Origin of the sequence: Methylorubrum pseudosasae (assembly GCF_029504475.1) — a bacterium.
In the GTDB taxonomy this organism is placed as follows: domain Bacteria; phylum Pseudomonadota; class Alphaproteobacteria; order Rhizobiales; family Beijerinckiaceae; genus Methylobacterium; species Methylobacterium extorquens.
In genome coordinates this window covers 797,501-909,622 of sequence record NZ_JAQGDU010000002.1, presented here as the reverse complement: position 1 = coordinate 909,622, position 112,122 = coordinate 797,501, and the positions used below count along the sequence as shown (strand labels likewise).

At 69.0% G+C, this 112,122-nt stretch carries 100 protein-coding genes, 2 tRNA genes and 7 pseudogenes (2 of these 109 only partly in view); 69 read left to right on the top strand and 40 right to left on the bottom strand.

All coding sequences use genetic code 11. The features are described 5' to 3' along the window. The 4 genes in view from M2437_RS05120 to fliN are tightly spaced (at most 43 nt apart) and all read right to left on the bottom strand, a layout consistent with a single transcriptional unit that may run on beyond the window. Nucleotides 1-294, bottom strand: partial view of a BspJ family T4SS effector nucleomodulin gene (locus M2437_RS05120; protein ID WP_003601573.1) — the 5' portion only. 153 nt of this gene lie to the left of the window's left edge; only the first 294 of its 447 coding nucleotides appear in the window; the start codon lies at nucleotides 292-294; its stop codon lies off the left edge, out of view. Further along, nucleotides 291-1,352, bottom strand: coding sequence for a flagellar biosynthesis protein FlhB (flhB, locus tag M2437_RS05115; protein WP_003601572.1), 1,062 nt, complete (start codon nucleotides 1,350-1,352; stop codon nucleotides 291-293). The genes M2437_RS05120 and flhB overlap by 4 nt, the downstream gene beginning before the upstream one ends. A 43-nt stretch (nucleotides 1,353-1,395) precedes the next feature. Next, nucleotides 1,396-2,475 carry a flagellar motor switch protein FliG gene (locus M2437_RS05110; protein ID WP_253389563.1) on the bottom strand — a complete coding sequence of 360 codons (1,080 nt, stop codon included), beginning with the start codon at nucleotides 2,473-2,475 and terminating at the stop codon, nucleotides 1,396-1,398. Nucleotides 2,476-2,497: 22 nt separating this feature from the next. Further along, a complete protein-coding gene (fliN, locus tag M2437_RS05105; RefSeq protein ID WP_003601570.1) occupies nucleotides 2,498-2,824 on the bottom strand; it encodes a flagellar motor switch protein FliN in 327 nt (108 codons plus the stop codon). Between the two features lie 200 nt (nucleotides 2,825-3,024). On the opposite strand from fliN, the gene M2437_RS05100 reads away from it, so the two are divergent. Beyond that, nucleotides 3,025-3,297, top strand: coding sequence for a PepSY domain-containing protein (locus M2437_RS05100; RefSeq protein ID WP_003601569.1), 273 nt, complete (start codon nucleotides 3,025-3,027; stop codon nucleotides 3,295-3,297). A gap of 13 nt (nucleotides 3,298-3,310) precedes the next feature. Here M2437_RS05100 and M2437_RS05095 read toward each other — a convergent pair whose 3' ends face one another. The 3 genes from M2437_RS05095 to motA are packed head-to-tail and all read right to left on the bottom strand — an operon-like array spanning nucleotide 3,311 to nucleotide 5,503. Further along, nucleotides 3,311-3,607 carry a hypothetical protein gene (locus M2437_RS05095; RefSeq protein ID WP_253389562.1) on the bottom strand — a complete coding sequence of 99 codons (297 nt, stop codon included), beginning with the start codon at nucleotides 3,605-3,607 and terminating at the stop codon, nucleotides 3,311-3,313. Beyond that, on the bottom strand, nucleotides 3,591-4,613 hold the full coding sequence (locus M2437_RS05090; RefSeq protein WP_012605710.1) for a flagellar motor switch protein FliM: 1,023 nt from the start codon (nucleotides 4,611-4,613) through the stop codon (nucleotides 3,591-3,593). Before M2437_RS05090 ends, M2437_RS05095 begins: the two co-directional genes overlap by 17 nt. 14 nt (nucleotides 4,614-4,627) lie before the next feature. Further along, nucleotides 4,628-5,503, bottom strand: coding sequence for a flagellar motor stator protein MotA (gene motA / locus M2437_RS05085; protein WP_003601565.1), 876 nt, complete (start codon nucleotides 5,501-5,503; stop codon nucleotides 4,628-4,630). 197 nt (nucleotides 5,504-5,700) lie between these two features. On the opposite strand from motA, the gene hslV reads away from it, so the two are divergent. From hslV to M2437_RS05070, 3 genes are all read left to right on the top strand, one after another. Beyond that, on the top strand, nucleotides 5,701-6,261 hold the full coding sequence (gene hslV, locus M2437_RS05080; protein ID WP_012252396.1) for an ATP-dependent protease subunit HslV: 561 nt from the start codon (nucleotides 5,701-5,703) through the stop codon (nucleotides 6,259-6,261). A 111-nt stretch (nucleotides 6,262-6,372) separates the two neighbouring features. Next, nucleotides 6,373-7,686 carry an ATP-dependent protease ATPase subunit HslU gene (hslU, locus tag M2437_RS05075; RefSeq protein ID WP_003601561.1) on the top strand — a complete coding sequence of 438 codons (1,314 nt, stop codon included), beginning with the start codon at nucleotides 6,373-6,375 and terminating at the stop codon, nucleotides 7,684-7,686. Nucleotides 7,687-7,688: 2 nt separating this feature from the next. Beyond that, nucleotides 7,689-8,561 carry an EamA family transporter gene (locus tag M2437_RS05070; RefSeq protein ID WP_253389561.1) on the top strand — a complete coding sequence of 291 codons (873 nt, stop codon included), beginning with the start codon at nucleotides 7,689-7,691 and terminating at the stop codon, nucleotides 8,559-8,561. A 4-nt stretch (nucleotides 8,562-8,565) separates the two neighbouring features. Here the strand turns inward: M2437_RS05070 and M2437_RS05065 are convergent, their stop codons facing one another. The 5 genes from M2437_RS05065 to M2437_RS05045 form a co-directional block, all read right to left on the bottom strand. After that, nucleotides 8,566-9,228 carry a hypothetical protein gene (locus M2437_RS05065; protein ID WP_253389560.1) on the bottom strand — a complete coding sequence of 221 codons (663 nt, stop codon included), beginning with the start codon at nucleotides 9,226-9,228 and terminating at the stop codon, nucleotides 8,566-8,568. Next, on the bottom strand, nucleotides 9,225-9,653 hold the full coding sequence (locus M2437_RS05060) for a RusA family crossover junction endodeoxyribonuclease (RefSeq protein WP_253389559.1): 429 nt from the start codon (nucleotides 9,651-9,653) through the stop codon (nucleotides 9,225-9,227). Before M2437_RS05060 ends, M2437_RS05065 begins: the two co-directional genes overlap by 4 nt. Nucleotides 9,654-9,746: 93 nt before the next feature. After that, a complete protein-coding gene (locus M2437_RS05055; protein ID WP_238509430.1) occupies nucleotides 9,747-10,808 on the bottom strand; it encodes an MBL fold metallo-hydrolase in 1,062 nt (353 codons plus the stop codon). A 49-nt stretch (nucleotides 10,809-10,857) separates the two neighbouring features. Further along, nucleotides 10,858-11,943, bottom strand: a complete 1,086-nt coding sequence (locus M2437_RS05050) for an aromatic ring-hydroxylating oxygenase subunit alpha (RefSeq protein WP_253389558.1) — start codon at nucleotides 11,941-11,943, stop codon at nucleotides 10,858-10,860. A 558-nt stretch (nucleotides 11,944-12,501) separates the two neighbouring features. Then, on the bottom strand, nucleotides 12,502-13,008 hold the full coding sequence (locus M2437_RS05045; protein ID WP_253389556.1) for a hypothetical protein: 507 nt from the start codon (nucleotides 13,006-13,008) through the stop codon (nucleotides 12,502-12,504). A gap of 491 nt (nucleotides 13,009-13,499) precedes the next feature. On the opposite strand from M2437_RS05045, the gene M2437_RS05040 reads away from it, so the two are divergent. From M2437_RS05040 to rimM, 5 genes are all read left to right on the top strand, one after another. After that, nucleotides 13,500-13,721 carry a hypothetical protein gene (locus M2437_RS05040; RefSeq protein WP_003601553.1) on the top strand — a complete coding sequence of 74 codons (222 nt, stop codon included), beginning with the start codon at nucleotides 13,500-13,502 and terminating at the stop codon, nucleotides 13,719-13,721. A gap of 18 nt (nucleotides 13,722-13,739) precedes the next feature. Then, the gene (gene ffh, locus M2437_RS05035; RefSeq protein ID WP_253389555.1) at nucleotides 13,740-15,302 is read left to right on the top strand and encodes a signal recognition particle protein; all 1,563 of its coding nucleotides are present in this window, start codon (nucleotides 13,740-13,742) and stop codon (nucleotides 15,300-15,302) included. Beyond that, nucleotides 15,299-15,646 carry a chorismate mutase gene (locus tag M2437_RS05030; RefSeq protein ID WP_012252404.1) on the top strand — a complete coding sequence of 116 codons (348 nt, stop codon included), beginning with the start codon at nucleotides 15,299-15,301 and terminating at the stop codon, nucleotides 15,644-15,646. Before ffh ends, M2437_RS05030 begins: the two co-directional genes overlap by 4 nt. After that, entirely contained in the window at nucleotides 15,646-16,008 is a 363-nt protein-coding gene (gene rpsP, locus M2437_RS05025) for a 30S ribosomal protein S16 (RefSeq protein ID WP_003601547.1), read from the top strand. Before M2437_RS05030 ends, rpsP begins: the two co-directional genes overlap by 1 nt. 124 nt (nucleotides 16,009-16,132) lie before the next feature. After that, complete coding sequence (gene rimM / locus M2437_RS05020) at nucleotides 16,133-16,804, top strand: ribosome maturation factor RimM (protein ID WP_253389554.1); 672 nt, start codon at nucleotides 16,133-16,135, stop codon at nucleotides 16,802-16,804. A 7-nt stretch (nucleotides 16,805-16,811) separates the two neighbouring features. On the opposite strand, the gene M2437_RS05015 is transcribed toward rimM, so the two are convergent. Both M2437_RS05015 and M2437_RS05010 read right to left on the bottom strand, forming a co-directional pair. After that, on the bottom strand, nucleotides 16,812-17,606 hold the full coding sequence (locus tag M2437_RS05015; RefSeq protein ID WP_238509414.1) for a bestrophin-like domain: 795 nt from the start codon (nucleotides 17,604-17,606) through the stop codon (nucleotides 16,812-16,814). Between the two features lie 68 nt (nucleotides 17,607-17,674). Then, on the bottom strand, nucleotides 17,675-18,406 hold the full coding sequence (locus M2437_RS05010) for a class I SAM-dependent methyltransferase (RefSeq protein ID WP_253389553.1): 732 nt from the start codon (nucleotides 18,404-18,406) through the stop codon (nucleotides 17,675-17,677). Between the two features lie 109 nt (nucleotides 18,407-18,515). Between M2437_RS05010 and M2437_RS05005 the strand changes: the two genes are divergently transcribed. From M2437_RS05005 to mtnA, 6 genes are all read left to right on the top strand, one after another. Further along, nucleotides 18,516-18,833, top strand: coding sequence for a hypothetical protein (locus tag M2437_RS05005; RefSeq protein WP_253389552.1), 318 nt, complete (start codon nucleotides 18,516-18,518; stop codon nucleotides 18,831-18,833). 109 nt (nucleotides 18,834-18,942) lie between these two features. Beyond that, nucleotides 18,943-19,665, top strand: coding sequence for a tRNA (guanosine(37)-N1)-methyltransferase TrmD (gene trmD / locus M2437_RS05000; RefSeq protein ID WP_253389551.1), 723 nt, complete (start codon nucleotides 18,943-18,945; stop codon nucleotides 19,663-19,665). A gap of 173 nt (nucleotides 19,666-19,838) precedes the next feature. Then, on the top strand, nucleotides 19,839-21,014 hold the full coding sequence (locus M2437_RS04995; protein WP_012252410.1) for a phosphoserine transaminase: 1,176 nt from the start codon (nucleotides 19,839-19,841) through the stop codon (nucleotides 21,012-21,014). 157 nt (nucleotides 21,015-21,171) lie between these two features. Continuing rightward, nucleotides 21,172-22,779 (top strand): phosphoglycerate dehydrogenase, encoded by a 1,608-nt coding sequence (gene serA, locus M2437_RS04990; RefSeq protein WP_253389550.1) that lies wholly within the window; start codon nucleotides 21,172-21,174, stop codon nucleotides 22,777-22,779. After that, nucleotides 22,757-23,128 carry a DUF1902 domain-containing protein gene (locus tag M2437_RS04985; protein WP_253389549.1) on the top strand — a complete coding sequence of 124 codons (372 nt, stop codon included), beginning with the start codon at nucleotides 22,757-22,759 and terminating at the stop codon, nucleotides 23,126-23,128. Before serA ends, M2437_RS04985 begins: the two co-directional genes overlap by 23 nt. Nucleotides 23,129-23,270: 142 nt before the next feature. After that, complete coding sequence (gene mtnA / locus M2437_RS04980) at nucleotides 23,271-24,368, top strand: S-methyl-5-thioribose-1-phosphate isomerase (RefSeq protein WP_253389548.1); 1,098 nt, start codon at nucleotides 23,271-23,273, stop codon at nucleotides 24,366-24,368. An 11-nt stretch (nucleotides 24,369-24,379) separates the two neighbouring features. Here mtnA and M2437_RS04975 read toward each other — a convergent pair whose 3' ends face one another. From M2437_RS04975 to M2437_RS04965, 3 genes are all read right to left on the bottom strand, one after another. After that, nucleotides 24,380-24,727 carry a DUF3140 domain-containing protein gene (locus tag M2437_RS04975; RefSeq protein WP_253389547.1) on the bottom strand — a complete coding sequence of 116 codons (348 nt, stop codon included), beginning with the start codon at nucleotides 24,725-24,727 and terminating at the stop codon, nucleotides 24,380-24,382. Between the two features lie 65 nt (nucleotides 24,728-24,792). Further along, on the bottom strand, nucleotides 24,793-26,211 hold the full coding sequence (locus M2437_RS04970; protein ID WP_253389546.1) for an MATE family efflux transporter: 1,419 nt from the start codon (nucleotides 26,209-26,211) through the stop codon (nucleotides 24,793-24,795). A gap of 24 nt (nucleotides 26,212-26,235) precedes the next feature. Beyond that, the gene (locus M2437_RS04965) at nucleotides 26,236-28,092 is read right to left on the bottom strand and encodes an ABC transporter ATP-binding protein (protein WP_253389545.1); all 1,857 of its coding nucleotides are present in this window, start codon (nucleotides 28,090-28,092) and stop codon (nucleotides 26,236-26,238) included. Between the two features lie 140 nt (nucleotides 28,093-28,232). Between M2437_RS04965 and M2437_RS04960 the strand changes: the two genes are divergently transcribed. The 8 genes from M2437_RS04960 to M2437_RS04925 all read left to right on the top strand — a co-directional run bounded on the left by M2437_RS04960 (nucleotide 28,233) and on the right by M2437_RS04925 (nucleotide 38,933). Further along, nucleotides 28,233-28,682 (top strand): tRNA (cytidine(34)-2'-O)-methyltransferase, encoded by a 450-nt coding sequence (locus M2437_RS04960; RefSeq protein ID WP_012252416.1) that lies wholly within the window; start codon nucleotides 28,233-28,235, stop codon nucleotides 28,680-28,682. 230 nt (nucleotides 28,683-28,912) lie between these two features. After that, nucleotides 28,913-30,610, top strand: coding sequence for a methyl-accepting chemotaxis protein (locus tag M2437_RS04955; RefSeq protein ID WP_253389544.1), 1,698 nt, complete (start codon nucleotides 28,913-28,915; stop codon nucleotides 30,608-30,610). A gap of 261 nt (nucleotides 30,611-30,871) precedes the next feature. Continuing rightward, nucleotides 30,872-32,011, top strand: coding sequence for a PspA/IM30 family protein (locus M2437_RS04950; protein ID WP_253389543.1), 1,140 nt, complete (start codon nucleotides 30,872-30,874; stop codon nucleotides 32,009-32,011). Then, nucleotides 32,008-32,676 (top strand): OB-fold-containig protein, encoded by a 669-nt coding sequence (locus M2437_RS04945; protein ID WP_253389542.1) that lies wholly within the window; start codon nucleotides 32,008-32,010, stop codon nucleotides 32,674-32,676. Before M2437_RS04950 ends, M2437_RS04945 begins: the two co-directional genes overlap by 4 nt. A 36-nt stretch (nucleotides 32,677-32,712) precedes the next feature. After that, a complete protein-coding gene (locus M2437_RS04940) occupies nucleotides 32,713-34,419 on the top strand; it encodes a flotillin family protein (RefSeq protein WP_056154274.1) in 1,707 nt (568 codons plus the stop codon). 191 nt (nucleotides 34,420-34,610) lie between these two features. Next, complete coding sequence (locus M2437_RS04935; protein WP_309247848.1) at nucleotides 34,611-36,797, top strand: TonB-dependent siderophore receptor; 2,187 nt, start codon at nucleotides 34,611-34,613, stop codon at nucleotides 36,795-36,797. A gap of 43 nt (nucleotides 36,798-36,840) precedes the next feature. Next, a complete protein-coding gene (hemF, locus tag M2437_RS04930) occupies nucleotides 36,841-37,764 on the top strand; it encodes an oxygen-dependent coproporphyrinogen oxidase (protein WP_253389540.1) in 924 nt (307 codons plus the stop codon). Nucleotides 37,765-37,811: 47 nt separating this feature from the next. Further along, on the top strand, nucleotides 37,812-38,933 hold the full coding sequence (locus tag M2437_RS04925; protein ID WP_253389539.1) for an ATP-dependent DNA helicase: 1,122 nt from the start codon (nucleotides 37,812-37,814) through the stop codon (nucleotides 38,931-38,933). 150 nt (nucleotides 38,934-39,083) lie between these two features. On the opposite strand, the gene M2437_RS04920 is transcribed toward M2437_RS04925, so the two are convergent. Next, nucleotides 39,084-40,361 carry an aspartate aminotransferase type Ic gene (locus M2437_RS04920; RefSeq protein WP_253389538.1) on the bottom strand — a complete coding sequence of 426 codons (1,278 nt, stop codon included), beginning with the start codon at nucleotides 40,359-40,361 and terminating at the stop codon, nucleotides 39,084-39,086. Between the two features lie 384 nt (nucleotides 40,362-40,745). Here M2437_RS04920 and M2437_RS04915 point away from each other — a divergent pair, with 384 nt between their 5' ends. Then, a complete protein-coding gene (locus M2437_RS04915) occupies nucleotides 40,746-41,426 on the top strand; it encodes a response regulator transcription factor (RefSeq protein WP_012605734.1) in 681 nt (226 codons plus the stop codon). Between the two features lie 107 nt (nucleotides 41,427-41,533). Here M2437_RS04915 and M2437_RS04910 read toward each other — a convergent pair whose 3' ends face one another. Further along, nucleotides 41,534-42,931: a flagellin N-terminal helical domain-containing protein gene (locus M2437_RS04910; RefSeq protein ID WP_015821091.1), complete on the bottom strand. Its 1,398-nt coding sequence runs from the start codon at nucleotides 42,929-42,931 to the stop codon at nucleotides 41,534-41,536. A 522-nt stretch (nucleotides 42,932-43,453) separates the two neighbouring features. After that, complete coding sequence (locus M2437_RS04905) at nucleotides 43,454-43,753, bottom strand: PilZ domain-containing protein (protein WP_015821092.1); 300 nt, start codon at nucleotides 43,751-43,753, stop codon at nucleotides 43,454-43,456. Nucleotides 43,754-43,955: 202 nt separating this feature from the next. Here M2437_RS04905 and M2437_RS04900 point away from each other — a divergent pair, with 202 nt between their 5' ends. From M2437_RS04900 to M2437_RS04810, 19 genes and pseudogenes are all read left to right on the top strand, one after another. Further along, nucleotides 43,956-44,525, top strand: coding sequence for a hypothetical protein (locus tag M2437_RS04900; RefSeq protein ID WP_012752120.1), 570 nt, complete (start codon nucleotides 43,956-43,958; stop codon nucleotides 44,523-44,525). Nucleotides 44,526-44,697: 172 nt separating this feature from the next. After that, nucleotides 44,698-45,951 carry a DUF1217 domain-containing protein gene (locus M2437_RS04895; protein WP_253389537.1) on the top strand — a complete coding sequence of 418 codons (1,254 nt, stop codon included), beginning with the start codon at nucleotides 44,698-44,700 and terminating at the stop codon, nucleotides 45,949-45,951. A 5-nt stretch (nucleotides 45,952-45,956) separates the two neighbouring features. Next, on the top strand, nucleotides 45,957-46,685 hold the full coding sequence (gene flgF / locus M2437_RS04890) for a flagellar basal-body rod protein FlgF (RefSeq protein ID WP_253389536.1): 729 nt from the start codon (nucleotides 45,957-45,959) through the stop codon (nucleotides 46,683-46,685). 4 nt (nucleotides 46,686-46,689) lie between these two features. Next, nucleotides 46,690-48,018, top strand: a complete 1,329-nt coding sequence (gene fliI / locus M2437_RS04885; protein WP_012605738.1) for a flagellar protein export ATPase FliI — start codon at nucleotides 46,690-46,692, stop codon at nucleotides 48,016-48,018. An 82-nt stretch (nucleotides 48,019-48,100) separates the two neighbouring features. Then, nucleotides 48,101-49,313, top strand: a pseudogene (locus M2437_RS04880) (flagellar hook protein FlgE). A gap of 78 nt (nucleotides 49,314-49,391) precedes the next feature. Further along, nucleotides 49,392-50,855 carry a flagellar hook-associated protein FlgK gene (flgK, locus tag M2437_RS04875; RefSeq protein ID WP_253389535.1) on the top strand — a complete coding sequence of 488 codons (1,464 nt, stop codon included), beginning with the start codon at nucleotides 49,392-49,394 and terminating at the stop codon, nucleotides 50,853-50,855. Between the two features lie 7 nt (nucleotides 50,856-50,862). Next, on the top strand, nucleotides 50,863-51,915 hold the full coding sequence (locus M2437_RS04870; protein ID WP_253389534.1) for a flagellar hook-associated family protein: 1,053 nt from the start codon (nucleotides 50,863-50,865) through the stop codon (nucleotides 51,913-51,915). A 40-nt stretch (nucleotides 51,916-51,955) separates the two neighbouring features. Continuing rightward, nucleotides 51,956-52,306, top strand: coding sequence for a flagellar biosynthesis regulator FlaF (flaF, locus tag M2437_RS04865; RefSeq protein WP_003604052.1), 351 nt, complete (start codon nucleotides 51,956-51,958; stop codon nucleotides 52,304-52,306). Nucleotides 52,307-52,352: 46 nt separating this feature from the next. Next, on the top strand, nucleotides 52,353-52,838 hold the full coding sequence (gene flbT, locus M2437_RS04860) for a flagellar biosynthesis repressor FlbT (RefSeq protein ID WP_373691188.1): 486 nt from the start codon (nucleotides 52,353-52,355) through the stop codon (nucleotides 52,836-52,838). A gap of 6 nt (nucleotides 52,839-52,844) precedes the next feature. Then, nucleotides 52,845-53,252 (top strand): flagellar hook assembly protein FlgD, encoded by a 408-nt coding sequence (flgD, locus tag M2437_RS04855; RefSeq protein WP_056456900.1) that lies wholly within the window; start codon nucleotides 52,845-52,847, stop codon nucleotides 53,250-53,252. A 130-nt stretch (nucleotides 53,253-53,382) separates the two neighbouring features. Further along, nucleotides 53,383-53,649, top strand: a complete 267-nt coding sequence (locus M2437_RS04850; RefSeq protein WP_003604057.1) for a flagellar biosynthetic protein FliQ — start codon at nucleotides 53,383-53,385, stop codon at nucleotides 53,647-53,649. 330 nt (nucleotides 53,650-53,979) lie between these two features. Then, nucleotides 53,980-56,061 (top strand): flagellar biosynthesis protein FlhA, encoded by a 2,082-nt coding sequence (gene flhA, locus M2437_RS04845; RefSeq protein ID WP_253389532.1) that lies wholly within the window; start codon nucleotides 53,980-53,982, stop codon nucleotides 56,059-56,061. Continuing rightward, a complete protein-coding gene (gene fliR / locus M2437_RS04840) occupies nucleotides 56,058-56,828 on the top strand; it encodes a flagellar biosynthesis protein FliR (RefSeq protein WP_253389531.1) in 771 nt (256 codons plus the stop codon). Before flhA ends, fliR begins: the two co-directional genes overlap by 4 nt. A 5-nt stretch (nucleotides 56,829-56,833) precedes the next feature. After that, nucleotides 56,834-57,244: a hypothetical protein gene (locus tag M2437_RS04835; protein ID WP_253389530.1), complete on the top strand. Its 411-nt coding sequence runs from the start codon at nucleotides 56,834-56,836 to the stop codon at nucleotides 57,242-57,244. Between the two features lie 75 nt (nucleotides 57,245-57,319). Then, nucleotides 57,320-57,790 (top strand): rod-binding protein, encoded by a 471-nt coding sequence (locus tag M2437_RS04830; RefSeq protein ID WP_003604061.1) that lies wholly within the window; start codon nucleotides 57,320-57,322, stop codon nucleotides 57,788-57,790. Between the two features lie 5 nt (nucleotides 57,791-57,795). Next, nucleotides 57,796-58,128, top strand: coding sequence for a flagellar protein FlgN (locus M2437_RS04825; RefSeq protein WP_253389529.1), 333 nt, complete (start codon nucleotides 57,796-57,798; stop codon nucleotides 58,126-58,128). Between the two features lie 3 nt (nucleotides 58,129-58,131). Then, a complete protein-coding gene (locus tag M2437_RS04820) occupies nucleotides 58,132-58,578 on the top strand; it encodes a hypothetical protein (protein ID WP_012605745.1) in 447 nt (148 codons plus the stop codon). Nucleotides 58,579-58,673: 95 nt separating this feature from the next. Next, entirely contained in the window at nucleotides 58,674-59,567 is an 894-nt protein-coding gene (locus M2437_RS04815) for a dihydrodipicolinate synthase family protein (RefSeq protein ID WP_253389528.1), read from the top strand. A 101-nt stretch (nucleotides 59,568-59,668) separates the two neighbouring features. Then, nucleotides 59,669-60,655, top strand: coding sequence for a DUF2336 domain-containing protein (locus M2437_RS04810; RefSeq protein WP_253389527.1), 987 nt, complete (start codon nucleotides 59,669-59,671; stop codon nucleotides 60,653-60,655). 15 nt (nucleotides 60,656-60,670) lie between these two features. Here M2437_RS04810 and M2437_RS04805 read toward each other — a convergent pair whose 3' ends face one another. The 3 genes and pseudogenes from M2437_RS04805 to M2437_RS04795 all read right to left on the bottom strand — a co-directional run bounded on the left by M2437_RS04805 (nucleotide 60,671) and on the right by M2437_RS04795 (nucleotide 63,803). Then, nucleotides 60,671-61,012 (bottom strand): DUF1491 family protein, encoded by a 342-nt coding sequence (locus M2437_RS04805; RefSeq protein WP_056456999.1) that lies wholly within the window; start codon nucleotides 61,010-61,012, stop codon nucleotides 60,671-60,673. 52 nt (nucleotides 61,013-61,064) lie between these two features. Beyond that, on the bottom strand, nucleotides 61,065-61,817 hold the full coding sequence (locus M2437_RS04800) for a peptidoglycan-binding domain-containing protein (RefSeq protein WP_253389526.1): 753 nt from the start codon (nucleotides 61,815-61,817) through the stop codon (nucleotides 61,065-61,067). Between the two features lie 43 nt (nucleotides 61,818-61,860). Further along, a pseudogene (locus M2437_RS04795) lies at nucleotides 61,861-63,803 on the bottom strand (PAS domain-containing sensor histidine kinase). Nucleotides 63,804-64,181: 378 nt separating this feature from the next. On the opposite strand from M2437_RS04795, the gene M2437_RS04790 reads away from it, so the two are divergent. Both M2437_RS04790 and cydB read left to right on the top strand, forming a co-directional pair. Beyond that, nucleotides 64,182-64,514, top strand: coding sequence for a hypothetical protein (locus M2437_RS04790; RefSeq protein WP_253389525.1), 333 nt, complete (start codon nucleotides 64,182-64,184; stop codon nucleotides 64,512-64,514). A 151-nt stretch (nucleotides 64,515-64,665) separates the two neighbouring features. After that, nucleotides 64,666-65,709, top strand: a complete 1,044-nt coding sequence (cydB, locus tag M2437_RS04785; protein ID WP_003606515.1) for a cytochrome d ubiquinol oxidase subunit II — start codon at nucleotides 64,666-64,668, stop codon at nucleotides 65,707-65,709. 108 nt (nucleotides 65,710-65,817) lie between these two features. Here the strand turns inward: cydB and M2437_RS04780 are convergent, their stop codons facing one another. The 3 genes and pseudogenes from M2437_RS04780 to M2437_RS04770 all read right to left on the bottom strand — a co-directional run bounded on the left by M2437_RS04780 (nucleotide 65,818) and on the right by M2437_RS04770 (nucleotide 68,447). Further along, nucleotides 65,818-65,943, bottom strand: coding sequence for a hypothetical protein (locus M2437_RS04780; RefSeq protein WP_277570223.1), 126 nt, complete (start codon nucleotides 65,941-65,943; stop codon nucleotides 65,818-65,820). Next, nucleotides 65,940-67,061, bottom strand: a pseudogene (locus M2437_RS04775) (MFS transporter); the annotation flags it as partial. The gene M2437_RS04780 and the pseudogene M2437_RS04775, both read right to left, overlap by 4 nt. Before the next feature lie 143 nt (nucleotides 67,062-67,204). Continuing rightward, nucleotides 67,205-68,447: pseudogene (locus M2437_RS04770) on the bottom strand (MFS transporter). A gap of 107 nt (nucleotides 68,448-68,554) precedes the next feature. Here M2437_RS04770 and M2437_RS04765 point away from each other — a divergent pair. The 3 genes from M2437_RS04765 to M2437_RS04755 all read left to right on the top strand — a co-directional run bounded on the left by M2437_RS04765 (nucleotide 68,555) and on the right by M2437_RS04755 (nucleotide 73,702). Next, on the top strand, nucleotides 68,555-69,055 hold the full coding sequence (locus M2437_RS04765) for a winged helix-turn-helix transcriptional regulator (protein WP_253389522.1): 501 nt from the start codon (nucleotides 68,555-68,557) through the stop codon (nucleotides 69,053-69,055). 250 nt (nucleotides 69,056-69,305) lie between these two features. Then, on the top strand, nucleotides 69,306-71,798 hold the full coding sequence (locus tag M2437_RS04760) for a PBP1A family penicillin-binding protein (protein ID WP_253389521.1): 2,493 nt from the start codon (nucleotides 69,306-69,308) through the stop codon (nucleotides 71,796-71,798). Between the two features lie 206 nt (nucleotides 71,799-72,004). Next, nucleotides 72,005-73,702, top strand: a complete 1,698-nt coding sequence (locus tag M2437_RS04755; RefSeq protein ID WP_253389520.1) for a methyl-accepting chemotaxis protein — start codon at nucleotides 72,005-72,007, stop codon at nucleotides 73,700-73,702. Nucleotides 73,703-73,818: 116 nt separating this feature from the next. Here M2437_RS04755 and M2437_RS04750 read toward each other — a convergent pair. Then, nucleotides 73,819-75,307, bottom strand: a pseudogene (locus tag M2437_RS04750) (AMP nucleosidase). Between the two features lie 181 nt (nucleotides 75,308-75,488). Here M2437_RS04750 and tsaA point away from each other — a divergent pair. After that, nucleotides 75,489-75,995: a tRNA (N6-threonylcarbamoyladenosine(37)-N6)-methyltransferase TrmO gene (tsaA, locus tag M2437_RS04745; RefSeq protein ID WP_253389519.1), complete on the top strand. Its 507-nt coding sequence runs from the start codon at nucleotides 75,489-75,491 to the stop codon at nucleotides 75,993-75,995. 19 nt (nucleotides 75,996-76,014) lie between these two features. Here the strand turns inward: tsaA and M2437_RS04740 are convergent, their stop codons facing one another. The 4 genes and pseudogenes from M2437_RS04740 to M2437_RS04725 form a co-directional block, all read right to left on the bottom strand. Beyond that, entirely contained in the window at nucleotides 76,015-77,325 is a 1,311-nt protein-coding gene (locus M2437_RS04740) for a GNAT family N-acetyltransferase (protein ID WP_253389518.1), read from the bottom strand. A 208-nt stretch (nucleotides 77,326-77,533) separates the two neighbouring features. Then, nucleotides 77,534-78,376: an ATP-grasp domain-containing protein gene (locus tag M2437_RS04735; protein ID WP_015821114.1), complete on the bottom strand. Its 843-nt coding sequence runs from the start codon at nucleotides 78,374-78,376 to the stop codon at nucleotides 77,534-77,536. A 471-nt stretch (nucleotides 78,377-78,847) separates the two neighbouring features. Further along, complete coding sequence (locus M2437_RS04730; protein ID WP_076641115.1) at nucleotides 78,848-79,279, bottom strand: DUF1810 domain-containing protein; 432 nt, start codon at nucleotides 79,277-79,279, stop codon at nucleotides 78,848-78,850. A 61-nt stretch (nucleotides 79,280-79,340) separates the two neighbouring features. Beyond that, a pseudogene (locus tag M2437_RS04725) lies at nucleotides 79,341-80,235 on the bottom strand (histone deacetylase family protein). Nucleotides 80,236-80,350: 115 nt separating this feature from the next. On the opposite strand from M2437_RS04725, the gene M2437_RS04720 reads away from it, so the two are divergent. The 5 genes from M2437_RS04720 to eat all read left to right on the top strand — a co-directional run bounded on the left by M2437_RS04720 (nucleotide 80,351) and on the right by eat (nucleotide 86,252). After that, nucleotides 80,351-81,535: a ceramide glucosyltransferase gene (locus tag M2437_RS04720; protein ID WP_253389516.1), complete on the top strand. Its 1,185-nt coding sequence runs from the start codon at nucleotides 80,351-80,353 to the stop codon at nucleotides 81,533-81,535. Between the two features lie 634 nt (nucleotides 81,536-82,169). Continuing rightward, complete coding sequence (locus M2437_RS04715) at nucleotides 82,170-83,585, top strand: chromosome partitioning protein ParA (RefSeq protein ID WP_499006502.1); 1,416 nt, start codon at nucleotides 82,170-82,172, stop codon at nucleotides 83,583-83,585. A gap of 56 nt (nucleotides 83,586-83,641) precedes the next feature. Beyond that, entirely contained in the window at nucleotides 83,642-84,133 is a 492-nt protein-coding gene (locus tag M2437_RS04710; protein WP_015821118.1) for a hypothetical protein, read from the top strand. Nucleotides 84,134-84,150: 17 nt separating this feature from the next. Beyond that, a complete protein-coding gene (locus M2437_RS04705; RefSeq protein WP_253389514.1) occupies nucleotides 84,151-84,657 on the top strand; it encodes a hypothetical protein in 507 nt (168 codons plus the stop codon). A gap of 218 nt (nucleotides 84,658-84,875) precedes the next feature. Beyond that, nucleotides 84,876-86,252 (top strand): ethanolamine permease, encoded by a 1,377-nt coding sequence (gene eat / locus M2437_RS04700; RefSeq protein ID WP_253389513.1) that lies wholly within the window; start codon nucleotides 84,876-84,878, stop codon nucleotides 86,250-86,252. A 206-nt stretch (nucleotides 86,253-86,458) separates the two neighbouring features. On the opposite strand, the gene M2437_RS04695 is transcribed toward eat, so the two are convergent. After that, nucleotides 86,459-87,385, bottom strand: coding sequence for an acyl-CoA desaturase (locus M2437_RS04695; protein WP_253389512.1), 927 nt, complete (start codon nucleotides 87,383-87,385; stop codon nucleotides 86,459-86,461). A gap of 90 nt (nucleotides 87,386-87,475) precedes the next feature. On the opposite strand from M2437_RS04695, the gene M2437_RS04690 reads away from it, so the two are divergent. After that, nucleotides 87,476-87,796: a metalloregulator ArsR/SmtB family transcription factor gene (locus M2437_RS04690; RefSeq protein WP_253389511.1), complete on the top strand. Its 321-nt coding sequence runs from the start codon at nucleotides 87,476-87,478 to the stop codon at nucleotides 87,794-87,796. A gap of 612 nt (nucleotides 87,797-88,408) precedes the next feature. Further along, nucleotides 88,409-89,101: a glutamine amidotransferase-related protein gene (locus tag M2437_RS04685; RefSeq protein WP_253389510.1), complete on the top strand. Its 693-nt coding sequence runs from the start codon at nucleotides 88,409-88,411 to the stop codon at nucleotides 89,099-89,101. A 103-nt stretch (nucleotides 89,102-89,204) separates the two neighbouring features. Here the strand turns inward: M2437_RS04685 and M2437_RS04680 are convergent, their stop codons facing one another. After that, a complete protein-coding gene (locus M2437_RS04680) occupies nucleotides 89,205-90,221 on the bottom strand; it encodes an aldo/keto reductase (protein WP_253389509.1) in 1,017 nt (338 codons plus the stop codon). Between the two features lie 148 nt (nucleotides 90,222-90,369). Here M2437_RS04680 and M2437_RS04675 point away from each other — a divergent pair, with 148 nt between their 5' ends. Next, the gene (locus tag M2437_RS04675) at nucleotides 90,370-91,281 is read left to right on the top strand and encodes an AraC family transcriptional regulator (protein ID WP_253389508.1); all 912 of its coding nucleotides are present in this window, start codon (nucleotides 90,370-90,372) and stop codon (nucleotides 91,279-91,281) included. Between the two features lie 19 nt (nucleotides 91,282-91,300). Here the strand turns inward: M2437_RS04675 and M2437_RS04670 are convergent. Further along, nucleotides 91,301-91,385, bottom strand: a tRNA-Leu gene (locus tag M2437_RS04670). A 148-nt stretch (nucleotides 91,386-91,533) separates the two neighbouring features. Continuing rightward, the gene (locus tag M2437_RS04665) at nucleotides 91,534-92,760 is read right to left on the bottom strand and encodes an FAD-dependent monooxygenase (RefSeq protein WP_253389507.1); all 1,227 of its coding nucleotides are present in this window, start codon (nucleotides 92,758-92,760) and stop codon (nucleotides 91,534-91,536) included. A gap of 210 nt (nucleotides 92,761-92,970) precedes the next feature. Between M2437_RS04665 and M2437_RS04660 the strand changes: the two genes are divergently transcribed. Both M2437_RS04660 and M2437_RS04655 read left to right on the top strand, forming a co-directional pair. Continuing rightward, the gene (locus M2437_RS04660; RefSeq protein ID WP_003602707.1) at nucleotides 92,971-93,552 is read left to right on the top strand and encodes a YqaA family protein; all 582 of its coding nucleotides are present in this window, start codon (nucleotides 92,971-92,973) and stop codon (nucleotides 93,550-93,552) included. After that, nucleotides 93,549-94,061 (top strand): disulfide bond formation protein B, encoded by a 513-nt coding sequence (locus tag M2437_RS04655; RefSeq protein WP_253389506.1) that lies wholly within the window; start codon nucleotides 93,549-93,551, stop codon nucleotides 94,059-94,061. The genes M2437_RS04660 and M2437_RS04655 overlap by 4 nt, the downstream gene beginning before the upstream one ends. On the opposite strand, the gene M2437_RS04650 is transcribed toward M2437_RS04655, so the two are convergent. Further along, a complete protein-coding gene (locus tag M2437_RS04650) occupies nucleotides 94,025-94,642 on the bottom strand; it encodes a ParB-like protein (RefSeq protein WP_253389505.1) in 618 nt (205 codons plus the stop codon). The two genes, M2437_RS04655 and M2437_RS04650, sit on opposite strands and share 37 nt — an antisense overlap. A gap of 382 nt (nucleotides 94,643-95,024) precedes the next feature. Between M2437_RS04650 and M2437_RS04645 the strand changes: the two genes are divergently transcribed. Then, a complete protein-coding gene (locus M2437_RS04645) occupies nucleotides 95,025-96,215 on the top strand; it encodes an acyltransferase family protein (protein ID WP_253389504.1) in 1,191 nt (396 codons plus the stop codon). A gap of 15 nt (nucleotides 96,216-96,230) precedes the next feature. Here the strand turns inward: M2437_RS04645 and M2437_RS04640 are convergent, their stop codons facing one another. Together M2437_RS04640 and M2437_RS04635 are read right to left on the bottom strand one after the other, a co-directional pair. Continuing rightward, entirely contained in the window at nucleotides 96,231-96,653 is a 423-nt protein-coding gene (locus M2437_RS04640; RefSeq protein ID WP_253389503.1) for an EVE domain-containing protein, read from the bottom strand. Between the two features lie 101 nt (nucleotides 96,654-96,754). Then, entirely contained in the window at nucleotides 96,755-97,780 is a 1,026-nt protein-coding gene (locus M2437_RS04635) for an NAD(P)H-dependent glycerol-3-phosphate dehydrogenase (RefSeq protein ID WP_056456978.1), read from the bottom strand. Nucleotides 97,781-98,325: 545 nt separating this feature from the next. Between M2437_RS04635 and M2437_RS04630 the strand changes: the two genes are divergently transcribed. Continuing rightward, on the top strand, nucleotides 98,326-99,801 hold the full coding sequence (locus tag M2437_RS04630) for a methyl-accepting chemotaxis protein (RefSeq protein ID WP_253389502.1): 1,476 nt from the start codon (nucleotides 98,326-98,328) through the stop codon (nucleotides 99,799-99,801). 16 nt (nucleotides 99,802-99,817) lie between these two features. Here M2437_RS04630 and tsaD read toward each other — a convergent pair whose 3' ends face one another. Then, the gene (gene tsaD / locus M2437_RS04625) at nucleotides 99,818-100,861 is read right to left on the bottom strand and encodes a tRNA (adenosine(37)-N6)-threonylcarbamoyltransferase complex transferase subunit TsaD (RefSeq protein WP_182570161.1); all 1,044 of its coding nucleotides are present in this window, start codon (nucleotides 100,859-100,861) and stop codon (nucleotides 99,818-99,820) included. A gap of 177 nt (nucleotides 100,862-101,038) precedes the next feature. Here tsaD and M2437_RS04620 point away from each other — a divergent pair, with 177 nt between their 5' ends. From M2437_RS04620 to M2437_RS04600, 5 genes are all read left to right on the top strand, one after another. Further along, nucleotides 101,039-101,752, top strand: coding sequence for a uroporphyrinogen-III synthase (locus tag M2437_RS04620; protein WP_253389501.1), 714 nt, complete (start codon nucleotides 101,039-101,041; stop codon nucleotides 101,750-101,752). A gap of 155 nt (nucleotides 101,753-101,907) precedes the next feature. Further along, entirely contained in the window at nucleotides 101,908-104,184 is a 2,277-nt protein-coding gene (locus M2437_RS04615; protein ID WP_253389500.1) for a COG4223 family protein, read from the top strand. 117 nt (nucleotides 104,185-104,301) lie between these two features. Further along, a complete protein-coding gene (locus tag M2437_RS04610; RefSeq protein ID WP_253389499.1) occupies nucleotides 104,302-105,837 on the top strand; it encodes a heme biosynthesis protein HemY in 1,536 nt (511 codons plus the stop codon). A gap of 160 nt (nucleotides 105,838-105,997) precedes the next feature. Further along, nucleotides 105,998-106,087: transfer RNA gene (locus tag M2437_RS04605), tRNA-Ser, on the top strand. Nucleotides 106,088-106,477: 390 nt separating this feature from the next. Next, complete coding sequence (locus tag M2437_RS04600; protein WP_003603222.1) at nucleotides 106,478-106,759, top strand: hypothetical protein; 282 nt, start codon at nucleotides 106,478-106,480, stop codon at nucleotides 106,757-106,759. A gap of 30 nt (nucleotides 106,760-106,789) precedes the next feature. On the opposite strand, the gene M2437_RS04595 is transcribed toward M2437_RS04600, so the two are convergent. Continuing rightward, the gene (locus M2437_RS04595; protein WP_253389498.1) at nucleotides 106,790-107,020 is read right to left on the bottom strand and encodes a hypothetical protein; all 231 of its coding nucleotides are present in this window, start codon (nucleotides 107,018-107,020) and stop codon (nucleotides 106,790-106,792) included. 473 nt (nucleotides 107,021-107,493) lie between these two features. On the opposite strand from M2437_RS04595, the gene M2437_RS04590 reads away from it, so the two are divergent. From M2437_RS04590 to M2437_RS04580, 3 genes and pseudogenes are all read left to right on the top strand, one after another. Next, entirely contained in the window at nucleotides 107,494-109,647 is a 2,154-nt protein-coding gene (locus tag M2437_RS04590; protein WP_253389695.1) for a methyl-accepting chemotaxis protein, read from the top strand. Between the two features lie 123 nt (nucleotides 109,648-109,770). Continuing rightward, the gene (locus M2437_RS04585; protein WP_253389497.1) at nucleotides 109,771-110,421 is read left to right on the top strand and encodes a hypothetical protein; all 651 of its coding nucleotides are present in this window, start codon (nucleotides 109,771-109,773) and stop codon (nucleotides 110,419-110,421) included. Nucleotides 110,422-111,493: 1,072 nt separating this feature from the next. Further along, a pseudogene (locus M2437_RS04580) lies at nucleotides 111,494-112,122 on the top strand (helicase-related protein) (it continues 1,517 nt past the right edge of the window).

Here is a 112,122-nt window from a genome sequence, read left to right as displayed (position 1 = left end):
GAATTCGAGATCGAGGACCACCTGCATGGAGCGGCCCCAATCGAGGCACACATCGGCTGCGTCGGCGTAGGTCAGCACCGATTCCTTGAAGAACAATTCGGCCGAGGAGGAGACGATGTCGGCGATGTTGCCGTGCCGCTCGCCGCGGATCCAGCCGATCAGCACGCCGCCGTCGAGCAGGCACAGCTCGGCGATGAAGTCGCGCAGCGCCTCGGCGAAGATCTGTTCGGCCGCCGCATGGCTGTGCGGGACGGCCGACGGTCCTGGCGCGAAACGTTGGACCTGAGGGGTCATCGGGCTCTCGCGAAAAGGAAGAAAAGGATCTGCGCCACGGCGCGGTAAAATTCTGCAGGAATCGTCTGATCGACCTGCACAGCATCGTACAGGGATCTTGCGAGAGGCTTGTCCTCGATCACGGCGATGCCTTTTTCCTCGGCGATCGCGCGGATACGCAGCGCGATGAGGTCCTGCCCCTTGGCGATTACGAGGGGGGCCGGGTTTTCGCTGGGCTCGTAGCGCAGGGCCACCGCGAAATGGGTCGGGTTGGCAATCACTACGGTCGCCCGGTCGACATTGGCGAGCATCCGGTTGCGGGCGCGGTCCTGGGCGAGCGAGCGCAGCCGAGCCTTGACCGACGGATCGCCCTCGGTCTGCTTGTGCTCGTCCTTGATGTCCTGGTGCGACATCCGCAGCGAGCGCTGCCAGCGCAGCCGCGCCCAGACGAGATCGCCCGCGACGATGACGATGGTAGCGATGGCCACAGCCGAGACCAGACGGATCGCGACCGTCAGGATCAGTTCGGGCAGTTGGCTCGGATCGACGAACATGGCGTTCACGGCTCTTGTCCGCTCCGAGCGCAGGAGCAGAAGGGCAACGACACTGACCGACAGGAATTTAACGAGGGATTTCAGGAACTCGACTTGACCCGAGGTTCCGAAGATTCGCGCGAAACCCGCCATCGGCGACACCCGCGACCATTTCGGCGTGATCCGGTCGAGAACGAAGCGCGGCAGGTTCTGCAGAAGCGAGGCGCTGAGACTGCAGACCGCCAGGATCAGCAGGATCGGCAGCAGGAAGCGCCCGGCCGCCAGCGCCACGCGGCTGAGGAGCAGCATCGCGTCGCCGCCGGACTCCAGGGAGAAGCCGCGCGGATCGTCGAGGAGCGGCGCGAAGTCGCCGGCGAGCTGCGCCGCCTGCCCCCGCGCGAACAGGGCCAGCGCGATCAGCAGGCCGAGCGTCGAGGCGAAGACCGGCGCCTCGCGCGAGAACGGGATGTCGCCCTTCTCGATCGCGTCGCGCACCCGCCGCTCGGTGGCGGCTTCGGTCTTGCTCTCCTTGTCGTCGTCCGCCACGCATCAGCCCCGCCGATGCCGAAGCTGACGCCGGGGACGCGGATCAGCGGATGAGCGCTTCATCCTCGCCTCCCGGATTGATCTCGATCTCACCGCGGCCGGCCATCTCCATCGCCAGATCGGTGATGGTGCGGCGCGCCTCCAGCACGTCGCGCTGCGCCGCCGGCTCGCCGCCGTTCAGCTCGTGCTCGACCATGCGGCGCACGCGCGCCGAGAGGGCGCTGAGCACCGTGGTGCGGAAGTCGGCCTCCGTCCCCTTCAGCGCCAGCACCAGCCGGTCGTTGGGCACGGCATCGAACAGGGTGGTGCGGGCGCGCGGCGCCAGCTTGACGATGTCGTCGAAGGTGAAGAGCAGACCCTTGAGGATCTCGACCGATTTCGGACGCGACTCGCCGAGGCTGGAGAGCACGTCGTCCATCTGCTGGCGCTCCATCTTGTTGATGATGTCGGCCATCTTGGCGTGCGTGTCGGCGCCGGAATTGCGCGCGCCGTTGATCATGAAGTCCTCGTGCAGGGTCTTCTCGATCGCGTGCAGCACGTCGTCGACGATCGGCTTGAAGCTCAGCATCCGCCGCATCACCGTGTTGCGCACCGGCGCGGGCAGGTGGCCCATCACCTTGGCGGCGGTGGCGGGCTTCACCTTCGACAGGATCAGCGCGGCGGTCTGCGGGTGCTCCTTGACGAGGTAGCTCGCCAGCACGCTCTCCTGCACGGTGCCGAGCCGATCCCACACCGAGCGGGTGGCGCTGCCGCGCACGTCGGCGAGGATGTCGGCGATCTGGTCGGCCGGCAGCAGGCCGCTGAGCAGCTTCTCGACCTCGCTGGCGGTGCCGATCAGGCTGTTACCGGCGGAGAACTCGGCGGAGAAATGCTCCACCACCGTGTCGAGCTGCTCGGGGCTGACCGCGCCGAGATTCGAGGCCGAGCGGGTGATGCGCTTGAGCTCGTCCGGCTCGAAATACTTGATGAGGCGCCCGGCCGCGGGCTTGCCCATGGCGAGCAGCAGCGCCGCGACCTGATCGACGGGCTCGAGCCGCCGGGTCGCCACCGCACGGGGAGCGACGGCGCCTGAGGAGACGGCGTCCGATGGGACGGAGCTCGATGCCAGAGGGCTCGAAGACATGGCGGCCCGTTCTCGCCCGGGCTCAGGTGTTCTGGTCGGTGGCGGAGGGGCCGACCACCTCGGTCAGCGACACGCCGAACCGGGAATTGTCCTCCTCGACGATCACGATCTCGCCCCGCGCGATCACCCGGCCGTTGACCATCACGTCCACCGGCTCGCCGACCCGGTGGTCGAGGGGGACGACGGCGCCGCGCCCGAGCTTCATCAGATCCGCCACCGGCATGGTCGCCGAACCGAGCACGACCTGCATCAGCACCGGGATGCGCAGGATCGAATCGAGGTTGCGCCCGTCGCCGACGCGGGGCTCGGTGCCGGCCAGATCGGTATCGGGGAAGGGGCTGCTGCTCATCGCTCGGGCTCTTCGGGTCCGCTTCGTGCGTCAGGACGGTCTAGCCGGCTTGGCTGACGCGAGGCTGTCGCCGCATGTCGTCAGGTTGACGCTTCGCGCGGGCCGCCGCGGCTGACATTTCGCTGACGGCGTCCGTCAGGTTCGCGGGGTTCTCCGGTGACAAAAGGGGGCATCACGACACCCGACAGGAGCCGAACCCCATGAACACCCTCAAGACCCTCGCCGCCGCCACGCTGGCAACCGGCCTCCTCGCAGCGTCGGCGCATGCCGACACGCCCGGAAAGGACTGGATGCCGATCGACCAAGTGCTGACCAAGCTCGCGGAAGCCGGTTACGGCACGGTGCGCAGCATTGAGGCCGATGACGGGGTGTGGAAGGCCAAGGCGGTCCGGGACGGCCGGAGCGTCAAGGTTCAGCTCGATCCGCAGACCGGCGCCATCGTCGAGAAAACCAAGAAGCAGAGCGACGACTGAGACAGGCTCCGCCTCACGGCCTCTCCGAGCGGGCCGCGACGAGGGCCGCGCGCGACGCCTCCAGCGTGTCGAGCACCGCACGCGCTTCCTCGATCTTGAGGCTCAGGGCGTCCAGAACCTCGCGGCCCTCCTCCTTGAAGGAGCGTACCGCCTCGCCGGCTTGCGTTAGCGCGACGCCGGAGGCGGCGACGGCGGCGCCGTACTCGGCCTGGGTCCGGTCGAGACGCTTGAGCTTCAGGTACATCGGCAGCACGCAGGCGCTCGTCGCCACGAGCGCGACGAGCAGCACGCCGTCAACCAAGGAGCCCATGGCCGCCCTCCTTCTCCGGATTGATCGATTCCTCCACCCGCAGGACGTAGCTGCCCTGCGACTGGCCGGCCCGGCACCAGAAGAGCGGCCGGTCGTTGCCCTCGAGCTTGATCCGCGTCGCGGGCGTCGCGTCGAGGGTGAGCACCTGCCCGACTTTCAGTCCGGCGATCTCGCCGAGCGTCAGGTGACGCTCCTCGAGGACGGCGCGCAGGCGCACGGTCGTCTTCTGCACCTCCGCCGCGATCTGTTCGGCCCAGCGGGGATCGCGGGCGGCGGATTCACCGGTCAGCACCTTGCCGAGCGCCGGGCGCAGCGGGTTCAGCACCGTCTGCGGGATGATGAGGAACATCTCGCCGCCGCGGTTGAGCGCCTGGAGCAGGAACTTGGCCTGCACCGCCTTGTTGGAGCGGCGGCCGATCACCGCGAACTCCATCCGGGTCTCCATCCGCTCCAGGCGGAAGGCCGTCTGCGAGACGAGGCCGAAGGAGGATTCGAGCGCCTTGCCGACCTGCTCGAACACCATCTGCGCGATGCGAAGCTCGATCGCCGAGAAGGTGCGCTCGTCCTCCACCGGCGGCTCGGCGCCGTCGGAGCCGAACAGCACCTCGACCATGGTGTAGAGGAAGTCGCGGTCGAGTCCGACCAGGACGTGGCCGTCCCATTCCGGCGCCTGGAAGATGCCGACCACGGCGTTGGCGTCATAGGCGTCGAGGAACTCGCCGAAGCGCCCGCTCTCGACCCCGCTCAGGGAGTAGAAGGTCGTGGAGGCGGCCAGGTGCTTGGCCGCATCGCTGCAGGCGGTGGCGAGGCGGTCGAACACCACGCTGAGCATCGGCAGCCGGTCGAGCGACAGGCCGCCGGCCTCCTGGATGCGGGTGCGGATGTCGGTTGCCGGCTTGGCCGCCGTCACGAACGGGGGCAATTCGGGCCGGCGCTCGGGGGCCGCCTCGGGGGCTCCCGCGGGGGCCGTGTCGAGTGCCGCCTCGGGGGTTTCGGTCTCGTCCATCTGCGATCGACCCCTTACGCCGCGGCCGGTTCGGCGCGGGCGCCGGGCACGGTGGCGCTCTCGACCTCGTCGATGGTCGGGCGGTCGGCGCCGGCGATGCCCTTGCGGCCGTGCTCGATCGCGACCTGGGGCAGCGCGCCGTTCATGTAGGCGATCAGGCTCTGCTTCACGATGGTGTAGACGCTGCACTGCTTCTCGCGCACGCCCTTGATCTTCACGGCAAGCGGGGCGAGCATCCCGTAGGACGCGAACACGCCGATGAAGGTGCCGACGAGCGCCGCGCCGATGAGGCCGCCGAGGATCTGCGGCGATTGGTCGAGCGCGCCCATCGCCTTCACGATGCCGAGCACCGCCGCGACGATGCCGAGCGCCGGCAGCGCCTCCGCCACGGTGTTGATCGCGGCATAGGGCTTGAGCTTGTACTTCTTGTGCGTGCCGATCTCCTCCTCCATCAGCGCCTCGATCTCGTGCGAGCGGGCGTTGCCGATAAGGATCAGACGGCAATAGTCGCAGATGAACAGCACCAGATCCTGGTCCTTGGTCACCTCAGGATAGTTCTTGAAGATCTCGGAATTCGCCGGATCGTCGAAATGCGTCTCGACCTCGTTGCGCGGCTTGGTCTTCAAGTCGCGCATCAGGGCGTGCAGGAGCCCCAGCAGCGAGAGGAAGTCCTGGCGCTTCGGCCCCTTGTTGGTGAAGGCCTCCATCGTCGCCTTGCCGGAATCGACCACCGTCTTCATCGGGTTGGCGATGACGAAGGTGCCCGCCGCCATGCCGAAGATGATGACGAACTCCCAGGGCTGCCAGATCACGATCAGGTGCCCGCCCATGGCGACGAAGCCGCCGAGCATGCAGCCGATCGCGATGACGAGGCCGACGAGGATTCCCATGAGAAGACTCCGGGGGACACCGCTGCGGGACGGGTGCCGACGCGCGGCGGCCCTTTGTCCGAGCCAATAGGCATAGTGGCTTGCGCGGAGCTTTTTCGCGCAGCGGCCGAGCCTGCCGATGCCGGGGCTGACCTTGGAGGCGGGCGTTCGAGCGCCTAACTGAGGCTCGGCCTTTTCCCTCGAACCGGAGCGTTTCCTTGGCCCAAACCGACGATCGCCTGCCGCAGATGCACGCCACCACGATCCTCATGGTCCGCAAGGGCGGCCGGGTGGTGATCGGCGGCGACGGTCAGGTCAGCCTCGGCCAGACCATCGTGAAGGGCAACGCCCGCAAGGTCCGGCGCCTCGCCAAGGGCACGGTGATCGGCGGCTTCGCCGGTGCCACCGCCGACGCCTTCACCCTGTTCGAGCGACTGGAAGCCAAGCTGGAGCAGTATCCCGGCCAGCTCACCCGCGCCTGCGTCGAACTCACCAAGGATTGGCGCACCGACCGCTATCTGCGCCGGCTGGAGGCGATGATGCTGGTGGCCGACAAGGAGGTCAGCCTGCTGCTGTCCGGCGCCGGCGACGTGCTGGAGCCCGAGACCGGGGTGATGGCGATCGGGTCGGGCGGCAACTACGCCCTCTCCGCCGCCCGCGCGCTGGAGGACGGCGAGCTCGACGCCGAGGCGATCGTGCGCCGGTCGATGAAGATCGCCGCCGAGATCTGCGTCTACACCAACGGCAACCTCGTGATCGAAACCCTCGACGCGGCCTGAGGGCCGCGCTCCCTGGAAAGCCGGGCCTCGCCCGCTTAGATCGTTCGTGGGAAAGGCCCCGCGCCCGGCGCGCCGCCCCACACGTCCCAAAAAAACGGCCGCAGGAGCCCGATGACCACCTTCTCTCCCCGCGAGATCGTCTCCGAGCTCGACCGCTTCATCGTCGGCCAGAAGGACGCCAAGCGCGCGGTCGCGATCGCCTTGCGCAACCGTTGGCGGCGCCAGCAACTGAAAGGGCCGCTGCGGGACGAGGTGGCGCCCAAGAACATCCTGATGATCGGCCCGACGGGTTGCGGCAAGACCGAGATCGCCCGGCGTCTCGCCCGGCTCGCGGGCGCGCCCTTCCTCAAGATCGAGGCCACCAAGTTCACGGAGGTGGGCTATGTCGGCCGCGACGTGGAGCAGATCGTGCGCGACCTCGTCGAGGTCGGCATCGGCCTGACGCGGGAAGAGAAGCGCAAGGCGGTGAAGGCCAAGGCGGAAGCGGCCGCCGAATCCCGCATCCTCGATGCCCTGGTGGGGCCGACCGCGAGCCAGGCGACGCGCGAAAGCTTCCGCAAGAAGCTGCGGGCGAGCGAACTCGACGACAAAGAAGTCGAGATCGAACTGGCCCCGTCCGGCTCGCAGGGCATGCCGATGTTCGAGATCCCCGGCATGCCCGGCGCCTCGATGGGGGCGATCAACATCTCCGACATGCTCGGCAAGGCGCTCGGCGGCCAGCGCGGCAAGCCGCGCCGCATCACGGTGGCGGAGGCCTACGCGCCGCTGATCGCCGAGGAGAGCGACAAGCTCGTGGACGACGACGCGCTGACCCGCGAGGCGATCCGCGAGGTCGAGGACAACGGCATCGTCTTCCTCGACGAGATCGACAAGATCTGCGCCCGCGAGGGCCGCTCGGGTGCCGACGTCTCCCGGGAGGGCGTGCAGCGCGACCTGCTGCCGCTGATCGAGGGCACCACGGTGGCGACCAAGCACGGGCCGGTGAAGACCGACCACATCCTGTTTATCGCGTCCGGCGCCTTCCACGTCTCGAAGCCGTCCGACCTGCTGCCCGAGTTGCAAGGCCGCCTGCCGATCCGCGTCGAGTTGCAGCCACTCACCGTCGAGGATTTCAAGCAGATCCTCACCGCCACCGAAGCCAGCCTCATCAAGCAGACGGTGGCGCTGATGGAGACGGAAGGCGTCACCCTCGACTTCACCGAGGACGCCATCGACGCGCTCGCCCGCGTCGCCGTCGAGGTGAACGGTTCGGTGGAGAATATCGGCGCCCGCCGGCTGCAGACCGTGCTGGAGCGGGTGATCGACGAGATCTCGTTCACCGCCACCGACCGCTCCGGCGAGACGGTGCCGATCGACGCGGCTTATGTGCGCGACCGGGTCGAGGATCTGGCCGCCAACGCCGATCTGAGCCGCTTCATCCTCTGACCGTGCACGGACGCAACGCCGCGCCCGACATCGCCCTGCCGATCCTCGCCCTGTTGGCGGGGATGGTCTCGATCCAGAGCGGCGCCGCGCTCGCCAAGGGGCTGTTTCCGGTCGTCGGCGCGGCGGGTGTCACGACACTCCGCGTTGGCTTCTCGGCGCTGATCCTGCTCGCGGTCTGGCGGCCGTGGCGGCGCAGTCTTGAGCGGGGCGAGATCGGCGCCATCGCGCTCTACGGCGCGGCGCTCGGGCTCATGAACCTGCTGTTCTACCTGTCGCTCCGCACGATCCCGCTCGGCATCGCGGTGGCCATCGAGTTCACCGGTCCGCTGGCGGTGGCGCTGGCGGGTTCGCGCCGGGCACGCGACTTCGCCTGGATCGGCCTCGCGGTGCTCGGGCTCGGCCTGCTGCTGCCGCTGGGCGAGACGAGCACCCTCGATCCGACGGGCGCGGCACTGGCGCTGGGCGCAGGCCTGTGCTGGGCGGCCTACATCGTGTTCGGCCAGCGCGCCGGCCGGGCCGGCGGCGGTCGGGCGGTGTCGCTCGGCATGGCGATCGCCGCCCTCGTCGTCGCACCGGTGGGCCTCGTGGAGGCCGGCACCGACCTGTTCACCCCGGCGACGCTCGCGACGGGTCTCGTCATCGCCGTCCTATCGAGTGCCCTGCCCTATTCGCTCGAAATGTTCGCCCTCACCCGCCTGCCCCGCCCGGCCTTCGGCGTGCTGATGAGCCTGGAGCCGGCCGTTGCGTCGGTGGCCGCCCTCGCCCTGCTCGACGAGCGGCTGACCCCGGTGCAGGGCTGGGCCATCGCCTGCATCGTGGCGGCCTCGGCGGGGATCACGCTGGCGGCCAGACGGCGGACGTCGCAGAGCCCTTGAGTGCTTAAGACAAGTCGGCGTCCAAAACGTTTTCGATGGTCGCGAGGACGAACTCGATCTCCGCCGTCGTCGGCTCGACCGTCAGATCGCCGTGAACGATGCGGTTTCTCAGTGGAATCAGTTCGCGCAATCGGCGCTCTGCTGGCGGCTCAATGAAGCCTTCCATTGCCAGCGTCTGGACGACCGTGCCGGGTTTGCGCGACAGACTCTCCAATCCATCGCGACGGGCCCGCAAGGCCGCCTCCAACAGGGCCCAGCCCACTATGAACGCCGCCCGCAGGTTGCCCTGCGCAGCGAGTGCCTTCACCTCGTCAGCCGATTTCCGAATGAGATCCGGGGAGGCGGGCGCAACCGTCTCGGCCTGTTGCGGATCGGTTCCGGTGTAAAACACGCGGAACTGCCAATCCGCATGCCCGTCGAAGAGGCGCCTGATCTCGGACAAAGCGCGCTGTGTCGATGAAGTCGGCTGCTCCTCAAGCTCGATGACGATGTTGCGTCCCGACTTCTGAGCAAGCGCATCCGGAACATAGGAACCGAAAAATCCGGGAAGCTGTTTCGGATCGGGCTCCGACGTGAAAGCGAAACCCTGCTCCTCGTAGCGCCGACGCAAAGCGTCGATGAAGTGCTTCTCAGCCTCGGGCCGAAGCGATCGAACCTGTGCCGTCACAGGAACCTCCAACTCAGGTCGTCGTCGATCCTGACGTAGACAGCGGGGGGCGGAACATCCAGAGCGGCCACCAACTGCGAACTTGGATCGGTGAACGCACGCCCCACTTCGGGCTCGAATTTTTGGACGACGACACGTTCGACATCGTTGTCCGTCATACAGGCGACGTGGATCAGAGCATCCATGATCGGTTTCACGATATTGTCGATGTCGCCTTCCATCGGCAGAGCTGCAAAGTAATAGATTGTCAGACCTAATGGGCGCCGATCAAGAAAGCCCAGGGGATCGGTTTCACGAATCCGCTCCCGCGCAGCCTCTCTGACGGCGGATTTCCAACGCTCCTTCGAGCGGCTGCTCGCCTGAAGCGAAACCGGAGTGGACGGCACGACGAACTCGAGGGGATAAAGCGTCTCCTGCTCGGGCAAGGTCCGGCATACCTTCACGACTCGATCCGCTCTTCCGGTCACGCTGCCATCAAGCCGTGAAGAGCGCAACGCGTGATTGTAGACCCGCCGCCCCTACCCTTCCCAAACCTGCCCCGGCCGTAGCGCCAGGAACCGCTCCGGCGGCAGCGCGGCCGCCGTCAGCGCTTCGCCCAGCGCTTCGACGGGGCGCTCGATGCCCTCGTCGGTGAGTTTGAACGTGCCCCAATGGTGGCCGAGCGCCTGATCGGCGCCGAGCAGGCCCAGCGCTTCCACCGCGTCGGCGGGGTTCATGTGCTGGGGCTGCATGAACCAGCGCGGCTCGTAGGCGCCGATGGGCAGGGTCGCGAGCCGGGGCGGGCCGAACCGGGCGCGGATCTCGCGGAAGAGCGCGCCGTCGCCGAGGCCGGTATCGCCGACATGGTAGTGCACGCCGCGCGGCGTCGTGAGCACGAAGGCGCACCACAGGGCCATGCGCCGGTCGTTGAAGCCGCGCGCCGACCAGTGGTTGGCCGGCGTCAGATGCACGGTGATGCCGGCGCCGAGATCGACCGACTCGCCCCAATCGTGGGTCTCGACATGCATGGTCTCGTCGTAGCCGCGCAGGATCGCGTCGTTGCCGAGCGGGGCGACGATCAGCGGCTGGTGGTCCTGCCACAGGCGGGCGATCGTCGGCCCGTCGAGATGGTCGTAATGGTTGTGCGTGATCAGCACCGCATCGATCGGCGGCAGGTCGGCATAGGCGATGCCCGGCGCGTTGACCCGCTTCGGCCCGGCGAAGCGGACCGGACTCGCGCGCTTGGCATAGACCGGATCGACCAGGATGTTGCGGCCCGCGACCTGGAACAGGTAGCTCGCATGTCCGATCAGGACGACGCGAAGCCCCTCGAACCGCTCCGGCGGCCTGTCCGCCGGAAACGGGCTCGGGAAGCTCGCGGGCCACGCCTCGGGCTTGCCGGTCCGGCGCCAGCGAGCGAGGTCGGAGAGCGACTTGTCGGGCGGCTGGTTCGGGGCGTGGAAGCGCAGCCCGTCGAAATGCGCGCTCTGGGGGCCGCGGTAATAGGGGTTCTTGTTCCGGCGATGCGCGGCGTAGCCGACACCCCCGAGGGTCATCACCGTGGCCGCGCTGGCGACCGTGAGCAGGCCACGCTTCTTCATACGGCCAAGATGGCCTGTCCGGTCCGCGGTTCAAGCGCGGCGCAGGGCCTCACGAGCGCCAGCGCAGCTCCTGGCGGGTCAGGGGGTTGGCGAAGGGGCGGCTCTCGCGCGCCGCCTCCAGAGCCTCGCGCTTGAGGCGGAAATACCATTGTGAGGGCAGATCGCCCTGGCCGAGCAGCACCATGGTCGGCTTGCGGTCGAGGCCCGCCTGCGCGTGCTGGAGCACCTGCTGATCCTGGGTCAGGAACTGGCGCATCAGCGGCCGGGCGATCGGCTTCAGGAGGTTGAGCGCCGGCATGCTCCAATAGAGCGCGTTGGTCAGCATCGTCCGGTTGGGGCCCATCGGCGTGGCGAAGGTGTAGTTGGCTACGCGTTTCGTGCCCGCCTTGATCCGCTCCAGCCGCACGCCGGGCAGGCGGAACTCGATCTCGACCTCCGGCGCCCCGCCGAGCAGGCGGTAAACCGGCGAACTCGTCGTGGTCGCGTGGCTCGTCATGACGAAGCCGTGCGGCACGGGCTGGAAGGTCTTCACCTTCTCCCGCAGCTCCTTCGAGGGCCGGAACCACCACGTGTCGTGGACGAAGGCGACGTGGCCCGGATCGACGAGGCTCAGCGTCGTCAGATCGAACGAGGCCTCGACCTCCAGTTCGAGCACGAGGCAGCCGGCCGGCTCGAAATCGAGGGAGGGCACCGCCGGCACGGCGCCGGGGTCGGAGGGGCCGAGATGCGGATTGACCCAGAGGAAGCCCGCGCTCTCGACGATGGGGAAGCGGTGGACCGCGATGCGCGAGAAGTCCGAGGCGTCGTGCGCGGAGAGCGTCGGCACGTCGCGGCAGCGCCCGTCGGTGCCGAAGCGCCAGCCGTGGAACGGGCACATCAGCGTGTCGCCGTCGAACTTGCCCTTGGAAAGCGCCATGCCACGATGGGGACAGCGATCGCGCAGCGCGAACAGGCTGCCGTCCTTGGCCCGGCCGAGCACGACCTGCTCGCCGTTGAGCGCGACGGCCCGCATCTTTCCGCCCGCGACCGCCGAGGCACGGCCGGCGCAGTACCAGGCGTTCGACAACGGCTCGCGCATGGCGCGCGGATCGAGGGCGTCGTCGGTAGAGATGCGCGGGGCGGTGGCGGAGGACATGGCGTCTGACGGGCCCGATGCTGACGGGCGCCCTCTTTAGGCTCCTCGCCGCCCGGCGGCCAGCGGCACGAATATGAGACCTTCAGGGCCATCGCTCAAAGCCGCTCGGGCGGCTTCGCGGCGCGAAGAGCGCCGCGCGGAGCGGTTTTCAGGATCTTGGTCCTGAAAAACACCGAGAGGAGCGACAGCCTAAGTTCGCGGGGGCGACCGCCGGCGCTCGAGGCCGGAAGAGAAGCCTGGGGAATCGCTGTCAGCGATTGCCGCGGCGGAACCGCATGCTGCACCGCGGCGAGACAACGCACCGGATCGGCCGCCAAGGCTCTTTCGCACGGCGAAAATCACCCCTACCTTGGGCTCATCCGCAACGAACGAAAGGAGGTGATCCAGTGTCTCATTGTCATCAGCCGTCGCCGACGACCAAGACCTGGACTGTTGCCTCCGGCGTGTGCGCCTAACGCACTCGCGGGATCTCAGCAGGTTTCGTCGGACTGACCGGTTCGACAATGGAAGGGCCGCCCCTCGGGGCGGCCCTTCGCATTTCTCGTGTTTCGGAAACGCTCAGCGGTGCTGAACCTGGAACAGCGGGGCAGCCAGGGCCTCGCAGCGGGCGCGCCAGAGATCGCGCTCGGTCCGCAGGTCGTCCATCTTGCCGACCTCTTCGGCGATGTGGGCGCGCAGCTCGCGGATTTCCTGGGCCAGGATGACCTGAAGCTCGTCGCGGCGCTCGGATTCCAGCCGGAGCCGGGCCTTCAGCATCATGTTCTCGGCCATGATCTCGGCGACGTCCTCGTCGGCAGCCTCAGCCGACTTTGCGGCGACGGAGACGAGGCGGGGCGACCAGCCGCTGTTGCGGGCCTCGGCGTCCGGCTCGGCGGGAGCGGGCTCCGCGCTGCGCGTCTCGACGGCAGGCGTGTCGGACATGGCGGTGCGCATGGTGGCGAGCCAATCCCGCAGCGGCGCGGTGGCAGCGGGAGACCGGAGACCGGGCTCGGGGGACGGGGCCTGTCGCGCGGGTTCCGACATCGGGAAGTCCTCGGGCACCTCCAGCGGTGCGTTGACGAGCATCAGACCCCAACATGCTTAACGAAGAGTAAAGCTTAACCATCCGCTTACGTCCGTTTCGGGTACAGTCCCGCATCAGTCAGCGGGCAGCCCATCCTTCGAGATCGCCCTGGAAAATGCAGGGCCATCGCTCGAAGCCGCAGGCGCGGCTTCGCGGCGCGAAGAGCGCCGCGCGGAGCGGGCTTTCTGGGCGTGAGCCCCAGAAAGCATCGAGCGGAGCGGAAGCCTAAGCCCGCGGAGGCGGGCGCCGGCGAGTGAGGCCGGCAATAAATCAGGGTCATCGCTTTCGAGCGATGGCCCTGATAGGAAACGGGCTTGGGATTGACTTGGAGCGGGCCAGGGCCTATCCGCCCGGCTCCATTTCGACGTTCGAACGTCACGATGAGCCGCCGACCGGCCCGAGGGGCCGGAGGTCAACGTCCGACAGCGCGTGTGCGCCCTCGGGCGCCCTTGTCGTTGCCGGACGTGCGCCGAAGCGTCAAACGAGCCCTGCCATGGCGCCCGCGAGCGACACCACCCTTCGCATCGAGGATGCGGTCAACGACCTCTGCCCGTGGTCGGGCAAGCCGATCGTGCCCGAGGCGCTGACCCTCTACAACGGTGCGGTGGTGGGTTTCTGCGATGCGGCGTGCCGGGACAAGTTCGCCCGTGCGGTGGCCTCCTTCGAGGATGCGCTCCGCGCGCGCCGCGTGGCCAATGCCGGCCTTCACCAGTAGCCCAGGCTGACGCGACACATGTTCGAAGGCCTTTCCGACCGCCTTTCCGGTATCCTCTCCGGCCTGACGCGCCGCGGCGCCCTGACGGAAGCCGACGTCACCGCCGCCATACGCGAGGTGCGACGCGCGCTGCTCGAAGCCGACGTGGCGCTGGAGGTGGTGCGCTCGTTCACCGATAAGGTGCGCGAGAAGGCGGTGGGCGCCGTCGTGCTCAAGTCGGTGACGCCCGGCCAGATGGTCGTGAAGATCGTCAACGACGAGCTCATCGCGATGCTCGGCACCGATGCCAGCGTCGTCGATCTCAACGCACCCGCCCCCGTCGCCATCCTCATGGTCGGCCTCCAGGGCTCGGGCAAGACGACCACCACGGCCAAGATCGCCCGGCGGCTGAACCAGCGTGACAAGCGCCGGGTGCTGCTCGCCTCCCTCGACACGCGGCGTCCCGCGGCGATGGAGCAGTTGGCGGTGCTCGCCAAGCAGGTCGAGGTCGAGAGCCTGCCGATCGTCGCCGGTCAGTCGGCGGTGCAGATCGCCAAGCGTGCCATGGAAGCCGCCCGCCTCGGCGGGTTCGACGTGGTCATGCTCGACACCGCCGGCCGCACCACGGTCGACGAGGGCCTGATGAACGAGGCCGCCGAGGTCAAGGCGGCGACGAAACCCCACGAAGTCCTGCTGGTGGCCGATGCGCTCACCGGCCAGGACGCGGTCAACACCGCGCGCGCCTTCGACGAGCGCCTCGGCGTCACCGGGATCGTGCTGACCCGCATGGACGGCGATTCCCGCGGCGGCGCGGCGCTCTCCATGCGCGCCGTCACCGGCAAGCCGATCAAGCTCGTCGGCGTCGGCGAGAAGGTCGACGCGCTGGAGGAGTTCCACCCGCAGCGGGTGGCCAACCGCATCCTCGGCATGGGCGACATCGTCTCGCTCGTCGAGAAGGCGGCCGAGACCATCGACCACGAGCAGGCCCTGCGCACCGCCGAGAAGATGCGGAAGGGCAAGTTCGACCTCGAAGACCTGTCGATGCAGCTCGCCCAGATGGAGAAGATGGGCGGCATCGGCGGCCTGATGGGGATGCTGCCCGGCATGGGGCAGATGAAGAAGCAGGTCGAGGGCGCCAATCTCGACGAGAAGATGTTCAAGCGTCAGCGCGCCATCATCTCCTCGATGACGCCGGGCGAGCGCAAGAACCCCGACCTCCTCAAGAACAGCCGCAAGAAGCGCATCGCGACGGGTGCCGGCGTCAAGGTCGAGGAGATCAACAAGCTCCTCAAGATGCACCGGACCATGGCCGACATGATGAAGGCGATGGGCTCGGGTAAGCGCGGCGGCATCGGCCAGGCGCTCGGCAACATGTTCGGTCTGGGCGGCGGCATGCCGGGCGGATTGCCGGGCGGCATGAAGCTGCCGCCGGGCATGCCGGAGCCGACGCCGGAGCAGATCGCCGAGATCGAGAAGCAGTTCGGCGGCAAGCTGCCGCCGATGCCGGCGGGGCTCGGGGGTGGAAAGATGCCGGGCCTGCCGGGTCTGGGCGGACCGAAGATGCCGGGGCTGGGCGGCTTCCTGCCGGGTAAGAAGAAATGACAATCTTGTCCGCGCAAGGAATCGATCCCGAGCTGGCAAGCCTGCGCGAGAGCATCGACAATTTCGATGCCGCGCTCATCCATCTGCTCGCCGAACGCTTCCGCTGCACCCAGCGGGTCGGCGAGTTGAAGGCCCGCAAGGGTCTGCCTCCCTCCGATCCGGATCGGGAGGCCCGTCAGGTCAAGCGCCTGAGAAATCTCGCGGTCGAAGCCAAGCTCGACCCCGATTTCGCCGAGAAATTCCTCGCCTTCGTGGTCAAGGAAGTCATTCGGCACCACCGGACGATCGCCGAAAGCGTCGATCAGAACACTCCAGCGAAACCCGACACCGAAAGGAACGACTGATGTCCCTCAAGATCCGTCTCACCCGTGGCGGCGCCAAGAAGCGCCCGTACTACCGCATCGTCATCGCCGACGCCCGCGCCCCGCGCGACGGCCGCTTCATCGACAAGGTCGGCGCCTACGACCCGATGAAGGCCAAGGACGATCCGGCCCGGATCGTGCTCGACAACGAGAAGATCCAGTCCTGGCTCGCCAAGGGCGCGCAGCCGACCGACCGCGTCCTGCGCTTCCTCGACGCCGCCGGCCTCGCCAAGCGCCCGACCCGCAACAACCCGCAGAAGGCCGAGCCGGGCGAGAAGGCCAAGGAGCGCGCCGCCAAGCGCGCCGAGAAGGCTGCCGCCCCGGCCGAAGACGCCGCGGCGTAAGCCAGGCCGTCCCTCCCCACGACGGATCCCGGGCTTGCCCGGGATCCGCTCCGGTCCGCCCGAGCCGGGCGGACCCGGCTGGGTCCGGGGCGGGACATTTGACCGATCGAGACAGGCAGACTGCATGGCCCGCCGCCCCGGATCCTCATCGCGCGGACCTGCGCGGTCCGACCGCCTCCCTGCGGAGGCCGTCACCTCGGCCCGTAAGCCGCACGCCGCCGCCCCCACACCGCCCGCCTCCCCCGATCCGGGGCTTGTCCTGCTCGGCGAGTTCGGCCGGCCGCACGGGCTGCACGGCGAAGTCCGGCTGAAATCCCATACCAGCGAGCCCCTGGCGATCGCGGGCTACGGTCCGTTGCACGCCTCCGACGGGCGCACCCTCGAACTCGCCAATGTCCGGCCCGCCGCCGGTAGCTCCCCCGACCTGCTGATCGTGCGGGTGAAGGGCGTGGACGACCGCACCGGCGCCGAAGCCCTCAACCGCGTCACCCTTTCGATCGCCCGCGAGCGTCTGGGCGAGTTGGAGGACGAGGACGAGTTCTTCCTCACCGACTTGATCGGGCTCACCGTCGAGGATGGCGCCGGGACGGTGATCGGCACCATCGTGGCGGTGCCGAATTTCGGCGGCGGCGACCTGCTCGAGATCCGCCCGGCGGCCGGTGGCCCGACCGCGCTCTTGCCCTTCACCAAGGCGTTCGTGCCCAGCCTCGAGATCGCCGGCGGAAAGGTCGTCGCCGACCCGCCCGACGATCTGTTCGCCCCGCCGGGTCCGAAGCCCGCGGACGATCCGGGCTGATCACCGATCAGCGTGTGCCCGCCTCCATCGCGACGCGAGCGAGGCGGATCGGTTCGGACGACAGCGCCAGGGGACCATCGAAGGGCCGCTCGTGCATCGCGATCACGCTGAGCGTCGTCACCATCGCGGCGGAGAACAGCGCAAGCGTCGTCGCTTGCGCGAACGGGCGCTCGCAATGGACGAGGGCGATCGATGTCAGCGTCAGGATTGCGAGCACGAGCAGCGTCAGCCACTTGCTCTCGTCACTGCGCGCGGCGCTGAGGGCGAGACGCTCGCTACGGGCCGAGCGGAGTTGCATCACCGCTTCGAGAAGGGCCGCATAGGTCGCCTCGCCCGCCTCCGCGGCCGTGCGCGGGTCGGCCGCCGTCTGGAGCAGGCGCCCGAGCGCTTGGCCGACGGCCGGGGCCGAAGCGCCATCCGCGGCCATGGAGGGCCACTCCTCCTTCACGACGGCATCGAGATAGGCGAACAGCGAGGTGCGCAGGCCGCTCATGTCCGGCGCGGAGGCGATGCTGAGATCGTAGACCGCGAGCGCGTGCGACCGCTCGGCCTGGACCACGCGGCTGGCCTGCCGCTGCCGCTCCCAGGCATCGTTGGCAACAAAGCCCGTCAGCAGTGAGAGCAGCACCGCGATCACGCCGATATAGGGCGGCACGATTCCGCCCGCGAGCAGGCGCATCCCCGACCGCGTCCACGGCAGGTTCGAGAGCAGGCTCAACAGCAGACAGAGCGCGAGGAAGACGCCCGAGAGGAGGGTGAACATCAACCAGACGGGTTGGTCGAGCCAGAGGTCGAGGATCATTGCCGAGCGGATTACGAGGACGGGCCGGCAGCGTGGCCGGCCAACCCCTCCAATTCGGTAAAGACGCCTCAGCGCCTTTCGCGGGTGGCCTCGTCCCGGCAGGGGCGGATCGTCTCCGGTGCCGGCCGCCGGTCCGGCGCGGGCGCCTCGAAGACGGCGAGATAGCCGACCCCGCCCTTCAGCCGCGTCATCGACACCTCGCGGTAGCCGACAGCCGCGAGCTCGCAGCGCAGGAGTTTGGGCGGCGTGCCGTGGCGCGAGGGGATCGCGTCGGCATCGACGATCCCGACCCGGCCGCCGGGCTTCATCGCGGCGGCGAGGTTCCAGAGCAGGCCGAAGGGCTGGGCGATCTCGTGGTACATGTGGACCAGCACCGCCGCATCGACCGAGCCGGGCGGCAGGCGCGGGTCGTGCGCCTCGCCGCGCACCAGGGTGACGTTGGACAACCCCGATTCCGCGAGCCGGCGCTCCAGATCGGTGAGGTAATCCGGCGTGATGTCCTGCGCGAGGATGCGCCCCTGCGGGCCGACATGGGGGCTCAGACGGAAGACGTAGTAGCCGCTGCCCGCGCCGATATCGGCCACCGTCTCGCCGGGGCCGATCCGCATCAGGCGGGCGACCTGCCCCACCTCATCGGCCTTGTCCCGCTCCCGCTCATGCGCCCATTGCGGCGCGACGATCTCGGCGACCGGGCGATCCGGCCTCGGGAATTGCTCGGCCGGCGCGCCGGGAGGCGCGAGCGGCTCGGCCGCGAGGGCCGGAAGCGACAGGAGGACGAGGGCGGCGGCAAAACGGGTCATGCCGGCTTCCAACGCGCAAATGCGCGGAACGCACCCGCCCGGGCGAACCTTCGTGAACTGTCCCCGTTCTGTGGAGGCAGGTCCGAACCCAGGCGCGAACGAGAACCCCATGCACAACCCGATGCTTCGCCCTCCCTTCCTTCGCCACGCGATCCTCGCGGCTTCCGCCGCCCTGGCGCTGACGCTCCTCCCGGCGAGCCTCGCCCAGGCCCAGGGCATGCCCGGCGCGACGGTCGGGCTTCCCATGGGCTCGCCCGATCCGTTCGGCCTCTCCACGGTGAACCGGCCGTCCGGATATTCCGCGGAGCCCTACGCCGAGCCCGGCATGGACCCGGCCGAGCGCCGCATCCGCCCGCGCCCGCAACGGCAGCTCAAAAGCCATCGCAATTCCGCACCGAAGCGGCGGGCACCGTTGGCCCGGCGCTGACCGTCGCGTCGGCACAGCCGTCGTCCGAACGCCGACGCTCACCGCTCATGACGATGGTTCGGCGGGTGGCCTCCGTTGACCGGCCCGCCCGCCGCCGCCATCAAGCGGCATGAGCGAGCCCATCCTCCCCGGCACGGTGGCCCCCTGGCGGGCCACCGTCCTGACCCTCTACCCGGAGATGTTTCCCGGTCCGCTGGGTCATTCGCTGTCGGGGGACGCGCTCGGCCGAGGGACGTGGAGCCTGGAGCCGCGTCAGATCCGCGAGCACGGGCTTGGCCGGCACCGCAACGTCGACGACACGCCGGCCGGCGGCGGAGCCGGGATGGTGCTGCGCTGCGACGTGCTCGGGGCCGCCATCGACGCCGCGGCGCCGGCAGACGATCCCCGCCCCCGCCTCCTCATGTCTCCGCGCGGAAGGCCGCTGACGCAGGACCGCGTGCGGGCGCTGGCCGAGGGTCCCGGTGCCATCATCGTCTGCGGCCGCTTCGAGGGTGTGGACGAGCGGGTGATCGAGGCGCGCGCGTTGGAGGAGGTCTCGATCGGCGACTACGTCCTGTCGGGCGGGGAGATCGCGGCCGTGGTGCTCATCGACGCCTGCGTGCGCCTGCTGCCCGGCGTGATGGGCAAGCACGCCTCGGGCGTCGAGGAGAGCTTCGAGGGCGGGCTGCTCGAATACCCGCACTACACCCGGCCGAGGGAGTGGGAGGGCCGGACGATTCCCGACGTGCTGATGGGCGGCAACCACGCCGCCATCGCCCGCTGGCGGGCAGAGCAGAGCCGTGCGCTGACGCGGGCGCGCCGCCCCGACCTGCTGGAGCGGGACGAACCTTAGATGGAACTTCACCACATCTATTCTTCCGGCAACTGAACCATCGTTCTGTCACCGGCAGCACACACGGCGCTGAATGCAGGAATGGCCGCTTGCATTGTGGCGCGTGATCCGTCATCTCCAGCGGCGGGACACCTCCCCCCAACGGGAGGCAACCATCTGGAAGGATGGATGACATGACGGCTCAAATGCCCGCCGCGCGTCCGCGCGTGCCTTATTTCTCGTCCGGCCCCACGACCAAGCGTCCCGGCTGGAGCCTCGATGCCCTCTCCGGTGCCGCGCTCGGCCGCTCGCACCGCTCGGCCGTCGGCAAAGCCAAGCTCGCCGAAGCCATCGAGCTGACCCGCAAGGTTCTGCGCATCCCCGCCGATTACCGGATCGGCATCGTCCCCGGCTCCGATACCGGCGCCGTCGAGATGGCGATGTGGTCGATGCTCGGCCCGAAGCCCGTCGAGGTGATGGCCTGGGATTCCTTCGGCGCCGAGTGGGTCACCGACGCGCTCAAGGAACTCCGGATCGACCCGAAGGTGCATGTCGGCGAGCACGGCATCCTGCCCAAGCTCGACGCGATCGACACCAAGAACAACGACGTCGTCTTCACCTGGAACGGCACCACCGCCGGCGTGAAGGTCCCGCACAGCGACTGGATCGCCGACGACCGCGCGGGCGTCACGATCTGCGACGCGACCTCGGCCGCCTTCGCGATGCCGCTGCCGTGGGACAAGCTCGATGTCGTCACCTATTCCTGGCAGAAGGTGATGGGCGGCGAGGCCGCGCACGGCATGCTGATCCTCTCGCCGCGCGCCGTGGCGCGCCTCGAGAGCCACACGCCGGCTTGGCCGATCCCGAAGGTGTTCCGCCTGACCAAGGGCGGGAAGCTGCTCGAGGGCATCTTCAAGGGCGAGACCATCAACACGCCGTCGATGCTCGCGGTCGAGGATTACATCGACACCCTGAATTGGGCGCAGAGCATCGGCGGCCTCGACGCGCTTCATGCGCGGGCGGACGCCAATGCGCGGGTGATCCATGACTGGGTGGCGCGCACCCCCTGGATCGGCCATCTCGCGGTGGATCCGGCGACCTACTCGAACACCGGCGTCTGCCTCGTGATCACCGACTCGGACGTGCTCGCCAAGGGCGATGCCGCGGTGAAGGCGTTCGCCGCCGCCCTCGTCACGCGGCTGGAAAAAGAAGGCGTCGCCTTCGACTTCGGTGCCTACCGCGACGCGCCGGCCGGCCTGCGCATCTGGTGCGGGGCCACCGTGGAGGCATCCGACCTCGCGGCGCTCACCCCCTGGCTCGACTGGGCCTTTGCCCAGGAGAAGGCGGCGCTCGCCGCCGCGGCGGCCTGAGGGTCTGAGACGTCATGATGGCCGGTCGCGAGACCGGCCATTTGCTTATTGACGGGCTCCAGCGATCCGCCGGTGATGTCCCGCGCGACGCGGCGACCGGCCATGCCTCCGTGAGAGGCAGCGATCCTGCGCGCCCGCATGATGCGAGGTGCTTCCCGTGCCTAAGCTCACCCAGACCAAGCCCAAGGTCCTCATCACCGACGCCCTGTCTGACGCCGCCGTCCAGATCTTCCGCGATCGCGGCATCGAGGTCGATTTCCAGCCCGGCCTCGGCAAGGACAAGGAGGCGCTGGCCGCCATCATCGGCCAATATGACGGGCTCGCCATCCGCTCCGCCACCAAGGTGACGGACAAGCTGCTGGCGCAGGCCACCCGGCTGAAGGTGATCGGCCGCGCCGGCATCGGCGTCGACACGATCGATGTGCCGGCCGCGACCGCCAGGGGCGTGATCGTGATGAACACGCCGTTCGGCAATTCGATCACCACCGCCGAGCACGCCATCGCCCTGATCTTCGCGCTCGCCCGCCAGATCCCGGCGGCGGACGCCTCCACCCAGGCCGGCAAGTGGGAGAAGAACCGCTTCATGGGCGTCGAGCTGACGGCCAAGACGCTCGGCGTCGTCGGCTGCGGAAATATCGGCGCCGTGGTCGCCGACCGGGCGATCGGGCTCAAGCTGAAGGTGATCGCCTACGATCCCTTCCTGACGCCGGAGCGCGCCTTCGAGATCGGCGTCGAGAAGGTCGAACTCGACGAGTTGCTGGCGCGGGCCGACATCATCACCCTGCACGTGCCGCTCACCGACAAGACCCGCAACCTCCTCTCGGAGGAAAACCTCGCCAAGACCAAGCGCGGCGTGCGCATCGTCAACTGCGCCCGCGGCGGCCTCGTGGACGAGATTGCGCTGCGTGCCGCCCTCGATTCCGGCCATGTCGCGGGCGCAGCCCTCGATGTGTTCGTGACCGAGCCGGCGATCGAGAACCCGCTCTTCGGCCACCCGAACGTGATCTGCACGCCGCATCTCGGCGCCGCGACCTCCGAGGCCCAGGAGAACGTCGCGCTCCAGATCGCCGAGCAGATGGCGGACTACCTCCTCAGCGGCGCCATCACCAACGCGATCAACTTCCCCTCGATCTCGGCCGAGGAGGCGCCGCGCCTCAAGCCGTTCGTCGCCCTGTGCGAAAAACTCGGCTTGTTCCTGGGCCAGCTCACGGAAGCGCCGATCAAGGGCATCCGCATCACCTACGAGGGTGCGGTGGCCGGAATGAACACCCGGGCGCTGACCTCGGCAGCGGTGACCGGCGTGCTGCGTCCGATCCTGCAAGAGGTGAACATGGTCTCGGCCCCCGTGATCGCGCGGGATCGTGGGATCGTCATCGACGAGATCAAGCGCGAGGGCGGGGCCAGCGACTACGAATCGGTGGTGCGCATCACCGTGGATGCCGAGGACATGCCGCGCGACGCCGCCGGCACCGTCTTCAACGACGGCAAGCCGCGCGTCATCGAGATCCGCGGCATCAACATCGACGCGCCCTTCGCGCCGCTGATGCTCTACGTGCGCAACCACGACAGGCCGGGCTTCGTCGGCAGCTTCGGCACCGTGCTCGGCGAGGCCGGCGTCAACCTCGCGACCTTCGCGATGGGCCGCGAGGCCGAGGGCGGCAACGCCATCGCCTTCGTGGCGGTCGATGCCGAGGTCTCTCCCGAGGTTCTGAAGGCGATCGAAGCGATCCCACAGGTGAAACGTGTCCGCCCCGTACGCTTCTGAGGCCGGCAAGCCCCCGGCTAAGGCCGGCAAGCCCCCGGCTGAGGCCACCAAGGCCCCGGCGGACGATCCCGACCGCCCCCTTCACAGCGACGGCACGGCGCTCCCCGCGCCGTCCTCCCTCCCCCCTGACCAAGAGGATCGCGCGATAGCCCGCAAATTTACCGTTCGCTGCGCCTGGAACGAGGCGGCCGGCGTCTTCTTCGTGCACGACTCGCCGGTGCCGGGCCTCGCTACGGAGGCGCCGACCATGCCGGCCCTGCTGTGCAAGCTGCCCGGCATGATCCGCGACCTGCTCGGCCTCGACGACGGCGCCTATCTCGACATCTACGTCGAACGGGTGAAGCGCTGAAAACGCCGTCGAAAGACGGCCTCGGACGGCTTGACCGCCCGGGGTCATCCTGGCGACACACTCGCGCGATGAGACATCGTCAGGCATCGCTCCGGACGGCCCTGGCCGCGGCCGAGCCGATGCTCTCACGCGCGAGCACCCCATGAAGATCGACGGCCGCCCCTACCGCACCATCTTCCCCGAGGCCGACGGCGATGCCGTCATGGTCATCGACCAGACCCGGCTGCCCTTCGCCTTCGAACTCAAGCGGCTGGCAAGCCTCGACGACGCCGCGGTGGCGATCCGCACCATGGTGGTGCGCGGCGCGCCGCTGATCGGCGTCACCGCGGCCTACGGCATGGCGCTGGCCATGCGGCAGGATGCGAGCGAGGCGGGGATCGAGCGGGCGTCCGCGACGCTCGCCGCGACCCGGCCGACCGCGATCAACCTGCGCTGGGCGCTCGACCGGATGGCCGCCGTGCTGCGCCGCGCCCCGCAATCGGCGCGTGAGGCGCTGGCCTTCACGGAGGCCGCTGCCATCGCCGACGAGGACGTCGCGAGCTGCCGCGCCATCGGCGAGCACGGTGCCAAGATCCTGTCCGAGATCGCCGCGGAGAAGGACGGGCCGGTCAACGTGCTGACCCATTGCAACGCCGGCTGGCTCGCCACGGTCGATTGGGGCACGGCGCTGGCGCCGATCTACGTCGCGCACGATGCCGGCGTGCCGGTCCACGTCTTCGTGGACGAGACCCGGCCGCGCAACCAGGGCGCGGCGCTCACCGCCTTCGAGCTCAACGCCCACGGCGTGCCGCACACCGTGATCGCCGATAATGCCGGCGGCCACCTGATGCAGCACGGGCAGGTCGATGTCTGCATCGTCGGCTCGGACCGCACCACGGCGTCGGGCGACGTCTGCAACAAGATCGGCACCTATCTGAAGGCGCTGGCCGCCACCGACAACCGCATCCCGTTCTACGCGGCGCTGCCGTTCTCGACGATCGACTGGACCCTGTCCGACGGGGTGCGCGACATCCCGATCGAGGAGCGCGACGCCCGCGAGGTCACCCATCTCACCGGCCGCACCGACGATGGCGCTTTCGCCACCGTCGCCGTGGTCTCACCGGGAAGCCCGGTGGCCAACCCGGCCTTCGACGTGACGCCCGCCCGCCTCGTCACCGGCATCATCACCGAGCGCGGCGTCTGCGACGCCTCCGAGGACGGCTTGGCCGGGCTCTATCCGGAGCGGCGCCGGGCCGCCTGACGAACGGACCGTCAATCCTTCAGCGGATCGTGGCCCCAGTTCATCAGCGACAGCCGCCAGGGTGAGTCCTCGGTCTTGGACTTGTCCTCGGGCCCGCCCTGTTTGAGGTGGCGGTTCACGTAGCCCACCACCTTCTTCATGTGGGCGTAGTCGTCGTCGCTGAGGTCGGCCTTCTTCTTGTGAAGGATCTCGACGATGCGCCGGCCCTCTTTGTGGCCGGTGGCCTCGCTGCCCTCCTTCTTCTGGCCGACCGACTGGCTCTCGTCGGTCTCCAGAAACTTTTCGAGGGCCGAGGCGGTCATGTTCACCGCGCCCTTGAAGTCCTTCCAGATCGTCTCGTGATCGTCTTTCTCGGCCATGGCGCCCCTCGTCCTCCCGGTATCGTCGGGGCGAGAACGGGGGCGTTTCGGACGCGGTTCCGGCCTCACGCCGGCTGCGCGCTTGGGACGCGCGGTCGGCCGGCGCTCAGCCGCCGCCAGCGGATCACCAGTGCCACCGAGACCACGAGAAGGCCGGCGCAGAAGCCCGCCCAGATCCCGCGTCCGCCCATGCCCGTACCCCAGGCGAGCGCCGCCCCGAGCGGTACGCCGATGCCCCAGTAGCCAAACAGCGCGATCAGCATCGGCACCTTGGTGTCCTGCAAGCCGCGTAAGGCGCCGAGCGCCACCGACTGCACGCCGTCCGAAATCGCGAACAGCGCCGAGAAGATCAGGAAGCCGGCGGCCACGGGATAGACCTGCGCCGCGCCCGGCGCCTCGGCGTCGAGGAACAGGTTGATCAGCGTGTGCGGAGCGAAAAGCTGCGCCAGCGCGCAGGCCACCATGAAGCCGAAGCCGAGCCAGAGCGCGATAGCGCCCGCGCGGCGTAGACCCGCCTGGTCCGCGGCGCCATAGGCGCGGCCGACCCGCACCGTCGCCGCCTGCCCGATGCCGTTGGGCACCATGAAGCAGGTCGCCGCGATCTGCAGTGTGATCGCGTGGGCGGCAAGCGGCAGTGTGCCGAAGGTGCCCATCGCCACCGTGGCCGCCTCGAACAACCCGGCCTCGGCGATGCCCGCTACACCCATCGGCAGGCCGACCCGCACGACGCGGGGGAGGCGCTCGGCGTCGAAGCGCCAGAGGCGAGCGAACATGCGGTGGCGGCGCAGCCCCCCGTCGAGCCGGATCACCGCGACCAGGGCAGCGATCGCCAGGAACTCAGTGACCACGGTGCCGAGCGCGACGCCGACGATGCCGAGGTCCGGCGGACCGAAGGCGAAGAAGGCCCCGAGCGCGATGTTGAGCGGAAGCGCGGCAAGGCTCACGGCGAGCGGCGGCCCCGGGCGCTGGAGTGCGGCGAGCGCGCCTTTCAGCACCATGAAGGCGAGGGCCGGGAACATCCACCATTGCAGCACCCGCATATAGGCGCCGGCCTCGCGGGCGACGGCCGGCTCCTGGTGGAGCGCGAGCAGCAGCCCTTCCGTGAACCAGAGCCCCGGCATCAGCGCGAGCGTCACGAGGAAGCCGACCCACAGGCCCGCCCGGACCGTACGCCGCACCTCGTCCGCCCCGGCGCCCGCCGCCCGCCCGACGGCCTCCGCGACGAGGGGTGCCACCGCGGAGGTGAGGCCGATGCCGCCGATGAACAGCAGCAGGTAGAGGCTAGTGGCGAGGGCGCCCGCGGCGATGGGCTCGGCGCCGAGCCGGCCGAGCAGCACCGCGTTCGAGGCGACCAGACCGTGCTGGGCGAGGTTGATGAGGACGAGCGGCGCCGACAGCTTCAGCGTCGCGCGCAGCTCGTCGAGCCAGGGCGAAGCCGGCGGCCGCCCGAGGGCGCCGGCCGCGAGGCTCGGTGAAGACGTCACGTGTTCTCAGCTCCGTTCGTTCGCTCAGGAGGCCGGAGCCGGCGCCCGATCCCCCAGGAAGCCGCCAGACTGGCGCCGCCACAGGTCGGCGTAGAGCCCGCCCCGGCGGATCAGTTCGGCGTGGGTGCCCTCCTCGACGATCCGGCCGCTGTCGATCACGATCAGCCGGTCGAGCGCGGCGATGGTCGAGAGCCGGTGGGCGATGGCCAGCACGGTCTTGTCGCCCATCAGCGTGTCGAGTGCCTCCTGGATCGCCGCCTCGACCTGGCTGTCGAGGGCACTCGTCGCCTCGTCGAGGATCAGGATCGGCGCGTCCTTGAGGATGACGCGGGCAATCGCGATGCGCTGGCGCTGCCCGCCGGAGAGCTTCACCCCGCGCTCGCCGACATGCGCGTCGTAGCCGCGCCGGCCCTTGTGGTCCACGAGGTCGAGGATGAACTCGTGGGCATGCGCCAGCCGCGCCGCCTGCTCGATCTCGGCGTCGGTGGCATCCGGGCGACCGTAGCCGATGTTGTCGCGGATCGAGCGGTGCAGCAGCGAGGTGTCCTGGCTGACCATGGCGATGGCTTGGCGCAGGGAATCCTGCGTCACCCCGGCGATGTCCTGCCCGTCGATCAGGATGTGACCGCCCTCGACGTCGTGCAGGCGCAGCAGCAGCGCGGTGATGGTGCTCTTGCCCGCGCCGCTGACGCCGACGAGCCCTACCTTTTCGCCGGGGCGGATCTGGAACGACAGATCCTCGATGATGCTGGCATCGCCCCGCCCGTAGTGGAAATCCACGTTCTCGAAGCGGATCTCGCCGCCGGTGACCTGAAGCGTCTTCGCATCGGGCGCATCGGTGAGTCCGTGCGGACGGGCGATGGTCTGCATGCTCTCCTGGATCACGCCGACATTCTCGAACACGCCGCGCACGGTCTGCATCACCCAGCCCGACATCGCCATCAGCCGCAGGATCAGCGCGAGACCGGCCGAGGCCTCGCCGGTCGTCAGCGCACCGCGCTGCCACAGCGCGAAGCAGACGGCCGCGGTGGCGAACAGGAGCAGGCTGTTGAGCCCCGCCAGCAGGCTCGTCGTCAGCGTGGTGAGCCGGAACTGGTGGAGATAGGCGCGGGTGTGGGTATCGACCGCATCGCGCACGGTGGCGCGCTCCTCGCGGTCGCGGGCAAACAGCTTGACGGTGAGGATGTTGGTGTAGCTGTCGACCACCCGGCCGATCAGGGTCGAGCGGGTCTCGGCGGTGAGGTGCGAGCGCTTGCGGGCGCGCGGCACGAACCACGCCGTCAGCCCGGCATAGGCCACCACCCAGAGGACGACGGGAAGCGCCAGCCAGCCGGAGATCGAGGAGAACAGCCCGATCGCGGTGACCGCGTAGATCGCCACGTAGAGCAGCGTGTCGATGAACACGACGGCGAGTTCGCGCACCGCCGGTCCGACCTGCACCGTGCGGTTGGCGAGCCGCCCGGCGAAATCCGCCTGGAAGTACGAGAGCGAGTGGCCCAGCGTGTAGAGGTGGGTCCGCCAGCGGATCTGGTTGGTCGATTGCGGCACGATGAGCTGGTTCGAGGCCAGCTCGTGCAGGAAGGCCGCCAGCGGGCGCACCACGAGGAGCAGCAGCGCGGCGAGCGTCAGCGGCACGGCGTTGTCGCTCAGCACCGTGGTGCGGTCGGCCGCGTTCATCAGGTCGATGAACCAGCGCATGAGCAGGTAGAGCGACGCCTCGATGCCGCCCGCGACCACGGCGATGACGAACAGGGCCAGCAGCGCGAAGCGGATCGGCCGCAGATAGAACCCTGCGAAACCGAGCACCGTCTTCGGCGGCACGCGCCGGTCGTCGAAGGGCGCGAACGGATCGATGCGGCGCTCGAGCCAATCGAGGAACATGTTTTTGTGAAACCAAGTGAGGAATGAGAGGCTGAGGTAAGCCTCCTTGACGCCGGGCCAACCCTGCGCCCATGCCGCAGGCAAGACCCTGCCCTGCCTTGCCCTAACTCGCCTCGCCCCTTCGCAATCCCTCCCCGCTGATGCTGCGCCTCGCCCTCTACCAGCCCGACATCCCGCAGAACACGGGCACGATGCTGCGCATGTCCGCCTGCCTCGGGATCGCCGTGGAGATCATCGAACCGGCGGGTTTCGACGTGTCCGACCGGCACCTACGCCGCTCGGGGCTCGACTATCTCGACCACGTCGCGATCACCCGGCACCGTTCCTGGGACGCCTTCGAGGCGTGGCGGCGCGAGACCGGTATCCGCCTCGTGCTCGCCACGACCACCGGCTCGGTGCCCTACACGCAGCACGCGTTCCGCGACGGCGACTGCCTGCTGATGGGCCGCGAATCCGCCGGCGTGCCGGAAGCGGTTCACGCGGCCGCCGATGCCCGCGTGGTGGTGCCGATCCGGCCGGGCCTGCGCTCGCTCAACGTTGCGGTCTGCGCGGCGATGATGCTGGGCGAGGCGATCCGGCAAGTCGGATGAAGGGCAGGTGATCAGGTGGGGCCGAGCGCGTCCGCTGCACCCGCTGATGGCCGCTGACGCCAAGGAGCACGGCTGCGTTCGGAGCGGATGGGCAGAGCCTGCCTCGGAACCTTACGGCTACGTTGCCCCCCTGCGACAAGGGCCCTCTCTATTGCAAATGTTAACTCAGACTTCACGAGGCACGTTGCTGAATAAGTTTTAGGCGTTCTGCCGAATTTTAGGATAGTTCAATGAATATTTTCAGCAACGCGAAGCTATTAGTTAAGATTGCATTACCATTCGCATTGACTCTGATGATCAGTGCCGGCCTGATCGTCTATGCCCGCGACGTGATGCGCGGCCTCTCGGAACAGACCGCCCGGATCGTCGACGTCCAGGCCGTGCGCCTCGACGCGCTGTTGCATATGCGGGGCGGCATCACCGAGGCCGCGGTAATGGACCGCAACATGTTGCTCGAGAGCGATCCGCAGAACAAGGCTCGCTTCCGGACGCGCCAGCAGGCCGACATGACCGAGGCGCGGGAGGGCGCCGAGCGGCTTCTCACCTTGGCCGACACGCCCGAGCGGCGGGCCGCCAACGAGGCCGTGCGGCGCGATATCGAGAGCTTCTTCGCGACGCTCGATCGCGTCTACGACCTCGGCCTGCGTCAGCAGGGGGACGAGGCCTTCCGGATCGCGCGGGATGTCGGCATCCCGGCGCGGCTCAAGCTGAACGAATGGATGCAGAACCGCTCCACGCTGCTGGCCAGCGAGCTTGCCGCGGCGAAGGTGAAGGCAACGGAGGACGCCGATCGCGGCACCGCCATGCTCATCAGCTTCGCGGTCGTGGGCCTGCTGGGAGCGATGGCGCTGGCCGGTTCGATCGTCGTGCTCTCGATCACCCGCCCGCTCGGAAGCCTGGTGGGCGTCCTCCAGCGGATGGCGCGCGGCGAGATCGAGGCCGAGATCAAGGAGGCCGCCCGCGGCGACGAGATCGGTGCGGTCGGCCGGGCCGTCGAGGGCATCAAGGCCATGGTGGCCCGCAAGGCGGCCGAGGAGGCCGAGGTGCGTCGGCGCGCGGATGAAGCTGCAGCGGCCGAGCGCAAGCGCACGATGGTCGAACTGGCCGACGGCTTCGAGGCGGCGGTCGGCGGCATCGTCGGCATGGTGTCCGCCTCGGCGACCGAGCTGCAGGCCACCGCGCAGCAGATGACCGCAACCGCCACCGAGACGGCCTCGCAATCCACGACCGTCGCCGCAGCCGCCGAGGAAGCCGCCTCCAATGTCGGCACGGTCGCCGCCGCCGCCGAGGAGCTGGGGGTTTCCGTCCAGGAAATCGGTCGTCAGGTGCAGGGCTCGTCCGGGTTGGCCCAGGCCGCCGTGGGCGAGGCCGACCAGACCACCCACTTGGTTCAGGCGCTGCGGACGACCTCGGCCCGGATCGGCGACATGGTCGGGCTGATCTCCAACATCGCCTCCCAGACCAACCTGCTCGCGCTGAACGCCACGATCGAGGCGGCGCGGGCGGGTGAAGCCGGTCGCGGCTTCGCGGTCGTGGCCACGGAGGTCAAGGAACTCGCCAGCCAGACCGCGCGCGCCACCGAGGAGATCTCGGGTCAGATCGGCGAGATCCAGGGCGTCACGGATCAGGCCGTCGCGGCAATCGGCGTGATCACGAGCCGGATCCGCGAGATCAACAATGTCGCGGCCGGGATCGCCGCAGCGGTCGAGCAACAGGGCGCCGCCACGCAGGAAATCGTGCGCAACGTGGCACAGGCCTCCAGCGGCACCTCCGAGGTGACGCGCAACATCTCCGGGGTCGCCCAGGCTTCGGAGGAGACCGGCATCGCCGCGAGCCAGGTGCTCACCTCCTCCGCCGAGCTGTCGCGACAATCCGAACACCTGTCGGCGGAGGTGCAGCGCTTCCTCTCGACCGTCCGGGCCGCCTGACCCACGCACCACGGCACGACCGAGAGACCTCGCCCCAACGGGCGAGGTCTTTTTTGTTGTCGCCCGATCCGTCGACCGGCGAATCGCAGAGCGACCTCGCGCCGCCGTCGCGTGACAGCCCAATGACCGCAGCGCTACGCCAGCCCGCCGGGCTAGGATCGATGTGCCCCAGCACACTCAGTGCGAGCAAGAACGCTCGAATGTTACAGCCGAAGCGTGTGCGTCGCTTGAAGACACCAAACGGTGTTTTAGCTTCGATTCGTGACCCGCTCAGGAACCCTTCCCTCTCGCCTCACCTACCGGCTCCTTCCCGAGCCGGACGATCTCGCAGCGGTGTTCGCCCTGCTCGCGGCCTATCGGCGGATGCTCTTCCTGCTCGAAGAGATCCGCCGTGAGCATGGCCTGCGCGCCAACGTCGTCGCCCTGATCGAGCACGGCTACCAGCGGGTGCGGGACGAGACCGGACTGCCCGCGCGGCTCGTGACGCTCGGCATCCGCGACTTCGCCCAGCGCGCCGCCGGGTTCGACCCCGAGACGGTCACGTCGATGCCGCTCGACGACAAGCTGTTCAGCGTGAAGGGCGCCTCGGAGATCGCGCTGACCACGATGAACGGCCGGCGCACGATGCCCTACCGCGTCGAGGGCTACGACGGCCCCTGGCGCGAACTCTCCAGCGCCCGCCTCACCATCGCGGGCGACGCGCTCACCATCCAGGTGGGCGTCTCCGTCACCGCACCGCAGGAGGAGACCCGCATGACTGAGAACATCCTGACCCGTGTCGGCCGGATCATCGGCGGCCTCTCCAACGCCGCCCTCGAAGCGGTGGAGGACCGCAACGGCCTCGCGGTGGCCGAGCAGGCGCTGCGCGAGATCGACGCCGTCATCCACGAGGCCCGGCTCGACCTCGGCAAGATCAAGGCCGAGGAACACCGGCTCTCCGCCCGGCGCGGCCAGCTCGACGGCGAGTTGCGGGCGCTGCCCGAGAAGCTGTCGCTGGCGCTCTCGAACGGGCGCGAGGACCTGGCGCGGGCTGGCATCGCGCGGCAACTCGACCTGGAGAGCCAGATCGAGGCGATCGATTCGAGCCTTGCCGACGTCGCCGAGCGGCACGGGGCGGCGACAAAAGCGATGCAGGCGGCCACCGCCGCCCGGCGCGACGCCGAGCACCGCATCGCGCTCCTGCGCAAACCCCCGGCCAAGGCGGCCGATCCGCTCGACGGCTACGGCAGCGAGGAGGCGACGCGCACCCGCCAGCTCGAACAATCGCTGCGGGCGATCGACCGGGTCACCGGAACTGCCTCGGCGGTCGCCGACCCCTCGGTCGAGGAACTGGATCGTCTCCACCGCGACGACGCCATCGAGCGCCGGCTCGCGGCGCTCAAGCAGGGCCGGCCCTCATGACTTCGCTGGTGGGACCCCTCGCCGGCCCCGCCCTGTTCCCCTTCACCCTGGCGGCGGTGGTGATGGCCGGCCTCGTCGCGGTGGAGGCTCTGTCCCTCCTCCTCGGGCAGTCCCTCTCGGGGCTGGTGGACGGTGCTCTCGGTCACGAGGCGGGAGGCGGCGGCGACCTGACGAGCGCGGCGGATGCGGACGCCGCCTTCTCGCCCGCCGCGGTGATGTCGTGGATCAATCTCGGCCGGGTGCCCTTCCTGATCCTTCTGATCCTGGCACTCGCCGTCTTCGCCCTCGCGGGCTTCGTGGTGCAGGGCCTCGCCGCAGCCGTCATCGCGCCCCTGCCCGCCCTCCTGGCGGTTCCGGTCGCCGGGGCGGCGACGCTGCCGACCCTGCGGGTCTCGACCAAGGCCATCGCCCGGCTGATCCCGCGGGACGAGAGCTACGTCGTGAGCGCCGATGACCTGATCGGCGCGACCGCGGAGGTCACCCTCGGGCCGCTCGACCAAGGCCTTCCGGGCCAAGTCCGGGCATTGGACCGCCACGGCAACACCCACTTCCTGCGCACCCGCGCCGCGCCCGGAGCCCCGGCCATGGAAGCCGGCGCCCGCGTCCTGATCGTGGACCGGGCCGACGCCGTCTACGTCGCGGTGCCCGCCGCGCCGGATCTCTGATCGCTTCTTCTCCCCCCACCGAAAGGGTCGCTCACGATGGATTTGATCAGCCCCGGCATCGTCAACCTGCTGGTGATCGCCGGCATCATCGTCGTCGCGTTGCTCGGCATCGGATTCGTGTTCAGCCGGCTCTATCGGCGCACCACGCGGGACACCGCCTTCGTCCGCACGGGTCTCGGCGGGCGCAAGGTCGTGGTCGATGGCGGCGCGGTGCTGCTGCCGGTGTTCCACTCCATCGCCATGGTGAACCTCAACACCCTGCGCCTCGAAGTGAAGCGCTCCGGCAACGAGTCGCTGATCACCAAGGACCGTCTGCGGGCCGACATCACCGTCGAATTCTACGTCCGCGTGGAGCCCAAGGAAGAATCGATCGCGCTCGCCGCCCAGACGCTGGGTGACCGCACCAACGACGCGATGCTGCTGCGCGAGCTGATCGAGGCGAAGTTCGTCGATGCCCTGCGCTCGGTTGCCGCCGGCATGACCTTGCCCGACCTGCAGGAGAAGCGCGCCGCCTTCGTGAAGGGCGTGCAGGAGGCGGTCTCGGGCGACCTGCGCCACAACGGCCTCGAACTCGAATCCGCCTCGCTGACCCGCCTCGACCAGACCTCGATCGAGCATTTCAACCCGGACAACTCGTTCGACGCGGAAGGCCTCGCGCGGTTGAAGGAGATCACCGAGCAGCGCCGCAAGGAGCGCAACGCCACCGAGCGCGACGCCGAGGTCGCGGTGGCCGAGAAGGACCGCGAGACCGCGCTCAAGCAGCTCGAGATCAAGCGCACCACCCGCGAGGCGGAACTCGCCCAGGAGCGCGACATCGCCAACAAGACCGCCGAGACCCGGGCCGAGACCGCCCAGGCCGAGCAGCGCGCCCAGCAGAGCGAGGAGACCGCGCGGATCGAGCGCGAGCAGGTGGTCCGTCTGCGCGAGGCCGAGGCGCGCAAGAACTCGGAGGGCGCGCGGATCGAGGCGGATCTGGCCATCGCCCAGCGCAACGCGGAGGCCGAGCGCGAGCGTCAGCTCATCCTTCAGGACAACGCCATCAAGATCGCCGAGCGCTCCGAGAAGGAGTCGCAGGCCCGTGCCGCTGCCAAGGCGGCGGAGGCGCTCGCCGTGGCCGCGGAGGAGCGCGTCGCCACGGCCAAAGCCAAGGAGATCGCCGAGCGTGAGCGCGAGGTCACCGTCATCGCCGCCAAGCAGGAGGCCGAGCGGGAGGCGACCGGCGTCACCGTGACGGCGGAGGCCGAGCGGCGCGCCGCCGAAGACCGGGCCAACGCCATCATCACCCTCGCCGAGGCCGAGGCGACCGCTGCCGCCTCGCGGGCGGAGGCCATTGCCAAGCTCGGACAGGCCGAGGCCGAGCGCGAGCGGGTGATGAACGAGGCCCGCAACGCGCTGTCGGCCGAGGCCCGCGCTTTCGAGACGAACCTCAAGCGCCTCGGCATCATCCCGGATGCCCTGCGCGAGAGCATGCGGGCGGTGGAGAAGATCGACTCGATCCGCATCTTCGATGCGGGCGGGATGATGGGCGGCGGCAACGGCGCGGGCGGCGTCTCGGCCAATTTCGGCGACAGCCTTTCGGGCCACCTGCTGCGCTACCAGTACAACAGCCCGATCCTCGGCGCGATTTTGAACGAGGCGGGCTTCGCCGAGGGCAAGGGCAGCCTCGATACCTTGGTCGGCGGGCTGCGGAACGGCACGGCCGTCGAGCCGGCCGCCAACGGGCATGCCGCCGCAGCCGAGTGACCGAAAAGAAACAGCGAAGCAGGAATGTGCACAGGCATGATCTCCCCGAAGCTCACGCCTGATGCTTGAAGCTAAACCCGGATCACCTTGAAGACTTGAATCGTTCTATTTCCAGAAACGTAACCTGTGTTGCGAAGCTCAGCGCCTCGTTCTAGCTGCCTCATCAGCGAATAACGAAACTGGGTTCCTAGATGTCGTCTGCGTTGCGTGATCGACTGCGTTACGGACTTGCCGCTTTTCTCGCCGGCACGGCCGCCCTCGGTTCGTCCGGCGCGGCCTGGGCGCAGGAGGCGGTGACGCTGGAAACGCTCAGCGTCGAGGGTTCGGGCCGGGGCGGCAGCGGCCCCGGCGGAGCCGGCACCGAGAGCGCCTTCGGTCCGGTCCCCGGCTACGTCGCGCAGCGCAGCGCCACCGGCACCAAGACGGACACCGCGTTGAAGGAGACGCCGCAATCGATCTCGGTCGTCGGCGAGCAGCAGGTCCGCGAGCAGGCCGCCACCAGCGTGCAGGAAGCCCTGCGCTACACCGCGGGCGTCGCCGCGGAAGCCTACGGCCCCAGCACCCGCGGCGACTATCCGCGCATCCGCGGCTCGGACGCGGCGATCTTCCTCGACGGCCTGCGCCTGAAGGACCCCGACGTCTTCAACGAGCCCCGGCCCGATCCCTACACCCTGTCGCGCTTCGAGGTGCTGCGCGGCCCCGCCTCGACCCTCTACGGGTCGAGCCCCGTCGGCGGGTTGATCAACCTCGTCTCGAAGCGCCCGCTCGACGTGCCCTACACCGAGGCCGGGGTCCGGTTCGGCAATTACGGCTGGAAGGAAGCCTTCACGGATTCGACCGGGCGCCTGACCGAGGACGGGCAGTTCCTCTACCGCTTCGTCGGCGTCGGGCGGCTCGCCGACGCGCAGACCGATTTCGTCGCCAACGACCGCTACGTCATCAACCCCTCGGTGACGTGGCGCCCCTCCGCCGACACGAGTTGGACCCTGATCGGCCTGCACCAGAAGGACGCGTTCGGCGCCTCCGACGCCTTCCTGCCGCGCGAGGGCTCGCTCTATGCCGGCCCGAACGGCTTCATCCCGCTGAACCGCTTCACCGGGGATCCGAACTTCAACCGCTACGAGACCGAGACGAGTTCGATCACCAGCCTGTTCGAACACCGCTTCGACGACAGCCTGATCCTGCGGCAGAACCTGCGCTACAGCCACATCGACGGCACGTATCAATCGGCCTACGGCAACGTCTACACCCTGACGCCAAGCGCGGATCTGCCGAACGCGCCGTTCCTCGATCCCGCCCGCCGGACGGTCGATCGGTTCACTTACCGCGTCAGCTCAGTCAAGGACCGGATCACCACCGACACCAACCTCCAGGGGCGGTTTGATACCGGGCCGATCTCGCACACGGTGCTGGGCGGCGTCGATTTCCGCCAGCAATGGGACAGCACCCGCACCGGCTTCGGCACCGATGCCCGCCCGTTCGATCTCTACGCGCCGGTCTATGTCGGCGTGACCCCGCCGGATCTCGGCGTGCCGACCGCGCTCTCGCAGAGCCAGACCGGCCTCTACCTGCAGGATCAGATCAAGTTCGGTCAGTGGATCGTGCTCGCCACGATGCGGCACGATTGGGTGAACAGCGCCACGCGCGGCGCCGAAAGCGTCGCCGGCGAGGCCACCACCGGCCGCATCGGCCTGATGTACGCCTTCGAGAACGGGCTGACGCCTTACGTCTCCTACGCGACCTCGTTCACCCCGATCTTCGGCGCCAATGTCTGCGCGGGGGGCGCCTGCCGTCCGATCGAGGGCGAGCAGATCGAGGGCGGCTTCAAGTACAACCCGACGCCGTGGTTCGCGGTCAACGCGGCGATCTACGACACGGTGGAGCGCAACCGGCTCACCCCTGACCCGAGCGGGCTGCCGATCTCGATCCAGACCGGGAAGGTCAAGATCCAGGGCGGCGACATCGAGGCGATCGCGACGATCAACAACGACACCAACATCATCGCGAGCTACGCCTATACCGATGCCCGCTACGCGGCCGGCGACAATGCCGGGGCGCGGGTCGAGACGCAGCCGCTGCACCTCGCCTCGCTCTGGGTGACGCACCGCTTCACCCTGGCCGAGGTGCCCGGCTCCTTCCTCATCGGCGGCGGCGTGCGCCATATCGGCGAATCCTTCGACGGCTCGCTCAACAGCTTCAACACGCCGGCCGTGACGCTCGCCGACGCACTGGTCGGCTGGGAGGACGCGCATTGGCGCGCGCAGCTCAACGTCTCCAACATCGCCGACACGCGGTATCTCTCGACCTGCCTTGCCCGCGGCGACTGCTTCGTCGGCACGCGGCGCACGATCCTCGGTAGCCTGACCTACAAGTTCTGAGCCCGAATTGACGGATCGCGCCCCGGGTGGGAAAGCCTCTCGCATGAGCGACGCGACGGCTTCTCCCCTCCCCTCACCCGACGACCTCGCCGCGCTGAAGAGCGAGGCGGGGGCGTGGTTTTCTACCCTGCGCGACCGGATCGTCGCCGCGCTGGAGACGCTGGAGGCGGAGGCGACGGGCCCCTTCCATCCCCATGCCCCGAAAGAGGCCGGGACATTCGAGAAGACCCCGTGGCAGCGTACCGACCATAGCGGCGCGCCAGGCGGCGGCGGCGTCATGGCGATGCTGAAGGGCCGCGTGTTCGAGAAGGCCGGCGTCCACATCTCGACCGTTCACGGCGAGTTCGCGCCGGAATTCCGGGCGCAGATGCCGGGCGCGGCCGAAGATCCGCGCTTCTTCGCCACCGGCATCTCGCTGATCGTCCACCCCTGGAACCCGAACGTTCCGACGGTGCACATGAACACCCGCTTCGTCGTGACGACGAAGGCGTGGTTCGGCGGCGGGGCCGACCTCACCCCCGTACTCGACCGGCGCCGCACGCAGGAAGACCCGGACACGCAGTTCTTCCACGCCTGCCTGCGCGAGGCCTGCGAGAAACACGCGCCGGCCGCCGACTACGAGAAGTACAAGGCGTGGTGCGACGAGTATTTCCACCTCAAGCACCGCAACGAGCCCCGCGGCATCGGCGGCATCTTCTACGATTATCACTGGACCGGCGATCCGCAGGCGGACCTCGCCTATACCCGCGATGTCGGCGGGGCCTTCCTGAAGGCCTACCCGGAGATCGTCCGGCGCAACCTCGCGCAGGCCTGGACAGAGGCCGACCGGGAGGAGCAGCAGGTGCGGCGCGGGCGCTACGTCGAGTTCAACCTGCTCTACGACCGCGGCACGATCTTCGGCCTGAAGACCGGCGGCAACGTCGCCTCGATCCTGTCCTCGCTGCCGCCGACCGTGCGCTGGCCCTGACCGGAAGACGGTCCACAATTCGGCCGACTCCTTTATGACGTGACGCCATGGCCGAGTCCTCGCTTCCCACCCGCTTCGCCCCGCAACAGGACGACGCGCTCAAAGCCATCGCCCGCTGGCGCAAGGAGGGCGGCTCCCAGGTCTTCCGCCTGTTCGGCTATGCCGGCACCGGCAAGACCACGCTCGCCCGCCGCATCGCCGACGACATCGACGGCCCGGTCGTCTACGGCGCCTTCACCGGCAAGGCGGCCTCGGTCATGCGCCAGAAGGGCTGCGACGACGCGGCGACGATCCACTCGCTGATCTACCGCACCAAGGAGGGCGACGAGGGCGGCCCGACCTTCAGCCTCAACCGCTCCGGCCCGGCGGCCAAGGCCGACCTCATCGTCATCGACGAGTGCTCGATGGTCGATTCCGATCTCGGCCACGACCTACTCTCGTTCGACAAGCCGGTTCTGGTGCTGGGCGATCCCGCCCAATTACCGCCCGTGCGCGGCGGCGGCTTCTTCACCGAGGCCGAGCCCGATGTGATGCTCACCGACGTCCACCGGCAGGCCGCCGACGACCCGATCGTGCGCATGGCGATGACGATCCGCGAGGGCGGGCGGCTCGAAGTCGGCGAGTACGGCCAGAGCCGGGTGGTGCGCCGCCGCGACATCGATCCGGCCCAGGTGCTCGATTGCGATCAGGTCTTGGTCGGCCTCAACCGGACGCGACGCCTCTACAACAACCGCCTGCGGGAACTCGCCGGGCACACCGACCCGATGCCCTCGGTGGGGGAGAAGCTGGTCTGCCTGCGCAATGACCGCACCAAGGGCCTGCTCAACGGCTCGACCTGGACGGTGCAGTCCCTGCGCGCCCCGCCCCGCCCCGACACGGTCCGCCTCGACGTGGTGCCGGAGGACGACCCGGCGGCGCGCCGCCGCGCCGTGGACATCAAGGTGCTGCGGCAGGTGATCGAGGGCTCGGAGGAGGAGATCCCGCTGTTCCTGCGCCGCGAGACCGACGAGTTCACCTACGGCTACGCGCTCACGGTCCACAAGGCGCAGGGCTCGCAATGGGACAAGGTAGTCCTGTTCGACGAGTCCTACGCGTTTCGCGAGCACCGCGCCCGCTGGCTCTATACCGGGCTGACTCGGGCGGCGCAGGCGATCACCGTGGTGGTGTAGCGCCGATCTCAAGCGCTCTCTCGGCCTGTGCTCATCCCCTCGCCCCGCTGGCGGGGAGAGGGGACGAGGTCATCTCCGATTTATCCGATTCACCACGTGCGGGGATGAGGAACGCCATTCTCCGCATCACCTGCGGAGAATGGCTCGCCCTCATGCCGCGGCCCGCGCTTCTACCGCCCCGAGCAGCGTGCAGAGCGCCACCGCCTCGGCCGCCTTGCGCACGGCGTCGAGGCCCGGAAAGGTCGGTGCGATGCGCAGCGTCCGGTCGTGCGGGTCCTTGCCGTAGGGGTGGGTCGCGCCGGCGGGGGTGAGCGCGATGCCCGCCTCGCCTGCGAGTTGGACGACCCGCGAGGCGGTGCCGTCGGCGACATCGAGCGTGATGAAGTAGCCGCCGAGCGGCCGGCTCCACTGCGCGACCTCCCAACCGTCGAGGCGGGCGGCGAATGCCGCTTCCACCGCGGCGAATTTCGGGGCGATCAGGGCGCGGTGCCGCTCCATATGGGCGGCGATCCCGGCCGCGTCGCGCAGGAAGCGGACGTGGCGCAGCTGGTTGAGCTTGTCCGGCCCGATGCTGCGGCGCCCGGCCTGGGCGAGATACCACTTCACGTTCGCGGGCGAGGCGGCCAGCATCGCGAGGCCCGCACCGGCCAGCGTCACCTTCGAGGTCGAGGCGAACACGATCGGACGGTCCGGGTTTCCGGCCTCGGCACAGGCCTCCAGGATGTTGACCAGCGCGGGCCGCGTCTCGGTGAGGTGGTGCACCGCGTAGGCGTTGTCCCACAGGATGCGGAAATCGGGCGCCGCCGCCTTGAGCGAGGCCAGCCGCCGGACGGTCTCGTCGGAATAGGTCTCGCCGCTCGGGTTCGAGTATTGCGGCACGCACCAGATGCCCTTCACCGAAGGGTCGGCGGCCTCGCGCTCGACGGCCGCCATGTCCGGCCCCTCCCCCGTCATCGGGATCGGGATCATGCGGATGCCGAAGCCCTCGCACAGGGCGAAGTGGCGGTCGTAGCCCGGAACGGGGCAGAGGATCGTGATCGGCTCCTGCTTCGACCACGGCCCCGTGCCGCCGGGCACGCCCTTCAGCAGCGCGTAGACGAGCACGTCGTGCATCAGCGCGAGGCTCGAATTGTTGGCGATCACGATCTGCTCCGGCGGCGCGCCGAGCACCGGCGCGAACAGCGTGCGGGTCTCGGGCAGGCCCTGGAGGTTGCCGTAATTGCGCGCGTCGGTGCCGTCCTCGGCGGTGGTGTCCCGGTTTCCGGGAAGCGCCAGCATCTCGGCGGCGAGGTCGAGCTGATCGGAGGCGGGCTTGCCGCGGGTCATGTCGAGCTTGAGGCCCTGCGCTTTCAGGGCTTCGTACTCGCCGCGCAGGCTGGAGCGCAGCTCCGACAGGGCTTCAGGCGACAGGGTGGACAGCGACGGCATGGGATTCCTCGTGGCGGTGCCGAGGCCGCGTTCGAACCCGCGGCGGAGCCGGGGTCAAGGCCATCCCGCCGGAAAGGCGTGGGCGAGCGCCGGGTCGCCCATCCCCACTGTGGCGCATCTGTCACGTTTGCAGGTGCGAAATGATCAAACTCCTAACGCGGGATGAACCGCGAGCTTGGCCTTAACGCACTGTTAACCATTCCAACCAAAAAGCTAAATCCGTCAAATGATGGAGGAAGCGGCAACCAGGAGCGTCCCGCAAAAGCGCTCCCGAACCGCGGTCCAAAAGCATTCGACAGCCCTCAGCAATTCAATCGGCCATGGCGGCGCGCGAGTGACACTCGTGTCTGACGCAATGACCGTGCACATCTTCGAGCACAGACGATGTACATCGTTGTCGACGAGCGGCAGAGCGTGACCGACCACTACGTCGCCGGGTTCGGCGCGGAGGGCGTGGAGGCGCAGGGGTTGGCCATCGGGTCCATGAAGGATTGGCTCGACGCCGCGCCGCGGATCGACGTCGAGGCGATCGACGGCTTCCTGATCGGGGATTGCGCCGACCGCGCCTCCTGCACCGTGGCGATCCGTTCGCTCAGCCGGGCGCCGATCATCGCCCTCAACGAGACCCGCTCCCTGGAGCAGACCCTGGCGCTGTTCACCGTCGGCATCGACGACGTGGTGCGCAAGCCCGTCCATGTCCGCGAGATCATCGCCCGCGCCACCGCGATCCGTCGCCGGACCGGCCGCGGCGTCGAGCCGGCGCCGGCCCCCGACCGGGCGGGCCGCCTCAAGGTCTATACCGACGGCCGCGACCCGGAGATCGACGGCGCCTGCCTGATCCTGCCCCGGCGCGAGCGCCACATCCTCGAATATCTCTCGAAGAACCGCGGCCGGCAGGTGACCAAGGGCCAGATCTTCACGGCGGTCTACGGCGACCTCGACACCAGCGTCGAGGAGAGCGTGGTGGAGGGCCATATCAGCAAGCTGCGCAAGAAGCTGCGGATGCGCCTCGGCTACGACCCGATCGAGGCCAAGCGGATGGCGGGCTACACCTTCGTCGGCTGAAGCGCCCGTCCGGAACCCGTTAACGAGAAAAGGCCGCGCTCGGTGAGAGCGCGGCCTTTCTCCGTTTCGGTGGGGCCCGCCCGGATGGGGCGGGCCCGCCGTTCGGCTTAGCGGAACAGCGAGAGGACGGTCTGGGTCGCGCTGTTGGCGATCGAGAGCGTCTGAACAGCGAGCTGCTGCTGGGTCTGCAGCGCCTTCAGCTTGGTCGACTCCTCTTCGATGTCGGCATCGACGAGTGTGCCGATCGTGCGGTCGTTGGCCTTCATCAGGGTGTCGATGAATGACTTCTGGCCATCGATCTGAGTCTTGCTGGCGCCGAGTTTGGTGCCGGCGTCGGTGACCTTGGCGAGTGCCTTCTCGACCTGGGTAATGATGTTCTTCAGGGTCGTATCGCCCGCTGTGCCAGAGAGCGTCGATATGTCGATCGTGCTGATCGCATAGGACGTGCTGCCGTCGACCGTGTCGAGGATGCCCCTGCCAGCCGTTGTCCCGGCTGCCGAGCCCTTGCCGACGCGTGCGTCGGCGGCCGTCGTGCCGGTCCCGAAGCCGACATCGACCAGCGCGAAGGCCGGAGTACCACCAGTGCTGGCGGTGTTGTTCTGGATGGTAATCTGAGCGGCCGCGCCAGTGGCGGTGGTGGTGAAGGTCAGGCGGCCGGAGCTGTCCAGCGAAGCCTTGACGTCACCGACGAGCGGCGTCGTAGCGGTATCGGCGGCGATCTGGTTGTTAATCGCGTCGATGAACTCCTGCGTCGTCACCTTGGTCAAGTCTGCCGCCGCCGAGGCCATCGTGGTCTTGTTGATCACGATGTTGGCAGTGTCGCCGTTGCCGAGGGTTAGCGCGAAATTCACCTCGTTAGCAGCACTGAAGTTCGCGGTGCCGCCAGCGAAGACTGTGGTGCCCGTGAGCGCAGTCGTACCAACGATCTGGCCAGCCGTAGCGGGCGTGCTGATCGTGCTGGAGTTCAAGTCGTAGAGCTTGATCGCATTCACGTCGATGCCGATCGTCGAGAAAGTGACGGTTCCAGCGGTGTTGCGAGAGAAACCAGCGACGACGTTCTGGGTGCCCTGGAAGGCAGTGTTCGAGGCCGAGGAGTCGACCGAGAGCCAATTCTGGCCGGACGAGATCGACGAGTCGGCGGTCGACTTCATCTTGTTCTGCAGAGCGGCGATCTCGACCTGCACCTTGGAGCGGTCGACACCGGGGGTGAGCGCCGTCTGCAGCTTGGTGCGGAGGTTCTGCAGGTCGCCCAGGACAGAGGTCAGGCCGTTGTAGGCAGTGTCCACTGCCGAAGCTCCGAGGCCGAGCGAGTCCTTCACGGCCGAGAGTGAGGCGTTGTCGGTGCGCACCGTGGTGGCGATCGACCAGTAGGCGGCGTTGTCCGCAGCCGAGGAGACGCGCTGACCGGTCGAGACGCGGTTGCTAGTCATGTCGAGTTGCTGATTGATGCCCTTGAGCGTCGTCAGCGCCGTCATCGCGGCGGTGTTGGTAAGCAGGCTGGTCACGGATCAGACTTCCGGCAAAAGAGGGGGGACGGTTCTTAGGACCGGACTCGCACCGGTGCGGCCGCACGGCCCTATCGAGAGGGCCGCGGCGAGCCCCTGAGGGCTCGTTTCGCCGCGCATCACACCTCCGGACTCGCACCGGATCAACGGACCGACATCATGTCCATGAACCCGTTGGAGGGTTCACCCGCTGGCCTCTTCTCGAAGGCCGCTCCGCATCGTTGCGGAAGGCGCCTTTCGATGGACCGACAATGGCGGTCGCGCGTTACGAAGCGATTAAGCGAGCCTGTCCCGCATCGTCCCGCCCCCTGCTCTCCACAGGCCGGCCGCGCTTCTGTGGAGAAGCCGCTCAGGCATCGTCCTGATGATTGGATCCGGGACGATGCGGGGCAAGCTCTTGCCGTTGCATCGTCTTTTTCCAAGAGCCGCACCCGACCCGACGAGATCGGGCCCGCGTCTCTCGGTCTTCGTTTTTCCGCGCATTCGTTCGACGAACCGGTGACCACTTCGCCGGGCGGCGCTCTAAACGACCGGCTCGCTCTCGAAGACGACACCTGCGAAGTCTCCGCGGCGCCAGCACAGCCGGGCGGTCATCGTGCGCAGGTCATGCGCGGCGATCACGAGGGAAAACGTCTCCGGCAAGTCATGCTCGGGGGCGACGCGGATCTTGGCGCCCCGCAGCGAGAGGTCGCGCACGGTGCAGGCGATCAGGCGTTCGGGGCCGAGGACGATGCGTCCCTGCTGGACGACGCGGTGACGCTTGCCCGCCCGTTCGACGGGCGCTGCGGATTCCGGCGAAACACTTTCCCGCGGATCGGCCATGCTCGCTCCCCGGCGCCCTCTCCTTCGGCTTAACGGCCGCCCGCGGCGCTGTCGATGAGATGGGACGCCCCTTCGCGCGGCATCGTTAACCGGATGTCAAGCATATTTGTAGACGGATCATGAAGGATGACGCTTTCGCCCCCGGGGCACGCGCCGCGAAGACGGTTCGCGCGGCGCGCCGGGATCACCTGTCGAGACCTCCATGACGTCCGATTCCGCACGGCGATCGTCCCTCGGCACCGCCTCACGCGCCGCGAACCTTCCGGCGCGGCCGGTAGCGGGCAGCATCGCGGCCCGCCGTGCCCGCGAGGCGGCCGGCGAACGCACGGTGCTGGCTGGTCTCGTCCTGCTCGCCCTCACCGCCAGCGGGTTCGCCGGCTACGCCATCGCGACCGGAACGCATGAATATGCGGTGCAGGCGGTGCTGCCCGCCGGCACCGCGCCCTTCACCTGGAAGAAGACCGTGGCGCAGGGGCGCCTGGCCGACCCCGATTTCGATCCCGTCACCACCGGCTCGCTGCCCGATCGGCCCGTGGCAGCCGCCGCCGGCCTTCAAGGCCCGGCGGAGTCGCCGGTCCTGCCGCCCGCGGGCGCCTACGCCCTGCGCGGGGTCACTGATGGGATCGCGACCTTGGAGAATCAGGAGGGACAGCGCACCGCCGCGCTCGGCAGCGTGCTGCCCGGTGCGGGCCGAGTCCTGTCGATCCGCCGGACCGGCGCGGGCTGGGTCGTGATCACCACCGAGACGATCATCGGCCCGGTGGCGCCGTGACGCGACCGGCCGGAGGCGGGCAAGCCTGGGACAAGGGAGCCGCCCTAAGCATCGGCCCGAAAGGTCGTCACCGAATTTCGGACAAAGACGATGCAAACGAAGCATCGGATCCTGCTCGCGCCGCCGAGTCGTCGGTTGCCTTCCTCCCGCGCTCCCACCCAGGCGCCCGCCCGTGACCGACACCCTCACCAGTTACCGGCTGATCGCCAAGGATCTCCCCGCCTCCCTCTCACGGAAGGCGGCCGAGCCGATGGTGGCCCGGGAGACCGCCTATTACGAGGCCCATATTGGCCAGGTGAAAACGGTCGACGACCTGCTCGGCGACCAGCGTCTCTACGCCTATGCCATGAAGGCCTACGGCCTGGAGGAGATGACCTACGCCAAGGCGTTCATGCGCAAGGTTCTGGAGGAAGGCGCTGCCAGCGCGGCGAGCTTCGCCAACCGCCTTGCGGACGACCGCTACACCGCCTTTGCCAAGGCGTTCAGCTTCGGCCAGGGCGTCACCGCTACGGGCGCCGACCCCGCGCGCTTCGGTGAGCAGGCCCGCGCCGCCTCGCTTAGCGCGCCGAAGCTCCTGGCCGACTCCTACGATTTCAGCGGCCGGGCCGAGGCGAGCTTCCTCGTGGAGTCCCGGCTCGACGCCACGACGACGCAATCGGTCACGATCCGGCTCAACGCGCAAACCCTGGCCGGTCGGGTGGCAAATCCCGCGAAGGTGACGCCCGCGGAGATCGCGGCAGCGGTGGCGGCGCAGATCGAGGCATCCGCCCTCAAGGGCAAGGTCCAGGCGGGTCTCGCCGCCGACGGGAGCCTGTTCTTCGAGACCACCGCACTGACCGATCTCGGCGCCGACGGCGCCTACGGCGGCACGGGCCTGTACGCCGACACGCTGGTGAACGCGGGCGGGTCGAACCGCACCCTGACGATCCGGAATGCCGCGCTCTCCGCCAATCGGACCGCCGTCGATGTCGGCTTCGGCACGGATCTGGGGCCCGACTCGATGGCGCAGACTGTCACCCAGGCCTATCTGCGCCAGTCGCTGGAGAGCGAAGCGGGCGACGCCGATACGGGCGTGCGCCTCGCGCTCTACTTCGCCCGCAAGGCATCGACGCTCACGAGCGCCTACGACATCCTCGGCGATGCGGCGCTGAGCCAAGTGGCCAACACCGTGATCGGCCTGCCGGCGACGAGCGGCGCGGCCACGAGCGAGGCCCTGGCCAAGCGGGCCCAACTGATCGCCAGAAAAATCGACATCGCGAGCTTCCGCGACCCTGCCAAGCTCGACGCCTTCGTGCGGCGCTTCGCGGCGATCTGGGACGCGCAGAACAACACCGCCAGCGCACCCATCCTCGCTCTGTTCACCGGCACGGGCAGCCTCGACGCCGAGACGCTCCAGAGCGTGCAAACGGCGCGGATCGGAGGTTAAGGGCCATGCAGAGCAGCCTCTACGTCGCCCTGTCGAGCCAGATCGCCCTCGAAAAGCGCCTGACCACGACCGCCAACAACGTCGCCAACATGGCGACGGTAGGCTTCCGGGCGGAGGAAGTCAGCTTCTCGGAACTGCTCGCCCGCTCGAACCGCGGCGAGGTCGCCTTCGTCGGTCCGGGCAAGACCACCATCTCGCGCGCCGCCGGCCCGACGACGAAGACCGATTCCGCCCTCGATGTCGCGGTCCAAGGGGACGCGTGGCTCGGCGTGAAGGGACCGAAGGGCGACACGCTCTATACCCGCGACGGGCGCCTGACGATGGACGCCAACGGGCAGTTGCGCACGGTGGGCGGGATGCCGGTGGTCGATCCCGGCGGCGGCCCGCTGCTGCTCGATCCCCAGGCCGGCCCGCCGGTCATCGGGCGGGATGGCAGCATCCACCAGGGCGTGAACCAAGTCGGCGCGCTCGGCGTGTTCAGCATCGACGCGAAGGCGACGCTGACGCGCTCGGGCGAGAATGCCGTCGCCGCGAGCCTGCCCGGCCGGCCGGTGCAGGACTTCACCCGCATCGGCCTCGTGCAGGGCTATGTCGAGGGCGCCAACGTCAATCCGATCATGGAGATGACCCGGCTCATCGCGATCCAACGCGCCTTCGAGAGCGCGGCGACGATGACCTCGGAGGCCGACACCACCCTCACCGGCGCCGTCAAGACGCTGGGACCGCAGGGCTGATGCGATGAGCCTCAACGCGATCGAGCGCCTGGAACAGGCGATGGAGGCCGGGCGCCGCGACCTGCCGCTGGTGCGGGTCGCCGGCCCCGTGCGCGAGGTGACCGCCAGCGCGGCACGGGTCGCGGGCGTGTCCGCCTTCGTGCGGCTCGGCGACCGCATGGGTTTTTCCGCCGACGGCCGCACGCAGGTCGGCGAGGTGGTCCGCATCGATGCGGCCGGCGCCACGGTGAAGCCGTTCGAGAGTCGGATCGAGGCCGGCATCGGCAGCCTCGCCCACCGCATCGGCCCGGCGCAGCTGCGCCCGGACCCGCGCTGGAAGGGCCGGGTGATCGACGCGCTCGGCCGCCCCGTCGATGGGCTCGGCCCCCTGGCCGAGGGGCCCGCCAGCGTTCCGCTCGATGCCGACCCGCCCGCCGCGATGACCCGCGCACGGGTGAAGACGCCGCTGCCCACGGGGGTGCGGGCGATCGACCTGTTCACGCCGCTCTGCGCCGGACAGCGCATCGGCATCTTCGCCGGCTCCGGCGTCGGCAAGTCGACCCTGCTGGCGATGCTGGCCGGCGCCCAGGGCTTCGACAGCGTGGTGGTCGCGCTGGTGGGCGAGCGCGGGCGCGAGGTGCGCGAGTTCCTCGAAGGCCCCATCGCCGCCGCCCGCGACCGCGCCGTGATCGTGGTCTCGACCGGCGACGAGAGCCCGATGATGCGCCGGCAAGCGCCGAAGGTGGCGCTGGCCGTGGCCGAGTCCTTCCGCGACCGCGGCGAGTCGGTGCTGCTCATCGTCGATTCCGTGACCCGCTACGCCCACGCCGCCCGCGACGTGGCACTCGCCGCCGGTGAGCCGGCGGTGGCGCGCGGCTACCCGCCGAGCGTCTTCTCGGACTTGCCGCGACTCCTCGAGCGCGCCGGCCCCGGCGCGGAGGGTACCGGCACGATCACCGGCATCTTCTCGGTCCTGGTCGATGGCGACGACCACAACGACCCGGTCGCCGACTCGATCCGCGGCACCCTCGACGGCCACGTGGTGCTCGACCGCGCCATCGCCGAGCAGGGCCGCTACCCGGCGATCGAGCTGCTCGGCTCGATCTCGCGCCTGGCGGGCGAGGTCTGGACCGGCGACCAGCGCGAGTTGGTGCGCAAGCTCAAGAGCATGATGGCCCGCTTCGAGGAGACACGGGATCTGCGTCTGATGGGTGGCTACCGTGCCGGCAGCGATCCCGATCTCGACCAGGCCGTCAGCCTCGTGCCGCGGATCTACGAGGCCCTGCGGCAGGAGCCGGGCCAGCCGCCGAGCCGCGACGCCTTCCTCGAACTCGCCCAATCCCTGCGGGGATGATTGTGCCCCGCAAAACCTTCAGCCCCGCGCAAGCGACACCGTGTCCAGTGCGCCAGAATTCGAAAGTCAACGAGGTGTCCGCATGAGTCTCATCGGCGGTGCTCCGCACGGGCGTCTCCGGAATGAACGCTCAGTCCAACCGCATCTCGACGGTGGCTGAGAACATTCAGAACGCCAGTACCACCGGCTACAAGCGCACTTCGGCCGAGTTCTCGTCGCTGTTGCTCGATTCGGGCGATGTCGGAAACTACAACTCGGGTGCGGTCGAGACCACGCTGCGCCGTTCGGTGAGCGAGGGCGGCCCGATCGCCTCGACCAATTCCGACAAGGATCTCGCGATCCAGGGCAACGGCTTCTTCGTGGTGAGTGATGCCGCCGGCGCGCCCTTCATGACGCGGGCCGGCAACTTCGTGGTCGACGGCAAGACCGGCAACCTCGTCAATGCCGGCGGCTTCACCCTGATGGGCTACAGCCTCGCCAACGGTACCCCGAACCCGGTCCTCAACGGCGTGGCCGACCTCAAGCCGGTCAATGTCAGCGTGATGGGTCAGGAGGCACGGCCCTCCACCGCAGCCACGGTCAGCGGCAACCTTTCCTTCGAGACGCCGGTCTACGATCCGACGGCGACGGGCGCCATCGGCTACTCGAAGAAGAACTCGCTCAAGGTCTACGACAATGTCGGCCGGCCGGTGACGCTCGACGTCCAGATGACCAAGACCGCCGCCAATACCTGGTCTGTCGAATTCCTCGACCCGGCCCCGCCGAGCACGTCCCTCGGCACGACCAGCGTGACCTTCGACGGCAACGGCAAGATCACCGGCAGCGCCTCGACTCTCGTGAAGGTGCCGAACGGCGGCAGCATCCCCGTCGATCTGCGCGGCCTGACGCAGCTCTCCGGCAACCACAACCTCTCCGGCACCGCCGACGGCTCGTCGCCCACCTCCGTGAGCGGAACCGCCTTCGGCGAGGACGGCACCGTCTACGCGGTCTATACCGACGGCACCCGCAAGGCCGCGTTCAAGGTGCCGCTGGCGGATGTGGCGAGCCCCGATAACCTCGCGCCACGGGCCGGCAACGTCTTCACCACGAGCGCCGAATCCGGTGACATCCAGGTCGGCTTCGCCGGCCAGGGCGGGCGCGGCATCCTGAAGGCCGGCGCGCTCGAACAGTCCAACGTCGATGTCAGCACCGAACTGACCACGATGATCGAGTCGCAGACGGTCTACACCGCCAACTCCAAGGTGTTCATGACCGGCAACGAGCTGCTCGAAACCCTGATGAACCTGAAGCGCTAACGCGAACCGTCCTCGCATCCGGGGGCGCCGGCCCGACACCGGCGTCCCCGTCTCGTATCGCGTCCCAGGAACCGACCGATGGGTCTCACCCTCGCGCTCAACACCGCGCGCGCCTCGCTGCTCGCGAACTCGAACCAAATCGCCGTCTCCGCGCGCAACGTCGCGGGCGCGAACGATCCCGGCTATTCGCGCAAGATCGCGACGCTGGTCGCCGGCAGCACGGGCGGCGCCACGGTGACGATCACCCGTGCGGGCGACCCGGCGCTCTATGCCCGCACGCTGAACGCCTCGTCGGACGCCGCCCGCGGCGACGCCCTTCTCACCGGGCTGACGAAGCTCGCGCAGACCGTCGGCGACACCGACGACCCGACCGCGCCGGCCGCGCGCCTCACGACCTTTCAAGCCGCGCTCCAGGCCGCCGCCAACCAGCCCGACAATGCGCAGCTCGCCCGTGACGCGGTCGAGTCGGCCAGGGCTCTGGCGGGAAGCCTGAGCCAAGCGGCGGAGGCAATCCACGCCGCGCGGGCGGAGGCCGATGCCGGAATCGCCGCCTCGGTGAGCCGCATCAACGACCTTCTCGTCCGGTTCGAGGCCGCCAACCGCGCCGTGACCAAGACCACGGCCCTCGGCGGCGACGCCACCGACGCGCTGGACGACCGCGATCGCATCCTGACCGCGCTGTCGCAGGAGATCGGCGTCCACGCCGTGGCCCGCGAGGGCGGCGACATGGCGCTCTACACCGATGGCGGCGTGACCCTGTTCGAGCGCGGCCCTCGCGCGGTCACGTTCTCGGCCACATCCGTCTTTGCCGCGGGCACCGTCGGCGGCGGCGTGCGGATCGACGGCGTGCCGGTGACCGGGGCCACCTCGCCGATGCCGCTCAATTCCGGGCGGATCGCCGGGCTCGTGGCCCTGCGCGACGGTGCGGCGGTCCAGTACGAGGCGCAGCTCGACGCCCTCGCCGGCGGGTTGATCGACGCGTTCGCCGAGAGCGACGCCGTGGGCTTCGACAGCGGTCCGCGGGCCGGCCTGTTCACCGTGGGCGGCAGCGGGATCCTGCCCACGGGCGCCGGACGCACCGGCCTCGCGGCCTCGATTTCGGTCAACGCGGCGGTCGACCCGGCCCGAGGCGGCTCCGTCGCCCTGCTGCGCAGCGGCGGCATGAACGGTAGCGACTATGCCGATCCCGCGGCGGGCGGCGACGCGGCCTATGCGGGCCGCCTTCGCGGCCTTCTCACGGCGCTGACGGCGGCCCGGCCCGTCGATCCGGCCCTCGGCCTCGGCACCTCCGCCGGCCTGCCCGACCTCGCCGCTTCCTCCGCGGGGTGGCTCGAAGCGCAGCGTAAGGACGCGTCGACCGACGCGTCCTACCAGAAGACCCTGCTGACGCGCGCCAACGAGGCGCTCTCGAACGTCGCGGGCGTGAACGGCGACGACGAGACCGCCCTCGCCCTCCAGTTGGAGCGCTCCTACAGCGCCTCGGCCAAGCTGATCTCGATCGTCAACGACCTCCTCAAGACCCTCCTCGACGCGGTGCGGTGATACGGCCATGATGACGACCGGCTTCATCTCAAGCCTCAACCTGTGGAATGCGCCGCGCACCGGCGTCTCGCGGCTCCAGAGCGAACTCGCGAACGCGACCAGGGAGATCGCCACCGGCCGCTTCGCCGATGTCGGCGCGACCCTCGGCGGCGGTGTCGCCGGGGCCTTCGGCCTGCGGCGGCAGAGCGCCGTGCTCGCTTCGCTGACTCAGAGCAACGCCGCGGCCACGTCCCGGCTCGCGGCGACGCAGGGCGCGCTCACCGAGATTCGCTCGTCCGCCGAGACGACCCTGAACGAACTCACCGCCCTTCCCACCGATCAACGGGCGAAGACGCTCGTGGACTCCGCGCGCGGCCGCCTCGCGGCGCTGGCGGGCACGCTCAACACCAGCACGAACGGTCAGTTCGTGTTCGGCGGCACGAACAGTGGGGCGGCACCGCTGACCTCCTACGAGGGCAGCCCGACCTCCGCCGCCAAGACGGCGGTCGATAAGCTCTTCACGGACTTCTTCGGCTTCGCGCCCGGCTCTGCGGCGGCGTCCACCATCACCCCGAACCAACTCCAGGGCTTCATCGACGGGCCCCTCGCCGGCCTGTTCACCGAGGTGAACTGGAGCCGGACGTGGTCGGGCGCGTCGAGCCGCACCCTCGACAGCCAGATCTCGCTCACCGAGACCGTCACCACCTCGGTGAGTGCCAACGCCGAACCGTTCCGCAAGCTCGGCATGGCCTACGTCATCGCCTCGGGGCTCGGTCTGTCCGGCCTTTCGCAGGAGGCGCAGAACGTGGCCACCGGTAAGGTCATGGACATCCTGGGCCAAGTCAGCGGCAGCCTCACGACGATGCAGGCCGATCTCGGCCGCGCCCAGAGCCAAATCACGGAAGCGAACGCGCGCATGTCCAAGCAGACCGCGCTGCTGACCGGACAGATCCGCGATCTGGAGAACGTCGATCCGGCCGAAGCCAAGAGCCGGGTCGATGCCATCACGACCCAGATGCAGATGTCCTACGGGCTGACCGCGCAACTGCGCAGCCTCAGCCTGATCAACTTCATCTCCTGAACGCCCGCCTGTTGAAACCGAGTACGGAGCGTCGGCCCCGATGTACCGCCTGTCTTATGCCGAGATCATGGAAGACGCGCCCGACCTCGGTCGCGAGCGCGAGCGCGACGCCTTCGACCGGGCGCTCAGCCAGCTCCGCACGGCTGAAGCGCAGGGCGCCGCGGCGGGCCCGGCGCGGAGCGCTGCGGTCGGCTCGATCCAGGATCTCTGGAACGTGCTGATCGCCGACCTGCTCGACCCCGAGAACGCGCTGCCCGAAAGCCTGCGCGCCGACCTCGTCGCCATCGGCCTGTGGAACATGCGTGAGGCCGGCGAAGTGCTGAGCGCACCCGACCGCAGCCTCGCGGCCTTGATCGAGGTCAACACCTCGATCCGCGACGGATTGCAGTAGGGGGCGGGCCATGACGCGCGAGACCGGCCGGGCCACTGCCCGCACCATGCACCTGAGCCTGAAAGCGGGCGAGCGCGTCTACATCAACGGCGCGGTGGTGCGCGTCGACCGCAAGGTCGCGCTCGAGCTGATGAACGACGCGACCTTCCTGCTGGAGGGCCACGTCCTCCAGGCGGAGGAGGCGACGACGCCCCTGCGCCAGCTCTACTTCGCGGCGCAGACCATGCTGATCACCCCGGCCCAGGCCGGCCCGGCCCGGTCGCTCTATGCCCGGATCGAGGAGGGCATCCTCGCCGTGACGACCGAACCCGCGATCCGCGACGGGCTGGCGGCGGCGCACGCCCTCGTCGAGGCGGGCCGGGCCTTCGAGGCCCTGAAGCTCATCCGCGGCCTCTACGCGACGGAGGCAACCTTGCTCGGCCCGTTGGCTCCGCTCCCCGAGGTGCCGCCCGCCGCCCTCGTGCCATCCGCCCGCTCCGGCCAACGCCGCCGGCCGCGGACCCGGCCGGCCCTCTCCTCCGACAAGGCCTGAACTTCCATGGACGTCAGCAGCACCGGCACGACTACCAGCACCACCACCGCCGCGGCGGCGAAGGCAGCGACCTCGGTCGCCTCCAAGATGAACGCCGACACCTTCCTGACGCTTCTGATGGCCCAGCTACAGAATCAGGATCCAACGAAGCCGATGGACTCGACGGAATATGTCGGCCAGCTCGCGACCTTCTCGCAGGTCGAGCAGGCCACCAAGACCAACCAGAAGCTCGACTCGCTGCTCACGTCGAGCTTCCTGAATCAGGCCGACGCGATCATCGGGCGCAGCCTCACCTCGGCCGACGGCCTGACCTCCGGCACGGTGCAGTCGGTGCGGGTCACCGGCGACGGCGTGATGGCCAAGCTCACCGACGGCCGCGAGATGCTGCTCGCCTCCGGCATCTCGATCAGCTAGCGCATCGTCCCGAAAGGGTGACCGCCGGCTTTCGGAACAAGATGATGCAAGGACAAGAGCCGAGCGCATCGTCCCGAAAGCTAGGTCCCGGCTTTCGGACGAAGACGATGCGCCATCCAAAGACCCACTCATGAACGAGGTCGACGCCCTCGAACTCGTCCGCTCCGCGATCTGGACGGTGATCGTCGCCGCCGGGCCCTCCGTCGGCGCGGCGATGCTGGTCGGCATCGCGGTCGCCCTGCTTCAGGCGCTGACGCAGATCCAGGAGGTGACGCTCACCTTCGTTCCGAAGATCGTCGCGATCCTGCTGGTGATGCTGGTGACCGGCACCTTCGTCGGCGCGCAGATCTACGCGTTTGCCGAGATGACCTACGGCCGGATCGCGACCGGGTTCTGAAGCCCCGCCTCCGGCGCAAGGGCGGGAGAACGGTTGGGACCGGGCGGAGGAAGCTGTCGAGACTTGACCGCCCGGTCCCGCGCGAAGGCCTCGACCTTGGGAAGGACAAAAGCTTCGACGGAGAAGACCTTAACACCAAGCGCGGGCCACGGCAGCACCCGATTCGACGCCCAGCCATGCGACGGGTGACGGCAGGCTTCGAGAGTCACGGTTAAGAGCCTCTGCCGACGCCTCTTCCGCCCCCTCTCGTGCCCTTGCCTGCTGGCACCCATCCCCGCGCAAGCTTGCCGCGCCACAACCGCCTCGACCTTGAGGGAATCGGTTCACGTCATGGCGGTGAGCGAAGCGCTCGTCCTGGAAAAGCGGTCGCGGCGCGACTTCGGCTTCGCGGCCGGCATCGTCGCGATCCTCGCAGTGCTGTTCCTGCCGGTGCCGGCGGTGCTGATCGATGTCGGCCTCGCCTTCTCGATCGCGCTCTCGGTGCTGATCCTGATGGTGGCGCTCTGGATTCAGAAGCCGCTCGAATTCTCGGCCTTCCCCACCGTGCTGCTGATCGCGACGCTGCTGCGGCTAGCGCTCGGCATCGCCACGACGCGGCTGATCCTGGCCAACGGCCAGAAGGGCGTGGACGCCGCCGGCCACGTCATCCAGGGCTTCTCGCAATTCGTGATGAGCGGCGATTTCGTCATCGGAATCGTCGTCTTCATGATCCTGATCACGGTCAACTTCCTCGTCATTACCAAGGGTGCGACCCGTATCGCCGAGGTGGGCGCCCGCTTCACCCTCGACGCCATCCCCGGCAAGCAGATGGCGATCGACGCCGATCTCAATGCGGGGCTGATCGACGACAAGGAGGCGCAGCGCCGCCGCCGTGAGCTGGAAGAAGAATCGGCGTTCTTCGGCTCGATGGACGGCGCCTCGAAATTCGTCCGCGGCGAGGCGGTGGCCTCGCTCATCGTCATCGCCGTCAACGTGTTCGGCGGCGTCATCATCGGCACCACCCGCCACGGCATGCCGCTCGGCCAGGCCGCCGACGTCTTCGTCAAGCTGTCCGTCGGCGACGGCCTCGTCTCGCAGATCCCCGCGCTGATCGTCTCGCTCGCCGCCGGCCTTCTCGTCTCCAAGGGCGGTACCCGCGGCGCGACCGAGGAAGCCGTGCTCGGCCAGCTCAGCGCCTATCCGCGCGCGCTGATCGTCGCCGCCGCGCTGATGCTGATGTTCGCCATCGTCCCCGGCCTGCCGTTCCTGCCCTTCGTCACGCTCGCGGGCCTGATGGGCTTCGTGGCGATCACCATTCCGAGGCGCCGGGCGTCCCGGGCCGCCGCCGCGGCGGCCTTGGTGAAGCGCGAGGAGGAGAGCAAGCAGGCCGAGACCAAGGAATCGGTCAAGGAGCAGCTGCGCACGCCGGAGATCGAGCTCTGCCTCGGCCGTCAGGTCGCGGCGCAGATCCAGGGCAATCACGCCGAGCTGCACCACCGGGTCGCCAAGATGCGCCGCAAGTTCGCGCGCCAGTACGGCTTCGTCGTGCCCGACATCAAACTCACCGACAGCCTCAACCTGCCGCCCAAGACCTACCAGATCCGCATTCACGGCACGGTGGCCGCGACCCAGGAGATGCGGCCCGGCGAGCTGCTCGTCGTCGTCGGCGACGGGCCGCGCCCCGACGTGCCGTCCGAGGAAGTTCGCGAGCCCGCCTTCGGCATGAAGGCCCTGTGGGTCGTCGACGCCTATGCCGGCGAGATCCGCCGCTCCGGGTTCGAGGCGATCGACGGCGCCTCCGTCCTGCTCACCCACCTCTCCGAGGTGATCCGCAACAACCTGCCCCAGTTCCTGTCCTACAAGGACATGCGGGCGCTGCTCGACCGGCTCGACCCGGAATACAAGCGGCTGATCGATGAGATCTGCCCGTCGCAGATCTCGCATTCCGGCCTGCAGGCGGTGCTGAAGCTGCTGCTCTCCGAGCGTGTCTCGATCCGCAACCTGCACCTGATCCTGGAGGCGGTGGCCGAGATCAGCCCGCATGCCCGCCGCGCCGAGCAGATCGCCGAGCACGTCCGGATGCGCGTCGCCCAGCAGATCTGCGGCGACCTCGCCGAAGACGGGGTGCTGCACGTCCTGCGGCTCGGCGCCAACTGGGATCTCACCTTCCACCAGAGCCTGAAACGCGACGCCAAGGGCGAGGTCATCGAGTTCGACATCGACCCGCGCCTCGTGGAGCAGTTCGGCACCGAGGCTGGCGAGGCGATCCGCGAACGGATGCGGCAGGTCCACGGCTTCGCCCTCGTCACCGCCCCCGACGCCCGGCCCTACGTGCGGATGATCATCGAGCGGATCTTCCCGACCCTGCCCGTGCTCTCGCATCTGGAGATCGCCCGCGGCGTCGAGCTGAAATCGCTGGGCACCGTCTCGTGATTCCGGGCTTCGGCAGCCTGTTCGGCGGAGAGGCCTTCCTCGGCGTCTTCCTGATCTTCTGCCGGATCGGCGGCTGCCTCCTGATCGTGCCTGGCTTCTCCAGCCCGCGCGTGCCGGCGCAGGTGCGGCTGCTCATCGCCGGCGGCGTGTCGCTCGCCGTCACGCCGCTGCTGCTGCCGCTGTTTCAGACCAAGCTCCCGGGCCAGGCGCCGACCGAAACGCTGACCTGGATCGCCAGCGAGACGGTGACGGGGCTGCTTATCGGCCTGCTCGGGCGCATCTTCGTCTTCGTGCTGGAAACCGTGATGAACGCGGTCTCGACTATGGTCGGCTTCGGCTCGATGCCGGGCACGCCGGTCGAGGGAACCGACGCGATTCCCGCGGTCGAGTCGCTGATCGTCATCACCGCGGTCGCGCTGATGTTCGCGGCCGACCTGCATTGGGAGCTGTTCCGCGGCCTCGTCGATTCCTACGGCCGCATCCCGCCGGGCGAGGGCTTCGGCACGCAGACCGCGCTGGTGCGCATCGCCGACCAGATCGCCGAGGCCTTCACCCTCGCCCTGCGGATTGCGGCCCCCTTCATCATCTACGCGGTGGCAGTGAACCTCGCGGCGGGCTTCGTGAACAAGCTCACGCCGACGATCCCCGTCTACTTCGTCGCCACGCCCTTCGTGATGTTCGGTGCGCTGCTGCTGCTCTACACGCTCTCCAGCGAGTTCATGACGCAGTTCCTGTCCGGCTACGTCGCCTGGCTGCGCAAAGGCTGAGTGCCATGTCCGCCGCCGACATCGCCAAGCGCCTGAAGCGCGCCGAGCGGCTCACCGCTGTGCAGGAGCAGATGCGCCGCGCCGCCGAGTGGCAGCTCGCCGAGACCCGGCGCAATGCCGAGGCGGTCGAGGCGGACCGGGCGGCTTTGCTCGCCGCGGTCGGGTCTTCGGCCCACGGCCACCTGTTCCTGGAAGCCGCCAACCGCCGTCTGCGCGGGCTCGCCGCGCGGGCGACCGAACTCGAACGCATCGCCGCATCCCAGGCCGACGAGGTGCGCGAGCAGGGCCTCGCGCAAAAGCGCGCGAAGCTGAGCGCCGAGCGGATCGAGACGCTGCTCGACCGGGAGCGCGATCGGCTCGATGCGATGGAGCGGCTCGACGGCCTCGCCCAGCGCCGCGACGCAAGCCTCCCGTAAGCCAGCGGATCTACACTCCGCTCCATCCTCAGCGGCGCGCGCCCGGTTCGCGCTGCATCAAGGTTTGACGGCGCGATGAGCATCACCCCCCCTTCCGACATCGTGATGGACGTGGCGCGCGCCGCCGACCCGGCCCGCTATCAGGAGGCCGCGGCCAAGCTGTCGCAGCCCGGCGACCCGGCCGCCTTCGCCAGCGCCGCCGATGACGCGGCGCGCGAGGTGGGCCTGACCACGCACATGCCCCTCGACGTCCACGGGGCGCTGACGGGCCTGAAGAACGAAACCGCCCGGACCGGCTCCGCCGACCCCTACCGGAAGTTCGAGGGGCAGGTGATCCAGCAATTCGTCGAGGCGATGCTGCCCAAGGCCGAGACCGTCTTCGGCAAGGGCAATGCCGGCGGCATCTGGAAATCGATGCTCGCCGAGCAGCTCGGCCAGCAGATCGCGCAGACCGGCGGCATCGGCATCGCCCGCATGCTGAACGCCGCCCGCCCCGCCGGCACCACGGTCACGCCCACCGGCACCGGCGTCGCGGGCAAGGTCTGAGCGCCATGCTGATCGACTCCCTGAAGCGGTTGGAGGCCACCGTCGAGGCCGAGACCGAGGCGCTCAGTGCCAATGCGGCCCTCGATCTCGACGCGTTCAACCGGGCCAAGAGCCGGAGCCTGCTGGAACTCACCCGCCTCGCCCGCGGCCTCGACGTCGCGACCCTCGACGCCGAGACCGGGATCGTGCTGGCGCGCCTGCGCGACAAGCTGATCCGCAATCAGGAGGCCGTCGCCCTGCATCTGCGGGCGGTGGAGGAGGTCGGCGAGACGCTGCAGGCCAGCCTGCAGGCCGCCGAGTCCGACGGCACCTATTCGGCGCGCCTGGGACGCGACTGATCCATGCGCGTCCTCGTCTCGGGTCTATGGATCTGCGCCGTCACCATCGCCTCCTGCTACGCGGCGGTGACCTTCGGCGGCGGGTTCTTCTCGAAATCGACCGAGCCCTATCTCGAAGGGCTGCAATATCAGAAGCTTGCGCCCATCAACATTCCGATGGTCGCCGAGGGTAAGGTGCAGGGCTACGTCATCGCCGTACTGGTCTTCACGGCCGACGCCAAGCTGATGCACACGCTCCCCGTCGCCCCCAACGCCTTCGTGGTCGACGAAGCCTTCCGCCAGATCTACGGCGACACCACGATCGATTTCCGGAAACTCGCCCGCTACGACATCAACGGCCGGCTGGCCCAGATCCGCGCCAAGGTGAACGAGCGCCTCGGCTCCGACGTGGTCAAGGACGTTCTGGTGGACGAGTTGAATTTCGTGGCCAAGCGCGAGGTGCGCTCCTGATCGCGCTGCTCGCCGTGACCGGTTGAACTGACCGTCGCGTCGAACATGTGGCTAGCGTTGACCGCGTTCCGGCGCCCGCTCATCCTGCCGCCGCCATGACCTGCTTCACCGGCCTCTCCGCCTTTCCCATCACCCCCGCCTCCCCCGACGGACGCGTGGATCCGGCGGCGTTGCGCGCCCTCATCGCGCCGCTCGCCGCCGCGGGGGTGGATTCGATCGGGCTGCTCGGCAGCACCGGCACCTACGCCTATCTCTCCCGCGCGGAGCGGCGCCGCGCGCTCGATGCGGCCCTCGACGAGGTGGGCGGCCGGGTGCCGGTCATCGTCGGAATCGGGGCTTTGCGCACCGACGAGGCCGTGGCCTTGGCGCAGGACGCGCGGGCGGCGGGTGCCGCCGCCGGGCTCCTGGCCGCAATCTCCTACACGCCGCTGACCGACGAGGAGGTGTTCGAGCATTTCTCGGCGATCGCCACGGACAGCGGCCTGCCAATCTGCATCTACGACAATCCCGGCACCACGCATTTCCGGTTCACGCCCTCGCTGGTCGGGCGGCTGGCGCAGGTGCCCGGAATCCGCGCGCTCAAGAGCCCGGCGCCGGATTCCGACGCGGTGGCCGGCCAGCTCGACGCCCTGCGCCGGGCGGTGCCGGCCGAATTCCGGCTCGGCTTCAGCGGTGACTGGAACGCGGCCGAGGCGGTGCTGGCCGGCGGCGAGGCTTGGTACAGCGTCGCGGCCGGGCTGTTTCCGGAACCCTGCCTCGCGATCCTGCGGGCGGCCCGCGCCGGCGAGGCCGCGCGGGCGCGGGCCCTGAACGCACGGATGCAGCCGCTCTGGGACCTGTTCAAGGAATTCTCCAGCCTGCGGGTCACCTACGCGGCGGCCCATCACCTCGGCCTGTGCCGGACTGATCCGCCCCGGCCGATCCTGCCGCTGTCCGAAACCGTCCGGAATCGAGTGGCGGAGGTCGTGGACCGGCTCGCACTCGCCTGATCCGGCCGCTGCGGGACACTCGCGCTCCCGCGTTCTTAAAGGTCGATTCACGCAGAACTGTTTGACTCACCTTCAGAGTAAGTTCTGCGTAATCGAGTGCCATGCCCCCATCGGTCGCCGGCGCGCCGGACCTGTCCGGCCTCATCGAGCTCTCGCGCGATCCCGCGCTGGACCTGAAACCCGTGATTCTGCGGGTGCAGACCGACCTGTTCCTGGCCGCTCCGGTCCATGACCGGGCGATCCTCAGGGAGTTCGAGTCCCTCGCCGCGGGTCTGATCCCGACGGTGGACGAGGAAACGGCGCGCGTCGTCGCCGAGAAGCTCAAGGGATGCCCCGACGTCCCGGCCGGCGTGCGCGCCGCGCTCGAAGCCCGCGGATTTCCCATCGCGTTGCCGCCTCAGCCCGAGACGGAAGCGGAAGCCGACCGGGCGCTCGCCGAAAATCCCGGCGCGCTGATCGGCACCCGCGTGCTGGACCGCCTGCTCGCCCGCGCCCGGACCGACGCGGATCTCGCCCAGATCCTGCTCGGCCGGCCCGACATCCCGCCCGCCGACCTCGCGCCGCTCTGGCTCTATGCCGGTCCGGAGCAGCGCAGCGCGATCACCCAGGCCGTGGAGGCCACCGCCGCCCTACGCCCCTGCCCGCCGGCCCCCCGCGCGCTCGCGACGAGCCTCGTCGAGCACTCCCATGCCCGCGACGTGCAGGCCTTCATCACCGCACTCGGCCGCGGGCTCGGGCTGCCGCCGAACTATCTCGGCGCCGCCGTCGATCCGGTCGCCCGCTACGACCTGCTGACGCTTGCGCTGCGCGCCGCGGATCTGCGCGAGGGCGAAGCGGTCTTCGTCTTCCTCACCCTCAACGACAGCGTCGCGCGCTCGGTCGATCGGGTGTTCTCCCTGGTCACGCTGTTTCGCGAGACCAGCCGGGCCACCGCCCGCGACCTGCTCTGCGCGATCTTCGGCGTGCCCGTGATGGAGCGCGCCGTGGGCGAGCATCAGCCGTTGCACGGCCCCGAAGCCAAGCGCGGCAGCACCGCGGCCGAGCGCCTGCGCACGGTGCTCCCGACGCGCCTGCGCCGGACGAGCTGACGTCGACTTTGAAAGCTACTCCGCGAGCAGGAGGCCGTGCCGGCCCTCGCGGTCGTCGATCTCGACGATCCAGAGATCGGAATCGAAGCGGATCTCCCGCGCGAGGCGCTCCTCGACATCCGGCGACGGGACGGCGGTGAGGATCGGCGTGAAACGGCGATCGCCCGCGTCATCCGCCTCGATCAGCGCCTGGGGCGCCGGGCCGTAGAGGTCGGCGGTGCCATCGAGCCGGTCGATCTTGACGAAAATCGCCCCCGCCTCCGCCGAACCGCGGCGGCGCTGCACCGCGGGGATGTTCTCGCCATTGAGACGGCGCAGATGCGCGGAGACCCAGAAATCCGAGCGAAGGCGTGGCATGCCCGGTTCATAGGCGCGGATGGCCGCCGCGTCGATGGCGCGGCGAGGCGCTTTACCCGCCCGCCTTGGCGGTCATCTCGCGGGTCAGCGCGCGCAGGGTCGGCCCGGCCGCCTCGCCCTTGACCGGCATCTTGCGGTCGCGCTCGAACTTCTCGATCGCCGCCTTCGTGCCGGGTCCCATCAGGCCGTCATCCTTGAGTGGACCGTAGCCGAGCTTGGTCAGGGCGCGCTGCGCCCGGATCACGGTCGGGTCCGGCTTTGGCCCCTCGGACTTGCCCGCATCCGCCTTCGTCTCGGCCTTCGGCTCATTCGCGGCGACCTTGGAGGCGGGCTTGCGCTCGGCCTTGGGAGTGACGGAGGCGGTCGTCTCGCCGGAGCGGATCATGTCGGCGATGCTGTCGCGGGCGGGCACCGGCACCTCGCGCACGGGGGCGGGCTTCGGCGCCTCCACCGCGCGCACCTCCCGAACCGGTGCGGCTGCGGGCCGCGCGGCTACGGGCTTCGGCTCGACGGTCGGCAGGATCGGGGCCGGGTGCGGCCCGGCCTGGAGGCCCATGGCGTTGACGCAGACATAGACTGCCGCGCCGACCCCGAGGAACGTCCCGAACACGCCGCCGGGATAGCGCCGGCAGACCTGCCCGGCCCCCGTCGCGGCGGAGAAGAGAGCGACCTTCCAGCCGGACGCGGCAGGCCTGCGCGGGGCCGGCTTGCGGCGCGGCGCGGATTTGGCCGGGCCTCGGGCGACGCGCATGTCACCGGGGACGACGATCTCGCGCTGGTCCCGTCTGGCGGGCGGCTCGCGCATCAATTCGCTCCTTTACGTGGGAATGGCGCTTCGTTCGGTCGGATCATCCGGCGCGGCGCATCGGCGGGTTGGTGGAGAGCGGGGCGGGATCGAACAGGCCGGCCGGCCGACGGATCGGCTCAGGGACTGGCTCCGGCATCGCCGCGACCCGCACCGAAGTCCGGATCGGCGCCGGCTGGGCCTGCGCGGCGGCAGCCTTCGCACCGTTGCCGGAAGCGTCCCGCGCACCGGCCGTAGCGGTTTTGGCGCGGCTGCAATCGAGCGGCAGGGTCACGGTGACGGCGGTGCCCTTGCCGGGGGGCGCTCTCGACCGAGACGGCGCCGCCATGCAGCCCCGCGAGGCCGCGCACTACCGAGAGGCCGAGCCCGGTGCCCTCGTGGCTCCGGCCGTAGCCGCCGCCGACCTGGAAGAAGGGGTCGCCGAGCCGCGGCAGGTCGGCCTCGGTGATGCCGATGCCGTCATCGCTCACCACGATGTCGAGATAGGCTCCGCCCCGGCGCACCATCACCTCCACCCGCCCGCCGCGCGGCGTGAACTTCACGGCGTTGGAGATCAGGTTGATGAGCATCTGGCGGCAGGCGCGGGCATCGGCCACGAGGGCGCAGCCGGCGGGCACGGGCGCGCTGGTCAGGGTAATGCCGGAGGCGTCCGCCTTGAGCCGCATCAGGTCGCAGCAGCCGCGGATCAGCGCCTCGACATCCACCGGCTCCGGCTGGAAGTCGAAATGCCCGCCGCGGATGCGCGAGATGTCGAGCAGCGTGTTCACCACGTCGAGCAGGTGGCGCCCGGACTGGGCAAATGATGCCGGCATATTCGCGCGACCGCTCCGGCGAGAGGCTCACCGCGCCCTCGCCGCCCAGCACGTCCGAGAAACCGATGATGGCGTTGAGCGGCGTGCGCAGCTCGTGGCTGACGGTCGCGAGGAAGTGGGTCTTCACCTCGTCGGCGCGCTCGGCCTCGGCGCGGGCGCGGTCGAGCTCCTGCGCGTGGCGGCGATGCTCGGACACGTCGCGGGTCACGGCGACGACGGTCGAGCCGTTGGCGCCGGCGAGCCCCGCCTCGATCCGGTGGGCGCGCATCTCGGCGAAGATCGTGCGGCTGCCGTCGCCGCGGGCGGCGTCGAGATGCAGGCGGAACGGCACCGTGGCCGGCGCGCCGTGGGCGGCGACGTCGCTGATCGCCTGGAGCAGGGCCGGACGGTCGCCGATATGCACCCGATCGAGCAGGCCGTGGCCGCGCAGGCGGCTCGCCTCGGCGCCGACGAAGCGGGCGGCCGAGCCGCTCGCCTCCAGCACGCGGCCGTTGGCGTCGTGCCAGGTCACGAGATCATCGATGGCCGAGAGCAGCAGGCGGTCGCGGGCCTCGTTGTCCTGCATCCGGGCGCGCCACTCGCCCTCGCGGCGCATGTGCTCCATCGCCTGCGCCGCGATGTGGCCGATGGCGGTCACGGCAAAGACCGGCATGACGATCGCGTTGGGCCAATCGAGCGCGAGGGCGCCGACAGGCAGGTAACCGCTCAGCGCGACCGCAAAGGCGCCGACGACGGCGATGACGGAGGCGGCGATCGTCGCCCGGCGCGAGCCGGAGACCATCGCCTCCAGCGGCACCGCCACGAGCCAGATGGCCGCGGCCGAACTCGCGCCGCCGGTCAGTGCGGCGAGGCAGACGACGATGCCGGTCAGGCCGAGCGAGGACAGGGCATGCGCGACCCAGAGCGAACCGGTGCGCGACAGGACCACGGCGGCCAGCAGCGGCAGGAACAGGCTCGCGATGGCGATCGCCTCGAGGCCGCTCGGGACACCGCGCCAGACGAGGTAGGGCGGCAGGCCCGCCATCATCACGGCGCCGGTGGCAAGCCGCGAGATCAGGAACCGCTCATGGCGGAAGCGCACGCTCGGCTCGGCCAGCGCGGAGGCATGGACCAGCCCGGCCAGGCGGGAATCGAACAGAGAGGCAAGGGTACCGTCTTTACGCAACACCACCACGCACAACGCAAGCCTTGACCCGGAACACGGGTGTCTTGCGCCCCTCGACTGCTCGTTACGATCTCAGGCAAACCGTCGCAGAGGCGGTTTAAGCGAGGATGAAAAGGGTCGCTCACTTGCCGCCGAGTGCGGCGACGACCGGACCCGAAGGCGGCGCCGATCCCCGCTTTTCACAAGGCCCGGGCGGGGCCGGGTCGCCGCTCCACAGAGGGTAAACAGCGGTCCGGGAGGGGGCGGGCTCGCGAAAAAACACTTCGTTCACCACGTCGGCGCTTTCGCCTCTTCCGGTTCATCCGGCGGTGGCGCGAGGATGGCAGGATCGGGCGATCGACCTGCATCGACCGCGCCGGCCATGCAGTGCCCTCTGGAACCGGAACGATGTCGTTTCTTCTGCGCGCCGCCCTGGTGATCGGCGCCCTCTCCTATCTCGCGCTTCAGCGCCATGGCGGCGCCGATCCAACCCGGCCGCACGCCGCCGGGACGGGCATCGCTTCGGGCGATGTCATGGATCGCCTGACCACGGGCGGCATCGGCGCGCTGGTGGAGGCCGTGAACGCCCTGCCGCCCGAGGCGCGCGAGGACATGGCGCGAGCTGGGGCGAACGCCCTCGTCCGCCATGTCGGCGGACGAGAGCATCCGACCCAACCGTCCGCCGACACCTTGTCCGCCAGCGATCGACAACCGCCCTGGCGGGGAGCAACTTCGCCCTAAGCGCGGTTCTGGCTTGATATGAGGGCCTTGCAAAACGCCTGACCGCCGCTCCTCTCCTCTCTGAGCACGGCGGCGCAGCGGGCGTTTTGCGACCGTCACTCGGGCGGTGCTCGTGTCACGCACCGGTGCCATGAGCCGGGAGGGAACAAGGATGTTCGGCTTCGGAAGCGAATACGAGGGCTTGGCCTTCTGGCTGCCGCTGGTCTGGGCCGGCCTGCTGGCGCTGGCCGTGGCGATGTACGTCGTCATCGACGGGTTCGACCTCGGCGTCGGCATCCTCTTCACCGCCGCGCGGCCCGGCAACTGGCGCGACCGGATGATGCTCTCGGTGGCGCCGATCTGGGACGGCAACGAGACCTGGCTCGTGCTCGGCGGCGGTGGGCTGTTCGCGGTCTTCTCGGTCGCCTACGCGATCCTGCTGCCGGCGCTCTACCTGCCGATCATCCTGATGCTGATCGCGCTGATCTTCCGCGGCGTCGCCTTCGAGTTCCGCTTCAAGGCCGAGCGCTCGCAGGTGGTGTGGGACAACGCGTTCCACTACGGCTCGCTGATCGCCACCTTCGCGCAGGGCATGGTGCTCGGCGCCTTCGTCCAGGGCTTCCAGACCGAAGGAAGAGGATTCTCCGGCGGGACGCTCGACTGGCTCACGCCCTTCAGCGTCATGACCGGCATCGGCCTCGTCTGCGGCTACGGGCTGCTCGGCGCGACGTGGTGCGTGATGAAGACCTCGGGCGAGCTGGAGATCTGGTCGCGGATCAAGGCCAAGCAGTTCCTGATCGGCACCGTCGTCTCGATGGCGGTCGTCAGCGCCTGGGTGCCGTTCCTCGGCCTGCATATCCAGTGGCGCTGGTTCTCCTGGCCGAACGTGCTGTTCGTGGCGCCCGTGCCGCTGCTGACGGCCTTCGTCTGCTGGCGGATCTGGAAGGCGATCGAGGACGGGCGCGATGTCGCGCCGTTCCTTCTCTCGATCGCCCTGTTCCTGCTCGGCTTCCTCGGGCTCGCGATCAGCCTGTTTCCCTACATCGTGCCGCCCAAGCTGACGATCTGGCAGGCGGCCAACGCGACCTCGGCGCTGCAATTCGCCCTCGTCGGCTACGCGGTGGTGATGCCGCTGACGCTGGCCTACACGGCCTATGCCTACTGGGTCTTCCGGGGGAAGATCGAGGAGAACCCGAACGCGGCGAGCTACCATTGAGCGCCCGCCGCATCCTCTGGTTCGCCGCCCTCTACGGCCTGAGCCTCCTCGCCTTCACGGCGCTCGTCTACTTCATCCGCGCCATCGCGCGGTGAGACGAGCGCCGGCTCAGAAGCAGAGGGGAATGGCCGCGCGCAGCCAGAGCCCCACCCCCTCGCGGGCCCACAGGAGCGCGCCGGCCAGGGTCAGCGCGCCGAGAAGGGCGAGGACGACGAGTTCGTCCCGAACGCTCATGCCGGCCTCGCCCGCTGCGCCAGGGGGACGTCGCGGATCGGCAGGTTGAGAAGACCGGCCAGGAGCGCGATGCCGATGGAGAGGGTCCAGGCCGCATTGTAGGAACCGGTCTGGGCGAAGATGAAGCCCGCCCCCCACGCGCCGAAAAAGGCGCCGACCTGATGGCTCATGAAGACGATGCCGAACAGGGTCGAGAGATAGCGCACGCCGAAGATTTGCCCGACGAGGCCGCTCGTCAGCGGGACAGTGCCGAGCCAGAGGAAGCCGATGGCGCAGGCAAACAGCGTCGCGGTCAGCGGGGTGAAGGGCAGGACGACGAACAAAGCCATCACCGCCGCGCGGGCGAAGTAGATCCACGACAGCACGTATTTCTTGCGCAGCCGGTCCGCGGCGACGCCGAAGGCGTAGGAGCCGAGGATGTTGAACAGGCCGATCAGGGCCAGCGCACGGGCGCCGATCCCCGGATCGAGGCCGGCATCGCTCAACACGGCCGGCAGGTGGGTCGAGACGAAGGCGATGTGGAAGCCGCAGACGAAGAAGCCGGCATTGAGAAGCCAGTAGCCGCGATGGCCGGCCGCCTGCCGCAGGGCGGCGCCGAGCGGGATCGCGTCGGCGGAGGCGGCCGTCCGCACCGCGGCGGGGGCAGCCTTCCGGGCAATGCCGAGGGCGAGCGGCACCATCAGGGCGGCCAGCCCGGCGCCGGCCAGCAGCGCCCCGCGCCAGCCGAGGCCGTCCACCGCGATCTGGGTGGCCGGCACGAGCAGGAACTGCCCGACGGATCCGCCCGCCGTGACGATGCCCGCGGCCGCGCCTCGGCGTCCGGCCGGCATCATCGGCACGACCGCGCCGAGCACGACGACGAAGGTGACGCCGGTCATGGCCAGCCCGAGCAGGAAGCCGAGCGTGACGGTGAGGCCGAGGGAAGAGGACACGAAGGCCGCCAGCGCGAGGCCGAGCGCGTAGAGGAGGCCACCGCCTGCGGCGACGCGGCCGGGCCCGTACCGGTCCGCCAGCGCCCCGATGAAGGGCTGGGCGAGCCCGAAGATCAGGTTCTGCACGGCCATGGCGAGGCCGAAGCTCTCGCGCCCGACGCCGAGATCCAACTCCACCGGCCGCATGAACAGGCCGAACCCCTGGCGGAGTCCCAGGGGGATGGTCACGATGACCGCGCCGCAGGCGAGCGCGATCCAGGGAGAGGGCCGGCGGAGAAGCGGAGGGGAGGTCACGATCGTCGATCCGGGAAAGCGGGCCGGGATAATAGTCACAGACGCATGGATGTGCCGAGCTTGCCCTGGATCGATCGATGCAGGCTGGAGCTCGAGGCCCATACGCCCACCGCGATGATGCTGAACGCCGCCCCCAAAGCCGAGACCCCAAGCCAGCCGGCATGAGCGTAGGCCGTGGTCGCGCCGATCGCACCGATGGCGCTGCCGACGGCGTAGAACACCATGTAGCCGCCCACGAGACGGCTGCGGGCCTCGGGGTGCCGGGCGAAGAGGATGCTTTGATTGGTGACGTGCACAGCCTGCACCGCGAGGTCGAGCAAGACGACGCCGACGAGAAGGAGGGGGATCGACTGCGCCAGCAGCGCGATCGGTCCCCATGAGACCAGCAGGACGACCAGGGCCAAGCCCGTCGTCCACTGGCCGAGGCCGCGATCCGCGAGCCGGCCGGCCAGCGGTCGCGGCGAACGCGCCCGCCAGACCGAGGAGGCCGAACAGGCCAATCTGCGTGTGGGAGTAGGCGAAGGGTGCAGCGCTGAGGGGCAGCACCATCGCCGTCCAGAAGGCGCTGAAGGCCGCGAAAACGAGGAGCGCTAGGATGCCCCGCACGAGCAGGATCGGGTCCTGCAGGAACAGGGTGGGAATGGAGCGGAGCGCGGCGGCATAGCTGCCCGCGCGGTCAGGAGCCGGATGACGCGGCAGGGTAAGGGCGAGGAGACCGAGCATCATGAGCGTCAGCCCGGCGGAGGTCAGGTAGACGGCCCGCCAGCCGCCGAGGTCCGCCACCGTCCCTGCCACGAAGCGGGCGGCGAGGATGCCGGCGACGATGCCGCTCGTCACCGTCCCGATCGCCCGGCCCTGCTCGGCCGGCCGCGCCAGCGTCGCGGCGAAAGCCACCAGCACCTGGACCACGACCGCCAGCAGGCCCACCGCCGCCATACCGGCAAAGAGCATGGCCTCCATCTCGGCCGTGGCCACAGCGAGCAGCGCAATGACCGATAGCGCGCCCTGTATGAGCACGAGACGGCGGCGATCGACGCGGTCGCCGAGCGGCACGATCAGGATCAGGCCCAGCCCGTAGCCGACCTGGGTCAGCGTCACCACAAGACCGATGGCACCGGGTGAGATCCTGAAATCGCGCGCCATCGCGTCGAGGAGGGGCTGGGCGTAGTAGACGTTCGCGACGCTGAGGCCGGCGGCCACGGCCAGGATCAGTGTCGTGACCCGTTCCAAGCCTGAGTTCATCCGGTTTGGGGTTTGGCAATCGCCCGTCTGCGGCATCGGTCCTGTCCTGCATGAGCCCATTTTGGTTCAATGTTGAGACCACTTGTGCGCACCATGATCCAGTTCTAAGTTAGAACCAGATTGCTCGGGCAGGAGCAGGGTGGATGGTGAAGCGGGTCGGCTTCGGCAAAGCGGCATGCCCGGTGGCGCGGGCCCTCGACGTCATCGGCGACTGGTGGTCGCTCCTCATCATCCGCGACGCCTTCGAGGGTGTGCGGCGCTTCAGCGAGTTCCAGGCAGGCCTTGGCATCGCGAAGGGCATGCTGGCGACCCGGCTCCGCGACCTCACGGAGCGCGGCGTCCTGGAGACCGCGCCGGCTTCGGACGGGAGCGCCTACCGCGAGTACGTCCTGACGGAGAAGGGCCGCGGCCTCTTCCCCGTCATCGTCGCGCTTCGGCAGTGGGGCGAGGATTTCCTCTATCGTCCCGACGAGAACCGATCCGCCCTTGTGGACACGGCAACGGGCATCCCGGTCGCACGGATGGCGTTGCACTCGGCCGAGGGACGCTCCCTGACCTGGGCCGAGACTCGCGTGAGGAAAGCGGGCGACGATCGAGTGGGCGCTGGAAAGGCGCCGGGTGCCGGAATACCCGCTTCCAACTAAAGGGGCAGGGTCCGGCTTCCACCCTCACCAGCCCTGAGCAGGGTCAAGCCGATCGGCCTTCGATCCGAGCCCCGGCCCCATGCCGGATCATGCGACAGCAGCGCGGGGAGCGGTGACCGAGCGTGTCGCCGGGGCCACCCATCGGCGCCCTTCTTCGCGCCCCCCTTCGGGCGCGTAGCCTTGCCGGCCCCCGCTCCGCTAAGGTCCGCCCCATGATGCGTGATTTCCGGCGGGCGGCGAACGGTTCGCAATGACGGCGCAGGGACCGGACAGGCCGGGCGAGGACGGGACCGAGACGCGGGCCGCAGCGCGCGAAGCCGCGCGGGCGGCCGCCTTGCTGGCGCGCCAGCTCGGCCGCTTGGCCGGGAGCGCGGGACGCAGCGCTTGGCGCAGCGGAACCGCCGCCGCCAGGGATGCGGCCAAGGGGGCAGCCAACGGGGCCAAGCCGGTCTTCGCTCGCACTGCGGACCGCCTCCGCTCGACCGGGCCGCGCACCGCACCGGTGGCGCCCGTCCCGGCCCCGGTCGATCAGCCGGACACACGGAGCGATCCCGTCGACGATCCCTCCGCTCGCCCTCCCCGCCGCCGTCGGCCCTGGGTGATCGGATTGGCCGTCCTGATCGGCCTGCCGCTGGTGATCCTGGCCGGATACGTCTTTGTCGCCTTCGCCTCCCTGCCGCCGCTCGGCGGGGTAGCGCCGGAGGCAAACCAGCGTGCCCTCGTGGTCGAGGCCGAGAGCGGGCGTGCCTTCGCCACCCGCGGCGCGTTCCAGGGCGAGCGGCTGACCGAGAAGACCCTGCCGCCCCGCCTCGCCCAAGCGATCGTCGCGATCGAGGACCGGCGCTTCTACAGCCACTGGGGCATCGACCTGCGCGGCATGGCGCGGGCCGTCTGGCGCAACGCGACCGGCGGCGGCGTGCGCGAGGGCGGCTCGACCATCACCCAGCAATATGCCCGGCTCACCTCGCTCACCCAGGAGAAGACGCTCAAGCGCAAGATCCAGGAGGCCTTCCTGGCGCTGCGCCTCGAGAGCACGCTGACGAAGCCCGAAATCCTCGTCGGCTATCTCAACACCGCCTATTTCGGCGCCGGCGCCTACGGGGCGGATGCGGCGGCGCGGCGCTATTTCGGGCACGGGGCGGCGGGTCTGACCCTGCCGGAGGCGGCGATGCTGGCCGGCCTCGTGCGCGCGCCCTCGCAGCTCGCGCCGACCCGCAATTTCGGCGGTGCCAAGGAGCGGGCCGACCTCGTGCTCCAGGCCATGGTCGAGACCGGCGCGATCAGCCAACCCGAGGCCGACAAGGCGCGGGCGGAAAAGCTCACCCTGCACACGCCGCCCGAGACCCCGCCGGGCACCAACTACTTCCTCGACGCGGTGTCCGGCGACGTGAAGCGGCTGACCGAAGCGGCCGGCGACGTCACCGTGCGCTCGACCCTCAACCTCGACCTCCAGAGCCTCGCGGAAGGCGTGCTCGCCCGCCGCCTCGACAGCGAGGGTGGAAAGAAGAAGGTCGGCCAGGGCGCGCTCGTGGCGATGGCGCCCGACGGGGCGATCCTCGCCATGGTGGGGGGCCGGGACTACGAGGACAGCCAGTTCAACCGGGCGATGCAGGCCAAGCGGCAGGCCGGCTCGCTATTCAAGCTGTTCGTTTATCTGGCCGCCTACGGCAAGGGCTTCTTCCCTGACAGCGTGCTCGTGGACCGCCCGACCCAGATCGGCGAGTGGGAGCCGCAGAACTCCAACAACCGGTTCCGCGGCGCCCTGCCGCTGCGCTCGGCCTTCGCGCTCTCGGTCAACACCATCGCGGCGCAGCTCGGCGACGAGGTCGGCCTGCCCGCGATCGTCGCCGAGGCGCGCCGCCTCGGGGTGCAGTCGGACCTGCCGGAGGTGCCGAGCCTCGCCCTCGGCTCGGCCGACGTCTCGCTCCTCGAAATGACCCGCGCCTATGCCGGCGTGCTCGGCCCCGGCGTGCCGGTGGAGCCCTATCTCGTCCGCACGATCCGAGGAAACACGCCACAGCCGCTCTACCAGCGCCCGGCGCCGAAGCCCGGCGCGGCGATGGACGCGCAGGTCCAGACGATGATGCTCGATTCGCTTCAGGCGGTGGTGGAATCCGGAACCGGCAAGGCCGCACGGGTCAACGGCCTCGCGGTCGGCGGCAAGACCGGCACCAGCCAAGACTATCGCGACGCGTGGTTCGTCGGGCTGACCCCGGACATGATCGTCGGCGTCTGGGTCGGCAACGACGACAACACGCCGATGAACAAGGTGACCGGCGGCGACATCCCGGCCCGCGTCTTCCACGACTTCGTGGAACGGGCACAGAAGGTGCTGAAGGGCCGAAAGCGCCCGGCCCCCTCCGCCGCACGGGCCGAACCGACACCGGCCAGCGCCGTGGCCCCGGCCCCGGCGCCAACGCCGGCTACGGGCGAAGTGCGCGGCGTGCCTGAGGTGGTCGATACCGGCACGCTGACAATCCGCGGGCGCAAGGTGCGGCTGCTCGGCGTCGTCGGCGAGGGCGGCGCGCTGGCCCGCCAACTCGCGCGCTATCTGCGCCGCCGGGAGATCATCTGTTCCGGCGATCCGGCCTCCTCACGCTGCCGCCTGGACGGCGACGACCTCGCCTCGCTGATCGTGACGGCGGGCGGGGCGCGGGCTGCCGAGGACGCGCCGAGCGATCTCATCGAGGCCGAGGATCAGGCGCGCGCCGAGCGTGCCGGGCTGTGGCAGCGCGAGCGCTGAGTCTCTCACACAAAACGCCCGCTGCGCCGTCACGGCCAGAGAGAACGATCAGAGATCGGGAGTTTTGTGCGGCGCTCTGAATCACCTCTGCACTGACAAGCCCCGCCGAATTTGCTGCGAGGGCAGATAAGGCGCAATATTTTCAATCGAAAATTAATGCAGATCAAATAATAGCACGGTGTAGTTCTGATTCAGAGGCCGCCACCGTGAACATCATCGACAACACGCGGATCGCCCTCAAGTTCTCGATACCGCTCGCCTTGCTGACCGCAACGTCGGTCGGCTCGATCGTCTATGCCAAGTATTCACTCGACAGTATCTCCACTCAGACGCAGCGCGTCACTGATGTACAGGCCGCGCGGCAGGAGCATATCCTCAAGGGACAGATCAACATCACCGAAGCGACGATTCAGAACCGCAACATCATCATCGAAACGGCCAGCGAGAAGGTGGCAGGCTACAAGAGCCGCCAGGATGCGGCGATTGCGGCGAGCCATGCGTCCCTCAACAAGTTGGCCGAACTCGCGGGAGAGCCGGAGCATCGCGCCGCCAGCGAAGCGCTTCGCGAATCGGCGAAGACATATTTCAACATCCTGGGGCGCTCGACCGAACTGGGTTTGAAGAACGAGAGCGTCGCCGCGATGAAGGTCGCGCAGGAGGAGGCGGCTCCCCTGCGCGCCAAGCTTCGGGGACAGGTGCAGGCTCGCATCGATCGCATCGGCCAGGAAATGCAGGCGGAGAAACAGGCGGTCTTCGAGAATGCCCGCTTCGCGACGAACATCCTGATCGCAGGGTCCGCCCTGGCTCTGCTTGTCGCGCTCGGGCTGGCCGGCCTGATCGTCGTCTCCGGCATCGTTCGCCCGCTCAGCCGTCTGGTGTCGGTGCTGCGGCGGATGGCGCAGGGCGACATCGACGCCAGCATCGCCGAGGCAAAGCGGGGCGACGAGATCGGCGCGGTCGGCCGCGCCGTCGAGGGCATTCGCGAGATGGTCGCGCAGAAGGCCACCGAGCAGGCTGAGATGCGCCGCATCGCCGACGAGGCGGCGGCCGCCGAGCGCAAGCGCACGATGATCGAGCTGGCCGACCGCTTCGAGACGGCCGTGGGCGGCATCGTCGGCATGGTCTCGTCCTCGGCGACCGAGCTTCAGGCCACCGCCTCGACCATGACCGCAACGGCAGCCGAGACCGCCACCCAGGCGACCACCGTCGCCGCGGCCGCGGAAGAGGCGGCGACCAACGTCAACACCGTGGCGTCCGCCGCCGAGGAACTCGGCAGCTCGGTCGCCGAGATCGGCCGGCAGGTGGCGGGCTCCACCGATCTAGCGCAGGCCGCCGTCACGCAGTCGGACCGGACCGCGCATCTCGTCCAGGAACTGAACGCTGCCATGGGCCGCATCGGTGACGTGGTCGGGCTGATCTCCTCCATCGCCGGACAGACCAACCTTCTGGCGCTGAACGCCACCATCGAGGCGGCCCGCGCCGGGGAGGCCGGCCGCGGCTTCGCGGTCGTCGCGGCGGAGGTCAAGGAACTCGCCAACCAGACCGCCCGGGCGACCGGGGAGATCTCCGGCCAGATCGGGCAGATCCAGGGCGTGACCGGTCAGGCGGTCGCGGCGATCGGCGACATCGCCGGCCGTATCCGCGACATCGACACGACGGCGACCGCCATCGCCGCGGCGGTGGAGCAGCAGGGCGCGGCGACGCAGGAGATCGTCCGCAACGTCACCCAGGCCTCGTCCGGCACGTCGCAGGTCACGGGCACCATCATGGGCGTGGCCAACGCCGCCGAGGAGACGGGCGCGGCGGCCAGCCAAGTGCTCGGCGCCGCGGGCGAGCTGTCACGCCAGTCCGAGGCCCTGCGCGCCCAGGTCTCGCAGTTCCTCGCGACGGTTCGGGCGGCATAAGCTCCCACCGGGATCTCAATTGCTGGGGCGCCGGGGCAAAGCCCCGGCATCCCTTCAACCAGGGCTCCGCCCTGGAACCTATGAGAAGGGCTTGCCCTTTCGAAACCCCGGGACCTTTACCGGAACGGCGGCTCGTCGAAGCTGCGGAGCTTGCGCGAGTGCAGGCCGGCCCGGTCGGCGCGCAGGGTGTCGAGCGTGGCGAGCCCGATCTTGAGATGCTCGGCCACCGCCCGCTCGTAGAAGGCGTTGGCCGCGCCCGGCAGCTTGATCTCGCCGTGCAGCGGCTTGTCGGAGACGCAGAGCAGCGTGCCGTAGGGCACCCGCAGGCGATAGCCCTGCGCGGCGATGGTGCCGCTCTCCATGTCCACCGCGATCGCCCGCGAGAGGTTGATGCGCCGCCGCTCCTGGCTGAAGCGAAGCTCCCAGTTGCGATCGTCGTAGGTCACGACCGTGCCGGTGCGCAGGCGCTGCTTCAGCGCGTCCGCCCGCTCGCCGGTGACGGCCGCCGCCGCCGCTTGCAGGGCGATCTGCACCTCGGCCAAAGCCGGCACCGGAATCTCCGGCGGCACGAGGTCGTCGAGGATGCGGTCGCGGCGCAGATATCCGTGGGCGAGCACGTAGTCGCCGATGGTCTGGGACTGACGCAATCCGCCGCAATGCCCGACCATCAGCCAGCAATGAGGGCGCAGCACCGCGAGATGGTCGGTAATCGTCTTCGCGTTGGAGGGGCCGACGCCGATATTGACCAGCGTCGTCCCCTGGGGCGCCCCGTCCGGCCCGCGGCCGACGAGGTGGTAGGCCGGCATCTGGTACTTGTGCCAGGGCGAGGCGGCGATCAGCGCTGCCGGATCGGCCGAGGCGGCCTCGGCCTGCTCCACGACGATCCCGCCAGGCAGCACCAGCCGCTCCCCCTCCCCCCGCCGCCAGACGCTCCAGCCCGTGGCGCACGAAGCCGTCGACGTAGCGGTGATAATTGGTCAGCAGGATCCAGGGCTGGATCTCGCGCCAGTCCGAGCCGGTATAGTGCACCAGCCGGCGCAGGGAGTAATCGGTGCGCACCCCGTCGAACAACGCGAGCGGGCGCGGATCGCCCGCATTCTCCAGCCACAGACCGTCGGCGACCTCGTCGCCCACCACCGAGAGGAGCGGTGTCGGGAACAGGGTGGCGAGATCGCTGGTGCTGACGCCGCTGCCGCCGAGATCGGTGCCGGGCTCGACGATGTAGGGATAGGGAATCTCCTGGGCCGACAGCCCGACCTCGATGCTGGCGCCGTAATCGCGCACGAGCGGCCGCAATTGCTCCAAGAGATAGGCGCGGAAATAGCCGGGCTGCGTCACCGTGGTGGCGTAGAGGCCGGGCGCCTGGAACTTGGCGGTGGCCCGGTTGAGCCGCGGCAGCGGCCCCGCGGGCTGGTAGGTCAGGCGCAGCTCGGGGTAGCGGAACTGGAGCCGCTCGGTCGCGTCCGGGGCAATGCGGTGTTCGAGGTAGCGCGCCAGGGCCGCCTGGAGCGCCTGGGTCGCGCCCGCATGCAGCGCCTCGAGCCGATCCACGGCCGTCTCCGCGTCGGCAACGGCCTCCATCGGCCGCAACTCGTCGATGACCATGTGCTCTCCCCGCTGACCCCAAGACGTCTACACCGCTGTTGGCAGCGAGACGAGTTGGCAGCGAGACGAGCAAGAGGCTTGCCTTGCCAAGGACCTGCCCTTGCCGAGGACCTGCCCACCTTGCGGCAGCCGCACACCGGGGCGACAAGGCATGCGTCGCCAAACGGGGAAGCGAGAGCGGATGAACGAGGATGTCGATCGGCGCCCCGGCGAGGAGGCGATCCCGCTGCCCGCCGACTACGATGCCGGGCTCTACTTCATCGGCCGGGTGCGCACGCCGTGGCAGAACCGGGGCGAGTGCCCGAAGAACGGCACACAAACGGATGCCGTCTGCACCCTCGAAGTCGATGCCGCCTACCGGCCCGCGCTCCAGAACCTGGAGGGCGCCACCCACCTGATCGTGCTCTACTGGATGGACCGGGCCGCGCGCGACCTCGTGCGCCAGCAGCCGCGCCACGCGCCGGGCAGCCGCGGCACCTTCTCGCTCCGCTCGCCGGCGCGGCCGAACCCCATCGCCCTGTCCGTGGTCGAGCGGCTCGACATCGCCGACGGCACCATCCGCGTGCGCGGGCTCGACTGCATCGACGGCACGCCGCTGCTCGACATCAAGCCCTACTTCGCCTCGACCGACAGCCGGCCGGAGGCGCGGGTCGATCGCGCCGGCACGGAGAAGCCGGCCACGCCCTGATCCGGCAGGATCGGACCTCCTACCCGTCGGTCTTCCCCTGCTGCCCCGCTCCGGATCGCGGCTCCGCGGTCAGCCGGGCCAGGGCCCGCAGATAGACCGGCTTGACGTGGGTCTTGTAAGTCCGGCGGGCGACGCCGCGACCGTGCCGGAACAGCGTCTCCGACAGGGCCGTCAACCGGCCGCGCAGGGAGCCGCCGGGGGAGACGTCGATCAGGAGATCCGCGATCTCGCGGCGCTCCGGCCAGATCTGCGCCAGCGCCGCCGAGGTGTCGCGGTTGCAGGAATCGATGGTGTCGATGGTCCCATCCGCGAACGCCGTCTCGGTCGTCGCCTCCATCAGCAGCGAGCCGGGCCCCCATTTCGCGTAACGCTCGTCATACGCCATCTTCCAGCCGAAGGCCGTGCGGCCGGAGCGCAGCCAGATGTTCATCGCGATGGCCCGGCCGTCGAGGCGCAGGGTCTCGATGCCGGCACAGCCATCCCGCGCCAGCCCCACGATCATCGTTTGGGCGAAGGCGCAGAGCGGCGGCGCGTTGCGGATCGCCCGTCCGCGCCGGCTCTTGCGGCCCTTCCATCCCGCCGCCTCCAGATCGAGGAATTCCTGGAACGCCGCGCTGACCTCCTCCGGCTTGCGAGAGCTGATCTGGCGCAGTTCGCCTTGCTCCGCGAGCCGCTTGCGATGGCGCCGCAACTCGGCCCGCCGCTTCGAGGAGACGGGAGAGGCCGGCGCAGCCTGTCCCGCAACCGGCGCATCGAGCCGGGCGCGCTGCCGGCGCTCGATCTCGACGATACGGAACCCCCGACGGCCGGCTGCGCCGACGAGGGCGGCGTAGACCGCCCCGTCCATCGCGATCTGGTTGGCGCAGATCAGCTTCGGCAGGGTGGGATTCTCGGCGACGGCATCGAGCATCGCCGACAGGGCCTCGACCGCATGGTCGCGATCGAGCACCGGCGAGCCGAGGAAGGTCAGCGAATTGCACGGGGCTTCGAGCGTCCGGATCGGCAGGCGCGACGAGGGCCGGCCGACCACGAGGAGCCAGACACCGACCAACTCGGCCTCTCCCCCGCCGCGGCGGGACCAGGCGAGGAGGACGTGCAGAGGCGTCTCGGTCGCGGTGTACATCGCACCCGCGACGGCGGGCTCCATGAACACGTTCGGCTCGGCGCAGCGCCGGACCAGCCGGCGCCATTCCGCGGCAAGCGAGCGAAAGCGCGGCGCGGTCGCGACCTCGACGGAAAAGACCGGCCGGTGCGAGACCGCATCGGGCACCAAAGACGGGGGCGCCGGCTCGGCTAAAGGCAGGCTCGCGAAGTCGCCGCTCGAATCCATGGACGGCCCCTCTCCCTCGGTCGCGTCGCTCCACCGGTCCTGCATCCGCGGGCCGGCTCACGACGTCGTCACATCTCTGCCCGCCGAGAACGACGACAAAGCCGCGCTTAAAGCACGCGCTCTTGAGGGGGATATCCCGATGCGCAGACCGGCCCGGCGTGAACCGGCCGGAAGCAGCCCCGCTCTCCCGCGCATCGGCGCGCGTGCCTCACAGGAGCTGTCCGCCGGCGAGACGGTAGCGGCCAATCGCGCTCTGGAAGGCGGCCCAGCCGGAGATCGCCGGATCGCGGACGATGTAGCGGAGATAGGCCCGCTCGGCGCGGTTCAGGCGCCAGGGCGTGAGCAGGTTTCCGCACAGGCGTCGCGGCGAGCGGATCTTGAGCGTGTCGGAATCCGGAGGGCCGCTCTCCCCCTCACGCAGGCGGCAGCCGAGGGTGACGAAGTTCAGGCCCGCCAGCATCGCCACTTCCATGTGGTACCAGAAGCGCGGGTTGCACTCGATGAAGGCGATCTCGCCATCGGGCCGGCGCCGGACGTCGAACCCGATCACCCCGTCATAGCGGAAATGCGCGACGAGCCGGCTCGCATGCGCATCGATGGCCGGAACGCGGATCTCCTCCAGCTTGGTTAGGGTCCTGCGATAGGAGAACGAGGCGAAGATCTTTCCGGCTTCACACAGATAGAACGCACTCAACTCCTCGCCCGGCACGTAAGCCTGACAGATGATCGGTGTGTAACTGAGATGCTCGGGAAGCGCGTCGGCGGAATCGATCCGCCGCACGCCGTAGCCGCCCGACATGGCCGCCGGCTTCAGGATCAGCGGAAATTCGAGGTGGGCACAGTCCGGATCGCGGCGCAGATCCGCCATCGTCTCGAACCGCCGCGTCAGCGGGACGGGAAGACCGAGGTCGGCGCAGACGCCGGCGAAGCGCCACTTGTCGTCGAGCGCGTCGAAGGTTTCCTGATCCGGCACGGGATAGTACGGCGCCCCGATCTCGGCCCCATGGGCCGCCAGGAGACGCGTCGTCCGGCTGCAACTCGGGAGCACCATATCGATCTTGTGGACGGCGCAGAGCCGGCGAATATCGACAAGATCCGATTGCCGAATATTGGCAAAATCTCCGGTAAAATCGATGTATCTTTCACAAAAGCGCGAACGCTTCAGGAGATATGCATCGTTTGCACCCAGGACGTAGACTTCATCGAAGCATTCGCCTGCACATCGCAAAACTCGGTATTGGATGCGCGGGCCATTGGCTAAGACAAGCGCGCGCTTCATCGTAGAGCCTCATGTCCGACCAATCCCCGAACCCTCAGAGAACGGACTAATATTTGATCTTAGATCGGCGGTCTTGAAACTTTTATGTTTACGCGCAATGTAACGTCAACAACCAATCATCAGCACTCTCAACTTTTTATAATACTTCTATACTGATGCGCGACCCGGAAAAATCGGGTTAGAACTCAATTGTGGCTTTGGAGTCTGCTCGAAGCCGAAGGACGGCGGCGCGACGCTCCTGGGTCAACGCTGTTCCAGCCTCTCCAAGGTCAGCGGGTCGGGCCGTCCTTCGAAGTATATCGAGAGCGCACGGGCGAAATCCGGGTCGTCCGGATCGGCCTGCGCGAACAGCGTCATGGAGGAACGGAACTTCACGTCGTCGGGCGCGCCGAACAGGGCATGGGCCGAGCGGCCCTCCCAGGCGTTCGCGGCACGGGTGCAGGTCCGCAGCCGTTCGCCGAGCAGCGGGTGGGCGAGATAGGCCTGCGCCTCGGCCAGCGAGCGGATCGCGTAGCGCCGGGCCATCGCGCTGGAGCCGAGCCCGGCGATCTGGGGGAAGATGAACCACATCCAGTGGCTCTGCTTGCGCCCGTTCCGCATTTCCGCGAGCGCATCCGCGTAGAGGCCGTCCTGTGCCTCCACGAAGCGGTTCAGGTCGAACGCGTCATCCGGCATCGTCTCTTCCTGTCGCGCTGTCGCCTTGCCTGGGCAAACCGGGCGCGCGGACCGGCGTTCCTCAGGCTGCGGCCATCGCCTCGAAGACGAGGGCGTGGCGTGCGGCCAGGGCGTCGACGTCGTTGCCATAGCCGCCGCCGATCACGGCGCAGAGCGGAATCCGCTGCGACTGCGCGAGGTCGACCACGTATCGATCGCGGGCGAGCAACCCCGCATCGGTGAGGCAGAGGCGGCCGAGCCGGTCGTCGCGATGGGGATCGACGCCGGCATTGTAGAAGATCAGGTCCGGCGCGAAGTTCTGGACCAGCGCGGGCAGGCGCGCCTCCAGCACCGCATGGTATTCCGCATCGTCGAGCCCGTCGGGCAGGCCGATATCGAGGTCGCCCGGCACCTTGTCGTGCGGATAGTTGCGCTCGCAGTGGATCGAGAGCGTGAACAGGTCGGGCTCGCGGGCGAGACAGTCGGCGGTGCCGTCGCCCTGGTGCACGTCGAGATCGACGATCAGCGCCCGGGTGATCGCGCCCTCGCGTCTCAGGGCGAGGGCGGCCACCGCCACGTCGTTGAACACGCAGAACCCCGCGCCGCCGGCCCGCCGCGCGTGGTGGCTGCCGCCGGCCGTGCTGCCGGCGAGCCCATGGCTGAGTGCGAGGCGCGCGGCGCGCAGCGTCCCCCCGGCCGAGGCGCAGGCGCGGGCGGCGACCGCCTCCGTCACGGGCAGGCCGATCGCCCGCTCGATCGCCCGCGACACCTGCGAGGCGAGCACCGCGGCGACATAGGCCGGATCGTGCGCGCCCGAGAGCAGCGCCGCGTCGGCGGGCTCCGGCGTGACGAAGCCGTCCCGGCACGAGGCCGCGGGCGCGCAGAATTTCGGCGAGCCGGCCGTATTTGCGCATCGGAAAGCGGTGGCCCTCCGGCAGTTCGGCCTCGTAGGCCGGGTGGAACACGATCGGGATCAAGGGAACGGCCCGGAACGGCGTTTGAAGTGTCACACGCCTGATAAGGCGGCGCTGCTAGGGGCGTGATGAGACGCGCCGTCGCGTCCGAAGAAACCCTCGACGGGAGACGCCGCGCATGATCGCTTTGCCGGAGAGCGGCGCGCTCGCCGCCCTCGCGCTCTGCGCGGTTCTCGTCGCCGTCAACCTCGCGAGCCTCGCGGTGGCGGCCCGGCGCATCGGGCGCAAAAGTCGCGACAAAGGCGGCGACCTCGGGAAGGCGTCCGCCTTCCCCGCGGGCGTCCCGGTCTCGGTGGTGCGGCCCCTGTGCGGCCTGGAAGCGTTCAGCGAGGAGACGCTGCTCGCGAGCTTCCGGCTCGATTATCCGGCCTACGAGCTGATCTTCTGCGTGGCGGAGGCCGGCGACCCGATCCTACCGCTGCTGGAGCGGATGCGAGTGGCGCACCCGCAGATCCCGTCACGACTGATCCTTGGCGACGAGCGCATCGGCGGCAACCCGAAGCTCAACAATTGCGTGCGCGGCTGGGATGCCGCCCGGCACGATTGGGTGATCCTCGCCGATTCCAACGTCCTGATGCCGCCCGACTATATCCAGCAGATGCAGGCGGCGTGGCGGACGAGCAGCGGCCTCGTCTGCTCGACGCCGATCGGCGCACGTCCGGAGAACTTCTTCGCCGAAGTGGAATGCGCCTTCCTCAACACCCTGCAGGCCCGGTGGCAGTATGCCGGCGAGGCGCTGGGCCTCGGCTTCGCCCAGGGCAAGAGCATGCTCTGGAACAAGCCCTTCCTCGAAGCGCAGGGCGGCATCCGCGCCTTGAACGCCGAGATCGCCGAGGACGCCGCCGCGACCAAGCTCGTGCGCGCGGCGGGCAAGCGGGTGCATCTCGTCGCCTCGCCCTTCCAGCAGCCGCTCGGGCACCGCGCCCTGTCGGAGGTCTGGTCGCGGCAGGTGCGCTGGGCGCGGCTGCGACGGGTCACCTTCCCGCTGTTCTTCGCCCCCGAGATCGGGATCGGTGCCCTGCTGCCGCTGGTGCTGACAGGGTTCGTGGCGGGAAGCGTCGAGGCCACGCTCTGGCTCGTCGGCGCCGGCGCCCTTTGGTACGGGGCGGAGATCGCGCTGGCCGCGCGCGTCGGCTGGCACCGCTCGCCGCGGATGCTCGCGGCCCTCCTGGTCCGCGACGCCCTTCTTCCGGCGATCTGGGCGAGCGCCTGGGCGCGCACCGCCATCGTCTGGCGCGGAAACGCCATGGACATCCGCACCCGCGACGGGACCGCGCTGGAAACGGGGCCGAGCGCCGCCTGACCGCTGCGGCTCTCATGAGCGTAGGCCCCGGAACAGCCTCCGCGCCGACGTGACGCGGTTTCCGGTGGAGAGCGGACGCGCCCGAACCTGATGCGCCTTTAGATTGCACTGCCAGGGCATTATCCGCCGTGAGCGAATTCCGCGCGTATCGCAACAACCCACGCCGAAGCGTTCTTTGCAGAAGCGTTCTTTGCCGGAGCATCCCCGGCAACAGAAATCCGCGCAACCTGACGGCCATCACGATCACTGGCACCAGCAACTCGACGCCATGGAAGGCAAGTCTTATCAAATCATCCCATTGTTGACATAAACGCAGCAATAAAATCTGGATATACTAAGCAATATTCGGTAATCACGATTTAGTTATCAAAAGACCGATACGCATCCAATCAGGAAGAAGCCTGTTGCCAACGGGTCCGGCGACTCGCGTTGCGTGACAAATCTGTTAAAAAAGCAGTAAGCACGCAAATTCGCCGTGTCGTTATGGGAAAACACACCGCGATGGCTTGGATGCCGTTCCGAAACGTGCTGCCGACGTCATCCGCCTCACGCGACCGCGACGCGGAGCAACGGCCGCGCAACCCCGGAGCCGCCCCCCTCGCCGCGGCTGCCGAAGGCGGTTCTCCCCGACCTGATGGAGGGCGGGAGACGCTCCCGTTCGGCCCCCGAGCCGGCTCCGACGAACCTCGACGCCATCGGTCAACGGGACGAGGTCGTCCGGCAGCGCATCGACGCGATGGTCGGCCGCCTGGACGACCTGCGAAGCCTCCAAGACGATTTCGTGCTGATCCTGCAGCCGCTGGCGAGCATCAGCAGCGAGCTGTCCAAGGCCAGCGTGCGGATCGCCGAGCTTGAGAACACGCTGACGCAGGAAGTCAGCGCCAACGGCAGCCTGCGCGACGAGGTGGCGGATCTCTCCACGAAGCTGTCGCGGATGAACAGCGAGCTGGCGGATTCCCAGGTTCACGCGAAGCGGACCCTGGAAAGCCTGCGCGAGCGCGATGCGGCGGTCGAGGCGCATCAGATCGATCTGCGCGACAAGGTGTCGGCCATCGAAAACCTGGAGCGCCAGCTCTTTTCCGAGGTCGAGCAGAACAAGGCGCTGACGAGCGAGAGCCGGGCGCTGCGGCAGGAAGCCCAGGCCGCCGATAGTGCCCTGGCGCGTTCTGAGCACGAGTTGAACAACGTCCGCGAGCGGAACAGCCTGCTGGAGGTCGAGGGACGCCGTCTCCAGCTTCTGAGCGAAGAGCAGGCGACCCAGCTCGCGGATCTGGATGCCCGCCATCGCGACCTGACGACCACCGCCGAAGCGGACCGGCAGCGCCTGCGCATCGTCGAGACCCAACTCGCGACGGAAATCTCCGTCAGGGAGCGGAACGAAGCGCAGCACGAAACGGAGCTGTCCGCGCTCCGAAACGACCGCGCCAGCCTCGCGATGAAACTCGAAGCCGCGCTGAACCGGGCGACCTCGACGGAACAGTTGCTGGTGCAGGCCCGCAACCAGTTGCGGGACAAGGACGAGGAATTCCGTTCGGTCGATCGCAATTTCAAGGAAGCGACCATCGCGCGCAGCACGCTGGAACGCCGCCTCGAAGCCCTGCAAGCCGACCTTTCGCGCCAGACCGAGCGGTTCCTGGAAATCCAGCGCATTCGCGGCGAACTCGATAGCCGTTGCGACATGCTCAACAAGGCTCTCGCCGCCAAGGATGCGGCGATCGAGCAGACGACGAACCGCAACGCGGTTCTGAACGATCGTATCGAGCACCTGACCCACCGGCACGAAGCCGCCCGCGCCGATCTCGAAGCCTCCAACCGCAGATTGATGGAGGAATTGCAGAACGAGCGCTCGGAGCGCGCGTTGCTGCAAGGTGCCCTCGACATCGCGCGCGAAAGCCGGGTCACGCTGCAGAAGCAGCACGATGCCCTGAAACGCTCGGGCCGCCCGTGGCGGGAGCAGGTGAACGACGAGCTCGACGAAGAGACCGCGCATGCCTCGGCCGACGAGGTGAGCAACGTTCGGCCGTTCAGCTCCACGGGCAAGTCGGCCTAATTCGCCGTTCCTCGGCAAAGAAGACCTGGCAAAAAAAAACTCGGAAGGATGTTTGAATGTCAGAACAGGCCGTGAAAGACGCCGCCCCTTCCTCCGGCAATTCCATTCTCATGCGGGCTTGGCAGGCCAACGTGACGCGACCGGGAGACAAGATCATCAATTTCTCGCCCGCCACCTCCGACACCGCATCCGCCTCCGACGGGGGCACGGCCTCGCCGCCGCAGCGCGACTGGGTCTCCGCGATCGACCTCGTGCAGGAGGCCGCCGAAGCGATCCGGATCAGCGAAGAGCGCGCCGTCGATCTCGAGAACCAGCTCCGAAGCGTCATCAGCCAAGCTGAGGACGAGGTGCGGCAGCTCCAGAAGTCGCTCGCCTCGAACCAGGTCCTGCTGAGCCAAGCGGAGGACCGCGCCCGCCGCGCCGAGGCGCGTGCCAAGGAGGCGGAAACCTGGCTGGTCCGCATCTATGACGCCGTGTTCACGGCCTTCGGTTCGAAGAACAAGCCCGTCCCTGCGGAGACCGGCGACATCGGACAGGACGCGCCGTAAGGCGTGAACGCGCTCCGATGGACCTCGACAGCCCATGCCCGATCACCAGCGAGAGCGGCCTTCCGGTCCAGCCCTCCGAATGGGTCATGTTCGGCGTCGAAGTCAGGCTCGACGACGCATTGGGTTTGGTGAAGCAAGCCGCGGACACGATCCACGACTTGCAGCGCTGGAAGGAGATGATCGAGCCGCAGGCGCTGAACCTGATTCAAAGCGTTCAGCAGGAACGAGTCCGATGGCAATCGGAACGATCGGCGCTGATGAACGAAATCAGCGAGTGCCGGCTGACGATCACCGCGACGAAGATGGCGCTGCGAACGGCGCTTTCTGAAAAAGAGATCCTGTCGCGTCGCTATCATGAGGCGAAAGCGGCGGCGGCCTCGTCCGAGACGCGCGCCTGCGCGGCGGAGGAGTTGCTCGCCTTCATCTACAAGGCCTTCAATGTCGAGCTGAGCGAACATTCGGCAACAGGCCGTATGGCTCAAATCCCCTTCGATCCGGCCGGCCAGCGGCCCTCGCCGGAGTGACTGCTGGCTCCCGGCTCGCCCCGCTGCCGGCCCAGAGGGGTTGAGCGGCGCCGGCATGCGGCGGCCCTCCCGGGAAGACCTCGCAGCCCCGCGCGCCTGACGAGCACCGCAACCACGGAAAGCGGCAACGCTCTTGCTTGGCCTTTCCGCCCCATGGCCCCGTTCGGACGCCGCCTCTTGTGCCGAAGCCGGTTGGGCCGGGACTGCGGAGTTGCACGATGCCGACGCCTTCGACCACGCTCGACAAGAGCCTCAACGCCTTCCATCTCTGGGGCATCGCCGTCGGGCTCGTGATCTCGGGCGAGTATTTCGGCTGGAGCTACGGCTGGGCGAAAGGAGGCACCCTCGGCTTCCTCTTCACCACCCTGTGCGTGGCCGCGATGTATGTGGCCTTCATCTTCAGCTTCACCGAACTCACCACCGCGATCCCGCAGGCGGGCGGCCCCTTCGCCTATGCGCTCCGGGCCTTCGGTCCCACGGGGGCGGCGGTGGCCGGCTACGCCACGCTGATCGAATTCGTGTTCGCGCCGCCCGCGATCTCGCTCGCCATCGGCGCCTATCTCAACGTCCAGTATCCGGGGCTCGACCCGAAACACGCGGCGCTCGGCGCCTACCTGCTGTTCATGGGCCTCAACATCGTCGGCGTGCGCATCGCCGCCACCTTCGAGCTGTTCGTCACCGTGCTGGCGGTGGCCGAGCTTCTGGTCTTCATGGGCGTCGTCGCCCCGGCCTTCCATCTCGACAACTTCACGGCTGGCGGCTGGGCCGGAGGGGACAGCTTCGGTCCGGCGGCCATCGGCGGCATCTTTGCCGCGATCCCCTTCGCGATCTGGTTCTTCCTCGCCATCGAGGGTGTGGCCATGGCCGCGGAGGAAGCGAAAGACCCCAAGCGCACCATCCCCATCGCCTACATCACCGGCGTGCTGACGCTGACCGCGCTCGCCTTCGGGGTGATGCTGTTCGCTGGCGCCGCCGGGGACTGGAAGAGCCTGTCCGACCTCAACGATCCCCTGCCCCAGGCGATGAAGCGGGTGGTGGGCGAGTCGAGCGGCTGGCTGCACATGCTGGTCTGGCTCGGCCTGTTCGGCCTCGTCGCCTCGTTCCACGGCATCATCATGGGCTATGCCCGCCAGATCTTCGCGCTCGCCCGCGCCGGCTTCCTGCCCACACTGTTCGCGCGGGTGCATCCGCGTTTTCAGACGCCGCACGTGGCGACGCTGGCGGGCGGGATCGTCGGCATCGCTGCGATCTACAGCGACAACCTGATCAGCGTCGCCGGGCAGTCGCTCACCGCCAGCATCGTGACGATGGCGGTGTTCGGTGCGCTCACCATGTACGTCATAAGCATGGCCGCGCTGTTCCGCCTGCGCGCCAGCGAGCCGGACCTCGCCCGCCCCTACCGGGCGCCGCTCTACCCCTACGCGCCGGCCTTCGCGCTCGTCATGGCCGTGGTCTGTCTCATAGCGCTCATCGTCTACAACCCGCTGATCTTCGCAATCTTCGCAGCGGTGATGAGTGCAGCCGTTCTGCTGGTGCGGCTCAAGGCCAAGCCTGCGGCTCCGGCGACGGTTTCCGCCTTCGATGCGGCTCTCTAGGTTCGAAATTCAACCCGCTTGACCATACGAGGAGCCGCATTCGACCTATTGCAGACCCTGGGAAGGGCTGCTTCCCGGCCTTTGATCAAGGCGACCTCCACGGCTGAGTTGGGTGGATTTTCGCCAGTCGGGTTTCGCACGAAAAGGCATCGAAGTAGACGCCGTGTCCGCGACCGTTCCTGCCCCGGAGCGGTCCGAAACCATCGCTACAAGGTCGTTGGCCCCTGAAGCTTTCGAACGCCGGGCCGAGGTTGCAGAACGCCGGGCTGCTTCAAATCCCAGACGAGGCCGAGACGTTCCAGGCTTTGCAGTAGCCGCCAGCCGGGATCGGCTTGACCTGGTTCCGTTCCCAGGCGGGCCGACTCCGGCCATGCGTGATGCGTTGAATGCCAAGCTTCGCCGAAGGTGAGCCAGGCCGCTGCCGGTAAATCATGTCCTTGGACGGACTCACCATCGACCACCCAACCCTGGGGTCCGTGGCGATGGGTCAGGTGCACGACAAGCCAGTGCCCGGTCAACGATACGGCGACCCGGACCGGAATACCCCAAACCAACCAAGGCAGCCCGCCTATTGCATAGAACAGGACGGCCCATGGCAGTTGCTGCAGCATCCAGCTCGCTTCCAGCCAACGAAAGATCCGGTCACCGGCGATCCTCGGCTCCACAACGAACAGAGGGGGATGAGTCAGTACGAGTCGGGCGTGCATCTGCAGCACCGCGTCACGCAGGAGCGGAAGTCGATTGGCGTGGAGATCGTGGCAGGCGGGCTGCCGCTGCGCCCAATCGCGCATGTCATGGAGGCGGACCATGCCGATCGGACCTGCCATTCCAACCAAGGTCCCCAGGTAGACCAAAACATATTCGACCCAGGGTTTTGCCGAGAAGCTGCGATGCACCAGCAACCGATGCAACCCGATCGAATGGCCTGCACAGAGCGTGATGACGGTCGTCACCAGGAACAGCGCGACAGCCCCGGGCGTCACGAAAATCGGGCCAAGCAGCAGGGCTGCAGCCAGCATGCCACCGATCCAAAGTGACTTGGCCGGCGCCCATTCCAAGTGACCGTCAGCTGCCGACGTGTGGACATCGGCGATCATGCGGGTCGTCGAGGTGCATCGGGGCGCTTCGGTCATTGCCACCCATCATTAGATATTTAGTAAATATCCTAAACGACGAATCACTCCAACTTGTCAATGGTTAGCTCATCAACTAAACATCCTGCGATGCAGCGCGTCTTCGAAGCCCTGGCATCGTCCGTCCGGCGCCAGATTTTAGCCTACCTCTCTCATACCGAGCTCAACGCTGGCGATATCGCTGCGCGGTTCGCCATGTCGAAGGCATCCATCTCCCAGCATTTGTCGATCCTCGAGGCGGCCGGGCTGGTAGAAAGCGAGCGCCGCGGGCAGTTCATTTTTTACAGACAGACGCCGGACAGTTTGATCAACGCCCTGCATAGCTTCGCGCAGGAAGCATGCCCAACAAGCCGTCCGCTCAAGCGGGAGAGTGCAGCCTTGGCAAAGGACGTTACCCGTGAAGATCGCTGAACCCGAGCTGGATAATCCCAATTCAGCCTGCGGGTAGATCCCCGGTGACCGCCCTCAGAGAATGCACATTCGGCAGATCCCATTCACGCGCCGCAGAACTGTTGAGCTGACGGCTGGCGCAAGCCTCCGAGGATGAAGCGAGCCCGCATGCGCCTTCGGATGATCGCTGCCACTGATGCAGTGATGATTCCTCCAGGGGGTCGGAGGAGCTTCGTTGTCGACCAAATCGATAGGAAGCCATCGGAGCCGGCCTCCGTGGGACGCCATGGTGCCTACGGAGACTGCCCGCCCAAATGCCACGAACCTTGCCGTATCGATGGCGGTGTTTGCAGGAGGATTGAGCGATCGATGATGCCGACCTCCCTCGGTTTCTGTCGGGACCGCAGCCAAACACTCGAACGCTAACGTATGCCTCCGGTTTCCCGCCCCGAGCTGAAGCTGCCGGGCGGCAAACGAACGAACGTTTTCGGGAAGCGCCGAGAGCGGAGCGGGCGGCCGGCATGGGTCGGAAACGGAACGTCCGCTTGCGGGCAGTGGGTGAACTTCCGCATCCCCCCTCAACAGCCCTTTACGCAGTCGAGCTGACTGGGTTCTCATCCTGGATTCGACCTCATGAACATCGCCATCCTCGAGACCGGCCACCCGCCCGAGCGGCTCGGCGGGCGCTTTCCCTCCTACGGCGCGATGGTGGAGGCGCTGATCGGCAACGGTCACGCCTTCACAGGCTTCGACGTGACGGCCGGCCACTGGCCCGAGGCGCCGGAGGCGTTCGACGCCTTCGTCATCACCGGCTCGCCCGCCTCGGTCTACGACGCGACCCCTTGGGTCGAAGACCTGCTGGCCTTCCTGCGCGGCCTCGATCGCTCGAAGAAGCTCGTCGGCCTCTGCTTCGGTCATCAGGCCCTGGCGCAGGCCTTCGGCGGGCGGGTGGAGCGGTCGCAACGCGGATGGGGCCTCGGGCTGCACGCCTACGCGGTAGCGGAGCGCGCGCCCTTCATGGACGACGCGGAGACGATCGCCATCCCCGTGAGCCATCAGGATCAGGTCGTAGCCCTGCCGCCCGTCGCGCGGGTGCTCGCGGGCAGCACCTTCACGCCCTACGGCGTGCTGGCCTGGAGCGACCGCCCGGCCCTCTCCTTCCAGTGCCACCCGGAATTCGCGCCGGACTATGCCCGCGCGCTCACCGACGGACATCGGGCCGGGGCGAGCGACCCAGCTCTGGTTTCTGCGGCTCTCGCCTCGCTGGAAGCGCCGCATGACAGCGCGCGCGTGGCCGGCTGGATCCGGCGCTTCCTGCGGGACTAGTGCATCGTCCCGAAAGGAGGCTGCCGGCTTTCGGAAAAAGATGATGCGAAGATAAGTGCCGAGAACATCGTCCTGGATCAGCTATCCAGGACGATGTTCTCGATCAGGCCCGGTAGGCGCCCTGGCGCTCCAGCATCCAGCCGGGATATTCCGGCGGCAGCCGGGTGGCCGCGTCGAGCCGGGCGAGGTCCTCGGCGTCGAGCCGCACCCGCGTCGCGGCGATATTGTCCTCGAGCTGCCCGACGCGCTTGGCGCCGACGATGACGCTGGTGACCACGTCCCGGTGCAGAAGCCACGCGAGCGCCACCTGCGGCACGCTGCACCCTCTCGCCTCGGCGATTCCGCGCATGGCATCGAGCGTGACGGCGCCGCGCGTCCGATCGACTGGCGGGAAATCGAAGGTGGTGCGCCGCCCATCCGCCGCCGCGCCCTCGCCTTCATACTTGCCGGAAAGATAGCCGCCGGCGAGCGGGCTCCACACCATCAGCCCCACGCCCTCGGCGGTCAGCATCGGCGCGATCTCGCGCTCCAGGTCGCGCCCGACCAGGGTGTAGTAGGCCTGAAGCGAGACGATGGGCGCGAGCCGGCGCATCTCAGCGATCCCGATCGCCTTCATCACCTGCCACGCCGCCCAATTCGACAGGCCGAGGTAGCGGACATGGCCGTGGCGCACGAGGGTGTCGAGCGCCTCCAGCGTCTCCGCGATCGGGGTCGCCGGATCGAAGCCGTGGATCTGGTAGAGGTCGATATGGTCGAGGCCGAGCCGGGCCAGACTCGCCTTGCACTGACTGAGGATGTGCCCGCGCGAGGCGCCGCGGGCATTCGGACCCTCGCCCATCGGACCCAACACCTTGGTGGCGACCACCACGTCATCGCGGGGAATGCCGAGATTCTTGAGCGACTGGCCGAGGATGCGCTCGCTCATCCCGCCCGCGTAGACGTTGGCGGTGTCGATGAAGTTGATGCCGGCGTCCAACGCGGTCTTCACGAGGGTGTCGGCCTCGTCCTGGCCGAGCCGGCCGATCTGGCCCCAGAAACCCTCGCTTCCGCCGAAGGTCATGGTGCCGAGGCAGAGTTCGGACACGAACAGGCCGCTCCGGCCGAGGGGGCGCATGCGCATGGAGAGATCTCCGTCTGGAAGGGACGGCCCCTGTTACGGCGTCCGCGGCGTCGCGTGCACGGCCGATCCTCTCAAGCCCTTGCCCGATCCTCTCAACGCCGCCGCGATCAGGTGCGCGGGCACGGCAGGCACGCTAGGATCCTCACCCATGACGACCGACCTTTCCGGCCTCGCGGCTTTGATCGAACGGCAATGGCATCGCTTCGGCCGAGAGACACCGGCCGACGGGCTGCTCCTCAACCGCGCCGAGACGCCGAGCGGGCCGATCCGCTCGGTCTACCGCCCCTCCTTCTGCGTCGTGGCGCAGGGCGCCAAGACGACGCTGCTCGGGGAAACCGGCTTCCGCTACGCCGCGGGCCAAGCGCTGTTCGCCTCGCTCGATCTCGCCGTCACGGCCCGGATCACCGAGGCGAGCCCAGCGCGGCCCTATCTCGCGCTCAGCCTCGCGATCGATCTCGACGCCCTGGCCGACCTGCTCAGCGCCCAGGCGGAGACCCTCGCGGAGGAAGCTGCGCCCGCCCCGGCTTTCGCGCCGCTGCGCACCGTCACGCTCGACCCCGACCTGTGCGATCCTCTCGCGCGCCTCCTGACCCTGCTCGATCACCCGCGCGACCTGCCGGTGCTGGCACCGCTGATCGGGCGGGAAATCGTCTGGCGCCTGCTCGGCGGTCCGCTCGGCCCGGCCCTTCGGCAGGTCGGCCTGCCCGAGAGCCACGCCGCGCGGATCGGCCGGGCGACGGCCTGGATTCGCGAGCACTATGCCGAAACCCTGCGCGTGGCCGATCTGGCGGCGTTGGCGCGTATGAGCCCCGCGAGCTTCCACCGTCATTTCAAGGCGGTGACGACGATGACGCCGGTCCAGTTTCAGAAGCAGGTCCGGCTGCACGAGGCGCGCCGCCTGCTGCTCGCCGCCGGAGACGTGGCAGGCGTGGGCTACGCCATCGGCTACGAGAGCCCGTCGCAGTTCAGTCGCGACTATCGCCGTCTGTTCGGAGCTCCGCCGGGCCGGGACGGCGCCGCGATCCGCGCGCGTCTCACCGCCGAGCCGACGCTGCCGTGATCGCTTCCGTTGGGAGGGCTGGTGCGGGTAGAGGGAATCGAACCCCCACGCCTTTCGGCTGGCGATTTTGAGTCGCCCGCGTCTACCAATTCCGCCATACCCGCGACGCACGCGCCTCTTGGCACAAGCCGGGGCGACGGGCCAGAGCGAATTTTTGCCGGACGATCCGGTTGCAGGCGGGACCGGGATGCTTCGGGGCGCTGCATGCGCCCGGCGCCTCGGCGTGAGGGGCCGAGGCCCCGTCGGCGTAACTCAAAGCGACAGGCTCGGAGATTCGAGGCGGCCGGTCTCCATCGCCCGGTAGGGTGACAGATCCGGCTCCACGGGCGCCCGGGCGAACGCCCGGGCGGCAAGGTTACGCAGGCTCGGATTGCTCGCGACCTGCAGGGCGGTGTGCAGAAGGCGGATACCGAGGCGGCTGTGCGGGTTCATCAACCGCGGCGCGATCTTCGGGACACCCTGGGCCTTGCTCACCATCGGGCGCATGGCCCGCTCATAGGCTGCGAAGGCGCCGACGACATCGCCATTGCGGGCCATCTCGCCGGCCAAAACGTAGGGCCCGGTGAGCGCCAGAGTGGTGCCGATGCCGGCCAGCGGCGTGACGCACCACGCGGCATCGCCCGTCAGGACGACACGTCCCTTCGACCAGGTTTTCATTCGCACCTGTCGCAGAACGTCGAAGTAGAAATCGTCGGTTTCGTCCAGAGCGGCGAGCACGCGCGGCGCCTCCCAGCCGGCATCCGCGAACCGCGTGCGCAGGAAGGCCTTCTGCCGGTCGGGCGACCAGTCCTGTTCGCCGCCCGGCGGTTGCTGGATCATCAGCATCGCCCGCGTCGTGCCGTGGCGATCCGGGCGCAGAGATACGCCCCGTCCCTCCGTGGCATTGTACCAGCGCCACATCCGGTCGTCGTCCGCGGTTCTGGGTATCGTGAGATAGGCGATCGTCAGGTCCATCCAGCGCGGATCGTTCTCTCCGGGGAAGACACTTTCGCGGGTCGACGATCCGACGCCCTCGGCGACGATCACGGCGTCGTAGCGCTCGGTCCGTCCACCGGCAAAGCCGACCGTGGCGCCCTCCGCGTCCTGCTCGATGCGCTTCACGCGGTCGCCGAAGCGGAAGGCGGCGTGCGTGCGGGCGGCCTCGTAGAGCAGGTGGGCCAGATCGCCGCGCAAGATCTCCATCTCGGCGGTGGGGCCGTCCCCGTCGATGTCTGCCGTGGCGAAGCGGGCGACGACCTGCCCCCGTCCGCCGATCCAAGCGGTCCCCTCCTCGCCCGTGCCGCATTCCAGAGCCGCCCGCTCCAGGCCCATCCGCCGCATCACCTCGCGCCCGACACCGCGCACATCGACGTTCTGGCCGCCGTCGCGGAAGCCGGGTGCGCGCTCGACGACGGTGACATCGAAGCCCGCGCGCCCGAGCCAGAACGCGGCGGCGTTGCCGGCCACGCTGGCCCCTGTGATCAAAACGCGGCGCGACATCGGCAGAACCCGTTTCCCATCGATCCGCAGCGCTCGCCGCCCCGGCCTCGGAGATATGGGCGGCCGCGGACGTAGGCCCAGCGCGAACCCGCCCTAAGCGCTCACGACATCGCTCGCGGTGCGGTTGCCTGCGGTCGAGCGCCTCCGCCCTCGCCTCCGTGGCGCATCTGTGCTGAAAGGGCACCGCTTCCCGCACCCCAACGAGGCCCCATGATCCGCCGGCTCTACGAGTGGATACTCGCGCTCGCCGCCAAGCCGTCCGCGCCCTGGGCGCTCGGAGCGGTGGCCTTCGCCGAGAGTTCGTTCTTTCCCGTACCGCCGGACGCGATGATGGTGCCGATGGCGGTGAGTCGGCCGGACCGGGTCTGGCTCTACGCGACCATCGCCACTGTCGCCTCGGTGCTCGGGGGGCTGCTCGGCTACGCCATCGGCGCGCTGCTGTTCGATTCGGTCGGGCTGTGGCTGTTCAACCTCTACGGGCTCGCCGACAAGGCCGAGACCTTCCAGGCCTCCTACGCCACCTACGGGCACTGGGTGATCCTGCTGAAGGGCCTGACCCCGATCCCCTACAAGCTCGTCACCATCACCTCGGGCTTCGCCCATTACTCGCTGTTCTGGTTCATGTTGCTCTCGGTCATCACCCGCGGGGCGCGCTTCTTCCTGCTGGCTTGGCTGCTCGGGCGCTACGGCATCGGCATCCGCGCGGTGCTCGATCGGCACCTCAACGTGGTGGCGGGGCTGTTCGCGGCTGTGGTGATCCTGGGCTTTGTCGCCTTCAAGGTGATGCTGTGAGCCGGTTCACCCTGCGCGCCGCCGCGCTCGCCGTGGCGCTTGGCGCCGCACTCACCGTCGGCGGCGCCCTCGTGTTCGAGCACGGCCTCGGTTACGTGCCGTGCAAGCTCTGCCTGACGGAGCGGGTGCCCTACTACCTCGCCGCGCCGCTCGCGCTGATCGCCGCCGTGCTCCCGCCGCGGCCCGCGCGCTTCGTCCTCGGGCTCGTCGCGCTGGTGCTGATCTACGGCGCCGGTCTCGGCGTCTATCACGCGGGCGCGGAGTGGGGGTTCTGGCCGGGCCCTAATGATTGCGGCGGCGGGTCCGGCGCCGGACCGGCGGACGTGTCCGATTTCCTGAAGAACCTCGAGAACGTGCGGCCGGTGGATTGCACGGCCGCCGCGTGGCGCTTCCTCGGCCTTTCGCTCGCCGGCTGGAACGCGCTGATCGCGGCCGGCCTCGGCCTTCTCGCCGCCGCGGCCGCGCTGCTCGCTCAGCCGTCGAGGGGTCCGCACCAGCCGGGCAGGTAGCCGGCATCCGGCGCCTTCGCGAGGCGCAGCGCCTGCTCGAGCGCCTGGGTGAAATCCTTCTCGATCAGCTTCCGCTTCAGGTTGCGCCGGAGGTAGTCAGCCCACAGGAACTCGCTGAACGGCGTCGTGTCCTTGGCGAAGCCGCCGGCCCGGCGCAGCTCGCCCGCGAGGCTGCGGAACGGGTCGTCGGCAAGATCCGCGATCACCTTCGGGATGTCGTCGAAGCCGACCCGCAGACCGGCGGCGTCGTAGGGATGGGCCCAGGCCTTGTGGTCGGCCACCGTCCACAAGGCGTCCTTGTCGAGCTTGTGCAGGTCGGCGACCACGGTCACCAGCACGTTCTCCTCGCCCTCTTCCTGCAGAGCGCGGGCGAGGTGGTGGTGGTCGATCACGTAGTGCTTCTTCTTGGGGCCCAGCAGAACCGGGATCATGTGCGAGCCGAGGAACTCCGCCTTCTTCTCGGGATCGTGCGCCCGCCAGCGGCGGCGCTTCTCCTCGACCTCGCGGTAGCCCACCGTGATCTGCGTCGGGCGCAGTTCCGCGATCGGCACGGAGATGAGCAGGGGTTCGCGCGGTGCCATGAAGTCTCCCGTTCGTTTCGAGCGCGCCCGGAACGGCGCCGGATCAACGATGCCGTCCGATCCACCCTCCGAAACGCGGAAACTGGCTTCGAGGAACGTTGCAGACGGTCGGCGACCGGGCCGGCCTCTCACGGAACGTCAATTGATGCGAAGCAGAACGGATTTCGCCCGGTGCCGGACACCATGTCGAGCCTCACAGATCCGTGAGACTGGATTTCGGCTTTCTTAGCCCACTTGGAAAATGTCACGGAGAAAGGGGCGGCATCAGTATTTTCAAGCCGTTGTCCCGCGCGCGTGTTTGCCTGAAGACACAACAGACGAGCATCGCGTTGCCGGATGATTATCCGACAGACGGCATCGTCCCGGCACCAGGACCACAGGCATGTCAATCGTCCCGACCGCCAGCGACACCTCGGCCGCGCCGCGCCCGCACGCATCCCGCCCCCTGATCGGCCTCGACTTGCTGCGCTTCGGCGCGGCCTGCCTCGTCGTGCTGTATCACCTCGCCTGCACCGCCTGGATGGTCCCGTCGAGCGAGGCCGCCACCCTCGTCGGGCAGTCGATCCCGTTTCCGATCCTGCTGCCCGTCAGTTCACAGGGCTGGGTCGGCGTGCCGATGTTCTTCGTGATCTCGGGCTACGTCATCGCCTATTCCGCCTCACAGGCCAGCGCGTCGCGCTTTCTCACCGGGCGGATCCTGCGCCTCGTGCCGGGCATCTGGTTCTGCGCCACCGTCTCCTTCGGGCTGGCGCTGCTCTTCGACCCGGAGGCCACCCGAGTCCTGTTCGAGCGCTACGTCCGCACCCTCGTCCTGTTCCCGGTCCCCCGCTGGATCGACGGCGTCTACTGGACGCTCGGGATCGAGATCATGTTCTACGGTCTGGTCTATGCCCTGCTGTTTCTGAACTGGTTCGAGCGGCTGGAGCCGGTGATCCTGGCGGTGGGCGTCATCAGCGCGCTCGCGTGGTGCCTCGCGGCGACGCCGTTCTGGCCCGACCTCGACCGGATCATCAGCACGCGGATCGCCAAGCTCGCCCTTCTCACCCATGGCTGCCACTTCGCCATCGGCGTGCTGCTGTGGAGCGCGGTGCGGAACGGTCTGACGGCGCTGCGCCTGGCCGGCCTCGCCATCTGCCTGACGGGGGGCTTCCTGCAGATCCGCTACGATGCCGGCTTCGTCGGCGTCCTGCTCGGCCTCGACCGGAGCCCGGCGATGGCCTGGTTCCTCTACGCCGTCTTCATGGCCCTGTTCTGCCTGTCGATCCGCGCGAACACGGCGCTGACCGACGCCTTTCCCGGCCTCGGGCGGCGCTTCCGTGATCTCGGTCTCGCGACCTACCCGCTCTACCTGCTGCACACCTTCGTCGGCGCCCTGGCGATGCGGTTCCTGGCCGTCTCCGGGCTCCCGCCGGCCGCGAGCCTGACGGGCGGCATTCTGACGGCCGTCGCCGCATCCCTGCTGGTATCGCAGCAGATCGAGCCGCCCCTGCGGGCGGGTCTCGGACGCGCCCTCCACAGCGTCGGCACCCGGCTGCGCAGCCGCGGTCCGGCGCCCGGTGCACTCACCCGCTGAGCGGTCGGCCGCCGCTCAGCGCTCGCCGTAGCCGCCCATGGCGCAGACCGTGGCCCATTCTGCCTCGGTCACCGGCTGCACTGAGAGGCGGGAATTGGTGACGAGGGCCATGTCCTTGAGCGCCGTCGCCGCCTTGATCGCGTCGAGGGTGACCGGGCGCGGTATCGGCGCCACGGCCCGCACATCGACCATGCCGAAACGGCCGCTCTCGTCGGTGTGGTCGGGATAATAGGGCTTGATGACCTCGACGATGCCGACGACGGCCTTGCCCTCGTTGGAATGGTAGAAGAAGCCGCGATCGCCGACCTGCATCGCCTGCATCTGCTTCTTGGCGAGGTGGTTGCGCACCCCGTTCCAGAAGGTGCCGCCCTCCCCGGCTTCGACCTGCTGGTCCCACGACCAGGTCGAGGGCTCGGACTTGAACAGCCAGTAGGCCATGGCGCGGGACGGCTCCGTCGGGAAAGGCGCCCTCGCTTATCGAAAATCCGGCCGCGCTTGAAGGGCGCGCACCGCTCCGCTTTCGACCCGTCGACGGGTGCTCACGCCGTCTCCGCCTTGAGCGGCCGCGACAGCAGGCCGGTCATCGCCGCATCGACCGTCAGCGCTCCGGCCACGACCGCGGCGACGGCCTCGGCCACCGGCATCTCGACCTCCCGCGCCCTTGCGAGATCGACCAGCGCCTGCGCGGTGAAGGCACCTTCCACGAGCTTGCCGCCCGCGGCCTCCTCGGGCGAGGCGCCTTTCCCCAAGCGCTCGCCGAACGCGAAGTTGCGCGATTGCGGCGAGGAGGCGGTGAGCACGAGGTCCCCTAAGCCCGACAGCCCCATCAGCGTCTCCGCCCGGCCGCCACAGGCGCGGGCAAAGCGCATCAGCTCGGCGAAGGCGCGGGCGATCAGCGCGGCGCGGGCGCTCTCGCCAAGGCCGCGGCCCGCGACGATGCCGGCGGCGATCGCGAGCACGTTCTTGCCGGCCCCGCCGACCTCGACGCCGCGCACGTCGTCGGTGTGATAGAGCCGGAAGGCCGGCCCCGAGAGCAGCCCGGCGAGCCGCGCCGCCAACGCTCCGTCCGCCGCGGCGAGCGTCACGGCGGTGGGCAGGCCGCGGGCGACGTCGGAGGCGAAGCTCGGACCCGACAGCACCGCCACCGGGGAGCCGGCCGGCAGCACTTCCGCCGCCACCGCGCTCATGAAGGCGTCGCTGCCCCGCTCGATCCCCTTGGCGCAGAGCACCACCGCGGCGCCGGGCGCCAGCGAAGGGGCCAGCGCCGCCAGCACGGAGCGCAGGGTCTGGGCCGGTACGACGAGCAGCACCGTGCCCGCCGAAGCCAGCGCGGCGGCCTCGGCCGTGGCGCGCACGCCGGGATGTAGGGCGACGCCGGGGAGATAGCGCTCGTTGGTGCGCGCCTGCTCCATCCGCGCGGCCGCCTCGGGATCGCGCATCCAGAGCGTGACCGGGCGCCCCGCCGCGGCGGCGGCGTTGGCCAGAGCCGTGCCCCAGGATCCGCCGCCGACGACGGCCACGACCTCGTCCCGCCGCTGCGTGCCTGACTTCATGTCCGCCTCCATCGGGAACCTCGTGCAGCCCGGCTCATTACGGCCAAGGTGCGGACCCGGAGCCACATCGTCAGGTTCGCGATAACGACCTACCGGCGGAAGAGCGAGTACCGATCCGCGATCCTGTGACGAAGAGGCCCGAACCCGGCCAACGGCGTGTGCTCACCTGTCCTGTTTGCAATATTTTGCGAGACCGGACCAAGGTGATGTCGACCTATCGAAGCATTTCCAGCGAGGACCGACACAAAAAACCGCTCCATGCCACAAATACGGGCAAAACCGGAAACGTCTTCTCGACGGTTGCGTGAATTCAACTTTCGCATTCCTGCCTCATACCCTCTCAGGCTTGCATTTCAATTTTTCTTGTTTTCGGTTTGTCTGAAATTTCGGAAAATAAGTCTCGATAGCTGCATTACTTTTTAATCCTGATGAAATGTCGTTCATTCGGCGCGCCAATACGATCCATACTAGTCATTTGGTATGAGATTAACGGTTGATTAAATATATTGCAGGAAACCAACTTTCATCGAAATTCATGATGCCTGGAGCCCTCAGCCGTGGCGATCTTCCATTCCGAACAAGATTCCATCCTTGCGGCCGTCGATCGTGCTCAAGGCCGTATCGAGTTCGCAATGGACGGCACCATCACGAATGCGAACGCCAACTTCCTCGACCTCGTCGGCTACACCCTCGATGAGCTTCGTGGCCGTTCACACGCGATGCTGATGCCCCCCGAACAGCGCGAGAGCCCCGAATACAAGGCTTTCTGGGAGGCTCTGCGCCGTGGCGAGTTCCAGGCCCGCGAGTTCCGGCGCATCGCCAAGGACGGCCGCTCAATCTGGATCCAGGCCTCCTACAACCCGATTCTCGACCGGCGCGGGCAGTCTTACAAGGTGGTGAAATTCGCCACCGACATCACGGCCGAGACCCAGCGCAACGCGAGCTATGAGGGCCAGATCGCCGCGATCAACCGGTCTCAGGCGGTGATCCATTTCGGCCTCGACGGCACGATCACCGATGCCAACGCAAACTTCCTCGATGCGGTGGGCTACCGGATCGAGGACATCCGCGGCCGGCATCACAGCCTGTTCGTCGATCCAGAGGAGGTGAAGAGCGCCGCCTATGCCGAGTTCTGGCGGTCGCTCGCGAACGGCACCTATCAGGCCGGCGAGTTCCGGCGGCTCGCCAAGGGCGGACGGGAGATCTGGATCTACGGCTCCTACAATCCGGTTCTCGACAGCGAAGGGCGTCCCTGCGCCATCGTGAAGTTCGCCAGCGACGTCACGCAGGCCGTGGCCGACCGTCTTCGGCGCGCGAACGGGCAGCGCGCCATCGAGTCCGATCTCGGCACCATCACCGGCGCCATGTCGCATGTCAGCCGTCGGGCGAGCGAGACGGCGGCCGCGGTGGCCGTCACCTCCGACAACGTCCAGTCAGTTGCCGCGGGCGCCGAGGAATTCGCCGCCTCGATCCTCGAACTGAGCCGCCACGCCTCGCAGGCCAAGACCGCCGCCGACGCGGCCGTGAGCCGCGCCGAGGAGGCGGGCGGAATCGTGAGCGGACTGACCGCCACCGCCGAGCGGATCGGCGAGGTGGTCTCCGTGATCCGCTCGATCGCCGACCAGACCAACCTGCTCGCGCTCAACGCCACCATCGAGGCGGCCCGCGCGGGCGCGGCCGGCCGCGGCTTCGCCGTGGTTGCCACCGAGGTGAAGGCGCTGGCGAGTCAGTCGTCGCGCGCCACCGAGGATATCGGTCAGCAGATCGCCGCCGTACAGGATTCCTCGGCCCGGGCCGTCGAGGCGATCCGCGCCATCGTCTCGACCATCACGGATCTCAGCGAGATCTCGATGAGCGTCTCCTCCGCCGTCACCGAGCAGGCCGCGGTCACGCAGGAGATCGCGAGCAACATGCAGACCGCCGCGCGCAGCGTCGACGCCGTGCGCGGCAACGCCAACGGGATCGCGCAGGCGGCGAACGAGGTCGATCTCTCCGTGCAGAAGGTGACCGCCTCCGCCCGCGCGCTCGCCTGATCTCAGGCCACCAACCTCACGCGGCCGGCGCGACCTCGGCGAAGGGCCAGCGGGCGCGGGCCGGCACGGTGAGATCATCGACGAGGCCGAGGCGCAGGCGCTCCAGCCCCGCCCAGGCGATCATCGCGCCGTTATCGCCGCAGAGCGGCAGCGGCGGCGCGACGAAGCTCAGGCCCACCTCCCCCGCCTGCGCCGCGAGCGCCCGGCGGATCGCTCCGTTGGCGGCCACGCCGCCTGCCGCGACCAGAGCCGTCGGATGCCCGGCGACGCCCGCGAAGGCGCGCAGGGCGACGCGCACGCGGTCCACCACCACATCCACCACCGCCGCCTGGAAACTCGCGCAGAGATCGGCCACGTCCTGCGAGGCGAGGGGTTCGAGCCGCTCGGCCTCGATGCGCAGGGCCGTCTTCAGGCCCGACAGCGAGAAATCCGCCTGTCGCCGCCCGATCATCGGCCGGGGCAGCGCGAACCGCTCCGGATTGCCGGTCTCCGCCTGCCGCTCCACCTCGGGGCCGCCGGGATAGCCGAGCCCGAGAAGCTTGGCGACCTTGTCGAAGGCCTCGCCGATGGCGTCGTCAATGGTGGTGCCGAGCCGGACATAATCGCCCACCCCCTTCACCGCGACGAGCTGCGTATGCCCGCCGGAGGCGAGCAGCAGCAGATAGGGGAAGGCGAGCCCGTCGGTGAGCCGCGGCGTCAGCGCGTGCGCCTCGAGATGGTTGACCGCGAGGAGCGGCTTGCGCGCGACGAGGGCGAGGGTCTTGGCCGTGACGAGGCCGATCAGCACACCGCCGATCAGGCCGGGCCCGGCGGCAACCGCGATCCCGTCGATCTCCTTCAGCGTCGTCCCCGCCCGCTGGAGCGCCCGAGCGATCAGGCGGTCGAGCACCTCGACATGGGCGCGGGCGGCGATCTCGGGCACGACACCGCCATAGGCTGCGTGCTCGGCGATCTGGCTCAGCACCTCGTTGGCGAGGATCTGTCCGCGTTCCCCCTCACCGAGCGTCACGACGGCGGCGGCGGTCTCGTCGCAGGTGGTCTCGATGCCGAGGATCTTCATGAGTGTCACGCTGACGTCCACGCACCGTTGCGTGCCGGGGGCCGGCCCGCCTACTCCATGTTTCGCGAAAGCTCGGTCAGACCGGTCGCGACACCACGTCTACGACGAAACCGCCGACGGATACAGGTGAGGCTCGACGGCGACGGACGCTGTGGATGGCGTGAGGGAGAGGGGCGCATGCGGATCTGGGTGTCGCGGCCCGAGCCGGGCGCGAGCCGCACGGCACGGCGGCTGGCCGAGCTCGGCCATGCGGCTCTGGTGGCGCCCGTGCTGCGGATCGCGCCGAGCGACGGGCCGCCGCCCACCGGCCGGTTCGACGGGCTGATCCTGACAAGCGCCAACGCCGCCGCGCCGCTCGCCGCAGCCGGCCTTCCCGAGGCACCGGTCTTCGCCGTCGGCACCCGCACCGCCGAGCGGGCGGAACGGGCGGGCCTGCGCTCCGTGCACTGCGCCGACGGGGACGCCGTCAGCCTGGCCCGGCTCGTCGCAGCGCATGTGCGGCCGGGCGGCACCCTCCTCCATGCGGCCGGCGAGGACCGCAAGGCCGAGCCCGCCGCGAGCCTCACGGCTGCGGGCTACCGCGTCACGACCTGGACGGCCTACGCGGCTCTGGCCGAGGCAGCCCTGCCGGAGCCGGTGGTGCAGGGGCTGATGGGCCGGGACGGCGCGCCGCCGCTCGCCGCGGCCCTGCATTTTTCGCGACGAAGCGCCGAAATCGCGGTGCATTTGTCCGGCAAAGCCGGTCTGGGCGGAGCGTTTCGGGCGCTGGCGCATTACTGCCTGTCTCCGGACGTGGCCTTGGGACTGGTCGAGCTCGGCGTCGCGGCCCATTTTGTAGCGGCGCGCCCGAGCGAGGAAGCTCTCCTTGCCGGTCTCGCGGCTTCGGACTGAACGGCCTCGTCGTCCCCGCGGGCCGGTGGGGACGCGAGAGCGTGTCGGAGCGTCGGAGATGGAACCCGGAAGCGGTTCCGATGGATGACGGCGCCGGTTCGCTCTTCTATGGGAGCACACTGCGCCGGTGCGGCGGCTGAATGGAGCGAACGCCCGTGACTTCACCCAAGGACGGCGCCAGGGATGGCGCCAAGTCGCCGGAGCAAGGCAAGTTTTCGGAGCAAGGCAAGTCGCCGGAGCAGGCCCGGGAAGCGGCCAGGGACGTGACGAAGGATTCGTCCCGGCCCGCTGATAAGGCGATGGGCAAGCCTGGCGAGCCATCCGCAGCGGCCTCCACCCCGAAGGTCGAGCCGGCCAAGTCGGGGCCAGCGGCGTCGGAGCCGGTCAAGTCCGAGCCCGCAAAGGCGGGTCCGACCGGCAGCAGCGCCCTGCCCGGTAGCAATGCGCAAGGCTCTTCCGCGCGCCCACAGGACGTTCGAGCGGACGCGCCGCTGAAGCCGGGCGCCACCGGCAGCAGCGCGATCCCTCCGTCGGCCGCCTCCTCGACCAGCGCAGGAACGATGTCCAACAAACCCACGGAGCCCGGAAAGCCGTCCGGCGCGCCGGCCGCTGCCTCCGGCACGCCGGGCGGCAATGCACCGTCGAAGCCGGGCGCCACCGGCAGCAGCGCGATTCCGCCGAATCCGGCCGGCGCCAAGGCGACCGATGCCAAACCGGACACGTCCGCCAAGGCCGGCACCACCGGCAGCAACACGGTGAAGCCGGAGACACCGGCCTCCGGAGGTGCCACCGCAGGCAACACCAATTCCAGCGGTACCAAGCCGGATGCGGCCTCGGGAGCCGCGCCGAGTGCCACGCGGGTGACGGAGACGGCCTCGCTGACCGACGGCCCGATCCTCGATCTCAAGGCCAAGCGCCTCTCCGATGCGGCGGATGCCGCTAAGCCGGGCGCGAAGCCCGATGCCGGCAAGGAAAGCGTGGGCGCACCCGCTTCGGCCAAGGACGCCGCCCGGGAAATGCCTAAGGACACCGCGAAGGCGGCACCGGCGCGCGGCGGCGCGGGCTTCGGCTCTGTGGCCGCCTCGGGCCTGATCGGCGGCCTGATCGGCGCCGGCCTCCTCTACGGCGTCACCACCTATCAGCGGGGCGCCGATCCGCGCCTTGCAAACCTCGACAAGTCCCTGGCGGGCCTTGCCACGAAGGATTTCGTAGCCGGGCTCGACAAGCGCCTCGCCGCCAATGAGCAGGCGCTCAAGCCCCTGCCCGATGCCGTCGCCCGCGCGGAAACCGCGGCCAAGGCCGCCGCCGACCGTGCCAACGAAGCGCTGCAGAAGGCGGGCGTCGCCCCCGCCGCGGCCCCCTCGGCCGACGGTTCCGCCCCGGCGCCGGCCGTCCCCGCCGACATCGCGGCCCGCCTCGATGCCCTCGATCAGCGCGTTTCGGCGCTGCAAGAGGAGCCCGGCCGCGACGGCACGGCCGAGGTGAAGACCGCGCAGGCGATGGATCCGGCCGCCCTCGCCGCCCTCGACGACCGGCTCAAGGCGCTCGAAACGAACGGCGGGAAGAGTGCTGCGTCCGATCTCTCCGACAAGATCGCGGCGCTGCAGGCGGATGTCGCGTCCCGTGCCAAGGCGGACGAAGCGGCCGAGGCCGCCCTCGGCAAGCGTGTGGACGAGGTGCAGAAGGCGCTGGACGGGCGCATCGCCGCCGCGACCCAGACCGTGCAGGAGGCGACGCAGGCGAGCAAGCAGGCCGCCGACGCCGCTCAAAGCCGCGCCGACGAAGCCGTGAAGGGCCTGGAGCGCAAGCTTCAGGAACAGTCGGACCGGATCGCCGGCCTCGACAAGGCGGTCGATCAGAGCGCCAAGCAGTCCACGGTGCAGTCGGCCCTGCGCATCGTCGCGGCCGACCGGATCGCCTCGGCGCTGGAAGCGGGCCAGCCCTACCCGGATGCGCTCGCCAGCCTGCGCAACCTCGAACCGGCGGATTCCAAGCGCCTCGACGCGCTCGGGCCGTTCGCCGACAAGGGCGCGCCCACCGCTTCAGGCCTCGCCGCGGAGTTCCGCCGGATCTCGGAGAAGATCGCCGAGGCCAAGCGCGCGGCCCAGGCCAAATCCGTCGCCGAGACCGGCAGCGTGGGCGACCGTCTGATGAACATGGCGAGTTCCCTGGTGCAGGTGAAGCGCGCCGACGGACCCACCGCGGGCGGAACCCAGGCCGCCGCCGGCAGCGCAGCTTCGACCGCGCAGGTTCAGGCGGCGCTCGACCGTGGGGACCTCGCCGAGGCGGCCAAGGCCTACGCCGCCCTTCCGGAGGAGGCGCGGGCGCAGGGCGGCGATTTCGGAACGCGGCTCTCGGCGCGCGCCGAGGCGGGCCGCGCGGCCCAGGCGCTGCTGGCTGATGCCTTCACCGGCCTGCCGCCGGCACGCTGACGGCCAGGACCGGCATCGATGACGACGAACCAGCCGCGGCCTGCGCGGCGTTCCCCCCTTCCACTCTGCCCGGGCCGCGTGCGCCCGCTCCCCGTGCTCCCAAGGAGGCCCTGACCCATGTGGCGCGCCCTCGTCTTCCTGGCCCTCCTGGCCGTCGCCGCCTACGGCGCGGTGTGGATCGCCGACCATCCGGGCACCGTGACCGTCGTCTGGAACGGCTACGAGATCGGCATGAGCCTCGCCATCGCTCTCACCGGCGTGCTGGTGGCGGCGATTGTCCTCGGCCTGATCTGGGCGGTCGTCACCGGCGTGATCGGCCTGCCCGCCAGCATCAGCCGCTCGACCCGTGAGCGCCGCCGCAACAAGGGCCTCGCCTCGCTCTCGCGCGGCATGATCGCCGTCGGCTCCGGTGACCCGCTCGCGGCCCGCCGCCATGCGGGCGACGCCGAGCGCCTGCTCGGCAGCCAGCCGCTGACGCTCCTGCTCAAGGCCCAGGCGGCGCAGATCTCCGGAGACCGGGACGCGGCCGAACAGGCGTTCAAGCGCATGGCCGACGATCCCGAGACCCGTGTGCTGGGTCTGCGCGGCCTGTTCGTCGAAGCCCGCCGTCGTGAGGACGAAGGCGCTGCCCGTGCCTACGCCTCCGAGGCTGCCCGTCTCGCGCCGAGCGTCACTTGGGCGAACGAAGCGGTGCTGGAGGCGCAATGCGCCGACGGCGAGTGGTCCGCCGCGACCGAGACCGTGGAGCGCCGCGCGGCGCTGGGGCTGATGGACAAGCACGCCGCCCGCCGCCAGCGCGCGGTGCTGCTCACCGCTGCCGCCCAACGCCACGAGGCCGGCGAGCCCGATACCGCGACCGAGCAGGCGCTCAAGGCCGTCAAGCTCGCCCCCGACCTCGTGCCGGCGGCCGTTATCGCCGGCCGGCTGCTCGCCCGGCGCAACGATCTGCGCAAGGCCGCCAAGATCATCGAAGCTGCGTGGAAGGCGACCCCGCATCCGGAACTCGCCAAGGTCTACCTCAACCTGCGCACGGGCGACTCCGCCCGCGACCGGCTCGCCCGCGCCGAGAATCTGGCCAAGCTCTCGTCCTGGGAGCCGGAATCGCGTCTGGTGATCGCCCAGGCGGCGACCGAGGCCAAGGATTTCGGCCGCGCCCGCGAGGCGCTGACGCCGCTCACCGACGACCGGCCGACGGCCCGCGTCTGCCGGATGATGGCGCGGATCGAGGCCGCCGAGCACGGCGCCGAGAGCGGACGCTCCCGCGAGTGGCTCGCCCGTGCGGCCCGCGCCCCGCGCGACCCGGCCTGGGTCGCCGACGGCATCATCTCCGAGCGCTGGGCGCCGGTCTCGCCGGTCTCCGGCCGTCTCGACGCCTTCGTGTGGAAGACCCCGCCCGAGATCCTGGCTGGCCCCGAGGACGACGACGCCCCGGCCCCGGCTCCGGCCGAACCCGCTGCTCCGGTCGCGATCCCGGCCGCGCCCGTGCCGGCTCCGGTCACCACGGACAGCCCAGCCCCGTCCACGCCCGGCTTCCTCCAGACCGGTGCAGGCACCCCCTCGGTCCCGCCGACGCCTGCTCCGGTCAATGGCCCCACCGGCCCGTCATCGGCCACGCAAGCCGCCGCTGCGGACCGTCCGCGCCGCATCGCCTGAAAACCCCCACGCCGCCCGGACCGGAGCCGGGCGGCGCACAACGCGTGCGTCTGTGGCATTCTTCGCCTTGCCAGACGCCCACGCCCCGGCTACAGACCCGCACCTGCCGCAAGAGACCACCGCCCGCGCCCCGCGCCCGCGTCGGTCCCCGGCCGGTTCCGGAGGGGTGGCCGAGTGGTTGAAGGCGCACGCCTGGAAAGTGTGTATACCGGAAACGGTATCGCGGGTTCGAATCCCGCTCCCTCCGCCAGAAATTCCAAAAAACCATGAAAGCTGCTGTCGTTTCTTGGAGCGGCGCGCTGCCTGCCGGAGCGACCGCTCCGCCAGCTTCTCAGATCGGCTGGATGCCATCGTCCGTCGGTAGGAATTCGCTGACGTTCCGGACCGCGATCACGACCTCTGAGACCGAAGCGTAGGGAGCATCCACGGCTTCCGCGTTCCCTCATGCGCTGTTCGAGGATGGCGCGGTGTTGGGGTCCGAGCCCTCATCCCTGCGCACCAGCCTCAGATACGGCGCGACCAGCGCCCCTTCAGCGTGGGACAGCCGACCGGTGCACAACGGCCCCTCGGTCCACGTCGGTTGGGGAACGACGACCCGACTTGCGCGTCTCATCTTGGAACACCCAGTGAGGACGCGACAATGTCGGTTTTCCAAATTCGCCAGGGCGGAACGGGCGCGATCCTCTGGACCGGCGCGGCCGCCAACGAAATCCAGGCCATGGATGCGATGGCCCATGACGCGGGCTACTATGACCACTCCGATCTTCCGGAGAACATGCGCCGGGGTCTGAAGGTCGAAGCGCTGTCGTTCGGCGCCGCCCGAGGACAGGCATCGGCGGGCAGAACGCAGGGCGGCCGAACCGGGCAGGTCGTGATGGGCACGGCGATCAACGATCGCAACCTCGGCCGGGCAGCAAGCTAGCGCCCGTCCCCTATCGAAGGGGCGGACCGCCTACTGGGAGGCCGTCCCTGTCATGCGCGGCATCGGCATTTGCCGCGTGAATCCGCGCGAAGCCGCCCGTTCGGCGGCCTCCAGCTTCTGTCGGCACTCGACCGCGTCCTGTAGCGCGTCCGAGATCGCCTGTCGAAGGGCGGCCACGGCATTGCCGCTCGACGTTTCGAGATACTGCTCGACGAGTACGTCCACCGCATCCGCTCGCGCTGCGGCCACCGCGCACACCATGCTCGACCTCTCACTCTGACGAGGGGCGGCGTTTGTTGCAGCAGTGTGGCCCTGTCGAGGCCCCACCCGCATCTCGGCCCGTTGCAGATGCCGGATAGCGCCGAGCCAAGTGGACCTGACCCAGCTCGAACAACCTCGGCGCCTGCCGAGACGCTGGCAGCGTCGGAGGGATCAGCGACACCCTGCAGCGAGGCAGTACCAGGACACACGCTGCCGTGGCGTTGCAGCAGGCGCTGCGAACCCAACAGTTTGGATGTCGTGCGGCAGGGATACTGTATTGCCTTCCGGGGACGTACGTTTCTAAGTTTCCAACAAGGATGCCCGAACCCTGGGTTGCAGGCATCGCGCGGAACTCACAGAAATCTTGGGTCCCGACTTATCCGTTAATGGGCCGACCGTCCTTCCGTTATAAAAATTTAAGTCTTGGCACGGCACTGCTTTGCGCTGAAAACTGCAACTTGGTCTGCCGAATTATGATCGCTGCGTCCCGTCTTGGGGTCCGTCTGCCCGCAATGACCATTGGTCTCGCGCTTCTCAGCGCTGCGGCAATGGGGGGTTTGAGCTGGTCATCGGCCAAGTCAGGCCTCATCGAAGCGGCCGGGGCTCGGCTCGAGCTTGCTGCGGCCGCTCGACGCGACGGTATCGAGCTTGTGGCAGACAGAATGCAGGCCGATTTTCTGGCCGCCGCCGGTCACCCGCAGATCGTCTCGAACTTCCCCGATCTCGTCGAGACCCTTGACCCCTCGAAGCCCGACTTTGCCGGCATCGTCGAGGCTTTCCAAAGCCCCCCGACGGTCGAAGCGCGCGTTGCATTGGACAGCACGCCTGCGACCGCGATGTACGGTCGACGGCACGTCAAGGTGCAGGAAGTGGCCCGCCGGATCGTCGCCGAGCCGGGATATGCCGATCTGATCTTTCTCGATGAAAGCGGACGCGTCGTTTACACGACGACCAAAGGCAACGACTTCGCCAAATCGCTCGACGATCCGAGCCTTAAGGAAACCGGGCTCGCGCGCCTCGTCGAGCGCCTGAAGAGCCAGGATCCGGGGGCGACGGCGTTCGAGGATTTCGCGGCCTATCCGGTCGGCGGCGGACCCTCGGCCTTCATCGGCCGGGCCATGACCAAGCGAGCCAACGTCGCCATGGGCACCGCCCAGGCGGTGGAGCGGATCGGCTTCGTCGTCCTTCGCGTGACCCCGGCCCTGTTCGACCGGACACTCGCCAAAAGGGCAGGTCTGGGCGAGACCGGGCAAATCCTGGCAGCGGGCGCTGATGGCCGCCTCCGCTCGAATCCTCCCCTCAACCCGGCTGTGAAGGCCGGCGCGCCGATCTCGGACCTCGGCTTCTCCGCATCGCAACTCTCCGGCGGAAGCTTCGCCTATCCGGCGGCGGACGGACGCCACATGGCGGCGAGCGCCACGGTTTCGGTCTTGGGCGCGCCGTGGACGGTGGTGGCGGAGCAGACGGAGGCGGAAGCCGTCGGTGCAGTGCAGACCCTTTCGCGCACCCTCGCCCTCACCGCGCTCGTCGTGCTCCTGGGAACGGCCATCCTCGGGCTGCTCCTCGCCCGCTCGATCGTCCGGCCGCTCAGCGCGCTGACCCAAGCCCTGAGCGCGCTCGCCGCTCGCGAGACGCTGGCTGAGGTGCCGGGCAGCCGACGCCGGGACGAGATCGGCGACATCGCCCGCGCCGTGGTGACGATCCGCGACATGTCTCTGGAAGAGGCCGCTCAGCAGCTTCAGACGACGGAAGCCGCACGGCTGCGCGAAGAGCAGGCGCGCCGCACCCTTCTGCGCGACCTCGCCGACCGCTTCGAGGACTCCGTGGGCGGCATCGTCGCCGGTGTGGCACACGCCGTCGCGGGTCTGCAGGGCTCGGCCGCGACGATGCAAAACGCGGTGTCGGGGACCGCGCAACGTTCGACCAGCGTCGCCGGCGCCGCCCAGCAGACGGCCAGCAACGTCAATGCTGTGGCGGCAGCGGCGGAAGAACTCGGCGCCACCGTCCAGGAGATCGGCCGGCAAGTGGAGCAGGCCACCGGCATGTCCGCCGCGGCCGTTCAGGCGGCTTCCCGCACCGAGGAGACGATGGCCGCGCTCGCCCAGGCCGCGACCCGCATCGGGGATGTCGTCGGTTTGGTTTCGACCATCGCCAGCCAGACCAACCTTCTGGCTCTCAACGCCACGATCGAGGCGGCCCGTGCGGGCGAAGCCGGGCGCGGATTCGCGGTCGTGGCGTCCGAAGTGAAGGAACTCGCCAGCCAGACGGCGCGGGCCACCGACGAGATCGGCCAGCAGATCACCGCAATCCAGGGCGCAACCGAGGGTGCTTCGCAGGCGATCCAAGACATCGCACAGCAGATTCAGGCGATGCGCAGCGTGACGACGAACATCGCGACCGCGATCGAGGAGCAGGGTGCGACGACTCAGGAGATCGTGCGCAGCATGTCTCAGGCCTCGACGGGAACCGTCGAGGTGACGACCAACATCGCCGAGGTCGCACAGGAGGCCGAAGGCGCTGGTCAGGCCGCTCGCGCGGTCGCAACCGCAGCCGATGGCCTAGCAGACCAGTCAGCCGTTCTGCGATCCGAGGTCGAGAAGTTCCTGGCGAACGTGCGGGCCGCATAACGCGACACACGAACGCGTCCAAGGGCGACAAAGGGCAACGGGCATCAGCCTCGGGCGGAGCGCAACGCCACAGACATCGACGAGCGGTCGCTGTAGGAGCGGGTGAAACGATCCGGCCCAGGCATGAGAACGCTCCAGCCCACGCTCTTCGACGAGGTCTCCGCCCATCTGCCGCTCTTTGACGGCCTGTCAGAGGAAGCCGCCGAACGCCTCGCGGCCGGCGGCTACGGGCGCGGGTTGCTGACGGCCTCGCTCCGGGCCCGGCTGCGCAAGGCCGGTTTCGCCGACATGGCCGCGCTGGCGCTCGCGTCGCCGGTCGAGCTGATGGCGGTGCGTAAGATCGGCCCGGTGCGGGTGTCCGCAATCCGGGCCCATCTGCTCCGAGAACTCGCGCGGCTGGTCCCTGGCGCGAGAGCCGACCACGACACCAACGCAACCGACCGGCGGCGGCTGGAGCGGCTGCGCGCCATGCCGGGCGAACGATACGGCTGGGCCGGCGAGACCTGCGCCGATCTGGCCGTGAAGCGGTGTGCCGATATCAGGGCTGAACTCGATATCCCCGCGGCCGACCTCGACCGGATCGCCGCGGCACTCACCCGAGCGCTGTTGCCGGAACGGCCGCGTGTGCCCTCCGTTGCGGCTGCGCCCGAGCTTGACGCGGCGCCAGAGACAACGCGTGCGCGCGAGCGTGCCGAGCTGCTGCGGGAGCAAGAACGCCAATGGGACGCGGCCGCTCCTGACGCCGACATTCGGCCGGGGCGCGTGGTCCGGTAGGTGGTGCCGCAGACCGCGTCACAGCGGGCGTTGATCGCCGGGCTCAATACGGCTCGTGGGCGCGATGGACCGGTTGGACGGCGGCGGCATGATTCCGGGGGGATGCGAGCACCGTGCGTTGAGCGCGGGGCAGAGCCGCCGGACTGAACGCCGCTGACTGCCCGTCTACCTCATGCCCGCCTCCAGCGGGTTTCGTAAATCCCACCTTGCTCCGCCCGGCCCAGCCGCGGCGGGGCTTTTTCGTGTGTGCGTCCTGGTGGCGAGGCTTCACGACGCGGGCGGTATGTGCGTGCTGCGCTCATGGGCATCACTGTCTCCGACAACACGGAGACAGCCCGCCGCCTCAAGGCAACGATCAGCCCTGTGATACGCCTGGCAGTCTCGGGAAATACGGGCTGTTGCTGCGGTTCAGAGCGGGAGCGGTCGGGTTCCCCTGCGAGCCGGCCGGCGCCTTCCGGGGCGAGAAGTACGGGTCGTAATCGCTCCAAGGCGCAGACTTTGCAGCGTCGGACTTGCGGGCGACCGGCTTCGGAGCGGGTCTCGTCATGAAGGCTTGTCCATCGGTGTGAACAGGCCTTTTAGGCGAAAAGGGTTAATTGCACTGTTACCAAAAGGGCACGGGCGCGCCGGTTGAGATCGACCGATCAAAGCAAGTCATCGGTACGAGCACCGCAACAATGTCAGCTGTTCACAGCAGCCGAACAACGCTCATAAGACGCGATGAATGCCTCCGCCTCGTGTCGACGCAAGCCCGTGACGACATGCCCCGCGGTCGAAACCGTCCAGAGACCATCTGAATTCTGCGAGAGGACGAGCTTCGTCACCGGTACCCCCTTGTGGCGGCCAATCGAGCACCTGTTCCAGGCTGCGGTTCCGCACGCAAGTGGCAGCTTACGAATACGGCTCGGGTCGAGCAGCTGACCTTTCCGAGGATCACTCTTTCGAGGCACCTGCTATCCGCGGCGCCTTCTTCCGTCACTCCGGAGAACACCCCGGCCGAAACGGGTTATGAACGGAGCAAGGTGAGGCTGGGAGATCCGGCTTCGGGACCGACGTCGTCGAGAGTGAGTGCATGGCCCGCAAGCGTGTCCGCCCCACAGCTGAAAGCCTGATCGAGGCTGCCGGCCGTCTCGGCCTGTCCCCGGCACAGATCGATGTCGAGGCTCTGCGCATCCACCTCGAACTGCCGGAATTCGGTGCGGCGGTCGAAGACGAGCGTGTCGCGCACGCTCTGCGCGAGATGAAGACGGCGCGTGCCTTCGTCGAGACCGGCATTCCGGCCCTGAAGCGAGCGGTCCCTGCCCTCAGGGCGGTGGTGGCCAAGGACCAAAGCATCCGGTGGACCATCCGGGTCGGCATCCCGCTGCTCGATGCCGGTCGCATGGACCTGCGTATCGATGCCGCGCCGGACCCGATCATCGCCGAGATCCTCCAGGGCATGGCGGCGCGAAACGATCCGACGCGTCGGCTGGAAGAACTGCGCGCCGCCGTGACGGAGCTGGCGGTCCAGACCACGCGCGACCTGCGCAAGCCGGTCGATCGGCTCAGGTCTCAGATCCTCGTCGATCTTCGCGAGGTGGGCGCCGATGCGGCGGCCTATCTCGAGCATCTGGACCGCTCGTTGCGCTCCCGCCCGTTCAACTTCAGTCCGAGGCTGGCGCGCTCCCTCGCGGATGCCCTGACGCCGGTCCGCCAGCGTGC

Excerpts from the sequence above, each read along its gene's own strand:
- M2437_RS05110 (WP_253389563.1), bottom strand. The coding sequence starts at position 2,475 with ATGTCTTCGAGCCCTCTGGCATCGAGCTCCGTCCCATCGGACGCCGTC.
- fliN (WP_003601570.1), bottom strand. The coding sequence starts at position 2,824 with ATGAGCAGCAGCCCCTTCCCCGATACCGATCTGGCCGGCACCGAGCCC.
- M2437_RS05100 (WP_003601569.1), top strand. The coding sequence starts at position 3,025 with ATGAACACCCTCAAGACCCTCGCCGCCGCCACGCTGGCAACCGGCCTC.
- M2437_RS05095 (WP_253389562.1), bottom strand. The coding sequence starts at position 3,607 with ATGGGCTCCTTGGTTGACGGCGTGCTGCTCGTCGCGCTCGTGGCGACG.
- M2437_RS05090 (WP_012605710.1), bottom strand. The coding sequence starts at position 4,613 with ATGGACGAGACCGAAACCCCCGAGGCGGCACTCGACACGGCCCCCGCG.
- motA (WP_003601565.1), bottom strand. The coding sequence starts at position 5,503 with ATGGGAATCCTCGTCGGCCTCGTCATCGCGATCGGCTGCATGCTCGGC.
- hslU (WP_003601561.1), top strand. The coding sequence starts at position 6,373 with ATGACCACCTTCTCTCCCCGCGAGATCGTCTCCGAGCTCGACCGCTTC.
- M2437_RS05055 (WP_238509430.1), bottom strand. The coding sequence starts at position 10,808 with ATGAAGAAGCGTGGCCTGCTCACGGTCGCCAGCGCGGCCACGGTGATG.
- M2437_RS05050 (WP_253389558.1), bottom strand. The coding sequence starts at position 11,943 with ATGTCCTCCGCCACCGCCCCGCGCATCTCTACCGACGACGCCCTCGAT.
- M2437_RS05045 (WP_253389556.1), bottom strand. The coding sequence starts at position 13,008 with ATGCTCGTCAACGCACCGCTGGAGGTGCCCGAGGACTTCCCGATGTCG.
- M2437_RS05040 (WP_003601553.1), top strand. The coding sequence starts at position 13,500 with ATGGCGCCCGCGAGCGACACCACCCTTCGCATCGAGGATGCGGTCAAC.
- ffh (WP_253389555.1), top strand. The coding sequence starts at position 13,740 with ATGTTCGAAGGCCTTTCCGACCGCCTTTCCGGTATCCTCTCCGGCCTG.
- M2437_RS05030 (WP_012252404.1), top strand. The coding sequence starts at position 15,299 with ATGACAATCTTGTCCGCGCAAGGAATCGATCCCGAGCTGGCAAGCCTG.
- rpsP (WP_003601547.1), top strand. The coding sequence starts at position 15,646 with ATGTCCCTCAAGATCCGTCTCACCCGTGGCGGCGCCAAGAAGCGCCCG.
- rimM (WP_253389554.1), top strand. The coding sequence starts at position 16,133 with ATGGCCCGCCGCCCCGGATCCTCATCGCGCGGACCTGCGCGGTCCGAC.
- M2437_RS05015 (WP_238509414.1), bottom strand. The coding sequence starts at position 17,606 with ATGATCCTCGACCTCTGGCTCGACCAACCCGTCTGGTTGATGTTCACC.
- M2437_RS05010 (WP_253389553.1), bottom strand. The coding sequence starts at position 18,406 with ATGACCCGTTTTGCCGCCGCCCTCGTCCTCCTGTCGCTTCCGGCCCTC.
- M2437_RS05005 (WP_253389552.1), top strand. The coding sequence starts at position 18,516 with ATGCACAACCCGATGCTTCGCCCTCCCTTCCTTCGCCACGCGATCCTC.
- trmD (WP_253389551.1), top strand. The coding sequence starts at position 18,943 with ATGAGCGAGCCCATCCTCCCCGGCACGGTGGCCCCCTGGCGGGCCACC.
- M2437_RS04995 (WP_012252410.1), top strand. The coding sequence starts at position 19,839 with ATGACGGCTCAAATGCCCGCCGCGCGTCCGCGCGTGCCTTATTTCTCG.
- mtnA (WP_253389548.1), top strand. The coding sequence starts at position 23,271 with ATGAAGATCGACGGCCGCCCCTACCGCACCATCTTCCCCGAGGCCGAC.
- M2437_RS04975 (WP_253389547.1), bottom strand. The coding sequence starts at position 24,727 with ATGGCCGAGAAAGACGATCACGAGACGATCTGGAAGGACTTCAAGGGC.
- M2437_RS04965 (WP_253389545.1), bottom strand. The coding sequence starts at position 28,092 with ATGTTCCTCGATTGGCTCGAGCGCCGCATCGATCCGTTCGCGCCCTTC.
- M2437_RS04960 (WP_012252416.1), top strand. The coding sequence starts at position 28,233 with ATGCTGCGCCTCGCCCTCTACCAGCCCGACATCCCGCAGAACACGGGC.
- M2437_RS04955 (WP_253389544.1), top strand. The coding sequence starts at position 28,913 with ATGAATATTTTCAGCAACGCGAAGCTATTAGTTAAGATTGCATTACCA.
- M2437_RS04945 (WP_253389542.1), top strand. The coding sequence starts at position 32,008 with ATGACTTCGCTGGTGGGACCCCTCGCCGGCCCCGCCCTGTTCCCCTTC.
- M2437_RS04940 (WP_056154274.1), top strand. The coding sequence starts at position 32,713 with ATGGATTTGATCAGCCCCGGCATCGTCAACCTGCTGGTGATCGCCGGC.
- M2437_RS04935 (WP_309247848.1), top strand. The coding sequence starts at position 34,611 with ATGTCGTCTGCGTTGCGTGATCGACTGCGTTACGGACTTGCCGCTTTT.
- hemF (WP_253389540.1), top strand. The coding sequence starts at position 36,841 with ATGAGCGACGCGACGGCTTCTCCCCTCCCCTCACCCGACGACCTCGCC.
- M2437_RS04925 (WP_253389539.1), top strand. The coding sequence starts at position 37,812 with ATGGCCGAGTCCTCGCTTCCCACCCGCTTCGCCCCGCAACAGGACGAC.
- M2437_RS04920 (WP_253389538.1), bottom strand. The coding sequence starts at position 40,361 with ATGCCGTCGCTGTCCACCCTGTCGCCTGAAGCCCTGTCGGAGCTGCGC.
- M2437_RS04915 (WP_012605734.1), top strand. The coding sequence starts at position 40,746 with ATGTACATCGTTGTCGACGAGCGGCAGAGCGTGACCGACCACTACGTC.
- M2437_RS04905 (WP_015821092.1), bottom strand. The coding sequence starts at position 43,753 with ATGGCCGATCCGCGGGAAAGTGTTTCGCCGGAATCCGCAGCGCCCGTC.
- M2437_RS04900 (WP_012752120.1), top strand. The coding sequence starts at position 43,956 with ATGACGTCCGATTCCGCACGGCGATCGTCCCTCGGCACCGCCTCACGC.
- flgF (WP_253389536.1), top strand. The coding sequence starts at position 45,957 with ATGCAGAGCAGCCTCTACGTCGCCCTGTCGAGCCAGATCGCCCTCGAA.
- fliI (WP_012605738.1), top strand. The coding sequence starts at position 46,690 with ATGAGCCTCAACGCGATCGAGCGCCTGGAACAGGCGATGGAGGCCGGG.
- flgK (WP_253389535.1), top strand. The coding sequence starts at position 49,392 with ATGGGTCTCACCCTCGCGCTCAACACCGCGCGCGCCTCGCTGCTCGCG.
- M2437_RS04870 (WP_253389534.1), top strand. The coding sequence starts at position 50,863 with ATGATGACGACCGGCTTCATCTCAAGCCTCAACCTGTGGAATGCGCCG.
- flaF (WP_003604052.1), top strand. The coding sequence starts at position 51,956 with ATGTACCGCCTGTCTTATGCCGAGATCATGGAAGACGCGCCCGACCTC.
- flbT (WP_373691188.1), top strand. The coding sequence starts at position 52,353 with ATGCACCTGAGCCTGAAAGCGGGCGAGCGCGTCTACATCAACGGCGCG.
- flgD (WP_056456900.1), top strand. The coding sequence starts at position 52,845 with ATGGACGTCAGCAGCACCGGCACGACTACCAGCACCACCACCGCCGCG.
- M2437_RS04850 (WP_003604057.1), top strand. The coding sequence starts at position 53,383 with ATGAACGAGGTCGACGCCCTCGAACTCGTCCGCTCCGCGATCTGGACG.
- flhA (WP_253389532.1), top strand. The coding sequence starts at position 53,980 with ATGGCGGTGAGCGAAGCGCTCGTCCTGGAAAAGCGGTCGCGGCGCGAC.
- M2437_RS04835 (WP_253389530.1), top strand. The coding sequence starts at position 56,834 with ATGTCCGCCGCCGACATCGCCAAGCGCCTGAAGCGCGCCGAGCGGCTC.
- M2437_RS04830 (WP_003604061.1), top strand. The coding sequence starts at position 57,320 with ATGAGCATCACCCCCCCTTCCGACATCGTGATGGACGTGGCGCGCGCC.
- M2437_RS04825 (WP_253389529.1), top strand. The coding sequence starts at position 57,796 with ATGCTGATCGACTCCCTGAAGCGGTTGGAGGCCACCGTCGAGGCCGAG.
- M2437_RS04820 (WP_012605745.1), top strand. The coding sequence starts at position 58,132 with ATGCGCGTCCTCGTCTCGGGTCTATGGATCTGCGCCGTCACCATCGCC.
- M2437_RS04815 (WP_253389528.1), top strand. The coding sequence starts at position 58,674 with ATGACCTGCTTCACCGGCCTCTCCGCCTTTCCCATCACCCCCGCCTCC.
- M2437_RS04810 (WP_253389527.1), top strand. The coding sequence starts at position 59,669 with ATGCCCCCATCGGTCGCCGGCGCGCCGGACCTGTCCGGCCTCATCGAG.
- M2437_RS04805 (WP_056456999.1), bottom strand. The coding sequence starts at position 61,012 with ATGCCACGCCTTCGCTCGGATTTCTGGGTCTCCGCGCATCTGCGCCGT.
- M2437_RS04800 (WP_253389526.1), bottom strand. The coding sequence starts at position 61,817 with ATGCGCGAGCCGCCCGCCAGACGGGACCAGCGCGAGATCGTCGTCCCC.
- M2437_RS04790 (WP_253389525.1), top strand. The coding sequence starts at position 64,182 with ATGTCGTTTCTTCTGCGCGCCGCCCTGGTGATCGGCGCCCTCTCCTAT.
- cydB (WP_003606515.1), top strand. The coding sequence starts at position 64,666 with ATGTTCGGCTTCGGAAGCGAATACGAGGGCTTGGCCTTCTGGCTGCCG.
- M2437_RS04780 (WP_277570223.1), bottom strand. The coding sequence starts at position 65,943 with ATGAGCGTTCGGGACGAACTCGTCGTCCTCGCCCTTCTCGGCGCGCTG.
- M2437_RS04765 (WP_253389522.1), top strand. The coding sequence starts at position 68,555 with ATGGTGAAGCGGGTCGGCTTCGGCAAAGCGGCATGCCCGGTGGCGCGG.
- M2437_RS04760 (WP_253389521.1), top strand. The coding sequence starts at position 69,306 with ATGACGGCGCAGGGACCGGACAGGCCGGGCGAGGACGGGACCGAGACG.
- tsaA (WP_253389519.1), top strand. The coding sequence starts at position 75,489 with ATGAACGAGGATGTCGATCGGCGCCCCGGCGAGGAGGCGATCCCGCTG.
- M2437_RS04740 (WP_253389518.1), bottom strand. The coding sequence starts at position 77,325 with ATGGATTCGAGCGGCGACTTCGCGAGCCTGCCTTTAGCCGAGCCGGCG.
- M2437_RS04735 (WP_015821114.1), bottom strand. The coding sequence starts at position 78,376 with ATGGTGCTCCCGAGTTGCAGCCGGACGACGCGTCTCCTGGCGGCCCAT.
- M2437_RS04730 (WP_076641115.1), bottom strand. The coding sequence starts at position 79,279 with ATGCCGGATGACGCGTTCGACCTGAACCGCTTCGTGGAGGCACAGGAC.
- M2437_RS04720 (WP_253389516.1), top strand. The coding sequence starts at position 80,351 with ATGATCGCTTTGCCGGAGAGCGGCGCGCTCGCCGCCCTCGCGCTCTGC.
- M2437_RS04715 (WP_499006502.1), top strand. The coding sequence starts at position 82,170 with ATGGAGGGCGGGAGACGCTCCCGTTCGGCCCCCGAGCCGGCTCCGACG.
- M2437_RS04710 (WP_015821118.1), top strand. The coding sequence starts at position 83,642 with ATGTCAGAACAGGCCGTGAAAGACGCCGCCCCTTCCTCCGGCAATTCC.
- M2437_RS04705 (WP_253389514.1), top strand. The coding sequence starts at position 84,151 with ATGGACCTCGACAGCCCATGCCCGATCACCAGCGAGAGCGGCCTTCCG.
- eat (WP_253389513.1), top strand. The coding sequence starts at position 84,876 with ATGCCGACGCCTTCGACCACGCTCGACAAGAGCCTCAACGCCTTCCAT.
- M2437_RS04695 (WP_253389512.1), bottom strand. The coding sequence starts at position 87,385 with ATGACCGAAGCGCCCCGATGCACCTCGACGACCCGCATGATCGCCGAT.
- M2437_RS04690 (WP_253389511.1), top strand. The coding sequence starts at position 87,476 with ATGCAGCGCGTCTTCGAAGCCCTGGCATCGTCCGTCCGGCGCCAGATT.
- M2437_RS04685 (WP_253389510.1), top strand. The coding sequence starts at position 88,409 with ATGAACATCGCCATCCTCGAGACCGGCCACCCGCCCGAGCGGCTCGGC.
- M2437_RS04680 (WP_253389509.1), bottom strand. The coding sequence starts at position 90,221 with ATGCGCATGCGCCCCCTCGGCCGGAGCGGCCTGTTCGTGTCCGAACTC.
- M2437_RS04675 (WP_253389508.1), top strand. The coding sequence starts at position 90,370 with ATGACGACCGACCTTTCCGGCCTCGCGGCTTTGATCGAACGGCAATGG.
- M2437_RS04665 (WP_253389507.1), bottom strand. The coding sequence starts at position 92,760 with ATGTCGCGCCGCGTTTTGATCACAGGGGCCAGCGTGGCCGGCAACGCC.
- M2437_RS04660 (WP_003602707.1), top strand. The coding sequence starts at position 92,971 with ATGATCCGCCGGCTCTACGAGTGGATACTCGCGCTCGCCGCCAAGCCG.
- M2437_RS04650 (WP_253389505.1), bottom strand. The coding sequence starts at position 94,642 with ATGGCACCGCGCGAACCCCTGCTCATCTCCGTGCCGATCGCGGAACTG.
- M2437_RS04645 (WP_253389504.1), top strand. The coding sequence starts at position 95,025 with ATGTCAATCGTCCCGACCGCCAGCGACACCTCGGCCGCGCCGCGCCCG.
- M2437_RS04640 (WP_253389503.1), bottom strand. The coding sequence starts at position 96,653 with ATGGCCTACTGGCTGTTCAAGTCCGAGCCCTCGACCTGGTCGTGGGAC.
- M2437_RS04635 (WP_056456978.1), bottom strand. The coding sequence starts at position 97,780 with ATGGAGGCGGACATGAAGTCAGGCACGCAGCGGCGGGACGAGGTCGTG.
- tsaD (WP_182570161.1), bottom strand. The coding sequence starts at position 100,861 with ATGAAGATCCTCGGCATCGAGACCACCTGCGACGAGACCGCCGCCGCC.
- M2437_RS04620 (WP_253389501.1), top strand. The coding sequence starts at position 101,039 with ATGCGGATCTGGGTGTCGCGGCCCGAGCCGGGCGCGAGCCGCACGGCA.
- M2437_RS04610 (WP_253389499.1), top strand. The coding sequence starts at position 104,302 with ATGTGGCGCGCCCTCGTCTTCCTGGCCCTCCTGGCCGTCGCCGCCTAC.
- M2437_RS04600 (WP_003603222.1), top strand. The coding sequence starts at position 106,478 with ATGTCGGTTTTCCAAATTCGCCAGGGCGGAACGGGCGCGATCCTCTGG.
- M2437_RS04595 (WP_253389498.1), bottom strand. The coding sequence starts at position 107,020 with ATGGTGTGCGCGGTGGCCGCAGCGCGAGCGGATGCGGTGGACGTACTC.
- M2437_RS04590 (WP_253389695.1), top strand. The coding sequence starts at position 107,494 with ATGATCGCTGCGTCCCGTCTTGGGGTCCGTCTGCCCGCAATGACCATT.
- M2437_RS04585 (WP_253389497.1), top strand. The coding sequence starts at position 109,771 with ATGAGAACGCTCCAGCCCACGCTCTTCGACGAGGTCTCCGCCCATCTG.